Here is a 115,343-nt window from a genome sequence, read left to right on the forward strand (position 1 = left end):
CCATCCCGAACTCGGAAGTGAAAACCCGCTGCGCGGATGGTACTGCCGGGGCCACCCGGTGGGAGAGTACGGCGCCGCCGGCCTTATCTTCAGAATCGCCCGTCTCGAGCAACACGCTCGGGACGGGCGTTTCTGCGTTTGTACCCCACGAGTGCGTGAGTGCGGTGTGCGTGAGTGCGGTGTGCGTTAGTGCGGCAGTACGAGAGTACGAGAGTACGAGAGTGGTGCGTCTGGAGCGTCCCGCGCGGTGAATGAGTGGTGCACGCGAATCGTCACGTGCTCCGCAGTCGTTGCGCACACGGCTACCGGCGCCGCAACCAGGCGAGACATCGCGGGGGCGGAGATCCGTCCGGCGGGTTGAAACCGCGCCTCGAAGGACACGATGTCCGCCTCCGCGGACTGCGGCCGCCGACCTCGTGCGCGGTGCGCACTCCCTCGTGATCGCGATCGCCCTTGTCGCTTGCGCATGGAACAGTGCGGCAGGGAAGCCGTCCGCGGGGCAATCTGCGCAGCGCGATCAAGCGCGATCCTGGCCCGAGTCCTGGACGCTGCGCGGCGGAACGGCTGTTCATCAAACGTAGGGGAATATCCTACAAAGAGCGCGTCGGGGCGTGGGGTGCGGGCGTACGCGGGGAGCAAGAATACGGCATTGTGACAGGTTGCCGCACCCTGTATCTTCTACGTCAGACAGGCGGTTGCGCCTGGCGCTTCGTGACGAAAACCTGGAGATCAATTCAAAATGGCGATTCGCGATCTGATGAAGCTGCCCGTCATTGGGCTTCTTGCGCTGGCGGCTGCGTGCGGCGGCGGCGAGAGCAGCGACAACGCGGCCGCGACGACCGAGTCGGCGCCGGCTGCCACGACCACCACCACCGAGACGGCGGCTCCGGCCGCCACCACCGCTCCGGCGGCGGGCGCCACGGCTCCGGCCACCGGGAACGTGGTCGAGATCAAGATGGTCAGCGAGAACGGCGGCGCGTCCGGCAAGTTCGAGCCGGCCAACGTGACGGTCAAGAAGGGCGACGTGATCCGCTGGGTCATGGCCGACGCCCAGGCCGCGCACAACGTTTCGTTCTCGATGGCGCAGGGCAACCCGGCCGGCTTCAGCGCCCCCGCGGACAGCCCGTACCTGAACCAGGCCGGCCAGACGTTCGACGTCACGGTCACCATGGAGCCCGGCACCTACAACTATGTCTGCGTGCCGCACATGGCGATGGGCATGGTCGGCTCCATCACCGTTCAGTAAGCAGCGGGTTTCACAACGCAAAAGGAGCCGTCCTTCGGGACGGCTCCTTTTGCGTTTCCGGTCATCCGCGGCTCAGAGGCCGAGCGCGGCGCGGATGGTGGGGTTGATGCGGTTCGCCGTCCACGGCGGCGAAAAGGTGAGCTCCACCTCGGCGTGCTCCACGCCCGGAACGCTTTCCACCGCCTCGCGCGCCTGGTCCAGCAGCTGGCCCGCCACGGGGCAGCCGGGAGAGGTGAGCGACATGGTGACGTCCACGCGGGCGCCGTCGATGCGGATGTCGTAGATGAGACCCAGTACCACCAGGTCCAGGTTCAGCTCCGGGTCCTTGACCTTGCGGAGCGCCTTCTTGATTTCGGCTTCTGTCGCCATGTGTGTTCCTGTGCCTGCGTAATGCGCGGCCGCGGGCCGCGCGTGGCGGACCATACCCGCGCCACGCGGGGCTGTCAACCCGGCGTCCGGTTGCAGGGGCGCGTGAGTCGCGTATCTTTCCCCGGCCCCCACTCCCCTTTACGACACACGAGAACGATGAGCGACAGCAGCACGCCCCGAGTTCGCAAGATCGCGATCAACACCGGCGGCGGCGACGCCCCGGGACTGAACGCGGTGATCCGCGCGGCCACGCTGGCGGCCCTGAGCGAGGGCTGGGAAGTGTACGGCATCCGCCGCGGCTACATGGGGCTGCTGGAGGACGTGGTGGACGACGAGCCGGGCTTCTTTCCGCTCACGGCCAATGCGGTGCGCGGCATCACGCACCTGGGCGGCACCATCCTGGGCACCACCACCCGCGGCAACCCGTTCGGCCTGGAAGTCCGCCAGCCGGACGGCACCTGGGGCAAGGTGGACCGCTCCGACGAGATCGTGGAGCGCTTTCGCGAGCGGGAGATCGATGCCTTGATCGCCATCGGCGGCGACGGGTCGCTGAGCATCGCGCACGCGCTGCACCTGAAGGGGCTGCCGGTGATCGGCGTGCCCAAGACCATCGACAACGACCTGAGCGCCACGGACATGACCTTCGGGTTCCAGTCCGCGGTGGAGGTGGCCACGGACGCCATCGGCCGGCTGCACTCCACGGCCGAGGCGCACCAGCGGGTGATGGTGGTGCAGCTGATGGGGCGCCACACGGGATGGATCGCGCTGGAGTCCGGCCTGGCGGGCGGTGCGGACGTGATCCTCATCCCCGAGATCCCGTACGACATCGACCGCATCGTGGAAAAGGTGAAGCAGCGCGACGTGCAGGGGCGCCGCTTCAGCATCGTGGTGGTGGCGGAGGGCGCGCGCCCGGCCAACGGCGAGGCCAGCTTTCTGGACAGCACCGGCCGCTACGGCGGCATCGCGGACCGCCTGGCCACGCAGATCGAGGCGGCGACGGGCAAGGAGGCACGGTCGATGGTGCTGGGGCACATTCAGCGCGGCGGCGAGCCCATCGCCTTTGACCGCAGCCTTTCCCTGCGCTTTGGCGCGGCCGCGGTGCGCTGCATTCGCGAGGGGAGCCTGGGAACGATGGTGGCGCTGCAGGGCAACCACATCCGCGCGGTGCCGCTGGGCGACGCCATCCGCGACCTGAAGCGGGTGCCGCTGGATTCGGAGCTGGTGGTGTGCTCGCGCCAGCTGGGGATCTCGTTCGGCGACTGAGCCGCGGGTCTGGCGTTCTGCGCAGATCGGGGCGGAATTCCACCCGCGCAATGCTCGGGAAGGTTCGCCCCGTCCGCGTCGCTTCGTGCATAAGGTGTTGTGATTGATTGGTTTGCGCGGCTGACGAGGCCGCCCGGGTGGGCGGCCTCGTTTTCGCTTGCGTACTTGTCTGATCGGCTGCGGCGCTGTTAGGATTATTTCGCAGTAGCAGCCATGTAACAGCCCACGCCGGCGCACCTCTCCGCGCCGGCCCGTCCGCGGTCCCCCGCTCCCCTCGTCCCAGATGCCGGTTCGGTTGGAAGCGCCGCTCCGTCCGCGGCCCGTGGATGAGGTGGGGTCCGCAAGCCTGGACCCGGCGGCGGTCGTTCTCGCCTTCGCCTCCATTCCCCTGGCCGGAACTCCCGACGCCACCGCGCAGGCCTGCGTGGACGCCATCCGCCTGCTGACGCACGGACCGGCGCGCCTGCTGGTGCCCACGCGTCCCGTACCGCTGTCCGTGGGGGACGCCGCGGACGGGCTGGTGTCCGTGCTGCGCTTTCATGCGGCGGGCGGCGAGGGAGAGATGCTGGCTTCCCCGGAGGCGGCGAAGATCGCTCCGCGCCTGCTGGCGCTCATGGCCCAGCAGTTGGCGCGGGTGTGGGCGGTGCAGCAGCAGCGGGCGGAGCAGACGCTGGAACTGGATCAGCTGCGCTTTCACCTGGGCGCGCTGCAGCAGGTGGCGCGCACGCTGGCGGTGGTGCGCGGCGCGGACGAGACGGTGCGGCTGGTGCTGGATTCCGTGGGCGAGGTGTTCTTTGCGTGGTGGGCCGCGCTGTACCACACGGACGGCGAGCAGTACACCTGCCGCGCGGTCCGCTCGCTCCGCGGCGAGTCCGTGGCCTTCGCCATCCCGGCGCGGGTGGTGAACGCCATCACCGGGCCCGGGCGGCCGCCCATCGTGCCGCCGGAAGATGCGGAGATCCGCGACCACGTCCCCGCCGAGGTGGCGGTGGTGGCGCCGCTGGACTTCGGCGATGGCGGGGCGGGGCTGCTGATCCTGGGCCGGCGGATGACGGAGGCGCCGTACGAGGCGCACGACCTGGCCCTGCTGCGGGCGCTGGCGGACTCGTCGGCCATCGCGCTGCGCAACGCCGAGCTGCTGGACCGGCTGCGCGCGCAGGCGACCATCGATCCGCTCACCGGCTGCCACAACCGCCGCGGCTTCGACGAGATCTTGGAGCGGGAGATGGCGCGCGCCCAGCGCTACGGGCGTCCGCTCTCGCTCGTCCTGCTGGACATCGACCGGTTCAAGAGCATCAACGACGACTTCGGGCACGAGGTGGGCGACCACGCGCTGCAGCGCATCGGGCGCGCGGTGCGGCACTCGTTCCGCAGCAGCGACAGCGCGTGCCGCTACGGCGGCGAGGAGTTCGCCCTGATCTTTCCGGAGACGGGGCGGGATGAAGGTTCGCGGCTGGCGGAAAAGATGCGCGTCGTCGTCGAGCAGCTGCCGCCCAACGCCGAGGTGCCGCGCACGCTGACGGCCAGCTTCGGGGTCGCATCCTTTCCGGACGACGCGGCGACGATCCCCGACCTCATCCGGGCCGCGGACCGCGCGCTGTACCAGGCCAAGACCCGCGGGCGCAACCGGGTGGAAACGGCCTGAACCGCCGCCGCGGATCACAGGCCGTCGGAACGGACGTTCCGTGAGATGATCAAGCGAATCCGAAGCCCCGCCGTGTCTGGCGGGGCTTCGCTGCGTTACGGGCTTCTACACCGTTTCACGCGGAGGCCGCGGGGGTTCGCGGAGGTCGCGGGGAGGGAGGATGGGGCGATAACTGTCGGACCGCGCGAGGGTGACTCGTCAGGGCGGGCGCGGATCGCTATCTTTGGCGCGCAGCGGGACCCATCAACACTGATAGGCGGACTAGCCGTGGAAATCACTCCCAAGCAGCGCGCGCACCTCAAGTCTCTGGCGCACCACCTCAAGGCCGTGATGTTCGTCGGCAAGGAAGGGGTGAACGAGCAGACGATCCGTTCGCTGGAAGAAGCGTTCAACACCCGCGAACTGCTCAAGGTGAAGGTGCTTGAGGCCGCGCCGGTGGAACTGCGCGACGGCGCCCGCGAGCTGGCGGAGCGCATTCCCGGCGCCGTGGTGGTGCAGACCATCGGCCGCATCGCCGTGCTGTACCGCCCCGATCCGGAAAAGCCCGAGATCCAGCTTCCGCCGGCCTGACCGCGGGGCCAACGCTCCGGCTCGCCCAGGAATCTTTTCAACGCGCCCGGCGGCTTGTACCGCCGGGCGCGTCGGCGTAAACTGCCGGACTCCTGTCATCCCCATTCCCCTCCGGATCTTCTCGATGACGCGTTCTCCTCTTCGCGGGGCGGCGTGCGGCGCCGTTCTGCTGGCGGCCGCCTGGGCGTCGCCCGCCGGCGCGCAGACCGCCGCGAACGGCTACGACCTTTCCGTGCGCAACATCATGCGGGGCCCCGAGCTGGTGGGGCGCTCGCCGGATGAGGTGCGCTGGTCGGATGACGGCCGCTGGGTGTACTTCCGCTGGCGCAATCCGGAAGCCCGCGACACGGCCACGCACGTCTACCGCGTCGCCGCGGCGGGCGGCGAGCCCCAGATGCTGGCCGACTCCGTGGCCGACCGCGTAGCGCCCGCGATGGCGGGGGCGTGGAACCGCGACCGCACTCGGCGCGCCGCCGAACGCATGGGCGACGTGTACGTGACCGTCGACGGGCGCGAGCGGCGCATTACCGATACGCCCACCCGCGAGCGGCAGCCGGAGCTTTCGCGCGACGGGCGCACGGTGTTCTTCGTCTCCGGCACCAACCTGTGGTCGGTGCCGGTGGAGGGCGGGCCGCTTCGGCAGTTGACGGACATCCGCTCGGAAGCCGCGCCCCGGCCGCCGGAGACCGCGGGGCAGCGCGGCGCCCTGCGGCAGGACCAGACGGAGCTGTTCGACGTCATCCGCGACCGCGACGAGGAGCGCCGCCGCCGCGAGCAGGTGGATTCGCTTCGCGCCACCGTGCGCCCTGCGTACATCGGCCGCAACATGTCCGTCAGCAGCTTCGAGGTGTCGCCTTCCGGGCGCTACCTGCTGCTGGGCGTGAGCGAGCGGGTGGAAGGCGCGCAGCAGACCAGCATTCCGTACTGGATTACGGAGAGCGGCTACACCGAGCCGGTGAACCAGCGAAACAAGGTGGGCGACGTCCAGAGCGTGGAGCGCGCCGCCATCCTGGACCTGAACACCTCGCGCCTGGCGTGGATTACGCCCGACAGCGCGCAGACGGCCCGCAAGGTGTCGCTCACCACCTTGGCCTGGGCGCCGTCTCAGGACCGCGCGCTGGTGATGGGCGTGCCGTACGACTTCAAGGCGCGCTGGCTGTACGTGGCGGGAACGGACGGCAAGCTGACGATGGTGGATGAGGTGCGCGACACCGCGTGGGTGGGCGGCCCCGGGCTGTACACGGCCGACTGGATCAGCGACGACCGTATCTTCTTCGTGTCCGAGGCCAGCGGATACGCGCACCTGTACACGCGCGACCTGAACGGCGGCGCGGCGACGCCCGTCACGTCCGGGCAGTGGGAAGTCACGGACGTCACGCTGACGCCGGACCGGCGCACGTTCCTGATCACGACGAGCGAGACGCATCCCGGCGAGCGGGCGCTGTACTCCGTTCCCGTCACGGGCGGCGCGCGCACGCGCATCACCCCGCTGGCGGGGTGGACGGAAGCCACGCCCTCGCCCGACACGCGCTGGCTGGCGCTGCTGCATTCCACGAGCAACACGCCGCCGGAGCTGTACCTGATGCCCAACCGCCCCGGCGCGCGCCCGCGCCAGGTGACGGAGTCGCGCACGGCCGAGTTCCGCCGCGGGTCGTGGATTCAGCCGGAGGTCATGTCGTTCCGGGCCCGCGACGGGCAGATGGTGTACGCCCGCATCTACCGTCCCCGTGACGTGGGCGCGCAGCCCAACGGCGGCGGCGTCTTCTTCGTGCACGGCGCGGGGTACCTGCAGGACGCGCATCGCGGATGGAGCACGTACTATCGCGAGTACATGTTCAATCACCTGCTCGCCTCGCGCGGCTACACGGTGATGGACGTGGACTACCGCGGCTCCAGCGGCTACGGCGCGGCGGTGCGCACCGGCATCTACCGCCACATGGGCGGGCTGGATCTGACGGACCACGTGGACGCCGCGCGCTGGATGGTGCAGAACGAGGGTGTGGATCCCAAGCGCATCGGCCTGTACGGCGGCTCGTACGGCGGGTTCATCACGCTGATGGGGATGTTCACCGAACAGGAGACGTTCCGCAGTGGCGCCGCGCTGCGCTCGGTGACGGACTGGTCGCACTACAACCACTGGTACACCAGCCGCATTCTGAACCTGCCGCAGACGGACACGCTGGCCTACCGCCAGTCGTCGCCCATCTACTTTGCCGAGGGGCTGCGCGGCGACCTGCTGATGGCGCACGGCATGGTGGACACCAACGTGCACTTTCAGGATATCGTGCGGCTGTCGCAGCGGCTGATCGAACTCGGCAAGACGAACTGGGAACTCGCCGTCTACCCGGTGGAAGACCACGGCTTCGTGCGCGCGGACTCGTGGACGGACGAGTACCGGCGCATCTACGAACTGTTTGAGCGGACGTTGCGGCCGGAGTCGCCGCCGCTGCCGAACGGGAACGGCAGGGAATAGGGAATAGGGAATAGGGAATAGGGAATAGGGAATAGGGAATAGGGAATAGGGAATAGGGAATAGGTGGATGAGGGGCGGGGGCTCGCGGCGAGGGGATGCCGCGGGCCCTCGTTTTTTCTTTGTTGCAGGTGGGGACTGGCCCATAGCGGGATCGGGGCGGCGGACGGGCGTGCGCGGCGGAGATGTTGGCCCGGTGATTGCCTGAGAGGGTGCGCGGAACGGACGGACAGCCCGGGCTGGACGTGGGGTGGACCGTTTCGGGGAGTGTGCGGGTAGGTACTTGTGACAGAAGTGGTTAGCGGACGCTTGGCACGAGGTCTGCTTTAGAGAATGGCAGCAGCGACGACCGGATGACACGGCGTTGCCCATGGTGGGAAACCGGAAGGGGGAAGCCTTATGAACCGGATCGAAAAGGAGCTCGCGGAATCGCTGCCGCAGCCCAAGGGCCCGTTCACCGACGCCGAAGCGCTGGAACTGCTGATGGCGTACCGGAAGGATCCCTCCAACGTGCCGTGCCCGCTGTGCGGTCCCGATACGGTCGAGGTCCTGGCGTTCATCGAGCCGGAAATCGATCCCAACGGGTTTGCCTCGGTCACGAATCCCGAGGGCGAGTACGCGGCGGCGCTGTACTGCCACCAGTGCTTCAGAGCGGTGGGCATTCTGGCCGGGACCGGCAAGGAAGCCTGATTTCGTGGGGTGGGGACCGCGGTCGGGGGGCCGCGGAGCAGGACCCGCACGGCATTCGGGGGGATGCCCGGGCGGGAGATGGGTGAGGAAGGGTGAGGACACGGGTTGGGGGACCCGTGAAGATTCATGGGGAGTGGTACGAAGGGTGTGTTGTCCGGGGGGACACGAGAAAGGGAGCGCTTCGGCGCTCCCTTTCTCGTTTTGGTGTCCATCGATCCTCTCCGTTCCCCCGCGCACCTCCGCCACCCCCGCGTCCCCCGCGTGAAACGGTGTTCGTCAGTCCTCAGCCACCTGCGCGCGATGGTCGAAGCCGAGCGCGTCCATCAGCCGGTTGAAGAGCACCGGGGGAAGATGGCCGCCGGATGCCTGGTCGTGCCCGCGGCCGAAGCTGGCCTCGTCTTCCGCGCCGATGTCGGGGGCGCGCAGCAGGGTGGGGAGCACCAGGTCCTTGCGCGCCGTGCGGGAACTGAAGGCGACCACGCCCGGCAGGTAGCCCCGGTTGGCCGCGATCACCGCGTTCTTCGCCAGCCGTGTGCGCCACTGCTGCGCGATCAGCGGATGGATCTGGCAGCCGCTGTCCAGCGGAATGAGCGCCCACAGCTTGTCCGCGGAAAACACCGGCCCGATGCGCCGCGCGATCGCCAGCTCCTCCTGCACCTGCGCACGGTAGCCGCGCAGCCGGTCCGCGCCCAGTGTGTCGTCTTCCACGATCGCGCGCGGGCCGTCCGCCGTCATCATCATCCGCAGCGGGGTATCGACGTCGAACTCGCGGGCGCGGCGGGCGGCGTTGGTGAGCGACACGGCCTCGCGCAGCCACTTGCCGGTCCACCGCTTCCGCATCGCCGGCAGCGCATCCCACGGCGCTTTCTCGCCCAGGTCGCCGATGGTGCCCACGGCGGCCAGCCAGCTCAGGTCATCCACATCCGCCAGCGGGGCCAGCAGTTCGTACGCGAGCCAGGCGGACGCGGGGATGGGGTCCCATCCGTAGCCGGAAATGATGGTCCCCTCGCCGGGCTCGCCCTCCGGCCGGTGATGATCGACGAACATCGTGGGGACGTCGGGGAGCACGCCCGCGTGGTGCACGCCGAGGTCGGTGACGATCATCGCATCCGGCCGCAGCGCCGCCAATCGCACCCGCGCCACGTCGCTGAACGCGTTCTCCCCGCGGTCCGAGTGCACGACGGTGACGTTGGTAAAGCCCATCCGCGCCAGCCCCCGCCCGAACAGCGCGCCCGCCGAAAGCCCGTCCGCATCGAAGTGGCAGAACACCACGATCCGCGCATCCGCCGCCAGCCCGCGCAGAAAGGTCTCTGCCTTGGCCCGCGCGATGGGCAGTGCGTCGTTGACCGGCAGCGGCGTGGGGGCATCCATCATCATCGTCCTGTTCATGGTTTGTCGATGACGGGCGATGTGCAACGGCGGGACCAGCGGGAAACGACGACGAGCCGACTCGTGGGAATCGGCTCGTCGTCATCAACCCGCGTCGCGATGGAATGGGCGGTTGATCCCGAAGGTGATATCAGCCCTTCGGGGGTGCGTTGTCCCGTGGACCACCAGATTTGGCGCCTTCCACCTTCGACGGCAGGTTCGGCTGAGGGGAGGATTGCTTCCCGTCGCCGGCGGGACCGCCGGTCTTGGTCCCGCTCGACTCATTTCCCTTTGTGTCCGCCATGGCTGTACCCTCGCTCTACGGGTTGAGGCATTGCGCGGATGGCGCACCTGAGACTCCGGGCGGAGCATGCCCGCCCGAGTAGCAGGCATAAGCCGTTCCGCATGCGTCATTTTATCGTAGTGCCCCGCCGGACCACGCCTTGGATCGGATCCATGAAAAACGAGCCGACTCGTGAGAGCCGGCTCGTCGTCCATCATCCGAAAACTTCGGCGAGAGCCTACCGCGTGACGCGCAGGTTGCCTTCCAGCAGCTGCGTGGGGCCGAAGCTGGGCTGGCCCAGGAGGCCCGCATCCACCCCGACGGTGCCGTTCAGCGAGTAGCGCACCGGCTGGCCGGTCAGCGCGCTCTGCGCCACGTTGGCCAGCCCAGGCAGATCGCTGAAGCTGAGCACCACGTCCAGCGGAATCACGCTTTCGCCGTTGGCCTGCATGGGCACGCCCAGCGGAAAGTTCACCTGCGCCGCGCGGGTGCCGCCCAGCGCCAGGTTGCCCACCACGCGGGTGAGCGTAAGCCCGATGGGATTGGGGTTGCGCACGCGCGCGTACAGGCGGATGGAAGCGCCGCCCGTGGGCCGGTCCGCGGAGGGGCCCAGCAGGCGAAGCTGAGCCTGCTGCGCGCCTTCCACGGCAAAGGTGGGGGCCTGCAGCACCTGCTCCAGCCCGCCCAGCCCCGCGCAGCCGGAAAGAACGATCACGGCCAGCGAGGCGACCGCGCTACGAATCGCAACCTTCATTGGATGGATCTCCCGAAATCGGAATCTGTGTGTCCGGTGCCCGTGCACCACGCCATCGGCCGCACGCAACGCGGCGCCGCCGCCCTGCGGCCGATGCAAGGAGGGCGCCCGATGCCGGGAGCCGCGCGCCGGGAGGCGAAAAATCCGCGTCCGGCCAGCGCCGGAGCGCTGGAACGCGTCGTGCATCCACGCGGCCTCCCGAACCACGCCGCCGGTGTGGGGGGAGCAGGGAAGCAACAACGGGAATCGCACCAAGGAGGAAGCGGTGGACACCGATACGACGCGCCTGGACGCGGGGCACGTGCCGGCGGCCACGGCCGAGATCCTGGACGGGTTGAACGACCTGCTCCAGCTCGACCATGATGCCGTCGGCGCCTACCAGATCGCGATGGAAAAGCTGCAGGACCGCGACAACGCGGCCCAGATCGGCGGCTTTCTGCGCGACCACGAGCGCCACATCCGCGAGCTCAACGAACTGATCGCGGATCTGGGCGGGACGCCCAAGAACCAGCCGCACGCCACCGGACCCTTCAAGCTTGCGCTGCAGAGCCTGGGCGGACTCGCCGGCGACCGCGGCGTGCTGATGGCCTTTCGCCACAACGAGCTGCAGGTGCGCGCCAAGTACGATTCGTACGCGGCCAAGGCCAACCTGTGGCCCACCAACATCAAGCGCGTGGTCGACGGCGCCGCGCTGGACGAGGAGCGCCACTACCGCTGGGTGGCCGACGCCATGAAGGCGCTGGGCTGGGGTGACGGCGAAGGCCCGGAGCTGGACGCCATCGACGCGGCGCGCGAGCGCGCCGCGGTGGGCGCCGGCACGCTGAACCACGCGAAGGAACTGGCCGGCCACGCCCGCGAGGCCGTGGTGGACGCGACCGGGCAGGCGCGCGAACGGGTGGCCGACGTGGCCGGGCAGGCGCGTGACAAGGCCGCCGACGTGGCGGAGCACGCCCGCGAACTGAGCGGCCAGGCGCGCGAGCGCGTGGTGGACGCCGCCGCCGCGGTGCGCAACCGCATCAGCGGCATGACGGGGCACGGCACGGAGCGTCCGGGCGCCTACGCCGACGCGGCGCTGGGTGACGGCACGTACGCCACCTACGGCACCGGGACGGACCGCGTGGCGGCCCTGCGCGGCCGGGCGCGCGACGCGGGAGAATCGTTCGAACACCGCTACCAGGAGCGGCCGCTGCAGACGCTGGCGATCGCCGGGATCGCCGGCTTCGTCATCGGCCGGCTGCTTCGCTAAGGGGGAGAGACCATGGCTGATCTACACGTGACGCGCCGGGACGACGAGCTGGACCCCGACGCCACGCTCGCCGACGGGCTCGCCCCGACCGGCCGCATCACCGAACCGGACCACCTGCTGGAGGCGCACACCCACGCCGCCACGCCGGGCGTCATTGCCCAGGTGGACGATCCGGAGCTGGCGCGCCTGCAGATCGAGCAGACGCGCGCCCGCATGTCCGAAACCATCGACCAGATTGAGGACGCGCTCGTCCGCAAGCGCGCCCAAGTGGAGGAAAAGCTGGACGTGATGGCGCCGGTGCGCCGCCGCGCGCGGGAAAACGCGTGGCCGCTGCTGGGCGGCGTCTTTCTGGGCGGGCTGATCCTGGGCTATCTGACCGGGAACAGCGACGACGACGAGGACGACCGTCCCAGCAAGCGGAAGGGGCGCAAGGGTTCGCGTTCCGCCGTGGCCGAGTTCGGCATGGACCAGGACCGCGAGGAAGTAGCCGCGTACGGCGGCTTCTACCAGGAGCGCGCGGATCTGTGGGAGCGCCGCGCCCGTCGGCTGATGGACGTGGCCAACCAGCAGGAGGCCGAGCTGCTGGTGCTGCGCGGCGAAACCGAGGAGGCGGCACCCGCGCCCCGGCGCCGCGGCCGCTTCGGGCTGCGCGGCCGGTCGCGCGCCACCGTCGTGGAGCACGGCGGATATGACGGCATGCCGCTGAACGACGCGGATTCGTACACGGCCAGCCCGTCGGTGGAGTACGGCAGTCGGTACGGAAACGAGTACCGCCGCCCGGGCATCCTGGGCGCCAACGGCGAGCCCGCCCGCGGCGAGGACGACCTGTACGGCGGCATCGATCCGCTTCCGTCCCCGATCTGAGTTCGGGACGCGGACCGTGCTTTCGGGGCGCCGGCATTCGTGCCGGCGCCCCGTTCTCGTTTCGTACGCGTGCTCGGTTGAACGGCAACTGCACTCACGCGGAGGTCGCGGGGGTCGCGGAGGTCGCGGGGGAAGGGATGGTGGGTCGCGGGGGAAGGGATGGTGGGTCGCGGATGGATGCGCGGTCCGACTCGGGCCTCGTGCCACACTCGAACCTGTCATCCTGAGCGGAGCGCCGCGCCGGACTGTCCGCGTGACAGGAACCATGGCGCGCAGTCGAAGGATCTTGCCACTGTGGATGCGGAGTTCCCGGCAGGACGGAATTGGACTGGACTCGAGGTGCGGTGCTCGGGGCAGGCAATGTGGCAAGATCCTTCGACTCGCTGCATGCATTGTCGCCGCTGAGACAGCGCCGCCGCCGCTCGCTCAGGATGACAAATCGGTCCGCGGTGTGGTCTCCCCGGCGTCGCGCGGCGTGTCGGGGGAGCGGCGGGGGACGTAGATTCCATCGACCGAACGCGTCGTTCCTCTGCCGTTGAGCCGTACGTGAAGTTCTCTGCCCGCGGCGTTCTGGCCGCTTTGTTCGTGGTGGTGGTCGCCGCCGTGTGCGTGCGGCTCGGGTTCTGGCAGCTGGACCGCCTGGGCCAGCGCCGCGCGCGCAACGCCGGCATCCAGGCCGCCACCGTCATGCCTCCCCTGACGCTCTCCCCCGCGGCGTTCGATTCGCTGCGTCTGCGCCCGGAGGCGTACGCGTGGCGCCGCGTGCGCGCGTCCGGCCGCTACGACCAGGCCGCCGACGTCGTGCTGCGCGGCAAGGCGCGCGACGGGATGCCGGGCGTACAGATCGCGACACCGCTGATCCTGGCGGACGGGCGGGCGGTGATGGTGCTGCGCGGCTGGGCGCCCTCCCCCGACGGCGCGACGGCGGACGCGCGGTCGCTGCGGCTCCGGGCGGACACCGCGATCACCGTCGAGGGACTGCTGCAGCCCATCGGCGCGGAGACGGACCGCGGGCTTCCCATCGCGGGGCGCGCGGGCGCGGACACCACGTGGCGCCGCCTGAACCTGCTGGCGCTGCGCGAGCGGCGGCCGGGCACCGAACTGCTTCCGCTCAGCATCCAGCGGCTGGACTCCGACCTTTCCGACGATCCCGCCGCGGCGCTCCCCATGCCCGAGATTTCCGAAGGAAGCCACCTGAGCTACGCCGTGCAGTGGTTCAGCTTCGCCCTCATCGCCGTGGTGGGCTTTCTGGTGATGGCGCTGCGCCGCGGCCCCGCGCGCCGGGCGCCCTGACGGGGTACTCGTCTTGCAACGTCCCCGCGTCCTCTCCCCGGGTGGGGAGCGATGCAGACACGCAACGACCAGGAGACGACGCATGGCACGCTACGGACGCGAGTACAGCCAGGACGACGAGGACTTCGGTCAGGGCGGCGGATACGGCGGCGGACGCTCCAGCCGCGGCTACCGCGGCGGCGCATACGGCGGCATGGGCTCCGATTCGGCGCCGCAGTCCGGCGGGCACAGCGGATTCGGCCCCGGCGGCGGTGCGTACGACAACGACTTCGACGCCGGGCGCGGCGGCTACGGCGGCCAGGCGTTCGGCATGGACCGCGGCTACGGCGGCGGCGGCTCGCAATACGGCGGCTACGGCCAGGACACCGGCTTCACCGGCGGCGGCTACGGCCAGGACGAGTGGAGCGGGCGCGGCGGCCAGGGCTACGGCGGCGGCCAGGGCGGCTCCTACGGCGCTTCCACCGGCGGCCAGGGGTACGGCAACCAGGGCGGCTACGTGGGCGGGCAGGGCGGCGGCTACGGTGGTGGCCAGAGCCAGGGCGGGGGGTACGGCGGCTTCGGCTACGGCGGCGGATCGTACGGCGGCCAGAACTACGGCGGCTACGGGGGCGGATGGACCGAGGGCGAGTCCGGCTACGGCCGCGGCGGCTACGGCCAGCAGTCCGGCGGGCAGCAGCAGTCCGGCGGCCAAGGCGCGGGCGATGAACTGCGCCGCATGCGTGCCTCCGAGGTGATGACCGAAAATCCGGAAACGGTCACGCCCGACACCACCCTGGCCGACGCCGCGCGCAAGATGCGCGACCTGGACGTGGGCATCATTCCCGTGGTGGAAAGCGAGACCAGCAAGCGCCTCAAGGGCGTGCTGACGGACCGCGACATCACCATCCGCGCCGTGGCCGAGGGCAAGGACGCCCAGACCACCACCGTGCGCGACGTGATGACCACCGAGGTGGAAACCTGCAACAAGAACGATTCGCTGCGCGAGGTGATGAACCTCATGCAGCGCGAGCAGGTGCGGCGCGTGCCGATCACCGACCGCGAGGGCCGGCTGGTGGGGATCATCGCGCAGGCGGACTTGGCCACCGAGGTGGACAGCGAAAGCGGCCAGCGCGGCTTTGCCGACACGGTGGAGCAGATTTCCGAGCCCGGCCATCCGCGCAGCCGCGGCGGCAGCAGCCAGAGCCGCAGCGCCAGCCAGGGCTGGGGCGCGGCCGCGGGACGCAGCGGCGGCGGCGCGTCCGCCTCGAGTTCGTCCACCGGCCGCACCGCGGGCGGATCGTCCACCGGCGGATACGGCGGTTCCACCGGCGCGGGCTCGGCCGGCGGATACGGCGCTTCCACGGGCTCGGATTCCACGGGCGGATACGGCAGTTCGTCGGCGGGGCAGTCCACCGGCGGCACCAGCGCGACCGGCGGCTACGGGGCCAGCACCTCCGGCTCCGATGCCAACACCGGCGGCCTGGACTCCGGCACCGGCACCGGCGGCGAGAACGAGGTCTGACGCCGGCGGCAGGACGAAAATGGGAGAGCCCCGGGCGACCGGGGCTCTCCCATTTTCAGCCTGTCGGTGGCGGAAACCCTTGGAGCGGAGAGCCTGCGCAGTCACCAGAGGACCATCAGACTGCCTTGCACACCAGCGCAGAATCAATCAGCGGCTGTTTTGAGAGCCGTACGGTGATAGAACACCAGTTCGGGATGTACATCCGGAATCGCCATCGCCGTGTACCTGTCCGCGATCATGCGCGATATGCGCTCTGCTCGAGAGCGGAATTGAGGATGCAACGGATCATGCGGTCATAATCCACGCCGATAGTGGCGCACATGGTGGCCAGCGTGGCCGTGGGCTTGAGGCTCGGCAATGTGTTTACTTCCAAGAAGCAGGCCTCCCCGTCCTCCGCGACAATGAAATCGCTGCGGGAGTATCCCGAGCACCCGAGCGCCCGATGCGCCACTACCGCGAGCGCGCTGAGCCGCTCGTTGAGCCCCGCCGGGAATTCGGCGGGGCATTGAAAGCTGCGCAGGGCGGCCGTCTGCTTCGCCGGATGGTCGAAGAACTCCTGCGGGGTCTTGATCTCCAGCGGCGGCAGACCCACGGGCCCACCGTCCAGGTCCAAGACGCCCACCGTGACATTCCGTCCCGAACGGAAAGGTTCCGCCATCAGGCGGGCGCCGTCGGCCCCTGCGCGGCGCAGAACCTCGGCGACTTCGGCTACGGAGTGGCCCACCTCGATTCCCAGACTGCTTCCTTCAGACTCGGGCTTGATGATGACGGGCAGACCCAGCAAGTCGGCGATGAGCCGCGCCGCCTCGTGCACCGGCTGCGCGGGATCGATACGGACCTCGGGACAGACCGTCACGCCGGAGGCTGCGACGACGGTCTTCGCGGTGGGCTTGTGCATTCCCAAGGCGCTGGCCAGCACCCCAGAACCTGTGTACGGGATCCCGAACGTCTCCAGCAGTCCCTGCAGCTTGCCGTCCTCGCCATACTGCCCCGCGATGGCGAGAAAGGCCACATCCACGTGCGGCAACCCGGCGATCAGCTCGTTGGACGTGTCGATAACACGGACGTCGTACCCTTGGCGGCGCAGCGAGTCGCTGGCCGATTCTCCAGACTGCAGGGAGGGATTGCGTTCCCTGCTGACCCCTCCGGTCAGCACACCGATCCGACCTCTTCCGGGAAGCTCAAGACGCAAGTGCATGGAAGAACCAAACAAGAATGGGCGGGATATGATACCGATGGATCAGGTCAGGATAACGGGCTTCCGTCCAGACGTCAACATCCTTGTTGCAGGATCTTTCCAGGATAAGAGGATAGCCTCACCCAAAGTCTCGCGCGGAGCGCCGCACGACGGCACACCACCCGTGCGCAGCCAGAGTCCAGGACCTCGTCCCTGACGTGGAGAATGCCTGCCCGGACATTGGCAGCATGAATCCGCACGCAGCTGCGACCTCGCCCGGCGGGCGGGATTCGGGGCTGGACGGGGTTCTCACCCGCCGTGCCGGGGCCGGCCTTCGGTGATGATCACGAGCGCACGCTTGCCTGAGAGCGTGATCGGCTGACTTGTCGACGCCAGCGCGAACAGTCCCGCCATCCCCGCCGCCCCCGTAGGCCCGGCTCGTACTCCAGAGGAGCGGAGCGCTCGCAGTGCGGGGCCGCATCTGGAGTCATCAATCGCCAGATAGCTGTCAAAGCCGTACTTGATGTCGGTCCATGCGCCGGCCGACAGCAGGCCGGCGTTGATCCCCGCCATCACGGTCGATCCTGCTGCATCCAACCGGACAAGACTTCCCCGTTGGGCGGAGCGTTGCGCGGATGCGGCCACCACGCTTTCAACCGCGATGAGTTCCGGGTGGCGGACTGTCCCGCGTCGAAAGTAGCGGGCCGCCGCCGCCGCCAATCCGCCGATGCCGACCTGGACCAGAACCATATCCGGCGCGAACTCCGCCGCGTCAAGTTGGGTGTCCAGTTCGGCGAAGATCGCTCCATAGCCCTGAATCACCCATTCCGCGACACGATCCTCAGGGTCCGCTGAGGTATCGGAGAGGAGAAGACCTCCGGGTTCATGTAGGGATCGCAGGTAAGCGGCATCGACGCTGTCATCGTACGTACCGGGCACGATTACCACGTCGGCTCCCTCCGCCCGTAGGCGCGCCAGCACCCTGTCCGGCGTCTGCCGGGGCAGGTATATGGATGCGGGCAGCCCCGCCTCCCGAGCCGCACGCGCCACGGCGTGGCCATGGTTGCCGTCGGAGGCGGTGATCAGCCGGGCTACGCGTCCCCCCGCGGTGGCATCCAGGCACTGCGCGAGCGCCCACTGCACTCCCATGGCCTTGAAGGAGGTCAGGCCGAAGCGGTCAACCTCGAGCTTGGCCGCAAGATCGCGGAGCCCCAGCCGGTCAGCGAGTTCCGGCAGCCGGACGAGCGGTGACTGGTGGTAGCCTGGCAGGCGGCGGAGAAATGCGAGGGAACGCCCATCAAATGAGCGGACGCGGTCGTCGTCACGATGGGGACTCCTGAACAGCTCTGCAGGCGGTATCATGGTCGGAGTGCATGAATGGCGTGGTCATGAAGGTGCCACGAGGCTGACGCCGCCGGAACTATCCGGGAGGTAAGCCCGCGAAACGGGACGCCGTGATCCTGAACAGGCACTGCGCGCGAAGGGGATGATCCTCCGGCATGGCGGGGTGATGAAAGTGCCCGCTGAACGCCATCCCGATACGATGCATGACTTCGCGGGAACGCGCGTTGCCTGCAGCGCAGAATGAGACGATCTCCTCCAACCCAAGCCGCTCAAATCCCACGCGCAAGCTAGCCCGCGCGCCTTCGGTGGCGTAGCCGCGCCCCCAGTGCTGCGGCGCCAGCCGCCAGCCGATCTCGGTGCACGGGGAGAATGGATAGGTGAGGCGCGGGCATTGAATGCCGATAAAGCCGATGAATTCACGGGATTCCCGCAGTTCGGCCGCCCAGAACCCCCACCCGTGGTGATTGACGTGCGCGGAGATTCGGTCCACCAGTTGGTCCGCGGCGGCGCGATCTGGCAGCGGCCGGAGAAATTCCATGGCCGCGGGATCGGCGCAGAGCCGCGCGAAGGGCTCGCGATCAGAATCGCGCCACTCCCGGAGGAGGAGCCTGGCCGTGAGGATTTCCATGGAGCTTTCCAGGCGTGTGGCGGCTGGCGTTCGCCATTTACGGAAGGCACACTCCGTAGCGCAGCACCCAACCGGAGGCACCGTGAGGGACGCCGCGCGCTTGCGGGGCACCAGGTGGGTCTACGTTGCCCGCGCAGTTCCGGCGTGAACACCACGGTAGTGTCGACGGGGGCCATCGACAAGACAGTATGACATTCCACGCTGCGCCATGAAGACGTCTTCGATCGAGGTCCACCCCTCCATGATCGGTCCGCAATCCATCCGCGCGGCGCCGGAACAATCCGGGATGCCCTTTGCAGCAACGCGTTCAGCCTGCGGCGTTTCGCGGTGCCGGATCCCTGGTGCTGAGCTGACGCTCGGGATACGCGCGTCCGGAGGTACTGAAACGCAAAGAAGGTCCTCCCATTATCGACGGCGCGAAGACACCTGCCCCTGCTGCTTCGCCCGGCGTACCCGGACTCGTGCCCGGGTTGTCTTGAGTGCTTCTCCTTCTCCGTCCTACTCGAACCTCTTCAACACCAGCGTCGTGTTCGCGCCGCCGAATCCGAACGAGTTGCTGATGACCACGTCCAGCGCCGCCTCGCGGGCGGTGTCGGGAACGTAGTCCAGGTCGCACTCGGGATCCGGGTTCCGCAGGTTGATGGTCGGCGGCATGATCCCCTCGTTCAGCGCCATCGCGCACACCGCCGCCTCGATGCTGGCGCTGCCGCCCAGCGCGTGCCCGATCATCGACTTGGTGGACGACACCGCCAGCCGGTCCGCGTGCGCGCCGAACACGGAGCGGATCGCCCGCGTTTCCGCCCGGTCGCCCACCGGCGTCGACGTGCCGTGCGCGTTGATGTAGTCCACCCGCTCCGGCGCGATCCCCGCGCTGCGCAGCCCGCGCTTCATCGCCAGGGCGGCGCCCTCGCCGTTCTCCGGCGGCGCGGTGATGTGGTACGCGTCCGCGCTCATCCCGAAGCCGATCACCTCCGCCAGGATCGGCGCGCCGCGCTCGCGGGCGCTTTCCAGCTCTTCCATCACCAGAATGCCGCCGCCCTCCGCGTGCACGAAGCCGCTGCGCGTGGCGTCGAACGGACGCGACGCGGTCTCCGGCGTTTCCCACTGCGTGGCCAGCGCGCGCGCCGCCGCGAATCCGCCAAAGCTGATGGGGGTAAGGCACGCCTCGGTGCCGCCGGCCAGCATCATCTTCGCATCGCCGCGCTGGATGGCGTGAAAGGCTTCGCCGATGGCGTGGTTGCTGCTGGCGCACGCGCTGACCGGGGCGTAGCTGGGCCCCTGCGCGCCGGTGCGGATGGCGATCTGCCCCGCGGCCAGGTTGATGATGCTGGCGGGGATGAAGAACGGCGACACGCGGCTCAGCGTCCCCTTCTCCCGCGCCGTATCCGCCGTTTCCATGATGCTGATCAGCCCGCCCATCCCCGAGCCGACGATGGTTCCCGTTTCCGTGGGATCGGGAACGGGGCCCAGCCCGCCCAGCCCGGCGTTCACCATGGCGTCGTGCGCGGCGACGAGCGCGTACTGGATGAACCAGTCCATCCGCCGCGCGTCCTTGCGGTCCAGCACCGGCTCCGGCGAAAAGTTCTTCACCTCGCCCGCGATGGCGATTTCCGGCGCCAGGCCGGGAAGTTCGCACCTGGTGAGCGGCCCGATGCCGGAACGGCCGGCCTTGACCCCCGCCCACGTTTCCGCCGCGGTGTTGCCCAGCGCCGAAACCAGCCCGACGCCCGTGATGACGACCCTGCGCTGCTGCACGATAGCGCCCTGTCCTGGTGGTGATCCGGGTTGACTCAAAATCGATCGAACGCCCGCCTACGCCTTCAGCAGCCCGCGCTGCAGGGCGAACTTCACCAGCTCGCTGCGGTGGTGAAGGTTCAGCTTTTCCATGATCCGCGCGCGGTACGTGTCCACCGTCTTGGGGCTGATGAACAGCTTCTTGCCGATCTCGCTGCTGCTGAACCCCTCCACCGTAAAGCCCAGCACCTCGCGCTCTCGTTCAGTGAGCTTTTCGATGGGGTCCTCCACTCCCGGCTCGGCCTTCTGCTTCAGGCCGCGCAGCAGGAGCTTGGCGCCGGACGGGTACAGGAACACGTCGCCTGATGCCACGGTGCGGATGGCCTCGATCAGCTCCTCGTCCGCGCTGCGCTTGTTGACGTAGCCGCTGCCGCCGGCCTCGAGGACGGGGAGGAGGTGCTCTTCCTCGCCGTGCATCGTCAGCACGAGGACGCGGGCGGTGGTGCCCAGCGCGGCGATCTGGCGCACGGCCTCCAGCCCGCCCATCCCCGGCATCGACAGGTCCATCACCACCACGTCGGGGCGAAGCTGCGGCACCTTCATCACCGCCTCCTCGCCCGTGCCCGCCTCGCCCACCACCAGAAACCCGGGTTCCGCCTCCAGCAGCGCGCGCAGGCCGGCGCGCAGCACGGCGTGGTCATCCACCAGCAGGATGCGGATCGGGGTGGCCATGGGAGCGATGGGGATGGGGGAAAGACAAAACCGCCGCGGGCCGAATCTGGCCCGCGGCGGAGGAAAATGCAAGTCTTTGCGCCGTTACAGCTTGCCTGAAAGCCACGCCGGCGTCCATCCCGCCATGGTGCCGGACATGGCGGAAAAGTGCCCCAGCATCATCATCAGCCCCACGGCGACGAGCAGCACGCCGCTGGCGCGGTTGATCCACGGAAGCAGGCGCCGCATTCCCTTGAACGCGGTCAGAAAGCGGTCGATCAGCAGCGTGCTGAGCAGAAACGGAATCGCCAGCCCGGCCGAGTAGACGAAGAGCAGCCCCATCCCCTGGCCCATGCTTCCGCGCGTGGCGGCAAGCGTAAGGATGCCGCCCAGCACCGGCCCGATGCACGGCGTCCATCCCGCGCCGAACGTCACGCCGACGGCCACGGTGCCCAAGTAGCCCGCAGGCTTCTGGGCCAGGTGCATGCGCCACTCGCGGCCGGCGCCGGGAAGGCGCAGCAGCCCCAGCAGGTACAGGCCGAACAGGATCAGCAGCGCGCCGCCGATGCGCTCCACCCAGGTGCTGGCGTAGCGCATCAGGCTGCCCAGAAACGTCGCGGACGCGCCCATGATCATGAACACGGCGGTGAACCCGGCCACGAACAGCAGGCCGTGGATCAGCGCGGTGCGGCGGGTGCGGCGCTCGTCCACGGCCAGTTCATCCAGCGACATGCCGGTGATGAACGTGGCGTAGCTGGGCACCAGCGGCAGCACGCAGGGCGATAGAAAGCTGAGCAGCCCGGCCGAAAAGGCGACGAACAGGCCAAGGGACTGGGATTCCATGCGGATCGACGGCTGTGGGACGGCGGTGTGGCCGTGTGTACCCCGGATGCCCGCGCGGGGTCTGCGCGCGCACCAGGACGCCCGCAAGTATGGAAAGATCGCGCGTCGGGCGGCATGCGGCAATCAACCCGGCCGCGTGGGGAGATCCCGCACGCCGTACCACCCGGCTTTTCGTCCTCTCCGCCCGGCGTGAGCACGCCGGATTCCGGGACGGACGGAGACGTCTGGATTCCATATGCAACACAAGTGTTGCGCATCGACGGAGCCCTGATTATCATGTGCAACGTAAATGTTGCATGTGCGGCCGCACGGGCCGCCCGCCTCCACAGCCCGGGGATTGATCGATGACGATGAGCGCTCAGGAAACGCAGGCGCGGTCCAGCACGGACCGGATCGAAAAAGTGCTGACGATGCGCGCGCCGCGGTCCCGCGTGTGGCGCGCGGTGTCGACCGTGTCGGAGTTTTCCACCTGGTTCCGCGTCAAGCTGGACGGCGAGTTCGCCGAGGGCGCGACGCTGCAGGGAGACGTGTCCCACGCGGACGGCCGGTTCGCGTGCTCCATCGAAATGCAGATCGAGGCCGTGCAGCCCGAGCGCTACTTCGCCTACCGCTGGCACCCGTACCCCATCCCCGCCGGCGACTACTCGGCGGAGGCCATGACGCTGGTGGAGTTCACGCTGGAGGATGCGGAGGAAGGCACCCTGGTCACCATCGTGGAATCCGGGTTCGACGACATTCCGCTCGCCCGCCGCGCCGAAGCGTTCCGCATGAACGACGGCGGATGGACGGGGCAGATGAAGAACCTGGCGCGCCATGTCGAGTAGCCGCGGCTCGGCGGCGCTCAAGCTGGACGAGGCCGTGCCCGTGTTCGCCGCCCTGGGCGACGCCACGCGGCTCGGCCTGGTGGGGCGGCTTTCCGCGGAGGGGCCGCTTTCCATCACCCGGCTCAGCGAGGGCACCGGGGTGACGCGCCAGGCCGTCACGCGGCACCTGCACGCGCTGGGCGATGCGGGTCTTGTGCGGGACAGCAGGCGCGGCCGCGAGCGGGTGTGGGCGCTCAACCTGGAGCGGCTGGCCACCGCGCGAAGCTACCTGGACGAGATTTCCGCGCAGTGGGACGATGCCGCCGAGCGTCTCCGCGCCTTTGTAGAGAACGATTGATCCATGTGCGGAGCGGTGGCGGAACGTGATCGCCGTCGCCCGCCTCAACCCCGGAAGGGATCGATTCATGTCGCGCGTTCTTGTGACGGTCCGCCGTACAGCGTGCGCGCTGCTGGCGGCCTTTGTGATGGCTCCCGGTGCCGCGGCGCAGGGCGCGTCCGCGTCCCGCCCGCCCATGGGCCTGCTCACCGCGATGAGCGCGGCGGAGCAGACGCGGCTGGCCCTGAGCACGGCGCCGCCGGAAGTGTCGGCGCACGCCTCCGTCTTCGTGCTGGCCGATGGCCGGTACACGCAAACGCGCACCGGCACCAACGGCTTCACCTGCCTGATCGAGCGGGAGCTTCTGGAGACGGTGGAGCCGGTGTGCTACGACGCCGAGGGGAGCGCCACCACCATGCTGGCGCGCTTCCACCGCGAGGAACTGCGCGCGCAGGGGCTGCCGGAGGACGAGGTGAAGCGGCGCATCGACGCGGCGTACGCGGCCGGGCGGCTGCTGGCGCCGCGCAAGCCGGGGCTGGTGTACATGCTGGCCGCGGAGCAGTGGTCGTACAATCCGTTCGAGCAGAAGGTGTGGAACGCGCCCGCGCACTTCATGCTCTACGCGCCGTACGCGAAGCAGGAGGACATGGGTGCCGCCGCGGGTCCGGGCATGCCCGTGATCGCGTGGCCCGGCCAGCCCGACGCGCTGATCATCGTGATGGCGCACACGCCCGCCACGCACTGACCGCGGGGGTTGGATGGAAACGAGGCCCGGAGAACCGCCTGGTTCTCCGGGCCTCGCTCGTCATTGGGCTTGGTGTCGCGCGACGGATCAGGACGTGGCGCAGTACGCGGCGATGGTGTTGACGGCGGTGATGTTGACCTGCGCGCCCTGGCGGACCAGGTACTCGGATGCGCCGTAGCGCGGGGAGCCGGGATGCCAGTTGTAGGTGTAGCCCAGCCGGGTCCACGGGTAGCCCAGCCCGGGCTGCCCTTGGCCGGACTGCGGATAGCCGTTCGGAACCTGCCACGAGGAAAGCATCTGGTTGGCCATCCACACCACGTGCGCCGTATCCACGCCGGCGGGAAACTGGAGGCCGCAGGAGGCGGACGGGCCGCCTGCGCAGGGCCACTGCGTGGTGACGGCGGGATCGACCGTGGGGCGGAACATGGCGGCGGCGGGCGCGGTGATCTCCACGAAGTACGCGACGGAGTCCGCGGGGTGCAGGCCCAGCAGCTGGCGCAGGCGCATCTTTACGTCCTCGCCCGTCCAGTCGTCGCACGAGTCGCGCACTTCCGGCACGACCGTCACCCACGTCTGGCGCTGCATGGTCTGCGGCCCGGTGGACGGGTTCCAGGTTCCGAGCGTAACCACCCGCACGTTGCCGGCGGAATCCGCGACGACCGGGTGAAGCGGAAGCACGTTCTGGGGCGAGTACATGGCGGAGTTGGCCATGGCCTGCGCGTACGCCTGGATCAGCGGCGGCACCCCGGCCGCGGGTGCGGGGCCGGAGGGCAGGGACGTGGTCTGCGTGCACGCGCCCAGCAGCACGAGCAAGGTGGTGGCGATGAATCGTGGAGTCGTGATCATGATCGGGGTGGGATGGAGGCATGATGTGGATCGAACGCCACCAAAAAGCGTCGGGAGCCGCGTGTGCGCAAGGCTGATGATTTTTGCGATCGACGGATGGCAGTGCAGAAACGTGGCTCGAGCAGGTCGGCGCATGCGGAGGCACCCCTCTCCCCCCAGCCCCCTCTCCCGCAAGCGGGAGAGGGGGAGCCGTTCGGTTCGGGCGGCGGGTTCGGCTCGCGGCGCGATCGCCGCGTTCGTGGCTCCGCGGAGAAGTTGAAGCCCCGAACCGGACGCGCCAGCGGCCGGTGTCGGGGCTTTGCGGTGTTCGAGCGGCGGATTCATCCGCTCAGGATGGAATCGGGCGAGCATTTCTCCGCTCCCCGACCGGAACCCCAGGCGGCGACCAACCCTCCCCCGGTCTTTTTCGGGGGAGGGTGGGCCGGTGGTGCCGGCCCGGGTGGGGGCCGCCCTGGACTCCGCCCGTCGCGCGGATCCATAACCATCGCCCCAAACGAAAAGCGGGCCCCGCGACCGGAATCGCGGGGCCCGCCTGTCCATCCAACCGCCCGATCAGCTCCTGGCGGACGTCTGCTGCTGCGGAACCGACATCGTGGGAATGAACCGGCGAATCTCGCGCAGCCCGCTCATCAGGTAGTCGATCACCTCGCCCGCCGTGTACCCGCTGCGGTCGCTGCCGATGAAGCGGCGGATGTTCTTGAGCTCGTCGCCGCTGGTGATCAGCGGCTGCTCCACACTGCCGTCCGTGCGGTGCTGCGGATGGCCCACCACCGCGAACAGCGCGTTGCACAGGCACTTGCGCCCGGCGGTATCCTCCACGCAGCCGCCCTTCTTGACGTACGTGTCCACCGGCTCGGCGGCGCAGCGGTAGTCGATGCGGCCGTCGGGGCGCCTGTACGCCTCGCGCAGGTAGCCCAGGTCGCACACGCGCTTGCGCTTGGCGTACGTGGCGGGGTCGGCCATGGTGCCGCCGATCTGCACCACCTTGAACGGAAAGCCCGTGGGCGACGCGCGGCCGTCCGTGAGCACGTCGATGCGGTCTTCCTGCGCTTGGCGGATGACGTCGGCCTTGAGCTCCGGCGTGATCCCCGACTCTTCGGCGTAGGCGAACAGCGTTCCCACCTGGATCCCCGCGGCGCCCGCGTCCAGCGCGGCCTGCAGCCGCTCCGGCGAGCCCGCGCTGCCGGCCAGCCAGAAGGGAAGCCCGTGGTCCTTCATCTTTTCCAGATCGACCTCGTCGCGCTCGCCGTAGATCGGCTCGCCGCGCTCGTTCAGCGTCAGCTCGCCGCGGGGCGGGGCGTTGTGGCCGCCCGCAGTGGGCGCCTCGATGATGAACCCGTCCACCCGCCCCGACGCCTTGCGCACCAGCATGGTGGCCAGCGAGTTGGAGGCGATGATGGGAAGGAAGTAGGGCCGCTTCATGGGCACCGGTGGCGTGGCGGAATGCACGCGCGGGTCAAAGCTCAGCACCGCCGTCTCGTCGCGCGCCAGCCCCTCGACGTCGAACTTCATGGACGCGGGCTCGTGCGCGGCAAAGCGGTCCAGCACGCCCGGGATGTCCTTGGGGATGCCGGCGCCCATCAGCACGTAGTCCACCTGGGCCAGCATGGCGCCGTACAGCGTGGCCAGGTTGGGCATCTGCACCTTGGTGAGCAGGTTGATGCCCACGGGCCCGGAGTGCCCTTCCTTGGCCAGGTACACCTCCACGAACGACGCCAGCACGGTGAGCTGTTCGCGCACCTTGCTCACCACCTGGCGGTACATGGGGATTTCCTTGTACGACTCGCCTTCGCCCAGGCCGTCGGGGCGAAAGTACCGCGTAAGAACGTCCGTGCACACGTCGGGGAACGGGAACGCCTCCATGGCGCGGCGGATGTGCCCGCCCATGTCGCCGTCCTGCAGCCGCCGGATCATCAGTGAGTCGATGGAGGTGCCGGACACGACGCCCATGTGACCCCGCAGAGCGACGGCCTTGGCCAGCACCCAGTTCGAGACCCCTACCCCCATGCCGCCCTGAATGATGAGCGGGTGCGTGACGGATGCGATCATGTCCTTGCGGGGCACACGGTTCCGATTCCTGCTCTCCGGTCTGCCCGAGATGCCGGGCGGGCGGAGTCAAGCTGCTGGAATCAAACGACTTAGCGGTTTCCGGATCGTTAAAGATGAGCGCTGTTCACCCATCGCGCAAGTCCCGCACCGCCGCGGCGGGGGTGGCCGGCGCCTTCTGTTTGATTCGTAACCCGTTGGGGCTGAGGAGTTTCCATTCCGCGAAATCTCACTGACCCGGCGGTCAGATTGGTGGGGCCTTCCGGAGCCGGGCGGGGCGGGGAAGATGATTCGCCGGAGGCGGGGTTCGCGGGTGGCCCCCACCCGGGCCGGCACCACCGGCCCACCCTCCCCCGAAAAAGACCGGGGGAGGGTTGTTGGCGGCGATATCTCGGCGTGTGTGGGTTGAGCGAATGAATCCGCCGCTCCAACAGCGGGAACCCCCGACACGGCGCTATTCGCGCGCCGTTCGGGGCTTCAACTGCATCGGAACCAAGCTACCCGCGCCGCAATCCGGCGCCGTGCTGAGGTCTCCCTTTCTCCCGCGGAGCGGGGGAGAGGGCCGGGGAGAGGGGGCCTCTCCGATCGCGCGGCACCATCCGAAGCACATCGAACCCGCAGTTCTCCCCTCTCCGCGCGGCAGTTTGCACGGGGAGGGGCCTCATAGCGTCGGACGCGACCAACCTTTCCGATCCGCACGGCACTGGTGTGTGCTCCCTCTCCCACATCCGTTCGTGGGAGAGGGTCGTCGTGCGCAGCACGCGGGGTGAGGGCCCACAGCCCGCGTGCCACACCTCAGTCCGCCCGGCCCGCGCGACGCCCCCTCGCCGCCTTCCGACGCCAGCCATATCTTTGGCGATAGACAGTTGTCGCCTGCCCACGTTCGCCGATCCGCGTCTCCGACGCCGCGCGCCCGTTCATCGTCCGTGCGCGGCGGAGACGCTTTTCCTGGAGATGGACTGATGTCGCAGATCGCACCGGCCACGCTGGAAGGGTGGTACGCCCTTCACCAGGTGTTTTCGATGGACTGGGCCGCCCTGCGCGCCGCCGGCCCCGCCGCGCGCGCCGAACTGGCCGCTGAAGCCACGGCGCTCTTCAACGAACTGGCCAAGGGGGCAGACGGCACGTGGAGCGCGCCCTTCCGCCTGGCGGGCGGTGGCGCGGACTGGCTGTTCGTGCACTTTCGCCCCACGCTGGACGAACTGGCCGACGTGCAGCGCCGCGTGAGCGACAGCGCGCTGGGCGCGTACCTGCGCCGCGAGTACGACTACCTTTCCATCACCGAGGCCGGCCTGTACCACGCCACCGCCGAGGCCGCGGGCGAGCACAAGCCCGGCTCCGACGAGTTCCGCGCCCGCATCGCCGAGTCCATGGCCGCCGAAGCCGCCTCGGCGCACGTGCGCAGCCGCCTGTATCCGCAGGTGCCGGAAGGGATGCGCTACGTTTCCTTCTATCCCATGACCAAGCGGCGCGAGCAGGGCGCCAACTGGTATTCGCTCCCGGTGGCGGACCGCAGCCGCCTGATGCGCGAGCACGGAATGACGGGGCGCACCTTTGCCGGGCGGGTCTTCCAGGTCATCACCGGCAGCGTGGGGCTGGACGACTGGGAATGGGGCGTGACCCTGTTCGCCCGCGACCCGCTGGAGTTCAAGCGCATCGTCACCGAGATGCGCTACGACGAGGCGAGCGCGGTGTACGGCGAGTTCGGCCGGTTCTTTACCGGCATCCGATTTGCCCCCGAGGAGTGGGCGTCGCACCTTGGCGTGGTAGCGGGGTAGCAGAAAGCCGGCGGCGGGTCCAACTGGGGCCCGGTCCCCTCTCGGGACCGGGCTCGTCTGCCGCTGGCCCTTATCGCAAACGTACCCTCCGGGCGCTTCGTTCTGGCCGAACCGGGCGGAGTGGTCGTACATTCAGCGAATGAACTGGATCACCCCCTTTGAAGCCGTCGGCCGCGGCACGATCGGCGTGCTGTCCGACTTCGGTCGGTTCAGCCGCTTCATCGCGCAGACCGGTCAGGCGTTGTGGGACGTACGCACCTGGCTTTCCCTGACCGCGGGGCAGATGCGCAAGCTGGGGGTGAACTCGCTCCCCATTGCGCTCTTTCTGTCCGCGTTCACCGGAATCGTGCTGGCGCTGCAGGCGTCGTACACCTTCACCGGCGCCATCCCGCTGTACTTCGTGGGTACGCTGGTGGGCAAGACCATGATGCTGGAGCTGGGCCCGGTGCTTACGGGGCTGGCCATGTCCGGCCGCGTGGGCGCCAACATCGCGGCCGAACTGGGCACCATGCGCGTGTCGGAGCAGATCGACGCGCTGGAAACGATGGCGTACAACCCGCACTCGTACCTGGTACTGCCCCGGGTGATCGCGGGAACGCTCATGGTTCCCATCATCGTCACCTTCAGCAACGTCATCGGCATCGCCTGCGGGTGGGTTACGGCCATGCAGATGCTGGACATGAGCAGCCAGCAGTTCGTGCTGGGGCTGCGGCTCTTCTTTGATCCGTTCGACATCACCTACTACCTGATCAAGTCCGTTTCCTTCGGCTTCGTCATCACCATCCTGGGCTGCTACCAGGGGTTCTACACCGAGGGCGGCGCCGAGGGCGTGGGCGTGGCCACGACGCGCGCGGTGGTGCTGGCGAGCGTGATGATCCTGGTGCTGGACGCCTTCTGGGCCGCCACGCTGCTGCAGACGTGAGCATCGAACTCATCGACGTGCACAAGTCGTTCGGCCCCAAGCAGATCCTGCGCGGGCTGAACCTTGAGGTCAAGGAAGGCCAGACCGTTTCGCTGGTGGGCTTTTCGGGCGCGGGCAAGTCGCTGACGCTCAAGCACATCGCGGGGCTGATGACGCCGGACCGCGGCACCATCAAGGTGGACGGGCAGAACATTCCCACGCTGTCGCGGCAGGATCTGTACAAGCTGCGGCTGGACATCGGGTACGTCTTTCAGTTCGCGGCGCTGTTCGACAGCATGACCATCGCCGAGAACCTGTCGATGGGGCTCATCAAGAAGGGCGGGATGAGCGCGTCGGAAATCCGCGACCGGGTGGCCGAGTCGCTGGACCGGGTGGGGCTTTCCGGATTCCAGGACCGCTATCCGTCGGAGATGTCGGGCGGGCAGCAGAAGCGGGCGGGGCTGGCGCGCGCCGTGGCGTATCGTCCCAAGTACCTGCTGTACGACGAGCCCACCAGCGGCCTGGACCCGGTGACCACCGAGGTCATCGACCGGCTGATTCTGAAGATGAAGGAAGATCTGGGGGTCACCAGCCTGGTGATTACCCACGACATGAAGAGCGCGTACAACATCAGCGACCGCATCGCCATGCTCTTTGAGGGCAGGGTGGTGGAGGAAGGCACGCCGGAAGAGTTCCAGCGCTCCAGGCACCCCCTGGTTCGCGGCTTCGTGGAGGGGCGTCCGGAGGTGATCGAGGAGGCGCAGCGGCAGATGGCCGAGGAAGCCGCGAACGGCGGAGACGGACACCGCGGGCACGGCTCGCAGGGGAGACACGCATGAGGTTCAAGAACGAGGCGGTCGTAGGGCTGGTGGTGATCCTGGGGATCCTTACCGCGGTGGCCGGATCGGTGTGGCTCAGCGGCCAGAGCTGGGGCGCGGCGCAGCGCGACATCAGCGCGGCGTTCAGCGACGTGGGCGCGCTTACCGAGGGCAACGCGGTCAAGTACCGCGGGGTCAAGGTGGGCCGCGTGAGCAAGATCGAGCTGTCGCCGCGCGGAACGGGCGTGTACGTGACCATGGGCGTGGACCCCTCGGTCACCATCCCCCGCAACGCGGCGGTGCTGCTGAGCGCCGAGTCCATGTTCGGGGACTGGCAGGCGGAAATCATCAGCCAGAGCGACTTTCCGGACCTGGTCTTTACCTCCGTGCCGCGGCGCGACGTGCTTCCGGGCGCGGCGCTCCCCGACATTTCGGAGCTGACGGCCGTGGCCGCGCGCATCGCCGGCGACATTGAAACGCTGTCGACGCGCATCCAGATCGCCTTCACGCCCGAGACGGCGGTGAAGATCCGGCAGACGATCGAGAACGTGGAAGGCGTGACGGAGCAGCTGAGCGGCTTTGTGGACCAGCAGACGCGCACCTACGGGCAGGTGGGCACCAACGTGCTGGCGTCCACGGAAAACATCCGCCTCGCCACGGCCGAGGCGCGGCAGACCATGGCGGACGTGCGCACCAGCCTGCAGGGCGGCGACGTGCAGCAGATTCTGAGCAACGCGCGCCAGGCCAGCGCCAACCTGAACACGCTCAGCTCGCAGCTGTCCACGGCGGCGTCGGGAATGCCCGGGCTGCTGGCGCGCACGGACACCACGATCGCGGCGTTCGGCGCCACGGCCACGGTGCTGAACCAGACGCTCACCGGGCTGCAGCCGGGGCTGGCGGAAGTGGGGCCGACGGTGGCGGAGACGCGGGCGCTGATCACCAACTTCAACGGCCTGCTCACCAACCTGCAGAGCAACCAGGGCAGCATCGGCCGGCTGATGACGGACCCGGCGCTGTACGAGGAGACGCAGCGGCTGATCGTGACCATGCAGCGGCTGATGGCCGACATTCAGGCGAATCCGGGGAAGTACATCGCGGAGCTGCAAATCTTTTAGGGAAAGTGCGTGAGTGCTGGGTGCGTGAGTGCGTGAGTGCTCCGCGTGCATCCGGGGCTCGGGCGTGAGCGAGGGAATGAGGACAACCGGCGGGCGGGGCAACGAGCAGCGGGTTGCCCCGCCCGTTTTGCGGGGTGGAGCGCAGGCGGGGGGTGATGGTGTCGCCGTGAAGATGATCCAGGCGCGATGGGCGGAGTTCGCGGGCGGCCCCCACCCGGGCCGGCACCACCGGCCCACCCTCCCCCAAAAAAGACTGGGGGAGGGTTGTTGGGGCGGCGGGTTCGGTGCGGACCGGCGAATGCCCTGCGTGAGCGAATCTCGTTGAGCGAATGAATCCGCCGCTCGAACAGCGGGAACCCCCGACACCGGCCGCTGTCGCGTCCGGTTCGGGGCTTCAACCGCGTTTGGGGGCGAGCAGATTGGTTTGCGGCCGCAGTCCGCGGAGGCGGACTTCGTGTGTTTCGAGGCGCGGTTTCAACCGCCGGACAGAATCTGGCGCGCCCGCCGCGGTTTGCCTGCGGGCTGAGGTCTCCCCCTCTCCCGCTTGCGGGAGAGGGGGCCGTGGGGAGAGGGGTGCCCGCCGCCGCGCCACACCATCCGGATCACGATGAGTTGTCCTTCTCCCCTCTCCGTGCGTCTGTTTGCACGGGGAGGGGCCGGGGGAGGGGCCACCCGGCGCCGCCCCATCCTTTCCCCCCTTCCGCGCTCCCTTACATTCCCCACACGCACGGCGCTCGCCCGCCGCGGGCACCGCATGTGCTACAGTGTCACCGTGTCGTCTCCGCCGCGCGCGAGCACGAAGCCTGCTCACGCGCGGCCGGTGTGCACGGCAGCCGCGTCCTTCACCTGTTTCCACGCCCGTAGATGGCCCTGATCGTCCAGAAGTACGGCGGCACCTCGGTAGGATCTCCGGAACGCATCCGCGCGGTGGCGGCTCGCGTGGCGCGGGCGCACCGGCGCGGCGACCAGGTCGTCGTCGTCGTTTCCGCCATGGGCGACACGACGGACGACCTGATCACCCTCGCCCATCTGGTCACCGGCGCCGAGAACGCCGCCGCCCAGCATCCGCGCGAGATGGACATGCTGCTCACCAGCGGCGAACGCATCTCCATGGCGCTCGTGGCCATGGCCATCTGCCGCGAAGGGGTGCCCGCGCGCTCGCTGACCGGCAGCCAGGCCGCCATCATCACCGACACGCGCCACACCGCCGCCCGCATCCTCGAAGTCCGCGCGGAACGTGTGCGCGAGACGGTTGAATCGGGCGAGGTGGCGATCGTGGCCGGCTTTCAGGGCGTGAGCCGCGCGCGCGAAATCACCACGCTGGGGCGCGGCGGCAGCGACACCACGGCGGTGGCGCTGGCCTGCGCGCTGGGCGCCGACCGCTGCGAGATCTACACGGACGTGGACGGCATCTATAGCGCCGACCCGCGCCGCGTGCCCGCCGCGCGGCGCATTCCGGAGATTTCGCACGCGGAAATGCTGGAGCTGGCCGCCGCCGGCGCGCAGGTGATGCACCCCCGCGCCGTGGACATGGGCGTCCGCTTCGGCATGGACATCCGCGTGCTTTCCTCCTTTGTGGACGACGCGGACCAGGACGAATCCGGGCGCGGCACCCTGATCACCGAGAATCCCACGCTCATGGAAGAGCTCGCCCTTACCGGAATCGCCTCCGCCCGCGGCTTTGCCACCCTGGTGGTGCGCGGCCTTCCCGCCGGCATGCGCACGCCCACCGAGGTGCTCATCGGCATGGCCGAGGACGGCGTCAGCATCGACATGATCACCGAGGCGCCGCACGCGGACGGCCGCATTCTTCTGCAGATCACCATTCTGGAAGAAGACATCGAGCGCACGCAGACGGTCATCCGCCGCGTGGCGGAGAAGCTGGGCGCGCCCGATCCCGTCATGGAGGCGCAGGGCGGACTGGCGCGCATCGCCATGGTGGGAAGCGGAATGCAGGGGCGGCCCGGCGTGTACGCGGCCGCGTTCCGCACGCTGATGGAGGCGGGTGTGGACGTGGAGGCGGTGTCGACGTCGTCCATCTCCATCACCGTGTTCGTGGATGCGGCGCGGGAGAACGAGGCGCTGCAGGCGCTGCACACCGGTTTCGGGCTGGACGCGCCGGCGGCCGTCCCCGCCACGGCCTGAGGAGCGCGACCATGCACATTGCTCTGCTGGGCGCCACCGGCGCCGTGGGACGCACCATGCTGCAGGTGCTGCGCGAACGCGACCTGCCGGTGGACAAGCTGACGCTCCTTGCGTCGGAGCGTTCCGCCGGACGCGAGATCGAGTGGAACGGAAAGTCGTACACCGTGCAGGCGCCCGCGCGGGGCTGCTTTCGCGGGGTGGACTACGCCCTCTTTTCCGCCGGGGCGGACCGCTCGCTGGAGTGGGGACCGCGCGCCGCGGACGAGGGCGCCGTCGTCGTCGACAACTCCTCGGCGTTCCGCACGGAAGCCGACGTCCCGCTCGTCGTCCCCGAAGTGAACCTGGACGCGGCGCGCAACCGGCCGCGCGGCATCATCGCCAACCCCAACTGCTCCACCATCCAGATGGTGGTGGCGCTGGAGGCCATCCGCCGGGCGGCGGGGCTCACGCGCGTGGTGGCGAGCACCTACCAGTCCGTCAGCGGGGCGGGGGAGACGGGGCGCGACGCGCTGCGCCACGAACTCGCGGGCCAGGCGGATTCGCACTCGCCCTTTGCACGGCCCATCGCGGGGAACGTGCTGCCGCAGATCGGGTCCATCGACGGCGAGGGATGGACGGGCGAAGAGCGCAAGATCATGCAGGAGACGCGCAAGATCCTTTCGCTTCCCGACCTCGCCGTGACGGCGACGTGCGTGCGGGTGCCGGTGGATGTGGGCCATTCCGTTTCGGTGATGGCGGAAACCGAGCGGGAGATTTCCGCCGAGGAGGCGCTGCGCGTGCTGGCGGCGTTCCCCGGCGTGGTGGCATCCTCGTCCGCGGACGCGTATCCTACCGCGCGGGAGATCGCAGGGCGCGACGAGGTGTTCGTGGGGCGCGTGCGGCGCGATCCGTTTCTGGCCCGCACGCTGCACCTGTGGGTGGTCGCGGACAACCTGCGCAAGGGCGCGGCGACCAACGCCGTACAGATCGTGGAGGAACTCTCGGGTGCCTAAGCGGCGTCGGGAAGGCAGCGCCCGCACGCGGGCCGTGATCGAGACCAGTGCCGGCGGCGTATGCTACCGCTGGCACGAGGGCCGCGCGCACGTGCTGCTCATCCGTGACGCCTATCAGCACTGGGGCTTTCCCAAGGGGCACGTGGAAGGCGCCGAGACCGCCGCCGACGCCGCCCTGCGCGAAGTGGAGGAAGAGACGGGGCTGACGGAACTCCGTCTCGGGCCCCGGCTGCGCACCATCGACTGGTTCTTTCGCTTTCGCGGCAAGCTGATTCACAAGTACTGCCACTTCTACCTGATCGAATCTCCCTGCGGCGAAACCTGCCCGCAGCGCGAGGAAGGGATCACGGAGTGCATCTGGCTGCCGCTGGAGGATGCGATCCAGTCCATCTCGTACGACAACGCCCGCGAGGTGCTGATGCTGGCCGCCGAGCGCCTGCTGGGCGAGGTGCGCGCCGCGGTGGCCGCCCATCGCGCGGCGGAGTCGTCGGCCGAGCAGAACTGAGCGGCGGATGACGGAAACCGATCCGCGCGGGGTGGATTACGACTTCGTCCGGCGGTGCGCGCTCGCCCTGCCGGGAGTGACGGAGGGGATGTCGTACGGCACGCCGTCCCTGCACCTCGGCCGCAAGCTGTTTCTGCGGCTACGGGAGGATGGGGAGTCGCTGGTGCTCAAGACGGACTTCTACGAGCGCGACCACCTGCTGGCCAGCGACCCGGCCGCGTTCTTTACCGAACCGCACTACGACGGCTATCCCATCGTCCTCGTGCACCTGTCCGCCGCGCCGCGCGAGCAGCTTCGCGGGTTGATCGTGGATGGGTGGCGGCGCCTGGCCACGAAGAAGCAGGTGGCGGCCTACGATGCAGCGGCGGAATGAAGACGCAGTTCCATGTTGCGCGTTCGGACTGATTTAGACATCATTTGGCGCCACCTCTCGCAGCACCGGCCCGCTCCCGGCGTGCCGAAACGTTCGGTGCTCCGCAATCCGCTCTGGAGAACGTGACCAGCGAGACCCCCGAAGGCCGTCTGGAAGCCGTCCTTTCCGCCGTGATCGAGGCCCTTCCCTCGGCGGCGGGCCGGGAGCGCGCGCACCTGCTGAAGCGCGCGGGCGATGCATGCGTCAGCATGGGCGAGCCGCGCCGCGCGCTGAGCTGGTACGGGCGCGCGGTGGACCAGTGGCTGGAACTGGGCGACGCATCGCAGGCGGCGCTGCTGTGCAGGCTGATCATCTTTGTGCAGCCGGAGGCGGTGCGGGCGCGGTGCACGCTCACCTGGATTGCGCTGGGCGCCGAGCGGCACGCCGAGGTGGCGCCGCTGCTCAAGGACTACGTGGAGGCGGCGCGGCACGCGGGGCAGACGCAGGTTGCCGCGCAGCAGCTGGGGTGGATGTTCGAGGCCGCGCACACCGAGCCCACGCGCGCCCGCATCGTGGTGGGCATGCTGCGCCTGGGGGAGACGGAGCGCGCCGAGGCGCTGGCCGCGGAGCTGGCCGGAATGGCGCCGGGTTCGGGCGCGGCGGACCGCGAAGAGCTGTGGACGCGCGTGCTGCGGGCTGCGGTGGGGACGCCGGCTGTGTAGAACTGCATCTCACGCAGAGGCCGCGGGGGCCGCGGAGGTCGCGGGGAACAGACAGGAAAAGACGATGGGGTCACGCAGAGGAGCAGAGCCGCAGAGGAGAACTGAAGAGAAGACGAATCGAAGAACGGTAGGGCTGGATTGGGTTTTTCGCGTGGTTCTCCGTTCTTTCTCTTCTCTGCGGCTCTGCGCCTCTGCGTGACACATCTTTTTGATATCAGAAACGGCAAAGGCCGCCCATCACGGGCGGCCTTTGTCGTTCTGCCCATCCAGCCTACTGCGCGTTGTCCCAGCTGCCGCCGAGCGCGCGGTACAGGTTCACGATGGAGACCAGGTACTGCCGCTCCGCCTGCACCAGCGCCAGCCGGGCGGCAAACAGCTGCCGCTGCGGATCCAGCACCTCCAGGTAGCTCGACACGCCGGCCCGGTACCGCTGCTCCGCCATGTTCAGCGCCGCCCGCAGCGCCTGCACCTGCGCGCCGCGCGCCAGAAGCTGGTCCCGCCCGGAGCGCACGCCGGCCAGCGCGTCGTCCGCCTCGCGCAGGGCGGACAGCACCGTCTGCTCGTACTGCGAGCGCGCCTGTACGGTGCGCGCCCGCGCCGCGCCCTCTTCGCCGCGCTGGCGTCCACCGGTGAACAGGGGGACGGAAACGCCCAGTTGCATCGTGTACACCTCGCCCGAGCGGTCGAAGAGGCCGCTGAAGTTCTCGCGCTGCGTGCCGTACATCCCCGTAAGCGCCACGGAGGGATAGCGGTTCGCCATCGTCGCGCCCACGCGGGCGGTGGACGCCTGCAGCGCCCGCTCCGCCGCGCGCACGTCCGGGCGCCCGGCGATCAGCTCACCGGGGATGGAGGCGGGGATGGAAACGGCGCGCACCACCTCCTCCAGCGGCCGGCCCCGGGCGATTGGCCCCGGCGCGCGGCCCAGCAGCAGCGCCAGGCGGTTCTCCGCCTCCGTCCGCTGCCGCGCGAAGTCCGCCAGCCGCGCCGCCGGGTCCGCCAACTCCGCCTCGAACTGCCGCACATCCAGCTCCGACGTCACTCCCTGCCGAAAGCGCTGCCGGGCCAGCTCCACCGTGAGCCGCCGCGACTCCAGCGTTTCCTCCGCCAGCCGCAGATTCTCATCCAGCTCCCGCATCTGCAGGTACGCGGTGGCCACGTCGCCCACCAGCGAGAGGGTGACGGCGCGCGCATCCTCCCGCCGCGCGCCCAGGTCGTAGCGCGCCGCCTGGGTGCCGCGCCGTGTCTGCCCCCAGAAGTCCAGCTCCCACGTCGCGTCACCCGTCACCCGCACCGCGTCGAACTCCAGCCCGTTGGGGCCCTGGATGGCGCGGTTGCGGCTCGTCCCCGCGTTGGCGCTCACCTGCGGATACAGCCCGCTGCGCGCCACGGTGACCAGCGACCGGTACTCCCGCACGCGCCCCTCCGCCAGCGCCAGTTCGCGGTTGCCCGCCACCGCTTCGTTGACGAGCGACACCAGCTGCGGGTCCTGCAGCACGTCAAGCCAGGCCAGCGCGCGCGTCGTGTCCAGCTGCGTGCCCGCCGAGGCGAGGGGCGCGGGCTGTGCGGCGCGCGTGCGGGAAAGCGAGTCCAGGTACGCGCGCGTAGCGGGGGAAAGCGCCCCGTCCGCGCGGGTCTGTAGCGCCGGCACCGGGCCCGGCGATGCCCCCGGCCGCGGGCCCACCGTGCAGGCGGCCAGCAGCAGGGCGAGCGCCAACGCCGGCGCCGCGTGGATCAATCGCATCATGTTCAGTCTCCCTGCGCGGGCGCGAACGCGGGCACGACGGCCGGGCCGCGGCGCTCCACCAGCGAGCGGATGGCAAAGTAGAAGAAGGGGACAAAGAACACGCCCATCACCGTGGCTCCCAACATCCCGAAGAACACGCTGGTGCCCAGCGAATGCCGGCTGGCCGCGCCCGCGCCGCTCGCGAACACCAGCGGCGCCACGCCCAGGATGAAGGCGAACGAGGTCATGAGGATGGGGCGGAACCGCTCGCGCGCCGCTTCCATCGACGCCTCCAGCACCGAGTGCCCCTGCGCCCGCAGCTCCGTGGCGAACTCCACGATCAGCACCGCGTTCTTGGCGGCCAGGCCGATGACGGCAAACAGTCCCACCTGGAAGTACACGTCGTTGGGCATCCCCCGCAGCCAGATGGCCAGGATGGCGGACAGCACGCCGAACGGCACGCCCAGCAGCACCGCGAACGGCACCGACCAGCTCTCGTACTGCGACGCCAGGACGAGGAAGACGAGCAACAGCGCCAGCGCGAGCACCGTGGCGCTGGACCCGCCCGCCGCGCGCTCCTGGAACGATTCACCGCTGTACGCGAAGCCCACGCCCTGCGCGGCGTACTTGGTGTTCACCAGGCTCTCCACCGCGTCCAGCATCTGCCCCGAGCTCTGCCCCGGCTTGGGCGTGCCGGTGATCATGGCGCTGGGAAAGCCGTTGAAGCGCGTCAGCACGCTGGGCGCGCCCCGCATCTCCGTCCGCACCAGCGCGCTCATGGGCACCATCTCGTTCGTCGCGCTGCGCACGTAGAAGCGGCCGATGTCCTCCGGCCGCTGGCGGAACGGAGCCAGCGCCTCGGCCTGCACGCGAAACGTGCGGCCGTACAGGTTGAAGTCGTTGATGTACAGCGTCGACAGCATGGCCTGCAGAGTGGAAAAGATCTGCCCCGTCCCCACGCCGCGGGCGCGCGCCGCGTCCTCGTCCACCGTCACGTACAGCTGCGGCACGTCCGTGCGCACGCCGCCGTTGGCGCCCTGCACCGCGGTGGCGTTGGCGTCCGCCACGAACTCCTGTACCGCGCCCGCGAAGTCACGGATGTCGCCGCCGGAGCGCTGCTGAAGGTTCACCTCCAGCCCGCTGGCGGTGCCCAGCCCGGGGATTTCCGGGAAGTTGAAGCCGAACCCCACGGCTTGGCGCATTCCGAACAGCTTGCCGTTGGTGCGCCCCAGCACCGCCTCCATCTGCTCGTCCGCCGAGTGGCGCTCTTCCCACGGCTTGAGCATGGCGAACAGCGTGGCCGAGTTGGTCTGGTTGGAGCTGCTCAGCAGGTCCAGCCCGGCCACGGCGACGACACCGGCGATGGCGGGATCGGCCTTGAGCATCGCCTCTACCTGCTCCACCGTCTGCACCGTGCGCTGCAGCGAGGCGCCGTCCGGAAGCTGCACCGCCATGGCGAAGTATCCCTTGTCCTCGCTGGGAATGAAGCCGCCCGGCACCCGGTTGAAGAGCAGCGCGATCAGCCCGATGGACAGCACGAACGCGCCGGCCCACGCCTTGGGGTGCCGCGTCATCCGCGACGCCGCGCGCACGTAGCCGTTGGTCACCCGCCCGAAGCCGCGGTTGAAGGCGGAAAAGAAGCGGCCCTGCTTCTTTTCATCCTCCGGCACGTGCTTGAGCAGCATGGCGCACAGCGCGGGCGTCAGCGTCAGCGCCACCATCCCGGAGAGCAGGACGGAGATGACGATGGTCACCGCGAACTGCTGGTACATCGCCCCCGTGATTCCCGACACGAACGCGACGGGGATGAACACCGAGCACAGGACGAGGACGATGGCGATCAGCGCGCCGGAAATCTGGTGCATGGCGCGGTTGGTGGCTTCGCGCGGCGACACGTGCTCCGTCGCCATGATGCGCTCCACGTTCTCGATCACCACGATCGCGTCGTCCACCACGATGCCGATGGCCAGCACCATTCCGAACAGCGTGAGCGTGTTGATGGTAAAGCCCAGCGCCCACAATCCCACGAACGTCCCCACGATGCTCACCGGCACCGCCAGCAGCGGAATCACCGTCGCCCGCCATCCCTGAAGGAAGAGGAAGACGACGAACGTCACCAGCAGCATGGCCTCCGCCAGCGTCTTGATGACTTCGGCGATGGATTCGGTGATGAACGGCGTGGTGTCGAAGGGGATGGACCAGCGCACGCCGGCGGGAAACGCCTTCTGCAGCTCGTCCAGCCGCGCGACCGCGGCGGCCTTCACGTCCAGGTCGTTGGCGCCGGGGCGGGCGTAGAGGGCGAACAGCGCCGTCTCCTTGCCGTTCAGCCGGCTGGACTGGTCGTAGCCCTTGGAGCCCAGCGTGACCGTGGCCAGGTCCTTTACGCGCACGACGGAGCCGTCCGCCTGCGCGCGGACGATGATGTTGCCGAACTGCTCCGGCGTGGTCAGCCGGCCCGCGGTGGTGACGGGAATGGTGAGCTGCGTCCCCATCGGCGAGGGCTCGCGCCCCAGCCGGCCGCCGGGCTTGGTGGCGTTCTGCTCGCGCACCGCGTTGGCCACGTCATCCACCGTAATCCCCAGCTGCGCCATGCGGTCGGGGTCCAGGCTCAGCAGCATGGAAAAGTCGAGCGAGCCGAAGAAGGTGGCGTTGCCCACGCCGGGCAGCCGCTTCAACTCGTTCTCCACGTACAGCTTGCCGTAGTTGGCCAGGTACGCCGCGTCGTGCGTGGGATTGCTGCTGGTCAGCGCGCCCACGAGCAGGATGTTGGCGTTGGCCTTGGTGACCGTGATCCCCTGCGCGCGTACGGACGAGGGAAGCTGCGGCTCGGCCAGGGAGATGGCGTTCTGCACGTCCACCGCGGCCAGGTCCTGGTCGCGGCTGATGTCAAAGAACACGGACAGGTTCATCACCCCGTCCGCCGAGTTGGACGACTTGTAGTAGAGCAGCCCGTCCAGCCCGGCCAACTGCTGCTCGATGGGCGCGGCGACGGCGTTGGCCACGTCCTCCGCGCTGGCGCCGGGATAGACCGCGACCACCTGGATGGAGGGCGGGGTGATTTCCGGATACCGGTTCACCGGCAGGATGTACATGGTGATGGCGCCCGCCAGCAGCACCACGATGGACAGCACGATGGCCAGCACCGGCCGCCGGACGAACAGGTACTCGCGCTTTCCCTCGGGCCCGTCGGGCTCCAGCCCGGCCACGCGGTTGGCGCTGGATGGATGAGCCGTGGCGATCACGGGTTCTCCTTCACGGCGACGGGCGCGGCGCCCGCGGCGGGCGTGCCCAGGGGAACGGGCTTCACCACGGCGCCGGGGCCGATCTTCTGCACGCCGTCCACGACGACGGTTTCACCCGCCTGCAGCCCGCTCTCGATCAGCCAGTCGCCGCCGGACCATCCCGTGGCCTTGACCTCGCGGCTGGCGACGCGGTTGCCCGCGCCCACGACGTACACGGTCTGCCGCCCCATCTGCTGAATGACGGCGCGCTGCGGAACCACGATGGCGTCGCCACGCGACAGCCCCAGCAACCGCACCCGCACGAACTGGCCGGGAAGCATCAGCCGCTGCCCGTTGGCGAACTGGGCGCGGTACTGCTGCGTCCCGGTCTGCGGATCCACCACCGGGTCGATGAAGCCGATGCGGCCCTCCGTGGGGAAGGGCGCGCCGTCCGGAAGCAGCGCCTGCACCCGCGCCGCGCCGCCCGGCGACACCGCGCGGTTCAGCTCCGGGTCGCGGCGCCAGCGGTACTGCTCCTGCGCGGCGGGGCGAAAGCTCACGTACACGGGATCGACGACGTCGATGGTGGTGAGCACGTCGCCCAGCCCGTTCACCTGGCTGCCCACGTCCAGCGCGGCGCGGCCCACGCGCCCGCCGATCTCGGCGCGGACCACGGTTTCGCCCAGGCTCTTGCGCGACTGGTCCGCCGCGGCGCGGGCATTTTCCACCTGCGCGGCGGCGGAGCGCACCGCGGTTTCGGCGTCGTCCACGTCCTGCCGGGCCACCGCGTTGTCCGCCAGCAGCGGACGAAGGCGTCCGGCCAGCGAGCGGGCGTTGGCCAGCTGCGCCTGTGCCTGCGTCAGCGAGGCGCGCGCACTGCGGTGGGCGGCCTCGTAGTTGGTGGGGTCGATGCGGTACAGCTCCTGCCCGGGCCGCACCTGCGCGCCTTCCTGAAAGAAGCGGGCGACCACCACGCCGCTCACCCGGGCGCGCACCTGCACGGACCGGTACGCCTCCACCTGCCCCGCGAACTCCAGGTTCTCGTCCGTGGGCCGCGAGGCGACGGTCAGAACGGTGACTTCGGACGGGGGCGGGGCGCCGCCGGGTGCGCCGGGGCCCTTGGCCTCCGCTTCGCCGCCGCCGCACGCCGCGAGCGCCAGGGCACCTGCGATGATCGTCAGGGAGAGTCTGCGTGGGGCGGACGGGGTGCCCGCACGTGCCATGCGGGCGGGGGAGGATCGGCCAGCATGCCTGTTCACTGTCATTTTCGCGCGCTCCGGGCCCATGGGCCCATCGGTATCGGGGGTGCGTCCGCACTCCTTTGGTTGTGGACGATTCGGTCCACTAGGTGGATTATTGGACGGATTGGTCCACTTGTCAAGTGGACCCATTCGCCCTACGTTGTGTAACGGATTGCGCACGCGGCGGGGGATGTGGGCCCGCCGGCGGCGTTTTCCGGACACGCGCAGAAGTGCGCCGAGAAGGGATTTGGGATGAGCGAGCAGGCAGCGGAGCAGGCGGGCGGCAGCGCGGCGGGAAGCGCATCGCGGCGGCGGGCGGGCGGGGCGCGTGAGGCGGTTGCGTCCCGGGCCGCCGCCGCCGTTTCGCCGTGCATCGCGGGCGAGCCGGGATGCCGCGCGCCGCAGCGCGCGCCGGGGCACCGCCGCGTGGACGCCATCCTGGACGCCGCCAGCTCCGTCATCATGACCGACGGGCTGGAGGGGCTTTCCATGGACGCGATCGTGAAGCGGTCGGGGACCTCCAAGAGCTCGCTGTACCACTTCTTTCGCGACATCGGCGCGGTGACGGAGGCGCTGCTGGACCGGCACGCGCTCACGCTTCGCGAGCTGAACCAGGAGCGGGTGAGCGCGGTGGTGGAGTGGGAGCGGCTGACGCTGGAAGACGCGGTGGACGAGTTCATGGAGCCCATGGTGGGCTACGCGACCGAGCATCCGGACTTTCTGGTGCTGATCCGCGCCGCGGGTGGATGCAACGACCCGGGGACGCACTGTTCCGGCGCCGAGATCCTGATGATCGAGCGGGGCGAGCGGCTGATCGCGGCCCGTTCGCCGGAGACGCCGCCGGAGGAGCGCCGCGCGCGCGCCACCATGATGTTCGCCGCCATGATCGGGATGATGGAAATGACGGCGCGCACCCAGGTGCCCACCCGCGCCGAGCTTCTGCGCGAGTCGCGGCAGATGCTGATCGCCTATCTGGGCTGCGCCGAAGACGCGGACTGACGGAAAAACAGCGGCCTCACACAGAGCCGCAGAGGCACAGAGGAGGCGGGACGGAGAGGCTGGAGCGGGGCAAGAGCGCAGCGGGGTGAAGAAACCCGGCTCGCCCTCGTGCTCCCTCAGAGACGCAGAACTGGGCACTGGGTCCCGCGCACAAACAAGAAAGGCCGCTCCTGCTACGGAGCGGCCTTTCTTGTTGCAGGGGGTGCGTTCAGGCCTTGCGGCGGTCGCGCACGTACTTGAACGCCATCATGCCCAGCGGGAGCGCCCAGGTGGCGTTGCTCAGCACGCGGGAGACCTTGGCACCGCGCGGGCCGCCCCAGCGGCGCAGGGCAAAGTTGGCCGCGCCCATGGCGGCCGCCGTGCGAACGCTCTGCCGGCCCGGAACGATCATGTTGAGTACGCCCATCGCAGAATCCTCCGCTGGTTGCCCAAGTGGTTGCGTGCATGCGGCTTATGCACGTCGCGGGCCATCACCCGCCATCATCGCTCTGGCCGCCGCCCCGCACGGACGCTAGTGTTCGCGGCCGACCTCATCCCCTTTCAGCCATCCAATGATCAACGACAAGCCGGCCGAACCGTTCAACTGGCGCACCATCCACTCGGTGGTGGTGCTGCTGGTGCTGGGGTTCTTTCTGTACACGGTGCAGGGGATTCTGAACCCGTTCATCCTCTTCGTCCTGCTGGTCTTTCTGATGTCCCCGTACTCGGGGACGCGCCACCACCTGCTGCTGGTTTCCGCCACGGCGATGCTGACGCTGATCTGGGCGCTGAACACCACGGGCTTTCTGCTCGCCCCGTTCGTCCTGGCGGTCGTGCTCGCCTATGTGCAGCATCCGCTGGTGACGCGGCTGGAAAAGCGGATGTCGCGCACCTGGGCCACGGTGCTGCTCATGCTGCCGGCCGTCGGCGTGCTGGCGCTGGTCATCTTTCTGGGCATTCCCGCGGTGAGCGCGCAAATCGGCGACTTCATCCACGGCGCGCCCAAGCTGATTCAGACGGCGACGGAGCGGCTGCAGACCTGGCAGACGCAACTGGCCAGCCGCGACCTGCCGCTGGTGGACGAGCAGTCGCTCATCACCCGGCTGCAGTCGCTGCAGCCGGAGGCGGTCATGGGGTGGCTGCAGCAGCGTCAGGCGGCTATCGGACGGGCGGCGTGGGGCGGCATCATGGGCGTGGGGCGTGGGCTCAGCGCGGTGCTCACCATCCTGGGCTACGTCTTTCTTACGCCCATCCTCACCTTCTACCTGCTGCGCGACTGGCCCGTGATGATGCGGCGCATTCACGACCTGGTGCCCGCCGCGCACCGTGACCGCGTGACGGGCTTTGCGTCAGAGTTCGACACGCTGCTGAGCGGCTACATGCGCGGGCAGCTGATCGAGAGCAGCATCGTGGGCGTGCTCACCTGGCTGGGCTTTGTGCTGCTGGGCTTTCCGTACGCGCTGCTGCTGGCGGTGATCGCCGCGGTCTTCAACGTCATTCCGTACCTGGGGCTGGTGCTGACCGCCGTGCCCGCGCTCGTGATCGCGCTGTTCCTGGACAACCCGCTGTGGGCCATCGGCAAGGTAGCGATCGTGTTCCTGATCGTGCAGATCCTGGACGGGTCGATCCTGGGTCCCAAGATCGTGGGCGATTCCGTCGGCATCCACCCGGTGTGGGTGATTCTGGCGCTGTCGCTGTTCGGCTTCTTCTTCGGCTTCGTGGGGCTGCTGCTGGCCATTCCGCTGGCGGTGCTTGTGAAGCTGATGGTGGAGCACGGCATGACCCGCTATCGCTCGTCCAAGCTGTTTCGCGGCGAGCGCCCGCTCATCGCGCTGGACTGACGGCGCGAATCCCGGCCGCCGCGCCCGCCGCACGCGGGCGCGGCGGCTCCGTCCCACCCAGGCCACACCCCTTCCATGACCACGATCGTCCCCCGGTGCGCCGCCCTCCTCGCGCGCCTGCGTCCGGCCGCCCTGGCCGCCGTCCTGATCGCCTGGCTCTCCATTCCCGCCTGCGCGCAGACCGCTCAGCCCGTCACCCTCCCGTCCGCACCCGCGTCCGCCGTCCCCAATCCCAACGCCCCGCGCGACACCGGCCTTGTCCGCGTCCGCCGCGCGAGCCCGGAGCCCGAGCCGCCCGGCATTGCCGCCGACGCCGTCGCCAGCACCTCCGCGGTCAGCACGTCCGCCGCGTTCCGGGTGGAGCGGCGGATGGAGATGCGCTCCACCGCGTACTGCCTGCGCGGGATGATGCGGACGGGCGTGCGCGTGCGCGACGGGATGGCCGCGGCCGATCCCAGCGTCCTTCCGCTCGGCTCCGTGGTCCGCGTCTCTCATCCGGACGGCCGGCTGATCGGCGTGTTCGTGGTGATGGATACGGGCGGCGCGGTGCGCGGCAACAAGCTGGACCTGTGGTTCTCGGACTGCGGCGAGGCTTCGGACTGGGGGACGCGCCGCGTCGTGGCGGAGGTGATCGACATCGGGCGGAGCTGAAGGGCGGGGAAGAGGGAATAGGGAATAGGGAATAGGGAATAGGGAATAGGGAATAGGGAATAGGGAACGGCAGGGACGAGGGGCGGGGATGATGAGTAAATCGCCGTCTTCTTTCTGTCCGGAAGTGCGGATCGGGTGGATGGCGGGAGGATCCGGAACGCCTGTGATCGCCCGACCCGACCGACCCTCCGCCCCCGCTCAGACCCGCCTATTCCCTATTCCCTATTCCTTATTCCCTGATCTCCCGTTGACATCCCCCCGCCGCCGCCACCAGATTGCGCTCAGGATACGTGAGACGCGGTCCCACCCTTGCGGTCGGGACCGCGTCTTTCTTTTTGCCGGGATGTGCTCCCGGCGCGTACGGACCAGACCGGGCATACAGGCGCGATGAGGGATCGGGAACGGAGCCAGTGCGTGGTGATCGTCGGCTCGCAGTGGGGCGACGAGGGCAAGGGCAAGATCGTCGACGTGCTGGCGGAAGACGTCGACGTGGTCGCCCGCTATCAGGGCGGCAGCAACGCCGGCCACACGGTGCACGTGGGCGAGGAGGAGTTCATCCTCCACCAGATCCCCTCCGGCATCCTGCACCCCCGCCGCCGCTGCCTGCTGGGCAACGGCGTCGTCTTCGACCCGTTCCAGTTCTTTCAGGAGCTGGACGCGCTCACCGCGCGCGGCATCGACGCTGAAGGGCGCGTCGGCGTCAGCGGGCGGGCGCACCTGCTGCTCAGCTATCACAAGGTGCTGGACCGCGCCGCGGAGGCCCGCCGCGGCGCCGGAAAGATCGGCACCACCGGGCGCGGCATCGGCCCGGCGTACGAGGACAAGGTCGCGCGCCAGGGCATCCGCTTGGCCGATCTGCGCGACTGGCCCCGCGCCCAGGACGCCCTGCGCCGCGCCGCCGAGCGCGTCAACGAGCGCCTGCAGCTGCTGAAGTCCGATGAAACGGTGGACGCCGAGGCGCTGATCGCCGAGGTGGGCTCCATCCGCGAACGCCTGCTCGCCATCTCCGTCGACACCGGCCGCGTGATTCACGACGCGCTGCGCGACGGGCACAAGGTGCTGCTGGAAGGCGCGCAGGGTACGATCCTGGACGTGGACCACGGCACCTATCCGTACGTCACATCGTCGAATACGACGGCGGGCGGCGCGGCGCTGGGCGTGGGCATCGGGCCCACCCTCATCGACGACGTGGTGGGCGTGGTCAAGGCGTACACGACGCGCGTGGGCGAGGGGCCGCTGCCCACCGAGTTTCCGTCGCCCATGCAGGAGCAGGTGCGCGAACTGGGCGGCGAGTACGGCGCCACGACCGGCCGCCCGCGCCGCTGCGGCTGGTTCGACGCCGTCGTCGTGCGCTACGCCGCGCGCGTGAACGGGCTCACCGGGCTGGCCGTCACCAAGCTGGACGTGCTGGATACGCTGCCGGAGCTCAAGATCGCCACCTCGTACCGCGCCGAAGGGCAGGAGCTGGACGACTTTCCCGGCGACCTGGGCCTGCTGGAAGCCGCCGAGCCCGTGTACGAAACGCTTCCCGGGTGGCAGACCTCCACCGCCGGCGCGCGCAAGTGGGACGATCTGCCGCGGAACGCGCAGGCGTACCTGCGCCGCCTGTCGGAGCTGACGGACACGCCCATCTGGTACGTGTCGGTCGGCACGCGCCGCGACCAGATCATCCACGTGCGGCCGTAAGCCGCGGCGGGGCAGGGCGGCTTGCGGCACACCGGGCGGGCGCACGAGTTCATCGTGGCGCCCGCCGCGTATTTGGAGGATGAAGGGGCTCGGTTTCCTTCGACCCGGTTCACCCGCTCATGACCATGATCCGCAACCTCGCACTGTTGCTCGGCGCTTGTGCCGCGATGACGGCCGCACGCCCGGCCCGCCCGGAAGTGTGCAGCGTCGCGCCGGTCCCCTCCTACCGCCCCGGCCTGCAGCTGATCGTAACCGCGACGGCCGACACGCTGCTGGCGGGCCCCGGCTCCATGGAGTACCGGGTGGAAGCGGACTCTCTCGGGGCGATTTACGGGCAGGTGGCGCGGGTGGAGCGAGCCGGCGGAGCGGACGCGGCCGGCCTTCCCGCGGGCACGGACCGCGTGGTGCTGGTGCCCTGGGGCCTCGACGCGGGCTGCCACACAGTGCAATGGTCATCCGGCGCGCGGTGGATCCAGCCCGGTATGCGGGGTCTGGTCTGGTCCAGCCTTCGCCCGCGCGAGCAATGGGTGAACGGGCTCCCCACCCTTGATGTGAGCGGCGACTACCAGGCCCCGTCCACCGGCACGGTGGAAGAGATGCCGGCGGATTCCGCCCTGACCGTGGACCAGCTGTTCGATCTGGTCGCGCTTCTGCCGGAGTCCGAAGCGGACGAGGCTGGCAAAGGGGATGACCAGCCGCTGCTGCGGTGGGCAGCCGCCAACCCCGGACTGGCGCGCCTGTATCCGGCGCGGATGATGGTGGGGGAGGCGGTATTCTCGGTGCGCCGGGCGCGGCTCAAGCGGATCGACCCGGCGCTCGGCGGCACGTACCGCTTTCGCGTGTCGGTGGATGACGGTGCGCCGCGGACCTTTCATGGCCGCACGTACTCCAGTCCCGTCACGGAATGGGACCCACTGGAGCAGTTCGTTGACGAGCCGGCCCCGCTGAACGTCCCGATCGCCGGGTACACTCTCATGCTCTCGGCGAGCTCGTCGGCGGACTCGCTTCCCGCGGTCTTTGATCCGGATCCGGAAAGGCGCTGGAGCCGGCAGGGATACGTCTCGGTGATGGCCGCGCCGGATTCCACGGTCGGCGGGGTGCAGATCTGGCGGGGCGACATGGAGTTGAGTTTTCTCGCCAGAGCGCTGCCCGGCGACTCCGTGCTGGTGCAGCTCAGCCGCGCGGAGAACCAAGCGCTGTCCCGCCGTATCACGGCCGGCGAGGCGATCGAACCGATGCCGGTTTCCGCGCGCTTCCTGCTGCGCCCCGACGGATCGGTCACGATGGAGCAGGAATCGGTGCTGAGCGACGGCCGCAGAGTACGGATCCGGGGCGAGCGCATCTCCCGCGTCACCATCCCCGATCCCAACTGAGCGGCGCAGGCGGCCGCCCTTCGCGGGGAGCCGACGGAGTCACCCGGCCGGACCCCGGTCCGGCACACGAGACGACAACCGGAACAGACGTGATGGATATGATGGAAGCCAGGGCGGAGATGGACATCGACGCCGCGCTGCGGTGGATCAAGCCCTCCGTGCGCGAGATGGGCGCGTACACGCTCAAGCCGACAGAGCCGCGCATCAAGCTGAACCAGAACGAGAGCCCGTACGATCTGCCGGACGTGCTCAAGGCGCGCATCCACGCGATCCTGGCGGACCGCCCGTGGAACCGGTATCCGCCGTTCGTGGCCTCGAATTTCATCTCCGCCGTCTCCGAGGCGACGGGCTGGCCGGAGGAGGGCGTGCTGGTCGCCAACGGAAGCAACGAGCTGATCCAGGCGGTCCTGGCGGTCACCGTAGGCCCCGGCGTCTCCGTCGTCATCCCCGAGCCGACCTTTACGCTCTACCGGTTGATGACGGACGTGAACGGCGGCACGGTCGTGTCCGTCGCGCTCACGGACGACCTGGCGTTCGACGTGGATGCCATCATCCGCGCCGCGCGCGACACGGACGCGGCGGTCGTGGTGCTCTGCACGCCGAACAACCCCACGGGCGGTGCGCTGTCGGAAAACGAGATTCGCCGCATCCACGACGAGACGGACGCGCTGATCCTGCTGGACCAGGCGTACATCGAGTTCGGCGGATATGACGGCATCCCCATGCTGGCGGACCGGCCGCGCCTGGTCGTGCTGCGCACCTTCAGCAAGGCGATGGCGATGGCGGGTCTGCGCGCCGGCTACATGCTGGCGCACCCCGCGCTGGCGGCGGAGGTGCACAAGGCCAAGCTGCCGTACAACATCAACTTCTTTACCGAAGTGGCCGCGGCCGAGGTGCTGCGCTCCCGCGCCCTGCTCGCGCCCATGGTGGCCGAGATCTCGGCGGAGCGCGACCGCATCGCCGCCGAGCTGGCCCGCGTCCCCGGCCTGCGCGTCTATCCCAGCGATGCCAACTTCCTGGTCTTTCGCGTGGAAACGGACGCCATCACGCACACGGCGCTCTTCGACCGGCTGCTGGCGGAATACGGCATTCTGGTGCGCGACGTATCCAAGTATCCACTGCTGGAGCGCTGTCTGCGCGTGAACGCGGGCACCCCGGCGGAGAACGACGCCTTTCTGGACGCCGTGCGAACCATCATGACGGAGGCGGGACGATGAGCCGCACGGGCGAACGCCAGCGGAAAACGAAGGAAACGGAGATCCGCGTCTACGTCGATCTGGACGGAACGGGGGAATCCAACGTCCGCACGGGGATCGGCTTCTTCGATCACATGCTGGACGCGCTGGCCCGCCACGGCATGTTCGACCTGGACGTGGAGTGCACGGGCGACCTGCACATCGACGCGCACCACACGGTGGAAGACGTGGGGATCGCCCTCGGCGGCGCCTTTCTGGACGCGCTCGGCGACAAGCGCGGCATCGTGCGCTACGCGGACGCCACGGTGCCGCTGGACGAGGCGCTGGTGCGCGCCGTGGTGGACGTGTCCGGGCGGCCGTTCCTGCACTTCGACGTCCCGCTCCCCGCCGGGCAGCCGATGATCGGGCAGTTCGACGCGGCGCTTTCGGCGGAGTTCTGGCGCGGGTTCGCCATGGAATCGCGCATCACGCTGCACCTGGACGGCCTGCGCGGCGACAACGCGCACCACATCGTGGAGGCCACGTTCAAGGCCGCCGCACGCGCGCTGGACGCCGCCACCGCGCCGGACCCGCGCCGCGCGGACCAGGTGCCCAGCACCAAGGGTTCGCTGTGACCGCGCGCCCGCACGTCGTGCTGCTGGACTACGGCGCCGGCAACCTGCGCTCCGTGGCCAAGGCGTTCGAGCACGAGGGCGCGCAGGTGACGATGACGGACGATCCGGCAGTCGCGCGGTCGGCGGACCGGCTCGTCCTTCCCGGTCAGGGCCACTTCGGACAGTGCATGACGCGGCTGGAAGAGCGCGGCCTGGGCGATGCCGTCCGCGAGCACGTGGCCGCCGGGCGCCCGTTCATCGGGATCTGCGTGGGGATGCAGCTTCTCTACGAGTCGAGCGACGAGGCGCCGGGCGTGGCCGGGCTGGGGCTGCTTCCCGGCGCCGTACGCCGCATTCCCACGGATCTTCCGCTGCCGCACGTGGGATGGAACGCGGTGGAGTTCATCCGCCGCTCCGACGTGGATCCCGTGCTGGCCGGCGTGGCGGGGCCGGAGCCGCGCTGGTTCTACCACGTGCACTCCTTTGCCGTCCTGGACGATGACAACGACCACGTCCTGGGCCGCTGCCGCTACGACGCGTCGTTCGCCAGCATCGTGGGCCGCGATAACGTGTGGGGCATCCAGTTTCACCCGGAAAAGAGCCAGGAAGACGGACTTCGCATCCTGGGAAATTTCTCCAAGCTGTAGCGGGACGCCAACATGCGTCCGTTCCGTCCGCCTTGTGGCGGCTCGCGTCTCGTTGCGCGGTTTCGATCCCGTTGTTAGCGTTGCGTTTGGGTGACCAAACCGAACGCGGGGGGCAGGATGGACATTGCGCCGTATGTCTGGGCAGAGGATGCGTGGGAGTTCGTCGAGGCGCGGGAGCGGCTGGACCAGATTCTGGATCTCGCGGCCCGGCAGCAGCCACAGCGGATTCGCCGGGGAGAGCGGGAAGTGGTGGTGATGGACGTGGACGCATACGCGGCACTCAAGGATGCGGCGGATCAGGCGCTGCCCCCGCCGCCCGTGCAGCGTGACGTGTGCACCTGCTCTGGCCGCACCCTGCTGGGCGCGCTCCGCGCCTCGCCGTGGCGGGATGCTCTGGAGGGTGGGGACTGGCCCTGGTCGTGGAACTGGCTGACACGGGAGTGGGATTCGCTCCCGCCGCTGGGTTCGTTGCCTGATGCAACGAGACCTGATGAAGCGGCCGCGGCGGCGGGGTCCTTTCTCGACGCCATGCAGAAGTCTCCGCTGGCGTAGGCAATCCGGGACGCCGGGATCTCCGACGAGGAACTGGATGAACTGTTCGGGATCCGGGGGTGAGACATGCGATTTCTGCTGGACACCAACACGCTCTCGGAAACGGTGAAGCGGACGCCGGACCCCAACGTGGATGCCTGGTTCCGCGAGCAGCGTCCCGGTGACGCTGCGGTGAGCGCAATGAGCATGGGCGAGATCCGCAAGGGGCTTGCGCGGCTCGGCCCGGGCGAGCGTAAGCAGCAGTTGGGACGGTGGCTCTACGCATATCTGCCGAGGGAGTACGCGGGCAACGTTCTGCCTGTCGACCAGTCCGTCGCCATGGAATGGGGCCGCCTCGCTGAGCAGGCACGCCGCACGGGGCGGCATCTTGATGCGGTGGACGGGCTGATTGTGGCGACCGCGCGCGTTCGCAGGCTCGTCCTTATCTCCCGCAATGTACGACATTGCGCCGGCTGGGGCGCGCGAGTTTTCAACCCGTGGTCAGGTGAATCGATCAAGTGACTGAATTCTTCAAGGGCCACGGCCTGGGCAACGACTACATCGCGCTGGAAATGGACGGGCTGGGGTTTGAGCTCACCCCGCCCGCGGTGCGGCTGATCTGCGACCGGCACACCGGCGTGGGATCGGACGGCATCCTGGCGCGCGTCGCGTCCGCCACGGCGGACTTCGGGCTGCGCATCTTCAACCCGGACGGCAGCGAGGCGGAAAAGAGCGGCAACGGCCTGCGCATCTTTGCCGCGTACCTGCTGGAGCGCGGCGACGTCGGCGAGCGCGCGCCGTTCAGCGTGGAAACGCCCGGCGGCCTGGTGCGCATGGAGGTGCTGAGCCGCTCCGCCGACGGCGTGCTGTCGGTGGAGGCCGAGATGGGCACCGCGCGCTTCGGCAGCGCCGACGTGGGGCTGGCCGGGCCGGAGCGCGAAACAGACGACGAGCCGCTGGAACTGGAATCCGGCGACATCGTGCGCATCAACGTGGTTTCCATCGGCAACCCGCACTGCGTGATCTTTCAGGACGAGCTGGATGTAGAGGCGCTGCGCCGCCGCGCCCCGCAGATCAGCACGCACCCGGCGTTCGCGCGCGGGGTGAACGTGCAGTTCGCCGTCCCCGTGGAGCCGGACGGGGTGGATGCCTGGGTGTGGGAGCGCGGCGCGGGGGAAACGCGCGCCTCCGGCAGCAGCGCGTGCGCGGTGGCCGCGGCGGCCGTGCGGCGGGGCATGGTGTCGGAGCGGCAGGTGGCGGTGCGCATGCCCGGCGGGCGGCTGGACGTGCACGTGCGCGACGACTGGTCGCTGGTGCTGCGCGGCCCGGTGGAGTCCGTGTACCGCGGCGCGCTGACGGACGGAATGCGCCGCCGGCTGGAGACCCTGGGATGAGCCTGGCCAAGCGCATCATCCCCTGCCTGGACGTCAAGGACGGGCGCGTGGTGAAGGGAATCCAGTTCGTGGGGCTGCGCGACGCGGGCGACCCGGTGGAGCAGGCCATGCGCTACGACGCCGAGCGTGCCGACGAACTCTGCTTTCTGGACATCACCGCCAGCCACGAGGGCCGCGCCAGCATGCTGGAGGTCATCCGGCGCACGGCGGACAGCATCTTCATCCCGTTTACGGTCGGGGGCGGCATCCGCACGGTGGACGACTTCAACGCCATCTTGGGCGCGGGGGCCGACAAGGTGGCGGTGAACACGGCCGCGCTCGCCGACCCGGAGCTCATCCGGCGCGCCGCCGACCACTTCGGCTCGCAATGCGTGGTGGTGGCGGTGGATGCGCGCAGCTCCGATACGGCGGAAAGCGGATGGGAGGTGTTCACCCACGGCGGACGCACCCCCACGGGGATCGACGCGGTGGCGTGGGCGAGCCGGGCGGAGGAACTGGGCGCGGGCGAGATTCTGCTGACGTCGATGGACCGCGACGGCACGCGCGACGGGTACGACCTGCCGCTGCTGAACGCGGTGACGGCGCGGGTGCGCATTCCCGTGATCGCTTCCGGCGGCGCGGGTGCGCTGGAGCACCTGGACGCGGCGCTGGGGGCGGGCGCGCACGCCGTGCTGGCGGCCAGCATCTTTCACTTCGGGGAGTACACGCTGGCCCAGGCGCGGGGCTATCTGGCGGCGCGCGGACACCCCGTGCGGCGGTAGCCGCGGGGAGCGGGCGCGTTCCTTGCCGAGCGGCCATCCGTTGAGTACGTCAGTAGGCGACGGGCCCGAGCCCGGCCCACCCCGGACCCGAGGAGTTGGTTACGTGAAGCACGGATCGATGGACACCATGAAGCGGCTGGTTCTCGCCGCGGCGCTGCTGTTTCCGCTGGCTGCCTGTGGCGGCGGCGGCGAAAAGGCGGGCGGCGACACCGACAAGGGCAAGGCGGGCGCGGCCCAGGGCGAGGGTGCGGCCAAGGGCCAGGGCGCCGCGCAGGGGCAGCCCGGCGCCGCCAGCTTCGCGCCGCAGGACACGGCCACGCGCCGCGTGCGCGACGCGCTGGCCAAGCACGACAGCGCGCAGGCCGACAGCATTGCCCGTGCGGACAGCATCGCGGCCGACAGCATCAAGAAGGCGGGCGGCACGGCCTCGCGCCGCTTCAACGCCGGCGAGGACCCGGCGTTCGCGCGCGCCAACGGCTGGCCGGTGAACTACCCGCGGCCGCTTCCGGGCTCCATTCTGCCGGAAAAGCGCATCGTGTGCTACTACGGCAACCCCAATTCGCGCCGCATGGGCGCGCTGGGCGAGTTTCCGCGCGACGAGATGCTTTCGCGCCTGCAGCGCGAAGTGCAGCGCTGGACGGCGGCCGATCCGCAGCATCCGGCGGTGCCCTGCCTGCACATGGTGAGCGTGGTTGCGCAGGGCGACGCGGGTCCGTCGGGCCACTACCGTTCGCAGATGCGCGACAGCCAGGTGGACTCCATCTACCAGATGGCCAAGTCCATCAACGGCGTCTTCATCGTGGACGTCCAGGTGGGCACGGACGACATCCGCAACATCATGCCGCGCTTTGAGAACATCCTGAAGAACCCGGACGTGCACTTCGCGGTGGACCCCGAGTTCTACATGCGCGACGGCGTGGTTCCGGGACGCAAGATCGGCACGATGCACGCGGCGGACATCAACTACGTGAGCGAGCAGCTCGCCCGCATCGTGCGCGAGAACCGGCTGCCTCCCAAGGTGCTGGTGATCCACCGCTTCACGCGGAACATGGTGACCAACACCGAAGACATCATCCTGCGCCCCGAGGTGCAGATCGTGATCGACATGGACGGGTGGGGCGCGCCGTGGCTCAAGCGCGACTCGTACCGCGACTACGTGGTGCGCCATCCGGTGCAGTTCACCGGGTTCAAGCTCTTCTACGGCAACGACACCAAGAAGGGCGATCCGCTCATGACCCCGGCGGACCTGCTTCGCCTGGAGCCCAAGCCGCTGTACATCCAGTACCAGTAAGCGGTACGCTGGATTCGGCCGGCTCAGGATGAACGAGGCCCCTCACGAGCAATCGTGAGGGGCCTCGCCTTTTTGTTCAACAGGCGCGAAGCACTGGGCACTTCAGTTCCCTCGCACTCCCGCACTCACGCACCCAGCACTCACGCACTGCTTTTTTGGGCGTGTCCCTCCGCTGCGCTCCGGGCCGGGCTGCGGGCGCCGTAGGCAACGATACAGCTGTTGCCAACGGCGGCGAGCCAGCCCCGCGCACCGGCTCGATCTCGCTTCCTCCGGCCCAGGCGCGCGCGGGTCCGTCTCGCCCCTTCGGGCCCGCATCCCTCACGCAAGCGCGCGCGTCGCCTGCAAACGGAAAGGGCGGGCGCCTTGCGGCGCCCGCCCTTGTTCGCTCCCTCAGCCCCGGCTCAGCCGTGGGCCAGGTCGCGGTCGGCCGGGTGGAGCGCGTCGGCGTCCGGCGCGTTCCAGTCGGTGAGCGCGGCGGCCACGGCGGTCACCGCGGTCAGGCCCAGAAAGAAGTTGCGGGCGCGCGGGTTGTCCGCAAAGCCCAGCAGCCAAGGCAGAAAGGGCAGCGCCGCCCCGATAGCCACCTCGGCTGCGCCGTGGCCCTTGAAGGGCACCATCTTGCGCGCGGAGAGCGGGTAGTCGGTCAGCAGCGAAAGGCCCAGGTACCCCGCCGCCAGCCCGTAGGCCAGCCCCTCGGCCTGCTTGGGAAAGCCCAGCGCGCGCGGCGCCGCGGCTACCGTGGCCACCGTCGCGTAGTCCACCATTCCGTGCCTGCGGCCGTCGATCGGCTTCTGCATTCTCGTCTCCTCCGGGTTCGAGTTGGGCGGCCCGGGGAGGCAATCCGCATGCCGCCCCCGGACCATCCCCGCCCCCCTCGCCGCGGGTTGAAACGAGGCCGCGAACCGTCCTACATCTCGTCCGCCGACGGGCCGTACATCCCCGGAACCGTCACGTTCAGCATGCGCAGGTAGACGGCGATCTGGGCGCGGTGGTGCACCAGGTGGTTCATGGTGAAGCGGCGGTACACTTCCCAGCGGGGCAGGGCAAAGAAGACGTCGTCGCCCGCCCGCAGCGTCCACGTGGCCTGCAGCTGCTCGTCCGTCGCGCTCCGCAGCGCGGCGCGGGCGGCATCGGCCTCCTTGTCCAACTCGGCGAGCAGGCTGGCGGTGCTGTCGTGCACGCGGGAGTAGGACGCGGGGTCCACCGTGTTGAAGTCCAGGAAATCGGCCTGCATCATCTGGCTGGCCAGCGACAGCAGTGATGCCACGTGCGCGGCCAGGCGCCCCAGCGGCATGGAACGCTCGTGCGGAGCAAAGTCCTGCCGGTCCATCGGCACGCGCTCCAGCATCTGGCGCGTGTAGCCCACTTCGGCGTCCAGTTCGCGGACCAGAATCTCCTGAATCGTCATCGTCGTCTTCCGTGCGGGGTAGACGCCGCGCGGAACTCCCGTGCGGCTGGCTATGGACAAGATAGCCGCGCGGCGGATCACGGGATTGGAAAAACGCGACAGCCTCCGCGAGCGCGCTTCGGAGGCTGAAAAAGAACAAGATCACGCAGAGGAGCAGAGCAGCAGAGAAAGAACGGAGGAGAAACGCCCGTCAGGAATCCTGTCCGTTGGTTTCTCTGCTCCTCTGCTGCTCTGCGTGAGGATCTTCTGTTGCCACGTCGTCCCAGCGCACGGAATCGCCGACGTGGATCTCGCCGTCGTTCAGCACCTCGGCAAAGGCGCCGCCGCTCCACGGTTCGTCGCGCATGGCGGCCTGCAGCCCGGGAACGGCCTCGTCCATCCGCTCGCACGGGCGCGTCTCCCCGCGGATCAGCAGGCGGCAGGCGCCCACGCACAGCACCCGCCCGCGCGAGCCGCGGTCAAAGTGGATGCCGCGCAGCAGCAGGTTCGCTCTTCGCGCCACCGGCGGCGCGGAACCGCCCGCGCGATCGACGACGAGCCGCCACGCCGCCTCGTCCAGCAGCGTCACCTGCCGGCGCCGTCCCTGGTCCGCGCTTCCCGCCAGCCCGCGCGCAGTCACCAGCCGTCCGCTGTCGACCGAGTCCATCGGGCCCCGATGCGCGCGCTTGACCCAGATCGACAGCAGCACGCCATCCTCAACGCGCGATCCATCCCCGGTCGGCTCTCCATCCGAGGAGGACGATCCGCTCCCCGAAGCCGGACCGCCCACCGGGCCGGGGGCCGGGTGGGCGGAATCGGCGTGCACGGAATCGCGGTCCGCCGTCACGTTCGCACCCGGGCCATCAGCACGATGGCGGCGAGAAGGAGCAGGCCGTTGGGTCCCCACGCGGCCACCAGCGGATCGAGCGCGCCGCTGCTTCCCAGCGCCTTGCCCACGCGGAACAGGAGCATGTAGACGATGGTGACGCCCAGACTTACGCCCACGCCGTACGCCGCCCCGCCGCGCGCGGACGAAGTGACGAGCGGCGCGCCGAAAAAGACGATCACCATCACCGCCATGGGGATGGCCAGCTTCTGCGCGCGCTCCACCTCCAGCGGGCGCGCGTCGCCGCCGGAGCGCTGGATGGCGCCGATGAAGCGCGTCATCTCCGAATAGCGCATCTCCTCCGGCTTGCGCGGATCGGCCAGCAGCTCCGTGGGCGTTTCAATCAGCCCGGGAATGCGCAGGGTGTCGTAATGCGTGGCCTTTTCGTCGTGGCTGGCGGAAAGCTCGCGGCGCCACACATCCTCAAGCCGCCACCCGCCGCGATCGCGCCACACCGCCCGCCGTGCGATCAGGTGCACGCCGGCGCCGCGGGTGCTGGCGTTGCGCTCGATCACCACGTCCGTCATCTCGCCCACGCGCGGTTCCAGCCGGCGGGCGCTCAGAATTCCCTCGCGCTCGGTCTGAAAGACGAAGTTGGCGCGCGGCCCGTTGTTCTGCGCCTCGCTTTCGCCGACGAGCACCGCGCGCTTGCGCAGCGTCACCGGCACCACCTCGCCCAGCCCCAGCGCGACCACGCTCAGCACGATGGCCATGAACCCGATGGGCATCAGCAGGCGGTAGAAGCTTACGCCGCCCGCCTTGGCCGCGGTGATCTCCTGGTGCCGCGTCATTCCGCCGACCGTGAACACCGTGGCCACCAGCGCCGCGATGGGGAACGAGTAGACCATGAAGAGCGGGAACTGGTAGACGTACGCCAGCCCCAGGTTCTTCATCCCGATCCCCCGGTCCATGTACCGGTCGATGTTGTCGGTAATGTCAGCGATGATGAACAGCAGCGGCAGCCCGATCACCAGGCTGGTGAAGGTGGCGATGAACTGCCGCAGGATGTAGCGGTCCAGAATGCGGATCATCCGCGCGCCCTCCGCCCGAAGGGGAGCGACGCCAGACCGCGCAGCCCCTGGAGCATGGCGTCCCAGGCGCTGTTGCGGCCGCTGCTGGATTCGCGCCCCATGGTGGCCAGCCCGATCACGCCCAGAATGGTCATCACCACGTTCACCACCCACATGGCGAACAGCGGGGTCACCACGCCCTTGCCGGCCAGCGATTCTCCGCCGATGAGGCCCACGTAGTACAGGGAAAAGACGGCCATGCTGGTGGCGATCACCATTCCGATGCCGCCACCGCCAAAGCGCAGGGCCAGCGGCGCGCCCACGATCACGAAGACCAGCGAGGCGACGGCGATGGAGTACTTCTTGTGGATTTCCACCTGATAGTTGCGGATCTGCTCGTCCGTATTCTCCACCGCCTTCTGCGCGTTGCTCAGCGCGTCCGCCGCGCGGCGGGTGATGGTGGCGGGCGAGCCTTCGCCCACGCCGTTCATGGCGGAAAAGTCCGCCCCCGGCGTGGGCGCGCCGGGATCGCCGCCCGCGCTGGGGAGCTTGCCCGTGAGCGCGTAGCGCATGTCGGCGCGGGCCGTCTGCCGCGCCTCGCGCACGTGAATGGAGCGCTGCCCGGCCAGCGTGTCGATCTCCGCCTTGAGCATGCCGATGGTCATCTCGCGGTCGCCGCGGTAGTCGTCGGGCCGGTCGTTGCGCTGCAGCTGCGTGCCGATGCCCTGAATGCCGAACACCTGGCGCTGAAAGTAGACGCGGCGAAAGCTGGTGGGCTCGTTGGCGTTCACGCTGCGCGTGTGCCCGTCGTACAGCTGCAGGATCATGTCGATGCCGTTGCTGCTGAACATGGCGCGCCCCGAATCGGCAAACACGCTCTGCAGCTGCGACGGATCGCTCACGTCAAACAGCTGCACGTCCCACATGCGGTTGGTGCCCGGCTGAATGCGCGCGGCGCGGAGAAAGATGGTCTTTCCCCCGGTTTCCGGAGAGATCTTGTTGAGCGTCTGCTCCTGCAGCAGAAAGGTGGGCGTCTTGCGCCCGATGTCCACGATCAGCTGGCTCCAGCGGTGGTTGGCCTCGGGGAGCACGCGATCGTTGAACACCACCATCGCCGCGGTGATCACGCCGGCCGCCACCAGCAGCGGCGCCAGCAGGCTGCGCAGGTCCACGCCGCTGGCCTTGAGCGCCGTGATCTCGTTTTCCGACGTGAGCGTGCTGAAGGTGAACAGCACCGCCACCAGCACCGCCATCGGAAAGGTGAGCGCCACCGTGGCGGGAAGCGCCAGGACAAAGAATTCCATGATGACGCGCACGGGCAGCCCCTTGCCGGCAAGGTCGGCAAGGCGCTTGGCCAGGGTGTTGATCAGGATCACCCCGGTGAGCGCGAAGAACGCAAAAAGAAACGGGCCCAGGTGCGCCCGCATGAGGTACCGCGTAAGGATCTTCATCCGGGCAGAACAGGCCTTGCCGCTGGTCGAGAGAGGTCCCTAGTATACGCCCAATGCCCGGAGGCGAACAGCCCGGACGGGCGCCCAATCCAATCCCACCATCCAATCCCCCGTGATACCGAACCGCGCCGCTTCCCGTTCCGTTCCGCTGGCCGTGCTCGCGCTGTCGCTTGCCGGCTGCGGCGAACCCAAGGCTCCGCCCCCGCCGGACTTCGAGCAGGAGCGGGCCTGGGCCTCGCTCGTGCAGCAGGTTTCGTTCGGCCCCCGCTACCCCGGCGGGCGCGGGGCGGGGCGCCAGGCGGAATGGCTGATGGATGAGCTGAAGTTCCGTGCCGACACCGTGTACGAGCAGAAGTTCATGGGTCCCGGCGAGGGCGGGCGCCCCGTTCCCATGAGCAACGTCCTTGCCCGCTTTCGCCCGGAGCTCAAGGACCGCGTGCTGCTGGTGGCGTACCGCGACACCCGGCGCCACGCGGAAGGGAGCATGGAGCAGCTGGACCGCCGCTTTCCCACCCCCGGCGCCAACCTGAACGCGTCCGGCGTGGCGGTGCTGATGGAACTGACGCAGCTGTTCCGCCAGCAGCCCCCGCCCATCGGGGTGGACCTGCTGCTGGCGGACGGCGACGGTGTGTCGCGCGAAGCGGACTTCGCGGGGACGCGCCACTTCCTGGCGTCCATGCCCGGGTACCGGCCGCGCTACGCCATCCTGGTTCAGGCCGTGGGCGACCGCGAGGCGGTCATCCCCCGCGACTCACTTTCCGTCGCGGGCGCGGCGGAGGCCACGGGGCGCGTGTGGGCGGCCGCCAAGGCGCTGCACTACGACTCGGTGTTCGTGGACGCGGTCGCGAAGCCGGTGGAGAACGCGGCCGGAGTGCTGGCCGCGGCGGGGATCCCCGTCGTCGTCGTGGCGGACCGCGAGTACGGGCCGGGCAACGTCCGCTGGCACTCCATCGACGACAAGGTGGAGTACGTGTCGCGCGAAACGCTGGGCCTGGTGGGGCGCGTTCTGGCCGCCGCGCTGTACGCCGAAGCGCCGGCCGAAGGGTCCGCGGGCGAAAAGGGGCGCTGACCGTGGCCGCCACCTCGCAGGAACGGCTGGCGCTGGGCGTGACCGCGCTGCTGCTGGCGGCGGGCGTGGGGGCGCGCATCCTTCACCGCGCGCCCGCGCCGGAGGTGACCGGGCCGGACGCGGCCGCCGCCGCGCCGCTCGCCCAGGTGCGCGACAGCGTGGCTGTGGCCGATCTGCGCCGCAAGCCGCTCGCCCCCGGAGAGAAGCTGGACCCCAACACCGCCTCGGCGGACGAACTGGACCGCCTGCCGCACGTGGGCCCGTCTCTGGCCGCGCGCATCGTGGCGCGGCGGGCCACGCATGTCCGCTATCGGACGATGGCGGACCTGGACTCGGTGGAAGGCGTGGGTCCGTCGCTGCTGCGCGACGCGGGCCCGCACCTCGCCCTGGCGCCGGCGCCGGCCGCCGTCCTCGCCGCGAAGCTTTCCGGAGCGGCGGAGGGCGCCGGGACCGGGAGTGGTGGCGGGTCATCATCCACCGTGCTGGACCTGAACACGGCGACCGCGGCGGAGCTGGAATCGCTTCCCGGCGTGGGACCCGCGCTGGCCCGGCGGATCGTGGAATTTCGCCAGCGGGAAGGCCGCTTCCGATCGGTGGCGGAGCTGGACCGCGTGCCCGGAATCGGCCCGTCGATGCTGTCGCGCCTGGCTCCGCGGGTGCGCGCCAGCCCTTGACAGGGCAGGTACTTGCGGCGATTCTAGAACGACAATCCCCCGTAGATCCAGGCTCCGTCCTCCCGGCCGGAGCCTGCCCTCTCGCCCGACACGCTGGGCTTCCATGGCAGTCAGTGCTCCCGCAGCGGACCGGATTGGCGAACAGCTGATCCTTGAAGGTCTTGTATCCCGCGAACAGCTCGCCAAGGCGCTGGACGAAGCCCGTTCCAGCAGCACCCGCGTGGGCTACAGCCTGGTCAAGCTCGGCTTTTTGAGCGAGCAGGACCTGGTGCGCGCCCTTGCCCGCCAGCACCGCATTCCCGCGGTGGACCTGGAGCGGGTCAAGCTGGATCCGCGCATTCTCAAGCTGATTCCCGCCGAGATCGCGGTGAAGCACCAGGTGCTTCCCCTGCGGCGGGTGGGGCGCACGCTTACCGTGGCGATGGCCAACCCCACGGACCTGGGGGTGCTGGATGACCTGAAGTTCGTCACCCGGCTGGACGTGGAGCCGGTGATCGCGGGCGACTTTTCGCTGCGCAAGATCATCGAAAAGGAGTACGAGGCTTCCGACGAGCGCATCAACGACCTGCTCAAGCAGATCGAGTCGGAAGAGATCGAGGTGATGGACGACCGCGAGGAAGAGATGAACGTCTCTTCCCTGCAGGCCGCCGTGGAAGAGGCGCCGGTCGTCAAGCTGATCAACGGGATTCTGACGGACGCCGTGCACCGCGGCGCGTCGGACATCCACTTTGAGTGCTACGAAAAGGACATCCGCGTCCGCTACCGGGTGGACGGCGTGCTGCTGGAGATCATGCGGCCGCCGATGAAGATGAAGGCGGCGCTCATCTCGCGCTTCAAGATCCTCAGCGACCTCAACATCGCCGAGCGCCGCGTGCCGCAGGACGGGCGCATCAAGCTGCGGCTGGGCAAGCGGGTGATCGACTTCCGCGTCAGCACGCTACCTACGCTGTTCGGCGAAAAGATCGTTCTGCGAATTCTCGACAAGGGCAACCTTACGCTCGACCTTGAGAAGTTCGGCATGGAGGAGCGCGCGGAAAAGAACTTCATGCGCGCCATCATGAACCCGTACGGCATGGTGCTCGTTACCGGTCCCACGGGTTCGGGAAAGACGACGACGCTGTACAGCGCGCTTTCCAAGATCAACACGCCCGAGGTCAACATCATGACCGCGGAAGATCCGGTGGAATACAACCTCCACGGGATCAACCAGGTGCAGGTGCGGACGGAAATCGGGATGACGTTCAGCGCCGCGCTCAAGGCGTTCCTGCGGCAGGACCCCAACATCATCATGGTGGGGGAAATCCGCGACCTGGACACGGGAAGCATCGCCATCAAGGCGGCGCTCACCGGCCACCTTGTGCTCAGCACGCTGCATACGAACGACGCTCCGTCGACCATCACGCGTATGATCGACATGGGGATCGAGCCGTTCAACGTGGCCAGCGCGGTGAACCTGATTACGGCGCAGCGCCTGCTGCGGCGCATCTGCGGCAACTGCAAGGAGCCCACGACGTATCCGGCGGACTACCTGCGCGCCGCGGGGCTGACGGACGAGGAGATCGCCGAAGCCGCCTTCTTCAAGGGCGCGGGGTGCGACACGTGCGGCGGCAGCGGCTACAAGGGGCGCGCGGGGCTGTACGAGGTGATGGCCATGTCGCCCACGCTGCGCCGCATGGTGCTGCAGAGCGCGTCCACGGCGGACCTGCAGAAGCAGGCGATCAGCGAGGGGATGCTGACGCTGCGCATGGACGGAATGCTCAAGGCGCGCCGCGGCGTGACCACGCTGGAAGAGGTCTTCAAGGAAACCGCCGCGTGATGATGGAGGGATGAACCCCGCCCGGGCTTCATCCCTTCCGTCGTACGTGCCCTCCGTCTTTCGGGGGAAGCCCCGCGGGGAACGTCCTCCGCCGTGTCGGCATGCCTTGGTGAGGCGCTTCGCTCAGGATCACGAACTCGCCGCCGAGGGTCGTCGCGGTGACGTTCCTGCACCCGGGACGTCATTCCGCAAACGCGTCGAGGCCCCCGCGTCCGGCTCTCCGTATCGCGCGGTTCACACGCCGCAAGGCGTCATCCTGAGGAGGCGCCGGAGGCACTCGCCGCGGCTCCGCGGCTTGGCGCCGACGAAGGATCTGCTTTCCCCGCGAGAACAGGCGTGCGTCCCGCGACGTTGGCTTGGCGGACGCGGGCCCGACCGGCAGGAACGTCCGACCACTTGGGGCCGCCTCGTCCGTTCGCGCGGCACGGATCTTGGCCCTCTTGCCCCTCTCTCTCCTTGAATTTCGCGCCGATGCTGGGGTTGTCGCCCCGCGCCGGTCTTGCATGCTGCACGGACCCGTGCGGAACGCGCGCCCCCGCGCCGCGCCGCGCCCGGGCCGGCCCTGAACGGAAGCAGGAAAAACCCTCATGAGCATGGCTACCGAAACTGCCCGCGTGGCGGTTCCCGAAGCGCGCAGCCTGAACCTTCGCGCGCTGCTGGAGGAGATGATCGAGCGGGGCGCCAGCGACCTGCACGTGACCGCGGGCGAGCGTCCCAAGCTGCGGGTGGACGGGCACATCACCGACAGCGGTGTGGACCACATCCTGACCCCCAAGGACTGCCTGCAGCTCACGTACAGCATCCTGACGGAAAACCAGAAGAAGCGCTTTGAGACGGAAGACGAGCTGGACTTCAGCTTCGGCATCCAGAACCTGGCGCGCTTTCGCGGCAACGTGTACCGGCAGCGCGGGTGCGTGGCGCTGGCCATCCGGCAGATTCCGTTCAAGATCCTGACGTTTGACGACCTGCGGCTGCCTCCCATCGTGGCCAAGCTGGCCGAGCGCCCGCGCGGCCTGGTGCTCGTCACCGGCCCCACGGGATCGGGCAAGAGCACCACGCTGGCGGCGATGCTCGACAAGATCAACAAGGAGCGCAAGGGGCACATCCTCACCATCGAGGATCCCATCGAGTTCATCCACCGCCACCAGGGGTGCATGGTGAACCAGCGCGAAGTGGGAAGCGACACGCAGTCGTTTGCCCGCGCGCTCAAGTACGCGCTGCGGCAGGACCCCGACGTCATTCTGGTGGGCGAGCTTCGCGACCTGGAAACGGTGCAGGCGGCGCTGACCATTGCCGAAACGGGCCACCTGTGCCTGGCCACGCTGCACACCAACTCCGCGGCCGAGACCATCAACCGCGTAATCGACGTGTTTCCCGCGCACCAGCAGCCGCAGATTCGCGCGCAGCTGGCATTCGTGCTGGAGGGCGTGGTGACGCAGCAGCTGCTGCCCAAGGCGCGCGGCCGCGGCCGGGCCATGGCGTGCGAGATCATGGTGTGCAACCAGGCCGTGCGCGCGTGCATCCGCGACGACAAGGTGCACCAGATCTACTCGGTGATGCAGGCCGGCAAGAAGCACGGAATGCAGACGCTGAACGATGCGCTGTACCAGCTGTACGTGCAGCGCGAGGTGAGCCTGGAAGAGTGCCTGAAGCGCACCTCGGACCCGGCGGAGTTCCTGCGGGCGGTAGGCGAGCCGGTGCCGAACTGAGGAAAGTGCGTGAGTGCGGTGTGCGTGAGTGCGGAAGTACGAAGGTACGAAAGTACGAAAGTACGTACGGCGAGGTGTGGTTGAAGTAGCGGGAGCACGGGCGATGAGGGCTCGACCGGGCGGCTGAGGCCGTGACGGGACACCCTATTCCCTATTCCCTATTCCCTATTCCCTGTGGGTTGACCCATGCCCGTATTTGCCTACAGCGCCCGCGCGGCCAGCGGCGAACTGACCACCGGCGAAATCGACCTTCCGTCGCGCGACGAGGTGGTCGGCTACCTGGTCCGGCAGCGGCTGCGGCCCGTGGCGGTGAACGCCAAGGCCAAGGAAATCAACATCCAGATCGGCACCGGCGTAAAGACGCGCGAGGTGGTGATCTTTACCCGGCAGTTCGCCACGATGATCAACTCCGGCCTGCCGCTGGTGCAGAGCCTGACCATCCTGAGCGAGCAGACGGAAAACAAGGTGTTTTCCAAGATCATCGCCGCAGTGCTCAACGACATCCAGTCCGGCATGACGCTGGCCGACGCCATGCGCAAGCATCCCAAGATCTTTACCGAGCTGTACACCAACATGGTGGCGGCCGGCGAGGCGGGCGGCATTCTGGACACCATTCTGCTGCGCCTGGCGGTGTTCCTGGAAAAGAACGACGCCCTGGTGCGCAAGATCAAGGGCGCCATGACCTACCCGCTGGTCATGCTTTCGGTGGTGGTGCTGGCCACCACCATCCTGCTGTGGAAGGTGGTGCCCGTGTTCGCCACCATCTTCATGGAGGCCGGGCTGGAACTGCCCGCGCCCACCCGCGTGGTGCTGGCGGCCAGCAAGTTCCTGCAGTCGTACATCTTCTACATCATCGTGATGATGGCGGTGGGCGCGTGGGGGCTGGCGCAGTACTACAAGACCGAGCGCGGGCAGCTGGTGATTGACCGCACGCTGCTTCGCCTGCCCATTCTGGGCGACATGATGCGCAAGTCGGCGGTGTCGCGCTTTACGCGCACGCTGGGCACGCTCATCAGCTCCGGCGTGAGCATTCTGGAAGGGCTGCAGATTACGGCCAAGACGTCGGGCAACCGCGTGATTCACGACGCGGTGATGGCCTCGCGCGCCAGCATCGCCGGCGGCGCGACGATTTCGGAGCCGCTCAAGGCCTCGGGCGTGTTTCCCCCGATGGTGGTGCAGATGATCAACGTGGGCGAGCAGACGGGCGGCCTGGACGACATGCTCAGCAAGATCGCCGACTTCTACGACGACGAGGTCGACGCCGCCGTGAGCGCGCTGACCTCGGTGCTGGAGCCCATCATGATCGTGGTGATGGGCGTGGTGATCGGCGGCATGGTGGTGGCCATGTACATGCCCATGTTCGACATGATCCAGACGGCGCAGTAGCGGGGCGGTGCTGAGCGACACGAATTTTGTCAGTTTTGTGACATGCGAAATGTCAGTACTGACAGCGAATTCTGTCAGTTCAGAGGGCAGATAGGTCGGTAAGTCAGCTCGAGTTAGCAGTTTACAAGAGGTGCCCGCGGCGATGCGAAATCGCCGCGGACACCTCTTCTTTGTTCCAGCTCGGAATCGGCGACTGACATTTCGCATGTCGCTCACTGACAGAATTCGCTGACTGCTCCGACTGGCCAGATCCTGCAAGTTCCCGGCGTAGGATCACTTAGGAAAGATTTCGCATTCGGGGATAGTGCAGGTGACATGCGAAATGTCAGTACCCCCTCGCTGAACCGGCTCGCGAATTTTGACAGTCGTGCGAAATTCAGGTTGTTCATACAAACGCGAAATCCGCTAACGCAAACTGCCACTTAGGCTTACCGCATGCCCAATCAGCCCTTCCGGATGCGTGATCGCTTAGGTCAACACGTGCATACTCAACGAGAACAGATCACAAAGTACGTGCTGACCGCTGGGCATCACCTTGGGACCGAGGTGCCCGGGGAACTCGGTCCCGCAGAGCGATCTCACCGCACACCCCCCATCACGGGTCAGACCTTGGCCCGCGATGAGTTGATGAACTGGTAGGGGAGGCGCGGGTTACTCAGGCAGATCATCGGCGGTAGTTGGACCCCAGTTTCACAGCAGATGTTCGGAGCCTGTCGCCCCCCCCGCGTTTAGGATTGCGGGCTGTTCTCGGGGCGTGGAGGCATCCAATAATTGACCCGAACTCCCGACGGCAGCAGGGCACCTGAGTGCTCGCTGTCCACTTCAGCCGCGTGGAGCGCGTCCAGCGCCGCGTCGGCTCTGGCCAGTGCGTCGACAGCCTTCTGAGGATCCGGGGACCTGAGTTCGCGGATGAGCCGGACCGTCGGCACTTCAATCACAACGTCGATTGCAGGAAGAGCCTCCGAGCCATAGATGGTGACGCGTTTAACATCTTCGGACCCATCCTCGTCATCGTAGATGCCCAGCTCCCGGTCGGCGCGCGGAGTGGGGGTTTGTTTTGGTGCATCGCTTTCCGCAGCTCGCTTGCCTTCGGCAGCACGTGCTCTTCGATCTCGCACCCCATTTGCCAGCGCTTCAGCATTCGACCAGAGGCCCAGATTTGAACAAACGCCGAAAAGGTGTGCGGCGGCGATCTCGACGACGAGTTCTGGGTCCAGCTTGGGGGACTCGGGTAGAGCTCTGTTCCAACTGCGGACCAGCATTCGGCGAGTCCTGTCGCGAGTCGCATTCGGGTTCACTCTGGTGGCCGTGACGATATGGCGCGGGATGGTCTCGACGTGTCCATTGAACCGAACCTCCACATTCTCCGCTTGATTTTTCCATTCTGGCAGACAGTCTCGACGGGAGGCAATCGTTTTTCGAGTTCCCTTGGCTTCCGCTGCTGCCCACGCAGCGAAGCCGGCGGGGGCGGGGTGAATCGCCAAGTAATCTGGTAACAGCTTGGAGCTTGGTTGGGGTGGTTTGGCGGCTACCAGTCTCGATTGAGGGAAGCTCGGGTGCCAATTTACCAAGGGCACGCGTTGCCCTGTTGGAGCAAATGCGCTTACCGGTGCGATCCATCTGTACCCCTCGGCGGCCAGTGTTTCCCTTGCTCCAACAACGCCCAACAACCAGGAGATCGCCTGTTTCCACTGGCTATCAGTTCCGCCGAGTGCCCGATTGACCGTCCAGTAGTTGCCTGAATCGTAGATGATGCTGCTCAGCAATCCCACAAACGCGTGGGACGGCCCTGGAGATAGGGCTGGTAGCCAGTCCTCTGCAAGGTGGCCGGCCATACGGTCGATCGTCATCGGACGGTCCGAGGAGGAACTATGGTTGATGTGCCAGTATTGGATGTTCATTCAGATACTCTTCCGAAAAAATGAGCTTGCGTGAGCGGAGAACTGGAAAGCTAGAAATAATCACCGAAGCGGCCTGAGTCTATCCTTCGACCCAGGCCCGCTCAGGAGGTAATTACGACGCTTGCGCGGAAACTCGATGCTGGTCCAGGAGCCCGCACGCTTCCGCCGAGTGTCAGCCTGTGGCTCCAACCGGCCGGTCATCTGGCGTGGTCATGGCGTACGCACTGGACAGCGTATATCGTGGGTGCGAGCAGGAGTGCGGATCACTCGTGACAGGGATTGAACCATGCCAGCGGCCGAGCACGTGCACGTAGCTGCGGTCAGGGAAATGCTGTGGCATTTCGAACTGGAGCGGATGCGCGCGATCATCCGGTACGCAGTTCTCCAGGGAACGCCGATCAAGCAGATCGCGGATGAAATGGGCGTGACTGCGGGCGCCGTCAGGACGTTCCTCCGCGGGCGGCACCTTTATGCTGAGGACGACGAACCGTTTCGCCGCTGGTGCGAGGGCATGCCTGAACCAGGAGTCCATGGCGAGCAGGCCGCTCTCGCCGTGCTGGCGATGGACTACCCGCAATCGTTTCGCGCGCAGGTTCGGGCCACGATAACGATGTGGATGCGTTCGCTCTACGTGGAGCGGGGGGATCGGGTGCCCGCCTGGATCGTGGACGAACTCCACAGTTGGGCTAAACTCCGGCCCGGACTCGTGGCTGGCGCGGCCGGCCATGATTTCACCGTTCCGGGGACGGTCCTCGCTGCCAAACGCGCGAGCGCGAAAGTCGGGCACGCGCGTCGCTCTATGAGAAGGTCTGATCCGGGGCGGCTTTTCTCCCTAGGCGGAGCGCTGGGTAGCGGCCTCTGACGTTCTGCAGCACGCTGGGAGAGAATCAAGCTCTTCCCTCTGGATCTTCAAACAGCAAGCAAGGTTCAGCTGTGCTTTTCTGAACAGCGTGGCTGTTCCGTGCGCGTGGCTGGCCATCGGCCGCCGCACGGAACAGGCGCAGGATTGTTGAATCCGAAATGTCAGGACCGCGCGGCCGCTGGCGGTAGGGATAGGTTCTCAGCGGGTACCGTGCCGATGCCGGGGATGAGCCGGGCATCAGCCCTTCGTAGCCGGGCCACAAGGTTCTCCAACCGGGGCAGCCAGTTCGCTCGCCACGCAGCCGGGACGCCGGCGCCCTGAATCTGGATCCGCGTTTCACGGGTGACTGGCGGCGCAGACGTGCGCTGCAGCATCAGCATGGCAATGGCGGATGCCAGCCGGGAACCGCTCGCGGTGCTGCGTCTGAGCAGGATGACATCGCCCGATCCCGGCCGGCGGACAATGACGGCCGTAACGGCTGAGCCTCCGTCGAGTTCGTCGACGAGCGCCACTGTGACGGCCGCACTGTCGGGTGGGGTGAGATCCACACCAGTTCGAGCTTCCGCCGGCGAGGCGGACAGGACAAGCAGAAGGCTCGTGAGTGCGGTCAGGAATGCCGCTGTCTTGTTCATCGGTTGACCCTGGTAAGGAGGAGTGGTCAGTTGTCGACTGTGCATGAGACGATGTTCATCCCGGTGTTGTTGTCTTCACGATGGCATCGGAACCGTATGCCTTCGTACCACGCGTACCACTCATCTTCCGCCAACGGCTGGCCGCCAGGGGCCCCGCCGCTACCTGATCCGCAGCCGGACGGAGGTGGTGGCGAGTAGACGCCGGATTCGTAGGTGGCCTCTTCTTCGTCCACGCCGGTTCCGCACTCCTCCCCGCCGCCCCAGTAGCCGCCCCCGCCGCCCACCAGGCGCGGCCCAGTGATCGGGGTCTGAGGGACTACCACCTGCGTCTCCACCCTGATCGGTCCCGTTTGGACGACGAATCTCCGACAGAGCGCATTGAACCTGCCGATGAACCGCCATGTGTGACCGGCCGGATCTATGGCTCGGACCTCTTGTCTTGTTTCGTAGATCGCCCTGCGAAAGATGCCGTCCGGCCGGTTTACAACGCCGCGATTGTAGTCGACGAAAACGAGTGGCCCGGGAAGCGCGAAATGCATCAGGCCCGAACCGCCGTCATACGACAGCGTGGCCCCCCTTGGCGCGGTGCGACACTGCGTCTGGGAGACGTACGCATCGATCGATGAATCGATCTGCCACGGCTCGCTCACCCCCACCACTGTAGTGTCTACAGCGTAGAAACCACCGTTCGCGGCGGTGATGCTGTCGAACCAGACGGCATCGACCACATTCTCCGCTCCCGCTACGATGTCGCGAGTGTGCTCGAGAGGCGCACTCCTCACCGGATCCGGGCTCCGGTCGGTGCATGCCGATCCAGCCAGCATCGCCAGCAGCAGAATTATACGCCGTAGGCTTGTTGCCATGATTGCTCCTCCTCATGCAGATTCAGGGTGGTCTGCCATGCGCGAATTGGCAGATAAGGCCCGCCCTCCTGGGCGGGTTGTTCCCGAACTTCGCCGAACTAAAAACCTCCTGGTGCTGCCCGTGCCGATACGTGACGAGAAGGTCTTCACGGATGAAGAGTTCGTCGCCGCAATGGCTTTCATCCTTCCGCCGGATCGCGCGCGGGAAGAGGGACTCGCGTTCAATGCGATGCCTGACCTCCACGGGTTCGAAACGGCGACCGGCGCCGAGCTCGCCGCTGCGCCCGCAAACGGGCCACGTGTTTATGATGGAGACTTGCTGGACCTCCTTTCGCTCGTGTCGGACAGCTGCGCGGAGCGCGCGTGGCAGCTCATGAAGGTTTCACCGGATGAAGGCGCGGAGCGCCGGGAAACCATCCGGCGTCGGGTTGAGGAACTCCAGGCTTATCTCCGGGACCATCCTGATGAATGAGCTGGAACTTGGTCATCTCCCCGGCGGGAGCTTCCCTTTCCGCTGAAGGGACTGGCGCAGGCGCTCCCGGCGCGCTTCCCACAGCTGGTCCTCCCGGGCGATGCGCACCGACCATCTCTGAGCCAGATCTTCTTCGGACACGGCGCCGCGCTGCCGCTGGTCGTACGCCCAGATGCCGTACAAAGCTGTCCGCCATTCCTGCCTCAGCCGCTCCGCTTTCACGCCCCCGCTTTCCGTCGCGAGCGACAGCAGGGCGAGCCCATCCAGGTTGATCGCGCGATCGAGCTCCACGTCCGGTCGCGAGAACTCGGCGGCGTGCTCACGAGCTGCCGCATCCGGCATCGTCAGGCGCAACGCGGCAAACCACTCGTCCTCGGTGAAGTCGAAGGATCCAGGGATGACCCCGTCTGCGTATCGGAGCCGCAGGTCCGCTGAGCGGGTGCCGGCACACGCGCCTAGACAGATGAGCACGGCGAAGCCCAAGATCCGGCCCAGGGCGGAGCGGTTCGTAGATCCGCGCCGCCGAAGGGGAAGCTCACTTCTCAAGGTGGGCGTTCCAGAAAGACGTGCTTCCGCCATGAGGGACTCCGTTGAATGAGGTGCTGGGATTGCGGTCTGGTTCGCATCCATCATAAAGATCGGTCGCTCCGGTTCAAGCGCATGCAGGCGTTTGGCGGGATGGCCAAACCCGCTCCGCGCGCGTTTCACACTACGCCTGCATCATGATCGTGGGCCGGCCCCCGCGCTGTTTTCCGTGAGCTGCAGATCCAGGGCTTGGGCCTGCGCGAAACGCCGGCCGTCGTCGGCTAGGGCGGCAGCGCGCTCCAGTTCCCGGATCGCCTGATCCCGCCCCGCGACCGGCAGCTCATCGAGTTCGGCCCGGGCGGCGTCCCAGGAAGCTTCGTACAGCGCATGGTCCCGGGCGCCCGCGGCCGCACGCGCAAGCAGGGCCAGCCGCATCCCCCGGCGCTCCGGCCCCTCGCGGGGGGTGCGGGCCCGCCGGAGCAGCGTGACGGCCCGGCCGTAGACACCGCTCGCGACCCAGATCGCGGCCAGGTCAAAGAGGATGTCCGGCAGCCGGACGTGCCCCTGGCCATAGGCGCGCAACGCGCTCCTCGCGTGCTTCTCCGCCTCCGGCAACCTGCCTTCCTGCTCCATCAGCACCCGCGCCAGCCCATGCTTCCCGGCGGCCCGCAGTTCCCGGATTCCGCAACTGCGCCCGACGCGCGCCGCGGTGCGGAAGTGCCGCACGGCGCGCTCGGGCAGGTCACGCCGGACATGAACCTCCGCGAGGTGCAGGTACGCGAACCCGTACGTGTTCCAATCCTTGCCCCGCCGCGCGAGTGCGGCTGCCCGGCGGAGCCATGTGTCCGCCCAGCCGAGATCGGAGCTGGCCATCGCCAGGCGCCCCACCTCCGCGGCGCAGCGGCCGTTCTCGGGCTGGATGCTCGCCGCAGCCACCATGTACGCCAGCGCCGCGGCGGACCGGCCGCGCCCTTCCGCCCAGCGGGAAACCTGGCCGCACACGAGGCTGACGATCCCCGGATTCACCGTCGCGGGCATGTCCAGCACCGCGCAGAGGGTGGTCAGCGCGATCGCGAGCTCGCGATCCAGCGGCACCGCGCCGATTCTCCGCAGCAGGTCGTCCGCCGCGCCTGGAGGAAAGAGCCCGTCACGACCATCCAGCGGCACGGACGCCCACAGGATGATGGCGCGAAGCGAAGTCCACAGGACGAGTCCTGTCTCCGTGCCGTCTTCCTCCAGCACGGCCATCCCTTCCACCATCTCCCCGGGCGGACACAGGAGCGCCGGGGGGATGCACCACCGTCTTCCCAACAGTCTGGGCGTCCTGCTGCGGCTCATCGTTGTCTCCAGCACGATCTTCGGCTCCGCGTGATGCGTGGCATCTTCAGCTCGACCCGCGGCGCGCGACGGAGCCATACCACACGAGTGGCCGCAGCGCCGCACCGGCGACGGTGATGCGGTAGAGGTTCAGGGGCTTCTTCCGCCCTGGCTGCGCAGGCGCATGCCGGGTGCTGGCGAGGCGGTGGGTGACCAGCCGTTCCAGGTCGCCCGGCATGAAGACCCGGTCGACGCCAGTTGTCGCGTACTGGGCCTTGAGCCACCCGGTGAGTTGCAGGCTCGTCCGCCACTCCGGCTCCCCCGGGATCCATTCCCGCTCGGCCGGGTTCTCCGCCGCGTGGAGGAGCGCATCCAGCGCGGCGACGAGCGTGTCGGAAAGCAGCGCCCGCTGCTCGCCTCCTGGAGATGGCGGGGGGACGGGCACGTGGACCTGCTCGCGCAGGTCCGCGATGTCGCGTGCGCTCTCGTCCGTGATCCGGTAGACCCACACCGGCCTCGTCGCATCCGGGACGCGCACATCCTGGCGGATGACGCGTCCGTTCCGGAACGCCTTCCGAAGTTCTTCCGCGGCCCCGTAGACCCCGGTCGCGGTGTCCACTCCGGCGATGCTGGCCCAGCCGTGCACGCCGCGCACCTCGAATCCGTGCCCCTCCCGGACGAGGTCATGCAGGTGCTCGAGGATGGGGAGGAGGGAGGCGGGTGTCGGTTTCGGCGGTTTCATGCGGGGAGAGTATGCGCCGAGCGCATCCGCACAAAGGCGCAATTTGTGTCGCCTCGCATGTGGACGAGGTAACTGGCGGGAACGGTGTGCCCGGCCTATTTTCGTGCGGAAGCCCCCGGAGCGTCACGGGCTCCGGGGGCTTTCATTCCCGTTCATTCAGGAGTCTCATATGAAGAACCTGCGCCTTGCCCTGCCGCTGCTTGCCGTGCTCACCGTCCTCGCCGCCGCGGCGGCCTGCTCGGATTCACCGACGGCCGTGAAACGCGAAATCGGTCACGGCCCGGCCTACGACAACGGCTTTGGCCTGGGCTCCGGCAATCGCGAAGACACGACGGCCACCGCCGTGAATCGGACGGTGGCCGGCGATGGCGGGCTCACGCTGGGGTCGGGTGGCAACATGCCGGCAGACAGTTCCGGCGGTTCGGAGGGCGACAACGGTTTCGGCCTCGGCTCCGGGAACTGATCAGATTTCCTGGGTTTCCGGGTCCCCAGAACTACGGACGGGCCGCCAGGTCCGTCCGCGCCATCTGGCGAGCCGGAGCCTGAGCGCCGGGGCGAGGCGCCCCAAGACCGTCCCGGCGGCGGCGGACCGGGGCAGGGCAGGGGGGCCCGGGACACGGCGCGCGATGTCAGCGGCGATCCTCTCGATCCGGTCGCGCACCTGCTCGGGCCCGACCTCGCGCGCCAGCGCCAGCGACTCCGAGACGTACTCGTCGGCCACGGCCCAGTTTCCAAGTAATGCCGCGCCCTCGGCGAGGCTGCAGAGTGCCGCGGGCGACTTCTCGCGGAAGGTAGGCGCCATCGTCCGCACCTCCGCCTCCGCCTTCCGAAAGCTGCTCTTCCGCTCGGCCCCACCCGCGGCTCGCGCGACCGTTCCCCAGACGATGAGCCTCTCAGCGGGACTGGCAATCCGCTTCACCACGCTGTGCAGCAGGGAAAGGGCCGGCGCATACATTCCCAAGTGGATCATCAGCAACGCGACGTCGTGCACCATGGCCGGATAACGGCGGTGGTGCACTGGATACAGGTGAGCCGCCTTCCTCGCATATTGCGTCGCCCGCCCGTACGCGCTCTGCATGGTCGAGAAGTACAGCGCGTCATGGTAGGCTTCCGCGGCCTTCCCCTTCATCCCTGCCCACCACGCCGCGCGCGCCGCGCGCTTGATCTTCCGGATCGCGGCCGGGATGTCGTTGCGGTCGAGGCAGACCGCGCCCAGCCCTAGGTTGGCGCTGATGTACTCCCGCCGGCCCGCGGTCGTACCGAAGTGCCGGCGCGAGAGGCCGACTGCACGCTCGTACCAGATCTCCCCCCGCCCGCTGCGCCCATGGAACCGGCAGGTGCGCCCGGCGACGTTGGCCAGCTTGGCACTCGCGGGAACGAGGGCTGCAGCCGCTTCCGCGAACTGCACCGCGGTCTCGGCCATGCCGCGGTCTTCGGCCCAGCGAAGCACGGAAAGGCATGCCTGGGCCAACTCACCGGCCTTTGCCGTGCGCGGGGAATCCACGAGCGCGGCAAACACCGTGAGCGCGGGCACGAGTTCCGGTGCCTGCATCTCAGCATGGGCACGCCGCTCCCGGCGCGCAGCCGAGAGCGGCCGGGTGAATAGCTCGTCACGCCGTTCTGCCGGCGTGTCCACCCACAGGCGCACGTTCGCTACAGCCCGCCAGAGTTCGACCCCGAAGGAATCGACCAGCGGATCTGCTTCTTCTGGCTCCCACCCCGGTGCTGCCTGCAGCAGATCATCCAGCACCCTGAGATCGTTCAGGCACAGCCGACTGGGCATGACCAGAACGTTCGACCTTACATCCTCATCATGAATTTGCGTCGCCATAGCCCGTCCGTCGCCGCCAATGCCATACACATGCCGACAGTTTAGCGGCGACAATCCGGATGCGCCATCCCGTGCTGGAATCTGGGCACCGGGGCTATCCCAGCTGTGACTTGTTCTTCATCGCGGGACACCAGCCCCCAATTCGAGTCGGCGATACGGTCGCCTGCTGCTCGGGACGGCGAACAACCCGCGTCAAGACCTGAAAGGGCCACGCCTATGGGCGCGTGGCCGATCTGTGATGGCTTGGTTGCCGGGCATGAACAATGAAGTTCGGCTGAAGTCCTTGGGACGGCAGGCTGGGCTCTCCCTGGGCTGGTTGTGGTCGTCCATGGATAAACGTGCCCCCCATCAAGGGAAGGATTTATGGCGGAGCCGAGCAGGGCAGTGAAGGCGGCCCGTCCAACGCTGCCGGCGGGACTGCAGAACGAGCTATGGGCCCGGGCCGCGGGCCGCTGTGAGTTCCGGGGCTGCAACGAACTCCTGTACGTGGACTCGCTTACCCATCGGCACTCCAATCTTGGGGTGATCTCGCACATCGTGGCGTTCAGTCCAAAAGGGCCTCGCGGTCACGAAACTCGCTCTGACCTGCTTCAGCGCGACATTTCCAACTTGATCCTCACCTGCCGGACGCACGGCAAGATCATCGACGACCGCGACAAGGTTGCCGACTATCCGGAGGAACTGCTCCTCACCTTCAAGCGCGAGCACGAGGAGCGGATACGGATGCTGACGTCGATCGGCCCGGATGCCCGCTCACACGTGCTTCTGGTCCAGGCCCCCATCGACGGTTGCGGATTCAGCATCGACCAAGCCCGGGCCTTCCAGGCGCTTCTGCCCGGCTACCCCGCCGACGAGTCCGCGGAGATCATCGACCTGTGCGGGATCACCCTTCCCGCCTCCAGTCGCGGATTTTTCCCCGTCCTTGCCAGCGCGCTGTCCCAGCAGCTCCAGGCGGTGCTGAGGCGCAGGCCGGCCGGCGCAGACATCCGCAGCCTGTCAGTATTCGCGCTCGCGCCCGTCCCTCTGCTCGTCCACCTGGGGCATGAGCTCGGGGACATCCGCCAAGTCGACCTGTTCCAGAAGCACCGGTCCGGCGAGAGCTGGACGTGGAGGGCCGAGGAACAGACTGCGGACGTGTATGAAGTTATTCGCCCGGAATCGCCCGACGGGGACACCGAGGTCGCGGTGGTCCTATCAATCAGCGAACACGTTCAGCCGGCGCTCGTGGCTCCGGTTCTGGGCTCCCCCGGGGCCACCTATGAACTGCGCGCCCACGGCGCGGGCCCGGATTTCCTATCGTCACGCAAGCGGCTCGAAGTGTTCGGCTACGAGTTCAGGAAGCTGCTTGCGGAAGTCCGCGCGGCACACGGAAGCAGACGCCGTGTGCACCTCGTGGCCGCCGTACCGGCCCCAGTGGCGATCGAGGCGGGACGGAGCATCCGAAAGTTCGATCCCGAGTTCATCGTGTACGAGTTCGATAAGCGCACGCTCGGCTACTTTCCCGCTCTGACCATCAATCCCCGCACTGAACTACTCCATGACTGAGCCGCATCTGTTCACCCTGATCCGCAGGATCGACGAAACGGGAGTGAGCGGCACAGGCCGCATCCTGGACGGCGTCGTGTTCCACACGGGCCAAGTGGTTGTCTGTTGGCGGACCGACGAGAGCGAGACGCAGCCTGGATTCAGCAGCCTTGGAGTCTATCCGAGTTGGGAGGCGTTCCATCACGTCCACGTCGCTCCCCATCCGGCGGGAAGCGCAGAAATCGAGTTCCTGACGGGCACTCCTCCCGCGCTTCCCGCCGGCTTGGTGGCTTTCCCCCACACATCCTCGCCGCCGGACACCGGTCCGGAGGGAACGGAGGTCTGATTGGCGAACGTTCAGGCGTACTTCGAAAAGTTCGTTTCCCGCATCCGGCTGAATCTCGAGGAGAACCAGATGCTCCGGGGTAAGCGGGACTTCGTGATCCGCCGAATCGAATCCCGTCTCCCAGGGATTTTTCGGTCGGAAGACTTGGTCTGTCCGCCCTTCTGGTTCCGGAATCAGGGAAGCTACCAGATGGGTACCGGAACCCTGCCGGTGGGCCGCGACTTCGACATCGATCTGGGGCTCTACTTCGAGATGGATCCCGACGACATCCTCCCCGTGGACATGAAGCGGCTCGTGCATGGCGCGCTGAAAGGCTACACCAAGGAGGTGCTCATCCGGCGCCCGTGCATCACGGTGAAGTACCAGACTCTGCCCTGTCACGTCGACATTGCAGTCTACTGTGACGGCAGCATGAGCCGTGACGGCCTGCCCCGACTCGCGATGGGCAAGAACCGTTCGGGGGAGGAGTTCTGCGGGTGGGAGGTGTCGGACGCGATGGCGCTCAACAGCGAGATCTTTGGCTCGTACGCGGAAGATGAACTCCGGCAATTCCGCCGGATCGTACGGTATCTGAAGCGGTGGAAGGACGTGTCTTTCGCCGCTGAGGGAAACGCGGCGCCCCGCGGAATCGCGCTCACCGTGGCAAGCCACGAATATTTCACGTTCCGCTGCTTCCGGGACGGTACGCCAGACGATCTGGATGCGCTCACTGAGGTAGTCCAGGGAATGCTCAACAGCTTCACCGTTCGCCCGTTGAGGTGGTGGGTTCTCGGCGGTGACAGCCATACAGTGACGATCACCCTTCCGGTGGAGCCGCACACGGATCTGTGCGAACGGATGTCGGCCCTGCAAGTCAAGAATTTCTATGAAGAACTCAAGCGGCTGCTGGACGCCTTGGAAATCGCGGGACGCGGGCGGAGTGCGGCCAAGGCATGCTCGGTGCTGCAAGGCGTGTTCGGAGGCGACTTCCCGGGCCCGGCAGCGTGAGAGGTGGGTGCAGGGCCGGCGGCGGGGATGGTGGGTTTCCAGTTCATTACAGAGGACATTTATGACTGCTCACGAACACCTGCGCCAAGTGCTGGCCGGCCACGAACTCACCGAGCAGGAACTCCAACGAGTTCAATCGATCCGCGATGCGCTCCACAAGCACCTCGCCGAAACGCTTCCCGCCGGCGTCAGGATCTACTATGGCGGGTCGTACGCAAAGGGTACGATGATTCGCGATCACTACGATCTGGACATCGTGGTCTATTTCCCGCCGGAGCCACGGACCCCACTTGACCGGATCTTCGGGGCAGTGCACCAGGCGCTGGTGGCGGGGCGCTTGGAAGTCCATCCCCAAACGGTCGCACTTCGCATCCCGGTTACGTCATCGTTCCACGTGGACGTGGTTCCTGGCAGGGCACATGACGCGAGCTTCAGGTACGCGACCCTGTACCGAAATCTGCAGCCGCCGAGTACGCTGCAGACCAGTCTCAAGGTACACATCGAGGCGGTCCGTACGGCCCGCTTGGCGCCATGCATACGGTTGCTGAAGCTTTGGCGGTTACGTCACGGTGTGCCGCTCAAGACGTTCGCATTGGAGATCCTGGCGGCACGCGCGCTCGAGGGAAAACCACGGGACGACCACGCAGTCGCGATGATCGAGACGCTGCGGTTCATCGCGGCCCAGGTAAATTCGGTTCTACTGCAGGATCCCGCGAACACGAACAACAGGCTCGACCTCACCCGCGAAGATCGGAGTGCCGCCGCTCGCGCCGCCACGATGTCCCTGGCTGCCTCGAGGTGGGACGAGATACTGCGGTAGGTTGGGGCGTGAGATCGCAAGGCGGCCTGCAGCCAATTGAGCGGTGATTGCCGGAACAAGACCGGGTTCAGCACCAGCGTTTGCCGCAGTTGACGGCCACACGGCAAATCGCCTATCGTGGCGCGGTAGAGGCACTAAACCAGAATGATGATCTCTGCTCCATGCATATCCGTCGATCCCAGATCTCATCCGATATCAATGCTTAAGCCTCATCAACGGGACCTGCTGAGTGAACTTGTCCGGCGGGGAGGGATGGAGGCGCGTGAGGTCGACGGGCGCACTCTCAGGCCACTCCTTTCGGCGGGGTACGTAATCGCGGAAGGGTCGCGGATCGTTCCCAGCGATCAGGGGCGCTCTGAAGTGGAGCAGGTTGAGCCGCGGGTAGAGTTCCCGGCCTCCGCACGATTGAACGACAGGCAGGAGGATGTGCTTCGAGCGATTGCGCGGAGCCGCCGAAAGGTGCGCATAGATGAATTTGACGGTCGCGTCGTGGGCGCGCTGGTCGGCCGCGGGCTGGTCGCCCGAGCAGATCAGTACATTACCGCCACAGATGCGGGAGTTAGGTATTTCGGGTCGGCCGGCCAGGGGAGAATCAAACGAAGTGTCCCCACCCCGGAGAATGGAAGGGCAGCCATGATCATGCGTGCGCTTGAAATCCTCGACCGCGCTCTGCCGAGGGACGCAGAAGTGGTCGTCGGTAATATTTTGGCGGCAGCAGACGACGTGGTAGACGGGTTTCGGAAATATGCCCGGTCGTTATCGCGGCCGCGGAAGCGCCGGGGGTCCTGACATTCTCATCCACCTGCTTGCATGGCACAACTTGCGGTTCTGCTTGACGTCGGCTTCTCGGCATGTCCTTCATAGGGGCGGATTTTGGCTGCAAGATGGCTGAATAAACCCTGTTGCACGTACCCTGCAATTTCGTGAGCTTTTGGTGGCCAGATTCCGCTCACGCCTGAGATCCCCAATGCCGGAAGCAAGTGACATCCTCTCGGGATCGCCAATACCTCGCATCCGCGGGGCGATACGCTTCAAGGTACACCAGACCTCCCTTCGCGCCGTCGCGCGATCCGTCGGATTAAGCCCGAGCGGCCTGTCGAGGTTCGTTGACGGTGCGAATCCCAACCCCGGGACGATCCGCAAACTGCGTACATGGTACCGCCGGCATGGCACTTTACCGCTGGCGGCCACGGCTGACGAGGCGATCGCCGCCGTTGTCGTGCTGTGCACCGATCTCCCGGATGAGCGTCGGGCTGAAACCATGATGGACTTGCTGAAGCTCCTCCGGAGCGCTTACCGCGACTTCTCTCCCGAGTGGCTTGTCGCGCTTGAACAGGGAGTGAGTGAACGTCTCTGATGGCGCGCGTGAGACGCGCAGGACCGCCGCGCGTCTCGATCTCTGTCTCACACCGCGCGCCTGGTTGCTTGCTTCAGCTACTACTTCGCCCCGGGTTGAACCGTCGGTTTGGCCATGTATGCCGTTCCCTCAGCCGCCTGTGCGCACCCATCCAGTGTCGGTGCGCACCAGGTACATCCTCAGCTGCTCGGGTCCCGCGGCTCCGTGTCTGCGGGTGGTCGACCGCGAGGCGAGGACGGGCACCGCGGCCCACGATGGCGTGTCGGCGAGCCGGCGGGTGTAGGTGACCGTGGTCAGGTTGCCCTCGGAGGATTCCGCCGGGTCCGTGAACCCCACGATCTCCGACTCCCAGCGTCCGTAGCAAAAGGCGCCGACGCTGCCCACGCCCGACTCGTACGTCCTATAGGCCGCGCGCCCGGCATCGGTCAGTTCGTAGGTCTTTGCCGGAACTACCGCCTCGCCGCTGCCCCCGTCAGGGCCCAGGGTGAAGCGCGGTGTTGTCGTGGTGGTATCCGCACTAGTGAGCAGCCCTGCGTCTACGAGGGCGTCGAGCGCGCGCACGCCCTCTTGGGCGAACCGATCGTTTGTCACAACGGTGGCGGGGAATTGCCAGGATCGGTCTCCGATACAGGGCCTTTCGGCCGAAAGGGCAGTTTCCACGGCCCGGTCCAACTCTTCCTGCCTCACTCCATCCACGCTGCAGCCGCTGAGCAGGAGGGCGAGGAGGGCGAGGACGGGGGTCGTGCGGCGGTGCTTCATTGGCGCTCCGGATGGGGATGGAGATGGGACGGCGCGGGATGCGCCGTCTCAGATACGAAATATCTGAATTTTAGATATTCGCAAGGGGTGGGTAGCGTGCTGCGGGTTTTTGATCCCCACAGCACGCGGCCATCATGGAGAAGGGAGCGCTCCAGCCGGAGCGGGTGGTCCTGCGGAAGCTGCTACGCGAGGTGAGGAAGGAAGCCGGCCTGCGCCAGGTCGGACTTGCCGAGCGGCTGGGCCGTCCGCAGTCGTTTGTGAGCGACGTCGAGAAGGGGCAGCGGCGAGTGGACGTGCTGGAACTCCGAGAGATCTGCGTCGCCTGCGAGATCCCGCTCGCGGTGTTCATCGCCCGGCTTGAGGCTTGGCTTGAGCGCGGCGGGGCTTAGTTGATCATTTGGAGAAGACAAGGAAGGGCAGCCGCGTGTGGCTGCCCTTCCTTGTTTTCGCGTTCAGACGCTGTACGCCTGATTGGAGCCTAGTTCAGGAAACTGGCACCAATCTCCAACGCATTCTGGAACTTGAACACCGGTGGCAATCTTCCGGACCGACGGGTAAGCGTGAACCCAAGTTGGGGAGTTACCTTCAGCGTTGCCCCAACCGTCCAGAAATGTGCTTGGTCCGCGGAGGCGGTTGACCGCTCGTTCCGCTGAATCTGAAGCAGATCGAACTCACCCGTGAGCTGCACGCCACCGCGGAAGAAAGAGCGGGCGGTCTCCGGCCAGAACACCGTGGCAGTGGCGCCGTAGGTGAACCGCGACGGCCCATTCTCCTCCCACCGCAGCGTGTCGCCTGCACCGCGTATGGTGTGACCCACCTCATACCCGATTCGCGGGAACAGCTGGCGAGTCCCACCGCCCCAAACCGGGCCGTTGTAGATTCTGGGGATGTAAAGCCGAGCCTCAATGTCCAACAGGGTGTTCTGCACCGTGAACTTGTCGTCGGTTTCCCAGCGGGGTGTCACAGCCATGTCGACCAGGCTGAATGGCTCGAAAAGGCTGAGTTGAAGCTGCGGACCAGCACTCAGCCGGCCCGAACCATCTGTCTTGCTGGTCGCGAGCACGTCCGCATGCAGCAAGAGCACTGCGTAGACCGGATCTTCAATGTGGGACAGCCTCCGCAACAGCAAGCGTTTGGTCGTAAACGTCAGGGATCCGTTGCTTACCTCATTCAGTCGGGAAAACGCCAAATTCAGGTAGAAGCTACGGACATCCTCCTTCTTTACCGCCGCCGCGATCTGGGCCGTACTGGGGATGATGGGCCCGATCCCCGCCGGCTGCCTCCCATCCTTGCTGACGATATCTGCCGCGACAACTTCGCCATTTACGATGTGCCGGTCGACAGTACAGTAGAATGCGAAAGCGCCACGGTTATAGCATAGCGGCAACCCGGGTTCCTCGGAGGGAGCCACAATCCGCACCTCTCCGCCGTTCACGGTGATCCGGGGCTCGATTCCCTGTTCCCCGCTCAAGTCACGAGAGAAGGTGACTACGACGTTGCTCGTCTCGTTTGAGATTGCCTGAACAGCGCCGGCGACGGGCGGGATCGCGACGGTCAGGGCCGGCACCTCTTTGCCCTGCAACTTGATCGGCCTGGTGAGCAACGCATAATGGTGCTTGTCGTCCAGCGCCGGCTCAGCATCCTGCAGCACCAGGCACAACCGGTCCAAGGGCGCGTCCCAACCCTCGGGGTACGCGCAGCCGTCGGGTGTGGAGACACTGTGTTCTTTCAGCAGGAGCCGACGTGAATCGGTCAAGTCCACGAGCATGAAGTCGTTCACTGCCTGGGGCTGGCCCGGCGTTTCCAATTCCGATTTGAACAGCAGGATCACACCCCGTCTGTCGCCCCGGCGGACCACGCTCTCCAGTTGCTCGTGGGCTTGGCCGAATGCCGGGTTGGCCAGCAACGCGGCTCCAAGAAGGATCAGCAGGCGCTTCACCGGGTCCTCCTGCGCACGTCGCGCGACAGCGTGCTCAGCGTGCTGTCTGCCGTCACATGCTCCTCCATGAACGGCGGGTTCAGGTTCGGCCACGTCTGCGCGATCTCGTGCGCGATTCGCCGACGGATCCCGGGGTCAGCACCGCCCAAGTCCTTGAGCTTGCGCGTGTCCACGTCGTGATGGTTGAGCACTCGCACAAGAATCGCGCGCACAGCGGCCGTGATACTGCCCGTCCGCTCCGAGCGCGCACTGGCCAGGATTTCGGTCGTGCTGCGCTCGGCGAAGGTATCCAGCAAGCCCCGGAACTGTCCTGCTGATGAGGAAGCAGGCAAAGAATCCATTCCCGCCGGGCGGCCGGGAGCAAGGTCGGCGTGCCCGTGGAAATCGTGCCCTTCCGCGGCCGTCGTCACCAAGACACGAAAGCTCTCGATCTTCTCTACCGCATCATGGGCGATGCGAGCAGCCTTATCCTCCGCAACATCACGCTCGTTCTCCGCCTGCTGCGTCCGTCGAGCTGAAACGATGGCCAGGAGAATTGCCTCGCCGCCCACACCGGCGGCGAGGGCCGTCCCGATCAGCGTCAGCCAGGACTCGCCGGGCGGGTTGAGTGTAAGCAGGACGAGGGCAGCGACGGAGCCAACAACCATCTTGCCGATGAAGCCAAGCGCCCACCCTGTTTCTTCGCGCCGAACTCGTTCGATGCGGCCGGCATCCGTCACCAGATCTGCGGCGAATGCGCCCAGCGCACCGCTCACGATCACCCCCAGCAAAGCACCCCACAAAGGCTCGGGAAAGCCGCTCAGTTCCGCCGTCGCGGGCACGGCCCCCGTGCTTTGTGTAAGCACGGCCGCGGGCGTGAGACACACAGCCAATACTCCGCCAAGGCAGCAGTACAGGCCGCGCCTCTCGCATTTCGAAGCTGTTGATCGCCGAGAATCCGTCATGTGGTCCTCCGGGGAATAGAAAAGCTGCCAAGCAGCATTGTGGGACTGTATGGTTGGACGGACATATACTTCGAGATTTCCTGAAGCCGATCTTTGGTAGCAGCCTTTTTCGAGTTCGGGGGCACCGATGAACGGCGCCCCCGAATTTATTGGTACTCACGTCCGTGGAGGAGGAAGCCGGTCCCGGCTTCAACCACCCGTCGGTGGAGTTTGGCTGGGGGGGACAGTGGGATCCGTGCCGTCTGGGGGAGGTGTGTTGGTGTCACCGCCCGAGCGATTGCCGCTCGTCAAACCCACACCGTTCATCTGGGGGCGCAGTTCAGGATTCAGCTCAGTTGGCGTCTCGCCGTTACAGGCTGCAATTGACCCGCATGTGATGAAAATGAGTACCGCAAATCGGGAGGAACGCAGAAAGGTACTTGTCGGGACACGCATCATTGATGCTCCAGGATAGAGTAAGGAACTGCTAGAACCAGGGGAGGGGATGACCGGCAAGAACTGCCGGAGTGAGATGGAGAGGGTTCTTCCATCCACCGGGGGAGCCCGAGCAGTGCTGCGTTTTCTCAGCAGCACAACTGAGGCGCTTTGGATTCGATACGCCAAGGGAATAGCGCAACGGAAAATCACATTGATCACCAGCGGAAATCACACCATCAATGAGGTATCGTCTGCCCTCAGCAACTTGCTGGGGAACAGGTAGTCTGTATGGAATCGCGTGATCTGCCGATCAATTGCCGGCCAGCGCAGAATGCCTGCTCCATAACGTTGAGTGTCTCGCATGGCTTCTTCACCGGCAGCAGCACGGAGAAGCTCGCGGAGCAATAGCCCAATGTTGTCGCTTGGCATGCGAGGACCCGCCAGCAGCTTTTCAAGGGCGCAAGCCGCCAGACCAGTCGCAATAGCCGCGGCGAGACTTGTTCCCTGAGTCGGCCAGTATGGAGTGTTCAAAAAGGCGGCATTCTTCTTAGCATTCTTTCTGCGGTTGCCGCCTGAGGCAAACGGAACTACCATCGAGGCTCCAGGAACCACGAAATCTGGCTTCATGCACCCGAGATTTGCCCTCAGTCTATCCTGCGGACGGAGGGTTGTTGGCCCCTTCCCCGCAGGATCCACGTAGTACGGTCCCATGCTGGAGAAATCGCAATGGGCGCCGTCGCAATCACAGGCGCCGACTGCTAGAACCTCCTCAGCGCCTGTGTACCGTCCCATTGTACCCTCCCCGTGCTTCCCGCTGTTGCCAGCCGCCATGATACACAGAACCCTGTTCTCAGCCGCGATCTGCTTCAGCTCCTGTGCAAGGCGATCGTCCCGGGGCCATACCCACGGGGGCGCAATCTCCACGTTCCCGTTCGTTGGGCCAGTGCCCATAAATGAAAGATTGATGATCTGCACGCCTTGCTCACGTGCCGCATAAAGCGCCGATCGGACATAACCCGGGAACCCGCCACGTTCGGATTCTGCGATCTTCAGAGCTACGAGGCTCGCGTCCGGTGCGATTCCCCGATACTGGCCATCTGATGCAGCCCCGGATCCGGCGATCGCGCCCGCCACCTGAGTACCATGGCCATGCCGATCCATATAGTCGCCACTCCCAAAGGCCAGCTCGTCAGCAGTCACCATGCAGTATGTGCTACGCTTACGGTCGACTGCCGCTCTCAAATCGGGGTGCTCGTAGTCAATCCCAGTATCGATTACGCCCACACGGATCCCCTTTCCGGTGGGAGCATCATTCGGGAGTTGGAGAAACGTTCGAACGCTTTCCATTTTCAGTGTGCCGGCTCTGACGTTCGTCTGGCGAGTGGCATCACTTCAGTCCTGTTGAAAACATTCAGTCGATGGGTCTGAACTCTTCAGGCACAGTCACGTATTGAGTAAATGGGTTCCCAACGATCACTGCGAGTGCGGACACGGGGACATTGTTCGCGTAAACGCTAATCCCATTGAGAGTACGCATAGTCACACCGAGGGTCCCTCCCGCGGAGCGTACCAGTTCCTTCACCACTTCCACGTCACCGAGGTCGCAGTCGATCGCCAGAGAAGTCTTGGCGCCGCGCTGTCGATTGTCGCCGAGAAGCTCTTGCACGAGGGCATCCATCTTTCCAGCCGCAAGGGTCTGAATAACCTGCTCGATCAACTCATCCTCTACTGAGGCCGCGAAACTGTCCGTGCGAGCTTTCGAGTGTTTCCGAACAACACTCTTTTGCAGCGCATCGAGTTCATCTTCGATCGGAACGATTTCCCTTGCGTCCTTAGGCGCGCGCTGAGAAGCAGCCTCGTAAGCCATCTCGACGGCGCTCTTGGCCTCGTGCCACAGCCCCGCGCTGATGGCCCCTCGAGCCACATCCTTGAAAGCTCCGACGACGCCGAGTTTCTCTGGGGCGAGATCCGCCAAGGGATAGATTTGTTTGATTACCCATCTGAGTTCATCGACTTCACCAGCACCGCCTGCGGCACGTGCATAGCTGGCCATGACGTGGAGTCTGTCATCCGGATGTGCCACTTCACGAACCGCTACTCTCAATAATGGGAGCGCACGCGCGAACTGCCCAGTGTCACTATAGACGAACTGGGCGACATCGTTGGCGAGCATGGCGATTTTCGCGCGGTCATCACCGTACTCCCTGACCGCATCGCGCGCGTGAACGAAGCCCTTGTCTGGCTGATTCCGCTTGAACCACAGAACAGCGAGATAGTGGAGCGCTTCCGGCACAAGCGGCTTCTGCCGATGATCCCGCGCAACCCTCAAAGCCTGAGATGCGTATGCCAGCCCAGCTCGGTAGTGGGTTCGTTCGTGCGCGATCCAGGCCAGCCCCAGCCAGGAGCGTACGACATATTCCCACTCACCTTTCTGTTCCCCCGAGTCCGCGGCACGAATGTACCATGTCCAAGCGTCCCTGCGCCCAAGCCGCCGCTTGAGGCGGCCGACCCACCACGAGTAGCGCGCGGTGCTCTCATCAAGAAAGGCCGCGGCGTATCCGTAAGACAGGGCCGCCTCTCCGTAAGACCTGTCCGCCTCAGCCTTTTGTCCATCCACCAGGAATTCCGAAAGATGCCTGAATCCCTCGGCGAGGTGGGCGAGATTTCGACCCTTTAACCCGGCCAAGGAGAGATCCACACCGACGATGAATACATCAGACGCGCGAATCGCGGGATCGAGTCGGCCGACGCCGTTGATGATTTGCTGGATGTCGTGCAGACGCGCCCCCCGCTTACGCGATTTCATGGCGAGCCCGAGTTGCAGCAAACGCACGAGAACCTCGCCAAATTGATCGGCCTCGTCGGTGATGAACACGCCGGGATCGACCTCCGGCCGGGTAATCTGCGCCATGCTTCCGAGGAGGAACCGTACCTCGCGAGGAACTGCCGTATCATAAACCATGGATTCGCTTCCTGAATGAATCAGTACCAGGATGAATTGTTGTGATCCGCGTCGGTCGATCGGTCGTGCTTACCTGATTCCGCACGTCGTTTAACGGCGCGCCGAAACTCGCTCGGCCCGGCAAGCAGTTCTTCAAGTTCCGTGCGGATCACCTGATTGAAGTACTCGCTCTTCTCTGCTCCTGCAACGACGTGAAACTTGGCGTAGCATTCATTGCCGAGAGCGCGCACGGATGGACCCAGCATGCCCCGTATGAACGACGAACTGAGACACAGGGTGTCCGTCGGGAGAACAATGAATACCCTCGTATGAGGATCCTCGTCGTACCGGTCCAGTCTCGCGTCGCGACGTGTGCGCTCACCCCATTCGTCGCCCGAGAAGATCCGCGCCAACAGCTGCGTGTGCTTGGCCAAATCCAGTACGACGGTCTTCTGAGGGTCGCTCATGGCTCACCTGGACAGGGTTGAAGTGGTTGGTCAACGAAACGTGAAACTGGACCGCTACCAGCGTACCGGGAAAGAAACGGCTGAGCGTACGGGCCGCGGCTGGATTGGGGGGATACCTGAGATCGTTTGCGTTGTTGAGCGCGACGGTCGCACGCTTTTCCTCGGGTATTCCCTCGCTGGAGAGGTGCCGGCCATCCAGGAGCACATGTGTGTTCCCAGAAAGTAAGCACATCCGCGGCGCATGATCGGCTGGAGACGTCTCTATTGCGGTGTTCAGAAATTTCAGCATCGAAAGGAACCCGCTTCCTTTCTTCGTTGGCCCGGAACCCGGGCGGCTCGTTACTTGGTTCTGCAGCGCCAACAACGTCCACACGCCCTCTTCGGACCAGCTCGAACCAAAGGCTCCACGCTGCGATGCTACGTACATCTCAGCATTCTTCCGGAGCGCCGAGTTGTGGGGTAGGCGCAGCATGGTCTGATGAATCGTTTCTCCAAAATCGAAAATTACGATCTGGCACTTGCCCCAGTCAGGATCGGCGAGCTTCCGGAATGAACTAGCAATCCACCAATCACCGCTTCCATGCTCGACCGCATTGTCGATCGCGGCGAGTAGAAACTGGATCAGCCGGTCGCCAAACTGCAGTGTCATGACGCGATCGCCGAACTGCTCCTCGATAAGAACAGGAATCCGCTCAACTCTTGATGCACGCTCTTCCGCAAGCAGCAACTTCGTATCGGGTCTACTGACCGAGTTATAGCGTTCCAGCGGAAGCAGTGGAATGTCCCAGGTCGGCTCGTACCCAAATTCCTTCAGGACAGCCGGCGTGCCGAATCCCGCAACGCAACTTCGAGCATCCGGCTCCTTAGGGTACTCCCCGTTGACTTCGATCTTCTCCAGCCGAGCCTCCTTTGCCAAAGCCGCGGTCAACGCTTCAGCGCAGAGATCGACGTTGACTGATCCCTCCTGATCGAACCACAGCTTTCTCGCACCCCCGGCAACGGCTTGCGCGATCTTCGTCAAAACCTCCAAGGTTGACTCGGGGTCATCGAAGATCGAGCAGGTGGAAGGGAAGACCAACTTCACCGTTGCCGGCCTCCTGCGCTTTGGAATCCGTGCCCCCACCCGCTCGAGATATTTACCGAAAAAGCTGGTAGTCGGGTTCGACGCGTCCGGCTTCGCCTGCCCCTGCGGCACGCTCACGACCTGTGGCGCTCCGGCGCGGGGCTTAGCACTCATGGAGCCCTCTACGTGTCACACGGATGCGCGGAACACGATGCGGCCGCGCGCATCCTATACGCGTGGCCGCCCCGCGGGCACTCGCGATCCACACGCGAGTCGAGGAATCGTCTGAAATGGAGACTTTGTACGGAACACAGCGCCCAACGTGCGCCGACGGTCGGACGACCGCGGAGAGGGCATCGAGGTGCTTACGCATCAAGAGATCAGCAATGGACGCCGGAACCAACCACGGGGGCTGGTCCGAAGAAATCGTTTGTTTTCGGAAATTAATGAAGGCCGCGCGGCGGCAAAGGCCAGTTCCCCTGCGCCCCATTTCGGCCCTCAGTGGGCGAAGATAGTCTGGTCCCCTCGCTCGTGCAATCATTTCGTTGTCAACGTGAGCGTCGTGTCGCTTGCACTGCCTGGTCCGCCTAAGCTGCTGGCGCTGATCGTCTCTGGCATGGGCGTCTCAGCCTCCCGTCGCGCACTGCCACTGATCCTGCATCTCGTCGCAGTACTATCAGCAACCTGAGGCGTGCTACACTTGCCTGATAAGCATAACGCATCGGCCCGTTGCGCGCCACTCATTTAACGTCGTCTTTCGTCTAAGGTCGCGGCTCAGCAATGGGGTTGGGACTCGTCTTCACGAATGGTGCCGAACGGTCGGGATGCCCGGGGTCTGGGCGCGGAGCAGGGCTACGGACCCTCCGTACTTTTCGTCCCAACATCGCGGCTTGGTTCGCGGGGCATGCGGCGAGAGCGCGGAGCGACGAACGTCCCCCGCCTCGATCACCGCTCCGCTACGCGCTCCTGCGGGACTGCTCGGCCGACCGGGATGGTGCCGATCCTCCGAAGCTTTCACCCTTGGTGCTTCAGGAAGCTGGAGCGCCAGGCAGCGATCGAATCATCAACCCTCTTGCGGGAAACAATGCAATCCCGCTACATGATGTTTTGTCGGGATCGGTTCGCTTCCTCCGGTTCTTACACGGGATAGTGATCAGCTTGCCAACGCCGCCCAAGCGATTCCACCTCATCATCTTTGCTTCATCTCAAGGGAGATCATGCGCATTGACGTGCTCGACGTGGGTAGAACCAAGTACGGGGATTGTGTGCTGGTGCGTGAGGGGGAGCGGTCAATTCTGATCGATGGCGCACATCCCGGCGACGTCGCGCTCCTTCGTTCGCAGCTCAAGCAGCTGCTTGGTGGCGACGCACCGTTCCGGGTAAACCTCCTCGTGGTCACGCACTGCCACAACGACCACATCGGCGCGCTGCCCGCGATGATCACGGGAGGGATTCTGCAGGCAGACGTGGCGCTCGTGGCCGATGAGAACTTCGGCTGGGGGCGCGACAGCGACGGCGTTGGCCCGGTGGACACGCTGGAGCTCTCGCCCATGCAGCGCACCCTGGTTGCCGCTCTTCAGGAGGAGGATTACACCAGCCTCAGTGACTCCGAACTCGAGGAAATCTTCTTTCAGGATGTGACGCTGGAGGAGAGGTACAGGGAGATGCTCCGGCAGTTGGAGGAGCAAGGGACCCGTGTCGTGCGGTACGCGGGCCAAGCCAAGGTCAGGGAGGTCGAGCAGGAGTTCGCCGACTTCGGTTTGGGGATCCTGGGCCCTACCCGTGACCACCTGATCATCTGTGCGGAAACAATCGCCAGAGCGACGGATGACATCGGCACGATGGTCAGCGAGCACTACCCTGCCGATGCTGACGATCCCGTGTCAGCTGTGAGCGTTTATCGTCGCCTCATGCGCGGAATGGCCGACGCGTTCGAGGGCGCGGACATGCCGGGGCCAGGCGCAGCGAAGAACGACCAGAGCATCACGCTCAAGGTCGACGCAGGTGGTTGGAGCGCGCTGCTCGCGGGCGACATGCAGTTCGCCGAGCCCGAGGTGCCCGGCCTTGGTAACGAAATGCAAGCCCTTCGCGAGCGTGTAATCGAAGGCGGTCCTTACGACTTCATCAAACTGCCCCATCACGCCAGCTACAACGGGCTCGACGAGAGCGTTCTTGATGAGTGGGCAGACACGCGCCTGTTCGCGCATACCGGTGGAAGCAACGACCCGCACCACCCTGAGGAGGGGGTGCTGAACCTTCTGGAATCGCGGAAAGATCAACTCAAGTTTGCGCGCACCGATCGGAACGGTACCATCACCATCGAGAAGAATGGTCCTGTCCGCATGTCGGTGATCAGAGGTAAGCTGAACGACTTCAGCGTGAACGAGGTTCAAGATGAATCCGAGTTGGCGGAGCCACAGCCATCTCCGTCTTCGATGCCGCGGGTCGCAGTCCCACCGGCAGTTGCCCGGCCGGCGGCTCCCCCGCCAGCACCGTCCGTCACCTTCGCCCGCACGGACAGCAGCGACTCCGTGGAAATCTTTGCGCGCCTGCCGCATCGCTCCACGAAGGTGACGCTCACAATCGAGGTGGAGCCTGGTCAAGCACCGGCTGCTGGTCCTGCGTATCCAGCCATGGTTCCTCCCGCTGAGGATCGCGAGGTACCCGGGGCGGATCTAGTAGGCGGGGGCCGGGAGTTGCCGGCCTTGCTGTTCGTAACGTGCCGGTCACGGTTGGAGGCCAACATCGGGCAGGTTGAAGCCGCGCGTGTGTTTGCCATGCTGGAGAAGACGCCGTCGACCACAGTTTTGGAACTCCCTGACGGGATCACCACGGCCGAAGAGGCAGCCACGCACGTCCGCCCCCATCTGGTCCGGAACAACTACGCGGGCGTTGTCGTACTTGGCGGATACGACGTGGTTCCGGCAGATCAGCTGGACGTCCTCGATGCCGCCGACCGCCGGGCTCTCGAGGCCGCCGGACGGATTGAGTGGGACGCCGATCGCTTCATCGTCTGGAGCGACGACGTGTATGGGGACAGCGACGGTGACTTCCTGGCCGAACTCCCCGTCAGCAGGATTCCGGATGGAAGACGCGCGGACGTAGTCTTCGCGGCGCTGCAGGCGCCCCGATTCGCTCCGGGGCAGCGCTTCGGCATCCGCAACCTGAACCGCCCGTTCGCAGTCGACGTCTTCCCGGGTCTTCCAGGCCAGGGAGGGCAGTTGGAAGTGTCGGAGCACTTCGGTCCTGAACACGTCCCGCCCGATGCTGCTGTGGGAGCGGTGTACTATATGCTGCACGGTTCCGCGCGGGATGCGACGCGGTTCTGGGGTGAGACTCCTGGTGGCGCTGCGTTCGAAGCGGTCGCGGTCGAGAACGTACCGGCTCACGCTCCGGGCACTGTCGTACTGACAGGATGCTGCTGGGGCGCGCTGTCCATGTCGCCGCCGGCGTCCAAGGCTCGCCCGGATACGCTGCTCCGGCCACGGGGGCCTGAGGCATCGATGGCGATCGCGTATCTCCGGGCGGGAGCACTGGCGTTCGTGGGCTGCACGGGATCGCACTACTCCCCGCCGCACCCACCTTATGGTTATTTTGGTAGGCCCCTGCATGACGCGTTCTGGAGAGCGATCAACGCGGGAGCGGCACCAGCCGAAGCTCTTTTCAAGGCTAAGGCACAATACCTTGCTGGCTTCCCGCACGGCAGGACGGACCGGTTCAGCAAGGCGGTTGAGGCGAAGATCCTGCGGCAGTTCACCTGCCTTGGGTTGGGGTGGTGAGCAGCACGACGAACTCGCCGCGGATATGCCGGGACGAGGGCACGCACAATTGGCGCGGAGGCGCAACTATGCCGGAGAAGAGCATAAAGCAGATCGTTGAAGACGAGATGCCCGATGTGGAAATAGTGGAAGAGCCAACAACAACGCGTAACAAGGGCGCCTCCCTCCGTGTGCGGGCCGGCGCCTCGATCGCTGAACTGCGCAAGAAGTACCTGGGTGACGATTACGGGGAAGAGCTGTTCGCGCTTTCGGCTGACTCGAATGACCATGCCGATGACGAGGACGACATCGTGGTCAAGAACATCAAGGCGAAAAGATCTCCCGCGGATCCCGCAGATGATCCGGGTCCCCGATCAGTGATTGTGTCTCGGACAAGGGGCATTATCGGCCTGCAGGGCTGAGCCCCCCATCTGACAACCGACTCGTGTCCGGCTGCCACCTGGTCAGTGGCTCTGCGACGGCTCGCCCACAGCCTGTGGGGCTTGGTCCAGCGGCTGGACTGTCTCCGTCGTGAATCGGCGGCAAGAGAAACGGTCGCTGCACGCGGCCGCCAGCGGAAGCGCGTCGCGCTCTCGCCGGCGGCCGCGCTGCTGTTCCCCCATCCCAAGATCAGTGACTGGCTCACCGTCAGCTACGCATCACCTGGCAATCCGCTGTCCCCATATCCCGGACGGGTAAGTTCAGCCTTGCAAAGTTGAAAGTACCTGCACCCGCGGCAACGATGCCGAAATGCTGGGAGGGCGAGCGGAAATGAGCTACGGCTCTTCGGCAGGTTCGCCTGTGGGTCGGATAGGCACTGGCGCATGCCCTCAACGCTCTCCCGGATGCGGTGTTCGGCGCGCATGAGATCCAGGCGCGTGATCGTAAACCCCTCTTCGTCGCTCTCTGCCAGGTACACAGCCCTCCCACTCCACCTCCCTTCCCCGAAGACGAGCCCAAGCCGTCGCTGGGCGAACCACGCATAGGTGGCGATCTGCGCGTGAACGTCCGGGTCCCCGCGTTTCCCAGACTTCCAGTCGACGAACGTGCATTCCCCGCCCGGCCCCGCCATGACGAGGTCCGGCGCGGCGTACACCGGGGTGCCGTCCAGTTCCGCGGTGGAAAGCGAGTCCACCACGATCAGCCCCTCCGGCGGAAGCATGCGCGCTGCCTCCCAAACAGGGGAAGCCAGAAGATTCCGTACACATGGCTTCAGCTTCGAACGGACGGCGGCGACCTCGCGGGGGTCGAAGGTCCCAGTGTAGTAGACCGATTGCAGCAGCGGATACCGTTTCGGGTCGCGGAGAAAGTCGGCGCGGCGGACCGCGCAGGCCGCGTGCAACGCGATTCTCACCTGGTCCGTCAGCCGGCCCTCGTCCGGCGCCGCCCGCCTCTCTTGGATCGCGGTGGCGATCTCCCTCGCGGACTCGTGAATCGCCTGTCCAAGGACCGAGTGTAGGGTCGTAAGGTGCTTCAGCCGCCAGGCGAGTTCCGCGTCGGGCGGCGTACCTGGACCGCGGCGCCACCCATCCTGCGAGCCGTAGTAGCGCCAGTAATACGCACGCGGGCACTCCTCCAGGAGCCGCCCGCGCGAATGCGACCAAGAGAGTTGCGTTGAGCGCTGCACGGCCGTTTCCATCTGCGACTCCACTTTGTTGACCGAGCCGGCGGCCGATCCGCGCGGCATTCAGATATGGAGACGGTGGTCTGACACCCCTCCGCGCGCTGTCGCGTGAACGGGAGACGAGTGGGCGATGCGGGTGGTGGGTTCGATAGCGAAGACCAAGGGTGCGGCGGAACAAAAGACGACGCTGGCCCGGGCCGCGCCCGGGCCGGGGTGGGGAAAGTCAGAACAAGATGGATGATTCCGAAGTTTCCCTGTTCCACCCGCGAACTCGCGAGTATGATTCACATGTCAGAGCGGGACGTCCCCACGGGCTCTCCTGAACCGATGGTGAAGCGATCAAGGGGCGGACCGACTCGAACCCAGACAGCACAATGAGCACAGAACCGATTCCCGGGAGAGACCAGCCCTTCGGAGAATACTTCAAGGCACTCCGCCGGAACCTGGGTCCGATGACGATGCGTGAATTCTGCAGCATCCACAATCTGGACCACGGAAATCTCAGCAAAATGGAGCGTGGACTTCTTCCTCCTCCACGCACAACTGAGAAGATCAGCGTACTCGCCGTAGCCGTTGGCCTGAAACCGGAAACGCCCGAGTGGCAGGACTTTGTTGACCGGGCTTATGCCAGCCGTGGCGAGATCCCCCCCGACCTCGCCACGGAGGAAGCCATCGTGAACCGGCTTCCGGTTCTCTTCCGGAGCTTGAGAGGCGGGCCGGTGACAGAAGAAGAGGTTCGGCTCCTCATGCAGTTAATCCGAAACAGCTGACGTGAGTCATCCCCGTCCCGCCGCCCGTTTTCTGAGCTACGGGGACATTCGCGCGTCCGCGAACCACCTCCTTCTGACGCATTTCGGTAAGATCCAGCTCCCGGTTGATATCGAATTGCTGGTCGAATATCACCTTGATATCGAAATCGAGTTCATCCCGAACTTGAAGGCCAGCGGCGGGGCCGATGGGTACCTCGAACCCAGCCGTATTGCGGCTGATAAAGCGGCATGGAGCGCAAACACCAATCGATACCGATTCACGTTGGCGCACGAACTCGGGCACCGGATACTCCACCCAGACTTCCTCAGTTCTGCCGCCTATCGCACAGAAAGCGAATACCTGGCGTTTCAGCGTTCACTGCTGGAAGCCGATCTCAGGCGCTACGAGTGGCAAGCGAACTGTTTCGCGGGCAACATCTTGCTCCCCGCGGAACCTCTCGCTGAACAGGTACGCGAAGGAATCAGCGTGTTGCGCCCCGCTGGCCACGCCCTTGATTTGTGCGAACTCCACGATTGCGAGCGACTGGCCAGATGGATCGCAACACAGGCCCGTGTCTCCTTGGATGTAGTCATGCGCCGTGCGACCGAAGAGGGGCACTGGGTTTCCTTCCGGTAGCCAAGCGCACAGGGGTTGACTGAAGAAAGCCCGAAGCCTACCTTGGTGTAGAAATTTACAGATGTATAACTCTACAACAAGAGAGGTTCACCATGGGCGTCCACGATCACCGCCGCCGGTCGGTCGGACCAGCGCTCCTCATGTGGAGGAGTGCAAGATGACTTCTGGCGACCCAGCCTCACCGATCGAGCTACTTCACCGGGCGCAGTCAGACGACGAAGCGGCCTTGGGTCAACTCCTCGACGCTGTGGATGCCCTTGTCCTGCGGCACGTCCAAAAGATTCTCGGCCGAGACAACCCGCACGCACAAGACGTCGCGTGGGATGCTCAATCGCATGGGGCGATGGTGATATGGCAGTGCCATGCGACGAATGACCGGGAAGTGTATGGCTGGTTTTGCTCGATTGCGCGGAACGCCGCTCTCCGAGAACTCCGATTGTCCCGAGAGCCAGGCCTGATATCTCTCTCGAACGACAAGGCAAGCAGCCTCCGGGTCCCGCTCCCGCGCAGCGTGCGGGACGAAATGATTTTCACGGCTACGACCACACGTGACCGGTTGGCGGGCCCGACGAGGCGCCTTTTGTCGCTGCGCCTCGATCACGGACTATCCTGGGCCGAGATCGGAGTCGATCTGGGCATTCCGCGAGACGCCGCCAGAAAGCGGTTTCGACGCATGATCGTGAAGCTGCAAGTCGAGGCAAAACGACTGATGCTGGAGCGTGCGGCCGCACGCGGCGAGGACGTGCAGGAACTGGAGAACTACCTGGAAGCACTAGCCAGAGGTAGAATAGGGCCTAGCTGACGGGTGCTACCCAAGCCGAGCGAGCTAAATTCTATGGTATGGCAATGACTGAATCCGATATCCCCGGCACGGAAGCACTGGAGAAGAGCTTCTTCGCGCAGTTGATGGGCGACTCGCTCTCGCTCGAGCGCCTCATCAGTGCCGGTCAGCTTGCGACTGAGACTAGCCCGACGGATGCTGAAATCATCCACGCCAACGCCGGCCGCACGGACGAGCCGGTTTCTGCACGTGCGGCGGCAGTTGCCCGACTCGCGATAGAAGCAAAACGTCAGGCCCCGCCACACGGCACGGCCTGACGTTTCTGCACGATAAACTCACAGGGGCTTGGTTTCATCCCCCCCCGGCCGCTCCCGCCGGATTTGCTCCATCACCTCGCGGGCCGCTTGCGCGGCCGCGACGCGCTCCTGCTCCGTTACGTTCCGTCTGTCCTCAGCCGCCTGGTCCACCTCGCGGCGCTGGATGGGAGTGCTCTCCGGTCCAGCAGCAGGAGGCTCCCGAAACCGGCGTAGGTGCTGAAGAAGGCTCGTGATTGAGAAGCGCATCGATTCCGGATCTGCAGCGCGCGGAGCCCGGGTAGCCGCTCCCCGCGCCCGCGCTCATGTGGCCTCATCCCTCCATGCGGCACCGACGCGTACCCCGAAGTCGTCGAGCTGCGCCAGGACGAGATCCCGCTCACCGTCCGGCAATTCAGCCACCAAGCTGAGCACGCCGGACCGGAGCGCCTTCTGGGCGCGCTGGTAGCGGCGTTGCGCGGCGCGGTACTCGGTGCCGAAATGGTCCGCAACCTCACCCCACGGCGCGTGCTCCACCAGACGCATCCAGAGCAGGTCCTGCGTCCGCTCGGGTAGAGAATCCTGCACCTGCTCAAGAAGCCGTCCAAGCGCGGCCCGGCCCGCGGATGACTCCGCGTCGGCCGACCTCCACTCCTGAACGGACGACCAGCCCGCCGCAATCTCCAGGTCACTGAAAAAGCAGCGCAGGCTACGCTCTTCCCTGACCGCCCGCAAGTGGTCCGCCGCGCAATTCCTCGCGATTGAGAGCGCCCAAGCCAGCACCGCGGCCTCGTCGCGGGCCCTGCATTGCGGCATTCCCCTCGCGAGCTGCACCAGTGTCTGCTGCGCGAGGTCGTCCACGACGTCCGACATGTCCGGCTCGTCGCGACAACGCCGGCCGAAGTAGCGGCAGAGCAGGGGATGCAACTCCCGCAGCAGCATCTCGAGAGCTTCATCGTCGCCGCCGGCGGCGCGCGTCGCTACCGCCGCAAGATCGAACACCGCGGTCACGGGCATGCAGATGCTTCCAGCGTAGGTAAAACGCGGGTACGGGAGCTCCGACCCACATCTTGGGAACCATCGCGGATTCCCGGGGCAGACACATGGCAGGACCGAGAAGCGCAGACTTCCGGGTCGTTCACTCTGTAGACGTTATCATGACACCCCGAAGTGTCAAGCGCGCCGGCAACTCGAGGAGTTGCCGGCGCGGCGTGCGTTCGAACTCCTAGCCGTGGGGCAGCCCTCGCCCGGAAGCGCGTCCACCCCTTGAATCTATACATGTGGAGGGGCCGCCTCCCGCACGGGGTGTCACATCTCCGTCTGTCTTACCAGCCTCGCTAATCCGGCGGGCATCTGGACCATGGCATGGAGTAGACGATGGGGATCCCAACTTCTGCGTCAATCGATCAGGTGGATCTCAGAGCAGCACGGCGCAGCCTGACCAAGGCAGCCGGGCAGGCGCTTACGGCCGGCGCCCTCAACCCTGACGACATCGTGCGCGTTCGGTTCGCCTTGAAACGCGCCCGCTCCTCCCGTGCATCGGCGCACGCTCTGAAGGCAGCCGCTCGGGTCTGCCGTGCACTGGCTGAGGAGTTCGAGGGCCGCTCAAGACGGATCATCCAGCCCCGGCGATCGAACCGGAACCATCGCAGCCAAGCCTGACATGACGATGGTTCGAAGGAGCCGGAAGCGCCGGAACCCACCAACTGCGGGCCAGCCGATCGACTGGCCCGCCATCGCCGCATATCTGGATGGGCGTGACGGGAAGCTGCTCCCTCTCTATCGCGACCTGACCGCGGCGTACGCACGGGGAGAGTTGCCTGGCCGCTGCCCTGACCAGGCGACGTTCTACCGCGGCTTCCCGAGGGCCCGCGATGCACAGCCCCGCCCGCCCGCGGTGGCGGGCGGCGTGCCCGTGCCGCGCCGTCGGCTGAAAACGGCGGGTAGCCCGCGGTTGCGCGCGGCCGTCGCCCGCCTGGAAACTGCGCGCGTCGAGCATGAAGCAGCGGCCAGGACGCTGGTCGAGGCAGGCCGGTTCGGCCGTGAAGACCAGCAGCGCTACAAGGACCGCATTATGCGCTCGGACGGGCGGTTCCTCACCGCCGCCGCGGCAAAGGGAGCCGCGGCGGTGGAAGGAATGGCAACTGAACTGGAGCACGTGACGGCGACCTACCGTGAACGTGCAGCGGAAAACAACGTTGCTCTCACCATCCCCACGCTGCCCGGCCGGCCCGCAGAAGTCACGCTCGTGAACGGGATCGATCCGGACGACCCGGTCTTCGGAACGGGGGAGCGATCCCCCGCCGGAGGCCCCAGGCATGTGGCCCCGCAGCCACAGTACGGCAAGGTGATCGGCCACGTCCGGGAACGTCACGATACAGAGTGCGCCGCTGCGCGGGCGACCATCATCGCGCCCGTCCTGAATGGCGCGATGGGCGTAGGGGAAGCCGCGAGGTTCTGGCGGGCCGAGTTCGCTAGGGTCGCATCAACGGCAGGCCACCCTGGCCTGGACAGCATCCCAGCCACGCTCTGCCGCAAATACCGGAACGTATCTGAACGGCAGATCTTCCGGTGGGCAGCCCTCATCCGCGTGGAACGGGAGCGGACGGCCCGGCTGGGGCTTCCGGAAGTTTCCATCACCGCCGCGCTTCTGCACCGCTATCCGGAAGAACGCTGTATCTCCAAGTCTTCGAAGCTGAAGACCCGGGCCCAGCAGGTATTCCTCGACAACCCGGGCTGGACCCCCACGAACGTCGTCGACCACCTCCGGGAAAGCGGAGCACAGGCAAGCAGCCGCACGATCCTGCGGTACATCGCTGAAATACCTGACCGGGAGCGGGCGCTGAAGCGTGGGGGACCGGCCGGCCCGGAGATCCTCCGCACCCGCTTGATCCGCCAGGCACCGTATCCCAACCGCGTCTGGCACATGGACCACTCCTGGATTACCCAGGAGCTGGTCATGCCCGGTTATAAGGGCCCGTTCGAAGACGACGTGACCCGGGCGTATGCCCGGATGCGATTCGCGCTGGAAGACCGGAACACTGCCGGGTGGGTGGAACGGACGGCCGTCCAGGGAATCTGGATGACGAAGATCATCGATCTCTGCACCCGGAAAGTTCTGGCCATTCGGCTCTGGCCGCACGCCCCGAACACCCGGACTACGCTGCTTGCGCTCCGGGATGCAATTGAGATGTACGGCTTACCCGACGTTCTCTATACCGACAACGGGAGCGACCTGAAAAATCACACCGTCCGCGCAGCGCTGAAGGCCGCGGAGATCATCGAGGTACACTCTCGTCCCTGGACGCCGCAGGGCGGCGGTGCCGACGAGCGGGGGCACCTGACCATCAAGTCCAAGATTCTCCCACACCTGCCGGGATGGTGCGGCGGGAAACAGAAAGACTGGCACGTAGATGACCTGCTCACACTGCCTGAACTGGAAAAGGCAATCTGGGACAAGGTCGACGGGTGGATGAACGGTCGCGAGCACTCCACCACACGGCGTATCCCCAACAAGCATTATGAGGAAGAGATCGGCGCGCGGCCCCTCGGCGGCACCGGTCGCCGTGAGGTCTCGCCGGAGACATGGCTGCCGCTTCTCTTGGTCACCGATAATGCCGTCCTGCACGGCTACGGCATCGAGTTCGGCGGACATCGCTACCATCACGAGTCGTTCAGCAGCTTGATGAACGGCCGCACAGTGCGGATCTACCGGGATCCCTACCGGCCCCGGTTCGTAGACGTCGCCCTTCCGGGACCGGACGGAACGCTCCGCTACCTCGGGCGGGCAGAACGTTACACACACCCGGAGAGCCCGCCACCGCCTGCATGGGTGCAGGCCCAGGAAGAAGCCCGCTGGAGGGAGAAGCAGGACCAGCTCGGCAGGGAGCGTGACCAGGTTCGCATGGCCGAACAGCGGGTTGAAAAGGCAGCGCTGATCGGAGAGGCGGAGGGCTCAGCCCTCGCGGCGGCCGTGCTTCGCCCGTCGCTCGCGCGCGCCGCCAAGTCTCTGCTGGCCCCGCCGCCCGCGCCCGTGGACGACACCGCGGTGCGCGCTCTTCCGGCCGGAGGGGACGCAGATCCGTCCCTGGACACGGATGCGGCGCCCATGGCCGGGCTCGTCCCCGTCCGCGCGCACCGGCCGCGTCGGGCTCGCTCTGGTCAGAACGTTCCGGAGACCGAATCAGTGGACGCGCACCCTCACTCCCGCGGAGGCAAAACCCCGCTCCTCGCCAACCCTTTCGAGGACTGAACCGCCGTGCCACATGACCCCCGCCTGGCGGACGCCAGCGATGATGATTTCCCGTCAGCCCTGCTGGCCAGGCGGGCGGCGCCCATGCGCCGGCTCGGACACATACCCGGAGACGCGGAGGTCGAAGCGGCAGCCACCCGCCTCTTCGCGCGCATCGACCCCACTGCCCCGTCGAATGTGGTCGACCTCGAAACCCGCGCGCTGCCGCACGTCTACCCGGACGCCGTTCTCAGGCCGCTCGACCGGCGACTCGCGGCGACGGTGACGAACCGTGGGCGGCTGTACCTCCAGGGTGAGCGCCTGGGTGTCGGCGCATCAACCTTGGCCGGGGACTACAGCAGGGCGTTCAACCACCGGGCGGGCATGCACAGGGATCCGCGCCGGATCGCGTACATGCCGATTCTGAGCGGCTCCCGCAATCCGGTGAAGCTTCTGGATGCTTTGTGCGAAATCATCCGGGCACCCCTCTCGGTGACGGAACTGCGCTTCCGCTCGGTCGAGACGCTCGCCCGCCGATTCGTGGAGGGTATTCGTGCCCACCGCGTGTGCACCATCATCTTCGACCACATCCACCACTGCTCGCGCGACGTGCTCCAGATGATCGGCGAGCTGATGCTCGTATCGGACCCCAGCTATCGGGTGCCCTTGGAACTCGACGAGTACGACTCGATGGTACCGCGCCTCGGTTTCGTTCTGGTGACCCACAACCCGCCTGAGACTCTTCTCGGCCCCGTGCCTGAACTCCTCCATCTCCTTGAGGGGGAGCATGCCGTACTGCGTCCGTATGCATCAGCCGCCGTCACCGCGGAAGCAATCCGGCAGTCAGGAATCGGGTTGCAGGACCTCGACCTCACCACGCTGGATGACGCGCTGATGGCGCAGGTCGCACACGAGGTGACACAGGGGCTCATAGACCAGCTTCTACCATTCCTTCGTCTCATCGATGCGATTACGCGGTACGGCGGGCTCCGCCGGCCGACGCTGGAAGCCTTCAAGACCGCTCTGCCATTCCACCGCCACCTGCGGCAGAAGATCACAAAGCAGACCGAGCCAGCATTCGACGGGAGGGCGATCGACTCCGTGCTGGAACGCGCCGGTGCACTGCGGGACCTGCATCTCGAACCCCTACGGGCCGCCGGTGGCGCAGGGCAGGGGCGGGCAGACACCACAGCGAAGATCACCAGCGGCAGGGGGCATCCAGCCCTCCGTGCGATCCGTGAAGGACGTGCCGCGGCAGAGGACGAACGAAAGGCGGCCGTAGCGAGACCGCGAAAGAGAAAGGCCGGTCCATGACGAAGCCCTTTGCCCAACATGCGGCCAGCGCGGCGACGGTGAACCCCACGAACGGCAGGCCGTTCACCCGGTCGCGTCTTGCACTTTGCGCCGATGCCGAAGCCGCCGTCGCGCGCGCCCAGGCGGAAGCGGGAAACCTCGTTCGGGCGTGGATGGCGTGCCGCTCATGGATGATGGTGCACTCCGACAGGCCCGACGCACCGGAACCGGCGCGCTGGCGATGGATGCTCGAACCCGCCTTGCTCGCCGGCCGGGTCGTGATGCGGGTCAGCACGCGCTTCGCCTTTTTCGGCATGGCCGACGCCGGCGAGCTGGCGTCCACTCTCCCGGCCGGTCGGCAGGCCACCGGGCGGCTCATCGAACTCTGCGAGATGACAGAGGAGGTGCTCGCGCTCGCGATGGAACTCCGTGTCGCGATGGTCCTGCCAGCCGAACTGCACGAGGCCTGGACCTCCCGTTTTGCGGACCGTGGCGCTCCCGGGGGTAGCGCTTGGGAGTGGAAGAAAGCACTCGAGCCCGCCGTGCGCGCGGGGCGCGTGACGGTGGTACGCCGAGGGAACGAACTGTACTTCGGAGTAAACGGGCACCCGGCATGCGTTCTCCCCGCACCCCCACTCCCCCGGTGGTCGGACCAGACCCTGAGCCAGTGCGCCCGCACGGAGCGGGCGGTCGAGTCGGCCGTCGCGCTCACCGGTGCAATGGCGACAACCGTGGAGGTCTGTGAGGCATGGGAGCGCCTCTTCGGCTCACCTCCGCCGCAACGGCTCCGAAACCGGATGTACGAAGCGCTCGAACCGGCCGTGGTGCTCGGCCGCGTGCGCGTAGCGAGCCGCCTCACGCACGCCTTCCTCTTTGCGCCGATCGCGCGCATGGAGCTTCTCCCGCGGCCGTATATCTCCGACATGGAGCGCGTGGAAGAGGCGGTGCGCCGCGCGACAGAAAGGCTCTCGAGCGCAGTCCTGGTGGAGGAGGTCGCTTCTGAAGCGGAGCGCGATTCGGAGCTCAGGCTACAGGCCCGGGTAGCCACGCTCAGCACCCTGCTCGAATCCCTCGTCGTATGGGATCGAGCGATCGTGGTCCGATCCAGGCGCCGCGGGGGGCGGTGCAGGAAATACTACGCCATGCCGTGGGGTCCGAACTGGGTCTCCGGACTCGCGGAGCACCACCTCGACCGCCGTCTGCGCGCCGCGCGGGCGCTCTGGAACGCCAGCCGCGGCCGCCCCTTCACGACCACCGCGCTGCGGAACTACGCCAACTCGCACGCACGCTACCGCACGGAAGGGGATCCACCTTGGGCCTGGGTCAGTGCTCTGCAGTGTCTCCACGACGACGGCGAACTGGTTCGGATGGCCGAGGCGGACTCGTTCCACGTCCGCTGGGCGCCGGCGCGCGAGTGGAATGCCCTCGCACCGGCCGACCGGGACCGGGCGCTGCGAGATGGTCTGCGGAGTTCTGTATGCGACATGGAGAGCGAACCCGCGGATGCTCTCGCGCCCGAAGCTCCCCTGGACGTCGCCTTCGTTTCCATCGCTCAGGACATGCGTGCGCTCGTGCTGCACGCCAAGGCACACGTCCTCGCATCGGAGAGTGATCCGGACCGCCGACGAATCCTGCGCTCCCGGCCGGTGACCGTCCGCGACGTGAGGCGCGTTGCCAAAAACCTGCCCCGGCTTGTTCCCCGAACGGGCATCTCTCTCGGCGTATACCTGCAGGACGCCGGGCGCACGAAGAACGGACATCGTCGCCCGCCGGTCATCTGCCTCGGCGTCGTCCGGAACTGCGCATTTTACGACACCCGCGCCACTCCGGCGGGGAATGCATACGTCGCTTACCGGCTCGCCCTGCGGGACGCGACACCAGCGCCGCTGCGGAAGTCCTGTTCCACCCTGTCTGACGCGGTCGCGCTGCACACGAGCGGCGTCATACCCCTTTCCGAGGAGATCCTGGACTGGCGCGCGGAAGCGCTGGCCAGAAAGATCGGCGATTGCCGGGCGCGCTTGGCGAGTGCATGCGCCGCAACCGCGTTGCTCGACGAAGAGTCGGCCCAGACCGCTGCTCTTGATGCCAGTCTCGTTGCGCTCGAGGAGAAGGTCCGCCGGCTTCGAAGTCTGTCTTCCTGCACACCTCTGCGGGCGACGGTCGAGGGCCCGCTGGACGTCGTTGAAGCGTGGCGTTCGCTGGAAGGTCTGTACTCAATGCCGGACGGACTACATGAGCGCATGCTGTCCGCCCGGTTCACCGTGCCCGTGATCCGCGGGCCCATCGTCCGGCCGGCCAGGCGCAGGGGCGGTCGGCCGGTGGAGATCCGGATGGACCGCATCGAATTCATACGTTACGCGCATGCCCGCTTTGGAAACGGGCGCAGCGGGCACTTCGTCGCGCAGGGCTGCCACGCGCTGGGTGACCTGCGGACCCCTGAGCCGTTCATCGCGGCTCTCTGCGACGCGAGGCGCACCTCCGCGCATACCCTCGCCGCGGGCGCGCTGGGGCTGCTCGACGATCCCGAATCGCGGGACGCCCTTGCCGAGTACATCGTGCGCGCGTGCGAAGGAGGAGAACGCTGCGCGCCAGGTACGAGTCTCCCTGCCTGCGAAGCGGCCGTGTACGGCCTCGCGCCGCTGCCATTCGGAACCTTGGCGCGTGAGCTCCGGGAGAATGAGCGCCAAGCACTTAGACTAGCCGCTGACGCAACGATGGAAGTCCAGGTACAAGCCTTGGGCCGGCGCGTGCTCCGTGCGTGGGACGAGGCTTGGAATCGAGATCTGCTGCTCCAGATCTGAGTGATCAACCGTATTCAGGACCGGACCGGCGAGTCATTCCGCGTACCGAGAGGCAACTCCGTATGCGGCCAAGGCGGTGTGCCAAGAAGAGGGAATATTGTGCGGGTGTAGAGGGACTGGCATCCGCCGTACCGCGCTGAGAAGTCCGACGGCAAGGAAATGGGCTATGCGTCACGCGATCTCTGACGCGCCACATCGACAGGAGGCCAGTCTACCTTCTCAAACTCTTCGAGACAGGCGCTGCCGAAGGAGGGCTCGACTCTTTCAGCCCAGGCGATCTTTCCACGCACGTGGTAGAACAGGGTGGAGACAGAGAGATTTCGGGCTCCAGCGTGTTTCGCCGGCCCGTGGGCCGGAGAAAGCAGGTAATACAGATGCTGCCGTAGCGCGTCCTTGTACTCCCGTGCGAGTCGCGGTTCGTGCCCATCCACGAGAATCCCCAAGACCATCCGCCGTGCTCCCGGACCACGAATCACGGTCTTCCTTAGGTTCCCGGAAAACCCACTTTTCGCGAGTTTCAGTAAAACTGATTTCCGAAGCCGCTGAACGTGTTCAAGCCCAACGTCCTTGGCCGTGGAAAACGCGAGATCGTCGGCATAGCGGGTGTATGTATATCCGGCTGCTTCAGCAAGTTGGGCCAGCCCTTCATCCAGGTCCCGCATCACCAGATTTGATAGCATCGGACTGGTAGGCGCGCCTTGCGGCAGAACCCCCTGCTTTTCGCAAGCGTATGCTGGAATCGAGGACCATCGTTCCGTGAAGTCGGCTGGAGCGGGGCGAGACGACGCGGACAGCATCGTGGTCAATCTGGCAAGTTCGAACGCGAGCAGCGGCGAATAGCCGAGAGATTTGAATACCGCGTAAACGTCGGACTCTGAGATGCTGTGGAAGAAGTCAGTGAGGTCCACTTTTAGCAGCCACCGGCAGCCGCAATGGGGGGTGGCGGCGAACACGGCCTGCGATTCCGGATGATATGCGTAACTGAGCGGGTGTGCTGAGGTAAACTGAAGTATGTTCTCGTTGATCCACTTCTGCACGCCCGCGAGCACGGGGTTCGGAATGCTGATTTCGCGATGGCGAGTGCGCCCGGGGACGCGCTTCTTGAGGAGCACCCGTTTATAATCGCCTGCCTGCCGGCTGACGACATCGCGCAAGTATTTGTAGGGAACGTCAGTGAGGACACTCAGATGACGGAGTGTCAGGATGACTGGCAATCTCGCATCGACAGCCCGGATGCGGTTGATGATTCGGACTACTGAGTCCAGAATCCCTTGGTCGATGTCTCGTATCTTGCCTTCGTGCTGATACCGCTGAGGGTTCCATGCCGGCATTACTTTGACCACCCCGGGTGGGTGACAGTGCGAGTCTGGACCAAGACCCCGCCAGGCCAGAGTTGGACTGCTGCGCAGCATGAATACAGAGCTCCGCGAGATGGGTGCGGGAACTCCCGCACCCTGAACTTTGCGATGAAAGCCCAGCGCCGCCTTCGCGGCGCAGTACTAATCCCGGTCATGGAGCCCTCAGCTGGGTGGGATAGTAATACTGCTCGGTATTCGCTGCAAGGATGGGCGCGCGGCGCCTGCGGCGCCGCAATCTTGCCAATTCCCGACGCCCAAGCGGCGTTAGACGGGTAGTGCTGTCTAGCCAGCCAGCATCGATAGCGAGGGCACGCAATGAAGTGACCTCACCCACACTCAGGTGCGTTTTTGCAGAGATCTTGACCGGCTGGCGGACGCCTCTTTCTGCGGCGGCCAAGACCAGCATCGTCGAGATCCACCGGTTCCCGGCCCCGGAGCTTAGTTCCTTCCGCGCTCCCCGTATTCCCAAGAGCTTTGTGACACGCTGGTGCGCGTCCGAATACTCCGCGTCTGTCAGCAGTGGAGCCAGCACGCCTGTCGTACTTCGGCCCTTGAACAAGGGTACCCATTTAGCCGAACGGCTGTGCAGGATCGGGGGAGCGTTGTTCGGGCTGCCGTGCGAAAACGCGATTAGAGCACCACCGGTTTTGTAGCCAAGCGGCTCCCGGTGACCCTTTGGATAAGATCTGCAGAGTCGTTCAATGTCCCGGAGAACGTTCCCCGTGAATGCTCCCTTGAGCGTGGGGCAGCCCGTGAAAGTTCGGACCTCCGGCTTCAGGCGGTGACTGCGGACCTTGGCGATCCCTGCGTCAAGGCCGGAATAAGCAACGACCACGAAGCGAATCAATTTATAGGACCGCCAACTCCTGATTGTCGCAACATACCTGAAAGCTTCGAGCATTCTGGTGATACGGTCACCGGAGCCGATGAAGTCCGTTACCAAGATGATCGCTCTGACTTTCTCATCCCGCATCTTTGTCGGTCCGGGGTAAGGAAAACACGTATTCTCGTGCCGCCGGGAGTAATCAGTGATCAGATTGGCAACGATGCCTTCGCTGCCCACCTCTTGGTCTCGTGGATCAACGATGATCGGCTGCCCCCCTGCACCTTCTGCCCGGCCACGGCGGGAGTTGCGAAAGAAAGCGGGTATCTTCCCATACACTTTTTTTATCGGACGCTCTCCGAACAACGCCACGGGCCCACCTGCCTCCGCGACTGCCGCATCCAGCAAAGCATCGAGGCCGTTCGAAAAGTCATCCCGGCTAACAAGCAGGATTTCATCGATCAGCGCGATTGCAGTCGGCCGATCGACATCAGAAAAGCGTTCCAACCAGCGTGTCGCCTCGGGGGTTTCTGAGAGTGCGTTCATATCGGCGATGCTCCAGTGAACTCGGGTTAGCGATCTGCCCGTACAAGGTATCACAAGATCGGGTCGGATCCGACGCGACCCGCGGGCGGGCCGGAAGTGCTGGCCCCCCACCGAATCGCGGATCTGCAGATGCAACCCACCATGGCCCGTATGATGTCCTAAGCCGACGTATTTCCATCTGCAACCCATTCGGTCATTGCACTTCGGCGGTGCGCCTCAGGCGATTACATCACGAATGCGGCGGACTCGTTTGGTAAAGCGGCTGCGCCCCGATGGGTGCACCCTGAGGGCACGCGCCGTACGCACGACTGTGCGCCGGCCATGCTCCGCGGAGCACTCCGTAGGGCCCGGCCAGTGGCCCGACAAATTACACATTCCGCACTGCGCGGATGTGCACGACGAGACTTGCCAGCGGGCGGGCACACTCAATCGGAAGCTCTGCCCATAACCGCTCTGCGGCGAATGCCCATTCACCAGCTAAGTACGGCCACGCGTCCACTATCCGGGACGCAAGCTGAGCGAATTTTTCCGCCACCCGAACAACGCTTTCCTGCTGCCAGGCGACACGAAGTGCCACATCCAGCAGCAGATCAGAGATGACCTCCAGTTCGGCGTCTAGCCCGTCTCCGCCGCCCTCAATCCCGGCGAAATGCGCAGCGATGCCGAGTAGCGCCGCCTCGAGGTGCTCGCTTACTTCCGCGCTCCCCCATCCTGCACTCTGGTTAGCCGCAGCGACCAGCGCCATTCGGCCATGGTCCCGATCCTGTCTGATATACTTTGCGAAGTCGGTTTTAAGGACCGCATCCCTGACCTTTTGCTGCAGGTCCTCATGAATGGGGAGGTCCCGACTGACTACCCATAATTGAGCCCACCCCTCGTCTTTCCCCGCCTGAAGCTTTTCGACGGTTTCCTCGGCGAAACGTCTTAGCGCCCCGGCTGAAGCGAGACCGCTCAAATCAAGGCCCGTCAGGGCTGAGATCGCAGCACCTCGGTTACGCCCCAGAAAGGAACGGAGAGCGTTTTTCGCAAGTGCAGTATCCTGCAGAAATTCTAGTCGTGGCCGCCGTTCCGGTACACCAAGATAAAAAGCGCTCTCGGATGCGGCATCTTGGAGCTTGGTGTCCTGTGATAGGAGAGTGCCTTCGAAAGCATAGTCCAATCCCGTCATCAGCAGCAAAAGCCTCTGCGCTCTGCTGGGGTGCGCGATGTCAAGACTGTAATCCTCGTCACGCTCAAAGAGGCCGCGGTTAAGCCGGGACCCGCGCTGATCGAAGGCCTGCCGAAGCCACTCGGCCTTCAATCCAGCAGCCGTGAAGGATCGAAAGAGAGCGCCGGCATGGAGCCAGGTCGCCGCAAGTTGCCCCGCAGGGTTCCAGGCGCGGGCAGTGCGGTCCTCGCGGATGCGTTGCTCAGTCCACTGAAGCAGCGCAAGGAAAGCCTCGATTTCGGGCTCGTTGGCCGAGGATAGAAGCCGCAGCGCGACCCTCCTCGCAAGCCGTTTACTTGAGGACCGCGTGTGTGCGTCGAGGCTCAACAGACGAAGTAGATGGATGCAGGAAACCGGCGTTCGCGAGATCGGAAAGATCGCGTTCAAGAGTTCGCGCCGACCCCGATCTGAAGCGTCCACGAATCTTTTCTGAACCGCCCGAGGGAGTTCGCAAGGCAAGTCGATAAGCCTGTGCACTGCAGCGAAGAGACCTTCGGTCGCAATCAACGCTGTCGAGAACAGCTCCAACGCATCCGCACTGGATATCCCATTCTCGGTTACCTGCGTTAACCCATGGTAGTCCGCGAAACGGTTCAGGTCTGGCGGCATGAGTTCGCGCAAGGAGAGTGGCGCGCCTGTCGACACCTTACGGACCAGTTCCCGGTAGTGTTCAGCAGGGCTGGTATCTCGCCAAGCTTCGACTTCGGTATAGCGCTGTAGCGGATCGACCATGGAAACCACCCGCGCGACCTCCATCCGGAACTCCTCAGCCGGGCCGACACACCAATCGCGATGCTGGAGCAGCACTTCCCTTCTATCATCTACGGAATTGCGAAGCACTCGGAAGATCGGGTCCTCAACGACGAACGTGCGGCCATCGGAACGAGCGAGAAACACCGCGGAGCGCGGGGGATTTCCCTCCGCCGGGGAGATCTCCACAGTCGGCTCCTCCTCGCCAGCGAGAGAGATTCGTGCGGTGAGACCGTTCATGGCATCCGCCACCGCCGCAATGAACGACTCCCGTTGAAACATCATCTCCTCCCCTGCCCGCACAACCGGTTGGATCAGGACACCCATGTTGGCCATATACTCGGGATCCCGCTCAATCTCCTCCCGCACCTCTGCCGGAAGGCGGTCGTGAACGCGCTGGCGGACGAAATGCCGCAGAGATTCCAATTCTTGGCCCAGATCGTTGCCAAGGTCAGCGAAGTGAAATTTGATAACGTGGGCCACAGCTACCGAAAGTAGGGCATCTGCGCCAAACCGCGGCGCAAGTACCCGTTCGGTTAGCCATGTTCGGAACTCGTGTCCTGTTTCCTCATCAGCGGTGACGCCCTGCAAAATGAGTCCAGCTAACGCAGTCGCGAGCAGGTGCCTGTCATTCTCCCATTCTCGTCGAAGCGCAACGACGGTACGGGCACTGGATGTATCGAGGAAAAGGTTGGCCATTAACCAGTCAGCACGCGCGCTCCGCTCAGCGATTGTGGCAGTACGGTCGCTCCAAATGCCATTCAATGCCTCGTCTACGGCCCTTGAAATCGAAATCAGATACGGAATCTCGTTCGTCTCCGCCGGGTTGCCGTCTGCCGCGAAGTCACGACGCAGTATCTTGCCCTGCACGAGAGTTGCAGCGACATACCGGCGGAGGTACCCCAGTTCAGGCGTTTCTACGAGGCAGTCCCCATCGACCCGAGCCCGCCGGAGGTGATAAAGAATCTCACTTCCTTCAGGCGCCATGAAGCGCACGTTGCCACGACGGAGACGATCGAGGGCATCGTAAACAATCAACTGCGGCAGTCGGCCTGACTGCCTGAGCGCCGTGAGTATGTCCACGATACCAACGATCCGAGTTCCGAGGCTCTGCTGGATGCCTCCGAGATAGCGATCCTCGACCCAGAATACGGTCTCCTGGTTTATACGCTGCTCGAGAAGAGTGCGGAGACCAAACATCTCACCAAGCTCGTCCTCATCCGCCTCCGGCGGATCTTCCACCATCGGAACGACTACATATCGGCCAGTCGCGAGTCCGTTGCGGATGCGCACCACCAACTCTGTCAGCCAAGCCTCCGACGCCGTACGGAGTTTATCCCGTTCCACGTGGAGACGGGAAGCTTGGGCCTCCGCCGGGTCGATGTACACGCGGAAATGCGAGCACGCCGGCACCAGCAGCCCCATCATACCAAGTACTGTGGCCGTGCCGTTCGGACAGAATATCGACACACCCGTGCGCAGGCTGACAGCCGCCGCCGCATCCGACACCACTTGGGAGCCGATCAAGGTATCCAATTCCGCTTTCGAGATGGCGTCTGCTTCTCGCAAAGCCCTTGCAAGGGCTGCAGGAGTAACAATACGATCCTGAAAGTCATGGGAAACGTGGTCAATCTCACCACTTCTCGCTTCCGAAAGGATCGGTTCTACCTGCAAGACGTAGCCGTTCACATCGGCTGCGCGCCTCCAAAGGTCACTGCCGAAGTCCTCATTCACAGCAGTCTCGTCCTGCACACCCGGTGCGTTGCGAATGGGATCCAACACCGCTGCGCGTTCTTGAGCGAGGGCATCAACTAGTGCACGGGCAACCTCCACCTGGCGGGGCTGATGGTGAGCCATGTCAGCCAGTATTCGCAGTAGGGCAGGAGAAAGCTCTGGAGCAATCCGCAGCGGGTGGCACGCCTCTTCGATGACATCTAGCAGCCTAAGGTGATGGGCGAGCAAGAGCCCAGTGATATCCACATGGAGGCTCCACTTCTCTATGTCGGAAGCGCCGCTCGCCGACTGCGTGCGCGCACCGTGGCGTGCGAGCAGGGGCGGCTGACGGAGAGGATCTGGGGTACGAGCGTTAAGCTCCAAACGCTGGTGATACAGCTCAACCATGGACAACTTCAGGTCTTCAGAAGCTAAGTGTACGGGAAGCATGCCCTCCACGTACGCTGCCTCAAGTCCAGCCCTGTAGGATCCGGTCTGTTCTTCTGCCTTCTGTGCATCGACGAACTTACGTAATGCTTGACTCTGCTCACCTTGGCCGCCGTGACGAGCAAGCCGCATCAAAAGCGGACTAGCTTCCTTATCCAGGCCGAGTTCGAATCCCAGAAATACGGCATTATTGAGGAACTCGGGCCTGAGGTTTTTCTTGGTGGCCCGCCGCCACAGCTCACGAGCGAGGGACAGGTCTTCGGTCCTGACCAACTTAGCCGCCCAAAGGAGATTCCCCTGCGGTAAATCCTTGCACGTCAGAAAGCGCCGCGCGAGTAGCGCGAGGCCCTTCAGATCGGCCGTCGATTCGTAAACGCTTGCCAGCGCGACCAGGTTCTCGGCACTCGGATCCTCTCCGACAAGTTCCTCAGCCTCAGCAACAGCAGCCGGAAGTACGCCCAGCGCGCGCTGTACCCGCACGCGCTGGCGCCGCATCTCCGGCGGGAGACGGCGTGCAGGGAATTTTCCGAGATGGCCGTCCAGAAGAGAGAGCGCCAACGTGTATCGGCCGGCATTCTCGGCCGCGCTTACAGCCAGCCGAACTGACTCAGCCGTATCCAGGCCAGTGACCAGCTCTTCGGCTCGCTCCGCTACCCAGGACCAACGCTCGGCTCGTGCAGCAGCAACGCAGGCGTGGAACAGGAGCAGAGGATCATGCTCGGCCGCGTCACTTCGCTCTAAACGGTTGTCGAGTCCATCGACGTCGCCGACATCAGCCGCAGTCGACACGGAGGGCACGTCCCTTGTTTCGACGGATTCTTCCGTCCCCTCGAGCGAGGCGGGTAGGCTCTCTTCGGCTTCGACGCGACTTTGCCACGCGAGCCAGGATTCCTCCTTACCCTCGGCAATGTAGCGCTCCCGATTCTGCTCGAGCAGTGCGCTTCCCTCGCGGACACGCCCGTTGGTGAAGTAAGCGGCAACAAGCGCTGTGATCTGATCTAAGCCCGCCTGCGTAGACTCGATCTGCCGCTCAAGCAAGGCCACCGCGGGCGCGAGATCAACAGCGAAATTGCGATTCAGTGCCCACCAGAGGGCAGCCAGGTGATCAGGATGGGATCCCAAAAGCTCACGGCAGTACTCAACCGCCTGCTCCTGACGCTCGGGGTCGTTCGAAAGGCAGGCGAGCCGCCACGCTTGGTACTGACGCAGTTCATCCGGGTCGAGCGCAGAGCCCGAACTCAGGCCTTCGAAAACCTGCTGAGCTCGCCGGAGTCGTGCGATGCTGTCGTCGTCTTGCTTGACGAGTACCCAGGCAACCGGGAGCGGCCATGCCGGCAAGGTGTTGCCCGATGCCGCGGGGGACAACGCGCTGAGATAATCAACCATCGCGCCCATGGCGCGGACGCTCTCCCACTGGGGCTCCCGTTCCAGGGCACGCAATGCGGCTAGCTGCGCATTCGGGAGATCGTTCCTCGCAATCGAACCCAGAGCTCGCAGGCGGTACCCTTCTGCCGTCGCGCCGACTCGTGCCTCGAGCCGGTCAACGGTGGCAAGGCTCTCGTCCGTGCGGCCGACCTCGAGGAGCAGGCCAGCGCGGAGTTCGAGGAGGACGGGATCGTCGACGTCCGGAATAAGGGAGAGAGCCGCCTCAGGCCCGTTTACGGCATGCTCTATCAGGACGCGCAACACACCGGAGCTGCTCGCGTCGAACAGTTCCGATTCCGCCGCGAGTCGGCGGACCTCCTCCAGATCTCCGCCGAGCCGAAGTAGCACGCTCGCTTCGAACCGAATGATCTTTCCCTTGACCTCTGGCGTAAGTGCTCGCCATGCAGCTTCTGGCTCACGGATCTTCCGGACTGTCGCGAATGCGTCGCTCCGTCTGCCTTCACGCCACGCCTGCCGGGCCGCCTCAAGTTTCCGGGCGGCATCTTCATTCAGAACAGACGCAAGCTCATTCGCCTGCTCAGCCAGAACGCGGCTGGCATAATCCGCACGCGGCGCGTCGATATAAACAGGCGGGGGTGCCGCGACACCACAAATCCTGGCTACCCAGTACTCAGGGGGATCGAAGTAGCTGCTGACAATACCGGTGCGCGACCGCAGCTTGTTCACCAAGGTCGGAGCACTCCAGATTTCGAATTTGATTCCTTCCTTCCCGAAACGTTGGCGCTGGTCGAGATATACCTTTTGGCACTGTGTCGAATCGATCTCACCAGCTACAAACAACACAAACCGTCTGACGCCTTTCGTGCGCCAGAACGGTAGATGGCGAACAAACTCGTCCGCAGCTTTTCGAATCTGATGTGGCTTGAAGGTTTTGTACGCCTTGCACTGACCCACCTCTACGCCGTCGCTCCCGGTTCGGTGAGCGATGATGTCTATCCCGTCCTGCTGCTGACCCGGCATTCCCCACAGCTCAGCGGACGCAATCTCCGGCTCGACCGCAAACAGATCGCGGCAGAGTTTCTCAAAGGTGCGCGAATGGAATCGATGCAGTTCCGGGGTCTCGCCAGGCTGGATGCCCGGAAGAATGGTGTTTGGGCGAATCTGATGGGTTGCCACTAGCGCGCGGCCTTTGTCTCTCGATCAACGGCTTATCGAATGTGGGAGGCTCAGAAGAAGCATCCCGGGGGCGTAACAAGGAAGTTGCCGGACCGCCGAACAGGTGTAAAGGCCAGAGCGACGACACGACCACTTCTCGACGGCAACACCCATCAGGCAATGGTTGCGCGTGGACGCACTCACGCCGGAAAGGCCGAAGAACTCGAGTGCTACTTAGATTGACCCCACATGTGGAGGATCAACTCCGTGCGCTCGCACAACGCGTCTTGCACGCCTGGGTGGAAGGGTGGGGCAGGGACCGTATTCTTCACCTTTGACGATTGGCGCAACCGCCAATCACATGATCATAACGAGAGACTGGCGCATACTGGATTTCTGATCCTAGCCTTCGGGAACGGACACGGAGCCGGAGCTTGGTCGATAGACTCGTCACCAGATCGCT

The 115,343-nt window shown here is 66.5% G+C and carries 98 protein-coding genes and 1 rRNA gene; 59 read left to right on the forward strand and 40 right to left on the reverse strand.

Annotated elements, in window-relative coordinates:
* Positions 1 to 83: ribosomal RNA gene (gene rrf / locus HNQ61_RS16985) — 5S ribosomal RNA — on the forward strand; the annotation flags it as partial.
* Positions 84 to 739: 656 nt separating this feature from the next.
* Positions 740 to 1,246, forward strand: coding sequence for a plastocyanin/azurin family copper-binding protein (locus HNQ61_RS16990; protein WP_170035274.1), 507 nt, complete (start codon positions 740 to 742; stop codon positions 1,244 to 1,246).
* A 72-nt stretch (positions 1,247 to 1,318) separates the two neighbouring features.
* On the opposite strand, the gene HNQ61_RS16995 is transcribed toward HNQ61_RS16990, so the two are convergent.
* Positions 1,319 to 1,615, reverse strand: a complete 297-nt coding sequence (locus HNQ61_RS16995; protein ID WP_170035275.1) for a metal-sulfur cluster assembly factor — start codon at positions 1,613 to 1,615, stop codon at positions 1,319 to 1,321.
* Between the two features lie 156 nt (positions 1,616 to 1,771).
* On the opposite strand from HNQ61_RS16995, the gene HNQ61_RS17000 reads away from it, so the two are divergent.
* The 5 genes from HNQ61_RS17000 to HNQ61_RS17020 all read left to right on the forward strand — a co-directional run bounded on the left by HNQ61_RS17000 (position 1,772) and on the right by HNQ61_RS17020 (position 8,253).
* Positions 1,772 to 2,878, forward strand: a complete 1,107-nt coding sequence (locus tag HNQ61_RS17000) for a 6-phosphofructokinase (protein WP_170035276.1) — start codon at positions 1,772 to 1,774, stop codon at positions 2,876 to 2,878.
* 322 nt (positions 2,879 to 3,200) lie between these two features.
* The gene (locus tag HNQ61_RS29640; protein ID WP_221305271.1) at positions 3,201 to 4,523 is read left to right on the forward strand and encodes a GGDEF domain-containing protein; all 1,323 of its coding nucleotides are present in this window, start codon (positions 3,201 to 3,203) and stop codon (positions 4,521 to 4,523) included.
* A 267-nt stretch (positions 4,524 to 4,790) separates the two neighbouring features.
* The gene (gene yhbY, locus HNQ61_RS29645) at positions 4,791 to 5,093 is read left to right on the forward strand and encodes a ribosome assembly RNA-binding protein YhbY (protein ID WP_205761586.1); all 303 of its coding nucleotides are present in this window, start codon (positions 4,791 to 4,793) and stop codon (positions 5,091 to 5,093) included.
* Between the two features lie 124 nt (positions 5,094 to 5,217).
* Positions 5,218 to 7,566 (forward strand): prolyl oligopeptidase family serine peptidase, encoded by a 2,349-nt coding sequence (locus HNQ61_RS17015; protein WP_170035279.1) that lies wholly within the window; start codon positions 5,218 to 5,220, stop codon positions 7,564 to 7,566.
* Positions 7,567 to 7,962: 396 nt separating this feature from the next.
* Positions 7,963 to 8,253, forward strand: a complete 291-nt coding sequence (locus tag HNQ61_RS17020; RefSeq protein WP_170035280.1) for a hypothetical protein — start codon at positions 7,963 to 7,965, stop codon at positions 8,251 to 8,253.
* 276 nt (positions 8,254 to 8,529) lie between these two features.
* On the opposite strand, the gene HNQ61_RS17025 is transcribed toward HNQ61_RS17020, so the two are convergent.
* Both HNQ61_RS17025 and HNQ61_RS17030 read right to left on the reverse strand, forming a co-directional pair.
* Positions 8,530 to 9,642 carry a DHH family phosphoesterase gene (locus HNQ61_RS17025; protein WP_170035281.1) on the reverse strand — a complete coding sequence of 371 codons (1,113 nt, stop codon included), beginning with the start codon at positions 9,640 to 9,642 and terminating at the stop codon, positions 8,530 to 8,532.
* 500 nt (positions 9,643 to 10,142) lie between these two features.
* Positions 10,143 to 10,658 (reverse strand): LEA/WHy family protein, encoded by a 516-nt coding sequence (locus tag HNQ61_RS17030; RefSeq protein ID WP_170035282.1) that lies wholly within the window; start codon positions 10,656 to 10,658, stop codon positions 10,143 to 10,145.
* Positions 10,659 to 10,923: 265 nt separating this feature from the next.
* Between HNQ61_RS17030 and HNQ61_RS17035 the strand changes: the two genes are divergently transcribed.
* From HNQ61_RS17035 to HNQ61_RS28315, 4 genes are all read left to right on the forward strand, one after another.
* On the forward strand, positions 10,924 to 11,904 hold the full coding sequence (locus HNQ61_RS17035) for a ferritin-like domain-containing protein (protein WP_170035283.1): 981 nt from the start codon (positions 10,924 to 10,926) through the stop codon (positions 11,902 to 11,904).
* Between the two features lie 12 nt (positions 11,905 to 11,916).
* Positions 11,917 to 12,768: a hypothetical protein gene (locus HNQ61_RS17040; protein WP_170035284.1), complete on the forward strand. Its 852-nt coding sequence runs from the start codon at positions 11,917 to 11,919 to the stop codon at positions 12,766 to 12,768.
* 546 nt (positions 12,769 to 13,314) lie between these two features.
* Entirely contained in the window at positions 13,315 to 14,061 is a 747-nt protein-coding gene (locus tag HNQ61_RS17045; RefSeq protein WP_170035285.1) for an SURF1 family cytochrome oxidase biogenesis protein, read from the forward strand.
* 82 nt (positions 14,062 to 14,143) lie between these two features.
* Positions 14,144 to 15,562: a CBS domain-containing protein gene (locus HNQ61_RS28315; protein WP_170035286.1), complete on the forward strand. Its 1,419-nt coding sequence runs from the start codon at positions 14,144 to 14,146 to the stop codon at positions 15,560 to 15,562.
* Between the two features lie 235 nt (positions 15,563 to 15,797).
* Here the strand turns inward: HNQ61_RS28315 and HNQ61_RS17055 are convergent, their stop codons facing one another.
* The 6 genes from HNQ61_RS17055 to HNQ61_RS17080 all read right to left on the reverse strand — a co-directional run bounded on the left by HNQ61_RS17055 (position 15,798) and on the right by HNQ61_RS17080 (position 21,999).
* Entirely contained in the window at positions 15,798 to 16,760 is a 963-nt protein-coding gene (locus HNQ61_RS17055; protein WP_170035287.1) for a D-alanine--D-alanine ligase family protein, read from the reverse strand.
* Positions 16,761 to 17,048: 288 nt separating this feature from the next.
* Positions 17,049 to 18,101 (reverse strand): pyridoxal-phosphate dependent enzyme, encoded by a 1,053-nt coding sequence (locus HNQ61_RS17060; protein ID WP_170035288.1) that lies wholly within the window; start codon positions 18,099 to 18,101, stop codon positions 17,049 to 17,051.
* 58 nt (positions 18,102 to 18,159) lie between these two features.
* Positions 18,160 to 18,711, reverse strand: a complete 552-nt coding sequence (locus tag HNQ61_RS17065; protein WP_205761588.1) for a GNAT family N-acetyltransferase — start codon at positions 18,709 to 18,711, stop codon at positions 18,160 to 18,162.
* A gap of 498 nt (positions 18,712 to 19,209) precedes the next feature.
* The gene (gene fabF / locus HNQ61_RS17070) at positions 19,210 to 20,466 is read right to left on the reverse strand and encodes a beta-ketoacyl-ACP synthase II (protein WP_170035289.1); all 1,257 of its coding nucleotides are present in this window, start codon (positions 20,464 to 20,466) and stop codon (positions 19,210 to 19,212) included.
* A 57-nt stretch (positions 20,467 to 20,523) separates the two neighbouring features.
* Entirely contained in the window at positions 20,524 to 21,177 is a 654-nt protein-coding gene (locus HNQ61_RS17075; protein WP_170035290.1) for a response regulator, read from the reverse strand.
* 84 nt (positions 21,178 to 21,261) lie between these two features.
* A complete protein-coding gene (locus HNQ61_RS17080; RefSeq protein WP_170035291.1) occupies positions 21,262 to 21,999 on the reverse strand; it encodes a cytochrome c biogenesis CcdA family protein in 738 nt (245 codons plus the stop codon).
* 344 nt (positions 22,000 to 22,343) lie between these two features.
* Between HNQ61_RS17080 and HNQ61_RS17085 the strand changes: the two genes are divergently transcribed.
* The 3 genes from HNQ61_RS17085 (at position 22,344) to HNQ61_RS17095 (ending at position 23,884) form a co-directional block, all read left to right on the forward strand.
* Positions 22,344 to 22,823: an SRPBCC family protein gene (locus tag HNQ61_RS17085; protein ID WP_205761601.1), complete on the forward strand. Its 480-nt coding sequence runs from the start codon at positions 22,344 to 22,346 to the stop codon at positions 22,821 to 22,823.
* Positions 22,813 to 23,160: an ArsR/SmtB family transcription factor gene (locus HNQ61_RS17090; protein WP_170035292.1), complete on the forward strand. Its 348-nt coding sequence runs from the start codon at positions 22,813 to 22,815 to the stop codon at positions 23,158 to 23,160. The genes HNQ61_RS17085 and HNQ61_RS17090 overlap by 11 nt, the downstream gene beginning before the upstream one ends.
* 67 nt (positions 23,161 to 23,227) lie before the next feature.
* Positions 23,228 to 23,884, forward strand: a complete 657-nt coding sequence (locus tag HNQ61_RS17095; protein ID WP_170035293.1) for a hypothetical protein — start codon at positions 23,228 to 23,230, stop codon at positions 23,882 to 23,884.
* 87 nt (positions 23,885 to 23,971) lie between these two features.
* Here HNQ61_RS17095 and HNQ61_RS17100 read toward each other — a convergent pair whose 3' ends face one another.
* On the reverse strand, positions 23,972 to 24,730 hold the full coding sequence (locus HNQ61_RS17100; RefSeq protein WP_170035294.1) for a hypothetical protein: 759 nt from the start codon (positions 24,728 to 24,730) through the stop codon (positions 23,972 to 23,974).
* 552 nt (positions 24,731 to 25,282) lie between these two features.
* The gene (locus HNQ61_RS17105) at positions 25,283 to 26,779 is read right to left on the reverse strand and encodes a nitronate monooxygenase (protein ID WP_205761602.1); all 1,497 of its coding nucleotides are present in this window, start codon (positions 26,777 to 26,779) and stop codon (positions 25,283 to 25,285) included.
* Between the two features lie 959 nt (positions 26,780 to 27,738).
* On the opposite strand from HNQ61_RS17105, the gene hemQ reads away from it, so the two are divergent.
* The 9 genes from hemQ (at position 27,739) to HNQ61_RS17150 (ending at position 36,104) form a co-directional block, all read left to right on the forward strand.
* Positions 27,739 to 28,554 (forward strand): hydrogen peroxide-dependent heme synthase, encoded by an 816-nt coding sequence (hemQ, locus tag HNQ61_RS17110; protein WP_170035295.1) that lies wholly within the window; start codon positions 27,739 to 27,741, stop codon positions 28,552 to 28,554.
* Between the two features lie 139 nt (positions 28,555 to 28,693).
* Positions 28,694 to 29,476: an MlaE family ABC transporter permease gene (locus HNQ61_RS17115; RefSeq protein WP_170035296.1), complete on the forward strand. Its 783-nt coding sequence runs from the start codon at positions 28,694 to 28,696 to the stop codon at positions 29,474 to 29,476.
* Positions 29,473 to 30,294 (forward strand): ATP-binding cassette domain-containing protein, encoded by an 822-nt coding sequence (locus HNQ61_RS17120; protein ID WP_205761603.1) that lies wholly within the window; start codon positions 29,473 to 29,475, stop codon positions 30,292 to 30,294. The genes HNQ61_RS17115 and HNQ61_RS17120 overlap by 4 nt, the downstream gene beginning before the upstream one ends.
* A complete protein-coding gene (locus HNQ61_RS17125) occupies positions 30,291 to 31,388 on the forward strand; it encodes an MlaD family protein (protein ID WP_170035297.1) in 1,098 nt (365 codons plus the stop codon). Before HNQ61_RS17120 ends, HNQ61_RS17125 begins: the two co-directional genes overlap by 4 nt.
* 864 nt (positions 31,389 to 32,252) lie before the next feature.
* Positions 32,253 to 33,533 (forward strand): aspartate kinase, encoded by a 1,281-nt coding sequence (locus tag HNQ61_RS17130; RefSeq protein WP_170035298.1) that lies wholly within the window; start codon positions 32,253 to 32,255, stop codon positions 33,531 to 33,533.
* 11 nt (positions 33,534 to 33,544) lie between these two features.
* The gene (locus HNQ61_RS17135) at positions 33,545 to 34,525 is read left to right on the forward strand and encodes an aspartate-semialdehyde dehydrogenase (protein ID WP_170035299.1); all 981 of its coding nucleotides are present in this window, start codon (positions 33,545 to 33,547) and stop codon (positions 34,523 to 34,525) included.
* 34 nt (positions 34,526 to 34,559) lie between these two features.
* Positions 34,560 to 35,030: an NUDIX domain-containing protein gene (locus HNQ61_RS17140; RefSeq protein WP_170035300.1), complete on the forward strand. Its 471-nt coding sequence runs from the start codon at positions 34,560 to 34,562 to the stop codon at positions 35,028 to 35,030.
* A 7-nt stretch (positions 35,031 to 35,037) separates the two neighbouring features.
* Positions 35,038 to 35,403 carry an MmcQ/YjbR family DNA-binding protein gene (locus HNQ61_RS17145; RefSeq protein WP_170035301.1) on the forward strand — a complete coding sequence of 122 codons (366 nt, stop codon included), beginning with the start codon at positions 35,038 to 35,040 and terminating at the stop codon, positions 35,401 to 35,403.
* A gap of 122 nt (positions 35,404 to 35,525) precedes the next feature.
* Positions 35,526 to 36,104, forward strand: a complete 579-nt coding sequence (locus tag HNQ61_RS17150; RefSeq protein ID WP_170035302.1) for a hypothetical protein — start codon at positions 35,526 to 35,528, stop codon at positions 36,102 to 36,104.
* Positions 36,105 to 36,375: 271 nt separating this feature from the next.
* On the opposite strand, the gene HNQ61_RS17155 is transcribed toward HNQ61_RS17150, so the two are convergent.
* The 3 genes from HNQ61_RS17155 to HNQ61_RS17165 are packed head-to-tail and all read right to left on the reverse strand — an operon-like array spanning position 36,376 to position 42,271.
* Complete coding sequence (locus HNQ61_RS17155) at positions 36,376 to 37,848, reverse strand: efflux transporter outer membrane subunit (RefSeq protein ID WP_170035303.1); 1,473 nt, start codon at positions 37,846 to 37,848, stop codon at positions 36,376 to 36,378.
* Between the two features lie 2 nt (positions 37,849 to 37,850).
* On the reverse strand, positions 37,851 to 41,069 hold the full coding sequence (locus tag HNQ61_RS17160; RefSeq protein WP_205761604.1) for a multidrug efflux RND transporter permease subunit: 3,219 nt from the start codon (positions 41,067 to 41,069) through the stop codon (positions 37,851 to 37,853).
* Positions 41,066 to 42,271, reverse strand: coding sequence for an efflux RND transporter periplasmic adaptor subunit (locus tag HNQ61_RS17165; RefSeq protein WP_170035304.1), 1,206 nt, complete (start codon positions 42,269 to 42,271; stop codon positions 41,066 to 41,068). Before HNQ61_RS17165 ends, HNQ61_RS17160 begins: the two co-directional genes overlap by 4 nt.
* Before the next feature lie 270 nt (positions 42,272 to 42,541).
* Between HNQ61_RS17165 and HNQ61_RS17170 the strand changes: the two genes are divergently transcribed.
* A complete protein-coding gene (locus HNQ61_RS17170) occupies positions 42,542 to 43,288 on the forward strand; it encodes a TetR/AcrR family transcriptional regulator (protein WP_170035305.1) in 747 nt (248 codons plus the stop codon).
* Between the two features lie 208 nt (positions 43,289 to 43,496).
* Here the strand turns inward: HNQ61_RS17170 and HNQ61_RS17175 are convergent, their stop codons facing one another.
* Positions 43,497 to 43,694 (reverse strand): hypothetical protein, encoded by a 198-nt coding sequence (locus tag HNQ61_RS17175; protein WP_170035306.1) that lies wholly within the window; start codon positions 43,692 to 43,694, stop codon positions 43,497 to 43,499.
* A gap of 145 nt (positions 43,695 to 43,839) precedes the next feature.
* Between HNQ61_RS17175 and HNQ61_RS17180 the strand changes: the two genes are divergently transcribed.
* The 12 genes from HNQ61_RS17180 to HNQ61_RS17235 all read left to right on the forward strand — a co-directional run bounded on the left by HNQ61_RS17180 (position 43,840) and on the right by HNQ61_RS17235 (position 55,231).
* Positions 43,840 to 45,108, forward strand: a complete 1,269-nt coding sequence (locus HNQ61_RS17180) for an AI-2E family transporter (protein ID WP_170035307.1) — start codon at positions 43,840 to 43,842, stop codon at positions 45,106 to 45,108.
* Positions 45,109 to 45,183: 75 nt separating this feature from the next.
* Entirely contained in the window at positions 45,184 to 45,759 is a 576-nt protein-coding gene (locus tag HNQ61_RS17185) for a 3D domain-containing protein (RefSeq protein ID WP_170035308.1), read from the forward strand.
* A 387-nt stretch (positions 45,760 to 46,146) separates the two neighbouring features.
* A complete protein-coding gene (locus HNQ61_RS17190; RefSeq protein ID WP_170035309.1) occupies positions 46,147 to 47,445 on the forward strand; it encodes an adenylosuccinate synthase in 1,299 nt (432 codons plus the stop codon).
* Positions 47,446 to 47,612: 167 nt separating this feature from the next.
* Positions 47,613 to 48,818: a hypothetical protein gene (locus HNQ61_RS17195; RefSeq protein ID WP_170035310.1), complete on the forward strand. Its 1,206-nt coding sequence runs from the start codon at positions 47,613 to 47,615 to the stop codon at positions 48,816 to 48,818.
* A gap of 92 nt (positions 48,819 to 48,910) precedes the next feature.
* Entirely contained in the window at positions 48,911 to 50,035 is a 1,125-nt protein-coding gene (gene hisC, locus HNQ61_RS17200; protein ID WP_170035311.1) for a histidinol-phosphate transaminase, read from the forward strand.
* Complete coding sequence (hisB, locus tag HNQ61_RS17205; RefSeq protein WP_170035312.1) at positions 50,032 to 50,628, forward strand: imidazoleglycerol-phosphate dehydratase HisB; 597 nt, start codon at positions 50,032 to 50,034, stop codon at positions 50,626 to 50,628. The genes hisC and hisB overlap by 4 nt, the downstream gene beginning before the upstream one ends.
* A complete protein-coding gene (gene hisH / locus HNQ61_RS17210; protein ID WP_170035313.1) occupies positions 50,625 to 51,254 on the forward strand; it encodes an imidazole glycerol phosphate synthase subunit HisH in 630 nt (209 codons plus the stop codon). The genes hisB and hisH overlap by 4 nt, the downstream gene beginning before the upstream one ends.
* 117 nt (positions 51,255 to 51,371) lie before the next feature.
* Entirely contained in the window at positions 51,372 to 51,806 is a 435-nt protein-coding gene (locus HNQ61_RS17215; RefSeq protein ID WP_170035314.1) for a type II toxin-antitoxin system Phd/YefM family antitoxin, read from the forward strand.
* 66 nt (positions 51,807 to 51,872) lie between these two features.
* Positions 51,873 to 52,307, forward strand: coding sequence for a type II toxin-antitoxin system VapC family toxin (locus tag HNQ61_RS17220; protein ID WP_170035315.1), 435 nt, complete (start codon positions 51,873 to 51,875; stop codon positions 52,305 to 52,307).
* Entirely contained in the window at positions 52,304 to 53,179 is an 876-nt protein-coding gene (dapF, locus tag HNQ61_RS17225) for a diaminopimelate epimerase (protein ID WP_170035316.1), read from the forward strand. The genes HNQ61_RS17220 and dapF overlap by 4 nt, the downstream gene beginning before the upstream one ends.
* Positions 53,176 to 53,940 (forward strand): imidazole glycerol phosphate synthase subunit HisF, encoded by a 765-nt coding sequence (gene hisF / locus HNQ61_RS17230; protein ID WP_170035317.1) that lies wholly within the window; start codon positions 53,176 to 53,178, stop codon positions 53,938 to 53,940. Before dapF ends, hisF begins: the two co-directional genes overlap by 4 nt.
* Before the next feature lie 103 nt (positions 53,941 to 54,043).
* Complete coding sequence (locus tag HNQ61_RS17235; protein WP_205761605.1) at positions 54,044 to 55,231, forward strand: hypothetical protein; 1,188 nt, start codon at positions 54,044 to 54,046, stop codon at positions 55,229 to 55,231.
* A gap of 401 nt (positions 55,232 to 55,632) precedes the next feature.
* Here the strand turns inward: HNQ61_RS17235 and HNQ61_RS17240 are convergent, their stop codons facing one another.
* The 5 genes from HNQ61_RS17240 to HNQ61_RS17260 form a co-directional block, all read right to left on the reverse strand.
* Complete coding sequence (locus HNQ61_RS17240; RefSeq protein WP_170035318.1) at positions 55,633 to 56,028, reverse strand: hypothetical protein; 396 nt, start codon at positions 56,026 to 56,028, stop codon at positions 55,633 to 55,635.
* Positions 56,029 to 56,138: 110 nt separating this feature from the next.
* A complete protein-coding gene (locus HNQ61_RS17245) occupies positions 56,139 to 56,639 on the reverse strand; it encodes a DinB family protein (RefSeq protein ID WP_170035319.1) in 501 nt (166 codons plus the stop codon).
* Positions 56,640 to 56,829: 190 nt separating this feature from the next.
* Positions 56,830 to 57,327, reverse strand: a complete 498-nt coding sequence (locus HNQ61_RS17250; RefSeq protein WP_183685722.1) for an MOSC domain-containing protein — start codon at positions 57,325 to 57,327, stop codon at positions 56,830 to 56,832.
* Positions 57,328 to 57,461: 134 nt separating this feature from the next.
* Complete coding sequence (locus HNQ61_RS17255; protein ID WP_170035320.1) at positions 57,462 to 58,535, reverse strand: LptF/LptG family permease; 1,074 nt, start codon at positions 58,533 to 58,535, stop codon at positions 57,462 to 57,464.
* A complete protein-coding gene (locus tag HNQ61_RS17260; RefSeq protein ID WP_170035321.1) occupies positions 58,532 to 59,965 on the reverse strand; it encodes an LptF/LptG family permease in 1,434 nt (477 codons plus the stop codon). The genes HNQ61_RS17255 and HNQ61_RS17260 overlap by 4 nt, the downstream gene beginning before the upstream one ends.
* Positions 59,966 to 60,077: 112 nt before the next feature.
* Between HNQ61_RS17260 and HNQ61_RS17265 the strand changes: the two genes are divergently transcribed.
* The 5 genes from HNQ61_RS17265 (at position 60,078) to HNQ61_RS17285 (ending at position 66,619) form a co-directional block, all read left to right on the forward strand.
* Positions 60,078 to 61,034, forward strand: coding sequence for a M28 family peptidase (locus HNQ61_RS17265; protein WP_170035322.1), 957 nt, complete (start codon positions 60,078 to 60,080; stop codon positions 61,032 to 61,034).
* A gap of 2 nt (positions 61,035 to 61,036) precedes the next feature.
* The gene (locus HNQ61_RS28805) at positions 61,037 to 61,708 is read left to right on the forward strand and encodes a helix-hairpin-helix domain-containing protein (protein ID WP_205761606.1); all 672 of its coding nucleotides are present in this window, start codon (positions 61,037 to 61,039) and stop codon (positions 61,706 to 61,708) included.
* A gap of 103 nt (positions 61,709 to 61,811) precedes the next feature.
* Positions 61,812 to 63,524, forward strand: coding sequence for a type IV-A pilus assembly ATPase PilB (pilB, locus tag HNQ61_RS17275; RefSeq protein WP_170035323.1), 1,713 nt, complete (start codon positions 61,812 to 61,814; stop codon positions 63,522 to 63,524).
* Positions 63,525 to 64,111: 587 nt separating this feature from the next.
* Positions 64,112 to 65,233 carry a type IV pilus twitching motility protein PilT gene (locus tag HNQ61_RS17280; RefSeq protein ID WP_205761607.1) on the forward strand — a complete coding sequence of 374 codons (1,122 nt, stop codon included), beginning with the start codon at positions 64,112 to 64,114 and terminating at the stop codon, positions 65,231 to 65,233.
* A gap of 186 nt (positions 65,234 to 65,419) precedes the next feature.
* A complete protein-coding gene (locus HNQ61_RS17285) occupies positions 65,420 to 66,619 on the forward strand; it encodes a type II secretion system F family protein (protein ID WP_170035324.1) in 1,200 nt (399 codons plus the stop codon).
* Between the two features lie 728 nt (positions 66,620 to 67,347).
* Here the strand turns inward: HNQ61_RS17285 and HNQ61_RS17290 are convergent.
* Positions 67,348 to 68,520: a hypothetical protein gene (locus HNQ61_RS17290; RefSeq protein ID WP_170035325.1), complete on the reverse strand. Its 1,173-nt coding sequence runs from the start codon at positions 68,518 to 68,520 to the stop codon at positions 67,348 to 67,350.
* Between the two features lie 286 nt (positions 68,521 to 68,806).
* Between HNQ61_RS17290 and HNQ61_RS17295 the strand changes: the two genes are divergently transcribed.
* Positions 68,807 to 69,382, forward strand: coding sequence for an RNA polymerase sigma factor sigma-70 region 4 domain-containing protein (locus tag HNQ61_RS17295; RefSeq protein WP_170035326.1), 576 nt, complete (start codon positions 68,807 to 68,809; stop codon positions 69,380 to 69,382).
* A 161-nt stretch (positions 69,383 to 69,543) separates the two neighbouring features.
* Here the strand turns inward: HNQ61_RS17295 and HNQ61_RS17300 are convergent, their stop codons facing one another.
* Together HNQ61_RS17300 and HNQ61_RS17305 are read right to left on the reverse strand one after the other, a co-directional pair.
* The gene (locus tag HNQ61_RS17300; protein ID WP_170035327.1) at positions 69,544 to 70,014 is read right to left on the reverse strand and encodes a hypothetical protein; all 471 of its coding nucleotides are present in this window, start codon (positions 70,012 to 70,014) and stop codon (positions 69,544 to 69,546) included.
* 26 nt (positions 70,015 to 70,040) lie between these two features.
* On the reverse strand, positions 70,041 to 70,877 hold the full coding sequence (locus HNQ61_RS17305; RefSeq protein WP_170035328.1) for a hypothetical protein: 837 nt from the start codon (positions 70,875 to 70,877) through the stop codon (positions 70,041 to 70,043).
* A gap of 37 nt (positions 70,878 to 70,914) precedes the next feature.
* Here HNQ61_RS17305 and HNQ61_RS17310 point away from each other — a divergent pair, with 37 nt between their 5' ends.
* Positions 70,915 to 71,349: a hypothetical protein gene (locus tag HNQ61_RS17310; RefSeq protein WP_170035329.1), complete on the forward strand. Its 435-nt coding sequence runs from the start codon at positions 70,915 to 70,917 to the stop codon at positions 71,347 to 71,349.
* Between the two features lie 12 nt (positions 71,350 to 71,361).
* Here HNQ61_RS17310 and HNQ61_RS17315 read toward each other — a convergent pair whose 3' ends face one another.
* From HNQ61_RS17315 to HNQ61_RS17325, 3 genes are all read right to left on the reverse strand, one after another.
* The gene (locus HNQ61_RS17315) at positions 71,362 to 71,928 is read right to left on the reverse strand and encodes a hypothetical protein (protein ID WP_170035330.1); all 567 of its coding nucleotides are present in this window, start codon (positions 71,926 to 71,928) and stop codon (positions 71,362 to 71,364) included.
* A gap of 141 nt (positions 71,929 to 72,069) precedes the next feature.
* Positions 72,070 to 73,122, reverse strand: coding sequence for a tetratricopeptide repeat protein (locus HNQ61_RS17320; protein ID WP_170035331.1), 1,053 nt, complete (start codon positions 73,120 to 73,122; stop codon positions 72,070 to 72,072).
* Positions 73,123 to 73,258: 136 nt separating this feature from the next.
* Positions 73,259 to 73,933, reverse strand: a complete 675-nt coding sequence (locus tag HNQ61_RS17325) for a hypothetical protein (protein WP_170035332.1) — start codon at positions 73,931 to 73,933, stop codon at positions 73,259 to 73,261.
* Between the two features lie 169 nt (positions 73,934 to 74,102).
* On the opposite strand from HNQ61_RS17325, the gene HNQ61_RS17330 reads away from it, so the two are divergent.
* On the forward strand, positions 74,103 to 74,396 hold the full coding sequence (locus HNQ61_RS17330; RefSeq protein WP_170035333.1) for a hypothetical protein: 294 nt from the start codon (positions 74,103 to 74,105) through the stop codon (positions 74,394 to 74,396).
* Here the strand turns inward: HNQ61_RS17330 and HNQ61_RS17335 are convergent, their stop codons facing one another.
* Complete coding sequence (locus HNQ61_RS17335; RefSeq protein ID WP_170035334.1) at positions 74,397 to 75,764, reverse strand: hypothetical protein; 1,368 nt, start codon at positions 75,762 to 75,764, stop codon at positions 74,397 to 74,399.
* 363 nt (positions 75,765 to 76,127) lie between these two features.
* On the opposite strand from HNQ61_RS17335, the gene HNQ61_RS17340 reads away from it, so the two are divergent.
* The 5 genes from HNQ61_RS17340 (at position 76,128) to HNQ61_RS17360 (ending at position 80,230) form a co-directional block, all read left to right on the forward strand.
* Positions 76,128 to 77,309, forward strand: coding sequence for an SAVED domain-containing protein (locus HNQ61_RS17340; protein WP_170035335.1), 1,182 nt, complete (start codon positions 76,128 to 76,130; stop codon positions 77,307 to 77,309).
* Positions 77,302 to 77,634 (forward strand): hypothetical protein, encoded by a 333-nt coding sequence (locus tag HNQ61_RS17345; RefSeq protein ID WP_170035336.1) that lies wholly within the window; start codon positions 77,302 to 77,304, stop codon positions 77,632 to 77,634. The genes HNQ61_RS17340 and HNQ61_RS17345 overlap by 8 nt, the downstream gene beginning before the upstream one ends.
* A complete protein-coding gene (locus tag HNQ61_RS17350) occupies positions 77,635 to 78,621 on the forward strand; it encodes a cyclic GMP-AMP synthase DncV-like nucleotidyltransferase (protein ID WP_170035337.1) in 987 nt (328 codons plus the stop codon).
* Between the two features lie 61 nt (positions 78,622 to 78,682).
* Positions 78,683 to 79,441 carry a nucleotidyltransferase domain-containing protein gene (locus HNQ61_RS17355; RefSeq protein WP_170035338.1) on the forward strand — a complete coding sequence of 253 codons (759 nt, stop codon included), beginning with the start codon at positions 78,683 to 78,685 and terminating at the stop codon, positions 79,439 to 79,441.
* 144 nt (positions 79,442 to 79,585) lie between these two features.
* Positions 79,586 to 80,230 (forward strand): hypothetical protein, encoded by a 645-nt coding sequence (locus tag HNQ61_RS17360; protein ID WP_170035339.1) that lies wholly within the window; start codon positions 79,586 to 79,588, stop codon positions 80,228 to 80,230.
* Positions 80,231 to 80,927: 697 nt separating this feature from the next.
* Here the strand turns inward: HNQ61_RS17360 and HNQ61_RS17365 are convergent.
* On the reverse strand, positions 80,928 to 81,389 hold the full coding sequence (locus HNQ61_RS17365; RefSeq protein ID WP_170035341.1) for a hypothetical protein: 462 nt from the start codon (positions 81,387 to 81,389) through the stop codon (positions 80,928 to 80,930).
* Between the two features lie 302 nt (positions 81,390 to 81,691).
* On the opposite strand from HNQ61_RS17365, the gene HNQ61_RS17370 reads away from it, so the two are divergent.
* Entirely contained in the window at positions 81,692 to 81,946 is a 255-nt protein-coding gene (locus HNQ61_RS17370; protein WP_170035342.1) for a helix-turn-helix domain-containing protein, read from the forward strand.
* 89 nt (positions 81,947 to 82,035) lie between these two features.
* Here the strand turns inward: HNQ61_RS17370 and HNQ61_RS17375 are convergent, their stop codons facing one another.
* From HNQ61_RS17375 to HNQ61_RS17400, 6 genes are all read right to left on the reverse strand, one after another.
* Complete coding sequence (locus HNQ61_RS17375) at positions 82,036 to 83,496, reverse strand: hypothetical protein (RefSeq protein ID WP_170035343.1); 1,461 nt, start codon at positions 83,494 to 83,496, stop codon at positions 82,036 to 82,038.
* A complete protein-coding gene (locus HNQ61_RS17380; RefSeq protein WP_170035344.1) occupies positions 83,493 to 84,317 on the reverse strand; it encodes a DUF4257 domain-containing protein in 825 nt (274 codons plus the stop codon). The genes HNQ61_RS17375 and HNQ61_RS17380 overlap by 4 nt, the downstream gene beginning before the upstream one ends.
* Before the next feature lie 768 nt (positions 84,318 to 85,085).
* Positions 85,086 to 86,204, reverse strand: coding sequence for a S8 family peptidase (locus HNQ61_RS17385; protein ID WP_240978482.1), 1,119 nt, complete (start codon positions 86,202 to 86,204; stop codon positions 85,086 to 85,088).
* A gap of 64 nt (positions 86,205 to 86,268) precedes the next feature.
* A complete protein-coding gene (locus HNQ61_RS17390; RefSeq protein ID WP_170035346.1) occupies positions 86,269 to 87,768 on the reverse strand; it encodes a tetratricopeptide repeat protein in 1,500 nt (499 codons plus the stop codon).
* 71 nt (positions 87,769 to 87,839) lie between these two features.
* Entirely contained in the window at positions 87,840 to 88,211 is a 372-nt protein-coding gene (locus HNQ61_RS28325) for a hypothetical protein (RefSeq protein WP_221305272.1), read from the reverse strand.
* Positions 88,177 to 89,466: a hypothetical protein gene (locus HNQ61_RS17400; protein ID WP_170035348.1), complete on the reverse strand. Its 1,290-nt coding sequence runs from the start codon at positions 89,464 to 89,466 to the stop codon at positions 88,177 to 88,179. The genes HNQ61_RS28325 and HNQ61_RS17400 overlap by 35 nt, the downstream gene beginning before the upstream one ends.
* 1,079 nt (positions 89,467 to 90,545) lie before the next feature.
* Between HNQ61_RS17400 and HNQ61_RS17405 the strand changes: the two genes are divergently transcribed.
* Both HNQ61_RS17405 and HNQ61_RS17410 read left to right on the forward strand, forming a co-directional pair.
* Positions 90,546 to 93,107 (forward strand): ComEC/Rec2 family competence protein, encoded by a 2,562-nt coding sequence (locus tag HNQ61_RS17405; protein ID WP_170035349.1) that lies wholly within the window; start codon positions 90,546 to 90,548, stop codon positions 93,105 to 93,107.
* Positions 93,108 to 93,175: 68 nt separating this feature from the next.
* Complete coding sequence (locus HNQ61_RS17410; RefSeq protein WP_170035350.1) at positions 93,176 to 93,508, forward strand: hypothetical protein; 333 nt, start codon at positions 93,176 to 93,178, stop codon at positions 93,506 to 93,508.
* 230 nt (positions 93,509 to 93,738) lie between these two features.
* On the opposite strand, the gene HNQ61_RS17415 is transcribed toward HNQ61_RS17410, so the two are convergent.
* Entirely contained in the window at positions 93,739 to 94,725 is a 987-nt protein-coding gene (locus HNQ61_RS17415; RefSeq protein WP_170035351.1) for a PD-(D/E)XK nuclease family protein, read from the reverse strand.
* A 359-nt stretch (positions 94,726 to 95,084) separates the two neighbouring features.
* Here HNQ61_RS17415 and HNQ61_RS17420 point away from each other — a divergent pair, with 359 nt between their 5' ends.
* Together HNQ61_RS17420 and HNQ61_RS28810 are read left to right on the forward strand one after the other, a co-directional pair.
* Positions 95,085 to 95,480: a hypothetical protein gene (locus HNQ61_RS17420; protein WP_170035352.1), complete on the forward strand. Its 396-nt coding sequence runs from the start codon at positions 95,085 to 95,087 to the stop codon at positions 95,478 to 95,480.
* A 1-nt stretch (position 95,481) separates the two neighbouring features.
* Positions 95,482 to 96,096 carry an ImmA/IrrE family metallo-endopeptidase gene (locus HNQ61_RS28810; protein WP_170035353.1) on the forward strand — a complete coding sequence of 205 codons (615 nt, stop codon included), beginning with the start codon at positions 95,482 to 95,484 and terminating at the stop codon, positions 96,094 to 96,096.
* Positions 96,097 to 96,304: 208 nt separating this feature from the next.
* On the opposite strand, the gene HNQ61_RS29265 is transcribed toward HNQ61_RS28810, so the two are convergent.
* The gene (locus tag HNQ61_RS29265) at positions 96,305 to 96,433 is read right to left on the reverse strand and encodes a hypothetical protein (RefSeq protein ID WP_276510127.1); all 129 of its coding nucleotides are present in this window, start codon (positions 96,431 to 96,433) and stop codon (positions 96,305 to 96,307) included.
* 336 nt (positions 96,434 to 96,769) lie between these two features.
* Here HNQ61_RS29265 and HNQ61_RS29270 point away from each other — a divergent pair, with 336 nt between their 5' ends.
* A complete protein-coding gene (locus tag HNQ61_RS29270; protein ID WP_276510128.1) occupies positions 96,770 to 96,898 on the forward strand; it encodes a hypothetical protein in 129 nt (42 codons plus the stop codon).
* Between the two features lie 44 nt (positions 96,899 to 96,942).
* The gene (locus HNQ61_RS17430) at positions 96,943 to 97,194 is read left to right on the forward strand and encodes a hypothetical protein (protein ID WP_170035354.1); all 252 of its coding nucleotides are present in this window, start codon (positions 96,943 to 96,945) and stop codon (positions 97,192 to 97,194) included.
* Positions 97,195 to 97,494: 300 nt separating this feature from the next.
* On the opposite strand, the gene HNQ61_RS17435 is transcribed toward HNQ61_RS17430, so the two are convergent.
* Entirely contained in the window at positions 97,495 to 98,187 is a 693-nt protein-coding gene (locus tag HNQ61_RS17435) for an RNA polymerase sigma factor (protein WP_170035355.1), read from the reverse strand.
* Positions 98,188 to 98,833: 646 nt separating this feature from the next.
* On the opposite strand from HNQ61_RS17435, the gene HNQ61_RS17440 reads away from it, so the two are divergent.
* The 3 genes from HNQ61_RS17440 (at position 98,834) to HNQ61_RS17450 (ending at position 105,495) form a co-directional block, all read left to right on the forward strand.
* A complete protein-coding gene (locus HNQ61_RS17440; RefSeq protein WP_170035356.1) occupies positions 98,834 to 101,422 on the forward strand; it encodes a DDE-type integrase/transposase/recombinase in 2,589 nt (862 codons plus the stop codon).
* A gap of 84 nt (positions 101,423 to 101,506) precedes the next feature.
* Positions 101,507 to 102,715, forward strand: coding sequence for a hypothetical protein (locus HNQ61_RS17445; RefSeq protein ID WP_170035357.1), 1,209 nt, complete (start codon positions 101,507 to 101,509; stop codon positions 102,713 to 102,715).
* On the forward strand, positions 102,712 to 105,495 hold the full coding sequence (locus HNQ61_RS17450) for a hypothetical protein (RefSeq protein ID WP_170035358.1): 2,784 nt from the start codon (positions 102,712 to 102,714) through the stop codon (positions 105,493 to 105,495). The genes HNQ61_RS17445 and HNQ61_RS17450 overlap by 4 nt, the downstream gene beginning before the upstream one ends.
* A gap of 164 nt (positions 105,496 to 105,659) precedes the next feature.
* Here the strand turns inward: HNQ61_RS17450 and HNQ61_RS17455 are convergent, their stop codons facing one another.
* The 3 genes from HNQ61_RS17455 to HNQ61_RS17465 form a co-directional block, all read right to left on the reverse strand.
* The gene (locus HNQ61_RS17455) at positions 105,660 to 106,907 is read right to left on the reverse strand and encodes a reverse transcriptase family protein (protein WP_205761609.1); all 1,248 of its coding nucleotides are present in this window, start codon (positions 106,905 to 106,907) and stop codon (positions 105,660 to 105,662) included.
* 97 nt (positions 106,908 to 107,004) lie between these two features.
* A complete protein-coding gene (locus HNQ61_RS17460; RefSeq protein ID WP_170035360.1) occupies positions 107,005 to 108,222 on the reverse strand; it encodes a phosphoribosyltransferase-like protein in 1,218 nt (405 codons plus the stop codon).
* Positions 108,223 to 108,589: 367 nt separating this feature from the next.
* Complete coding sequence (locus tag HNQ61_RS17465; RefSeq protein WP_170035361.1) at positions 108,590 to 114,901, reverse strand: HTH domain-containing protein; 6,312 nt, start codon at positions 114,899 to 114,901, stop codon at positions 108,590 to 108,592.
* Between the last annotated feature and the right edge of the window lie 442 nt (positions 114,902 to 115,343).

Source organism: Longimicrobium terrae (assembly GCF_014202995.1).
Classification (GTDB): domain Bacteria; phylum Gemmatimonadota; class Gemmatimonadetes; order Longimicrobiales; family Longimicrobiaceae; genus Longimicrobium; species Longimicrobium terrae.

Excerpts from the sequence above, each read along its gene's own strand:
- HNQ61_RS16990 (WP_170035274.1), top strand. The coding sequence starts at position 740 with ATGGCGATTCGCGATCTGATGAAGCTGCCCGTCATTGGGCTTCTTGCG.
- HNQ61_RS16995 (WP_170035275.1), bottom strand. The coding sequence starts at position 1,615 with ATGGCGACAGAAGCCGAAATCAAGAAGGCGCTCCGCAAGGTCAAGGAC.
- HNQ61_RS17000 (WP_170035276.1), top strand. The coding sequence starts at position 1,772 with ATGAGCGACAGCAGCACGCCCCGAGTTCGCAAGATCGCGATCAACACC.
- HNQ61_RS17015 (WP_170035279.1), top strand. The coding sequence starts at position 5,218 with ATGACGCGTTCTCCTCTTCGCGGGGCGGCGTGCGGCGCCGTTCTGCTG.
- HNQ61_RS17020 (WP_170035280.1), top strand. The coding sequence starts at position 7,963 with ATGAACCGGATCGAAAAGGAGCTCGCGGAATCGCTGCCGCAGCCCAAG.
- HNQ61_RS17025 (WP_170035281.1), bottom strand. The coding sequence starts at position 9,642 with ATGAACAGGACGATGATGATGGATGCCCCCACGCCGCTGCCGGTCAAC.
- HNQ61_RS17030 (WP_170035282.1), bottom strand. The coding sequence starts at position 10,658 with ATGAAGGTTGCGATTCGTAGCGCGGTCGCCTCGCTGGCCGTGATCGTT.
- HNQ61_RS17040 (WP_170035284.1), top strand. The coding sequence starts at position 11,917 with ATGGCTGATCTACACGTGACGCGCCGGGACGACGAGCTGGACCCCGAC.
- HNQ61_RS28315 (WP_170035286.1), top strand. The coding sequence starts at position 14,144 with ATGGCACGCTACGGACGCGAGTACAGCCAGGACGACGAGGACTTCGGT.
- HNQ61_RS17055 (WP_170035287.1), bottom strand. The coding sequence starts at position 16,760 with ATGCACTTGCGTCTTGAGCTTCCCGGAAGAGGTCGGATCGGTGTGCTG.
- HNQ61_RS17060 (WP_170035288.1), bottom strand. The coding sequence starts at position 18,101 with ATGATACCGCCTGCAGAGCTGTTCAGGAGTCCCCATCGTGACGACGAC.
- HNQ61_RS17065 (WP_205761588.1), bottom strand. The coding sequence starts at position 18,711 with ATGGAAATCCTCACGGCCAGGCTCCTCCTCCGGGAGTGGCGCGATTCT.
- HNQ61_RS17075 (WP_170035290.1), bottom strand. The coding sequence starts at position 21,177 with ATGGCCACCCCGATCCGCATCCTGCTGGTGGATGACCACGCCGTGCTG.
- HNQ61_RS17080 (WP_170035291.1), bottom strand. The coding sequence starts at position 21,999 with ATGGAATCCCAGTCCCTTGGCCTGTTCGTCGCCTTTTCGGCCGGGCTG.
- HNQ61_RS17085 (WP_205761601.1), top strand. The coding sequence starts at position 22,344 with ATGACGATGAGCGCTCAGGAAACGCAGGCGCGGTCCAGCACGGACCGG.
- HNQ61_RS17090 (WP_170035292.1), top strand. The coding sequence starts at position 22,813 with ATGTCGAGTAGCCGCGGCTCGGCGGCGCTCAAGCTGGACGAGGCCGTG.
- HNQ61_RS17095 (WP_170035293.1), top strand. The coding sequence starts at position 23,228 with ATGTCGCGCGTTCTTGTGACGGTCCGCCGTACAGCGTGCGCGCTGCTG.
- HNQ61_RS17100 (WP_170035294.1), bottom strand. The coding sequence starts at position 24,730 with ATGATCACGACTCCACGATTCATCGCCACCACCTTGCTCGTGCTGCTG.
- HNQ61_RS17105 (WP_205761602.1), bottom strand. The coding sequence starts at position 26,779 with ATGATCGCATCCGTCACGCACCCGCTCATCATTCAGGGCGGCATGGGG.
- hemQ (WP_170035295.1), top strand. The coding sequence starts at position 27,739 with ATGTCGCAGATCGCACCGGCCACGCTGGAAGGGTGGTACGCCCTTCAC.
- HNQ61_RS17115 (WP_170035296.1), top strand. The coding sequence starts at position 28,694 with ATGAACTGGATCACCCCCTTTGAAGCCGTCGGCCGCGGCACGATCGGC.
- HNQ61_RS17125 (WP_170035297.1), top strand. The coding sequence starts at position 30,291 with ATGAGGTTCAAGAACGAGGCGGTCGTAGGGCTGGTGGTGATCCTGGGG.
- HNQ61_RS17130 (WP_170035298.1), top strand. The coding sequence starts at position 32,253 with ATGGCCCTGATCGTCCAGAAGTACGGCGGCACCTCGGTAGGATCTCCG.
- HNQ61_RS17135 (WP_170035299.1), top strand. The coding sequence starts at position 33,545 with ATGCACATTGCTCTGCTGGGCGCCACCGGCGCCGTGGGACGCACCATG.
- HNQ61_RS17145 (WP_170035301.1), top strand. The coding sequence starts at position 35,038 with ATGACGGAAACCGATCCGCGCGGGGTGGATTACGACTTCGTCCGGCGG.
- HNQ61_RS17155 (WP_170035303.1), bottom strand. The coding sequence starts at position 37,848 with ATGATGCGATTGATCCACGCGGCGCCGGCGTTGGCGCTCGCCCTGCTG.
- HNQ61_RS17165 (WP_170035304.1), bottom strand. The coding sequence starts at position 42,271 with ATGGCACGTGCGGGCACCCCGTCCGCCCCACGCAGACTCTCCCTGACG.
- HNQ61_RS17170 (WP_170035305.1), top strand. The coding sequence starts at position 42,542 with ATGAGCGAGCAGGCAGCGGAGCAGGCGGGCGGCAGCGCGGCGGGAAGC.
- HNQ61_RS17175 (WP_170035306.1), bottom strand. The coding sequence starts at position 43,694 with ATGGGCGTACTCAACATGATCGTTCCGGGCCGGCAGAGCGTTCGCACG.
- HNQ61_RS17180 (WP_170035307.1), top strand. The coding sequence starts at position 43,840 with ATGATCAACGACAAGCCGGCCGAACCGTTCAACTGGCGCACCATCCAC.
- HNQ61_RS17185 (WP_170035308.1), top strand. The coding sequence starts at position 45,184 with ATGACCACGATCGTCCCCCGGTGCGCCGCCCTCCTCGCGCGCCTGCGT.
- HNQ61_RS17190 (WP_170035309.1), top strand. The coding sequence starts at position 46,147 with ATGAGGGATCGGGAACGGAGCCAGTGCGTGGTGATCGTCGGCTCGCAG.
- HNQ61_RS17195 (WP_170035310.1), top strand. The coding sequence starts at position 47,613 with ATGACGGCCGCACGCCCGGCCCGCCCGGAAGTGTGCAGCGTCGCGCCG.
- hisC (WP_170035311.1), top strand. The coding sequence starts at position 48,911 with ATGGATATGATGGAAGCCAGGGCGGAGATGGACATCGACGCCGCGCTG.
- hisB (WP_170035312.1), top strand. The coding sequence starts at position 50,032 with ATGAGCCGCACGGGCGAACGCCAGCGGAAAACGAAGGAAACGGAGATC.
- HNQ61_RS17215 (WP_170035314.1), top strand. The coding sequence starts at position 51,372 with ATGGACATTGCGCCGTATGTCTGGGCAGAGGATGCGTGGGAGTTCGTC.
- HNQ61_RS17220 (WP_170035315.1), top strand. The coding sequence starts at position 51,873 with ATGCGATTTCTGCTGGACACCAACACGCTCTCGGAAACGGTGAAGCGG.
- hisF (WP_170035317.1), top strand. The coding sequence starts at position 53,176 with ATGAGCCTGGCCAAGCGCATCATCCCCTGCCTGGACGTCAAGGACGGG.
- HNQ61_RS17240 (WP_170035318.1), bottom strand. The coding sequence starts at position 56,028 with ATGCAGAAGCCGATCGACGGCCGCAGGCACGGAATGGTGGACTACGCG.
- HNQ61_RS17245 (WP_170035319.1), bottom strand. The coding sequence starts at position 56,639 with ATGACGATTCAGGAGATTCTGGTCCGCGAACTGGACGCCGAAGTGGGC.
- HNQ61_RS17255 (WP_170035320.1), bottom strand. The coding sequence starts at position 58,535 with ATGATCCGCATTCTGGACCGCTACATCCTGCGGCAGTTCATCGCCACC.
- HNQ61_RS17260 (WP_170035321.1), bottom strand. The coding sequence starts at position 59,965 with ATGAAGATCCTTACGCGGTACCTCATGCGGGCGCACCTGGGCCCGTTT.
- pilB (WP_170035323.1), top strand. The coding sequence starts at position 61,812 with ATGGCAGTCAGTGCTCCCGCAGCGGACCGGATTGGCGAACAGCTGATC.
- HNQ61_RS17280 (WP_205761607.1), top strand. The coding sequence starts at position 64,112 with ATGAGCATGGCTACCGAAACTGCCCGCGTGGCGGTTCCCGAAGCGCGC.
- HNQ61_RS17285 (WP_170035324.1), top strand. The coding sequence starts at position 65,420 with ATGCCCGTATTTGCCTACAGCGCCCGCGCGGCCAGCGGCGAACTGACC.
- HNQ61_RS17290 (WP_170035325.1), bottom strand. The coding sequence starts at position 68,520 with ATGAACATCCAATACTGGCACATCAACCATAGTTCCTCCTCGGACCGT.
- HNQ61_RS17295 (WP_170035326.1), top strand. The coding sequence starts at position 68,807 with ATGCCAGCGGCCGAGCACGTGCACGTAGCTGCGGTCAGGGAAATGCTG.
- HNQ61_RS17300 (WP_170035327.1), bottom strand. The coding sequence starts at position 70,014 with ATGAACAAGACAGCGGCATTCCTGACCGCACTCACGAGCCTTCTGCTT.
- HNQ61_RS17305 (WP_170035328.1), bottom strand. The coding sequence starts at position 70,877 with ATGGCAACAAGCCTACGGCGTATAATTCTGCTGCTGGCGATGCTGGCT.
- HNQ61_RS17310 (WP_170035329.1), top strand. The coding sequence starts at position 70,915 with ATGCGCGAATTGGCAGATAAGGCCCGCCCTCCTGGGCGGGTTGTTCCC.
- HNQ61_RS17315 (WP_170035330.1), bottom strand. The coding sequence starts at position 71,928 with ATGGCGGAAGCACGTCTTTCTGGAACGCCCACCTTGAGAAGTGAGCTT.
- HNQ61_RS17320 (WP_170035331.1), bottom strand. The coding sequence starts at position 73,122 with ATGGCCGTGCTGGAGGAAGACGGCACGGAGACAGGACTCGTCCTGTGG.
- HNQ61_RS17325 (WP_170035332.1), bottom strand. The coding sequence starts at position 73,933 with ATGAAACCGCCGAAACCGACACCCGCCTCCCTCCTCCCCATCCTCGAG.
- HNQ61_RS17330 (WP_170035333.1), top strand. The coding sequence starts at position 74,103 with ATGAAGAACCTGCGCCTTGCCCTGCCGCTGCTTGCCGTGCTCACCGTC.
- HNQ61_RS17335 (WP_170035334.1), bottom strand. The coding sequence starts at position 75,764 with ATGGCGACGCAAATTCATGATGAGGATGTAAGGTCGAACGTTCTGGTC.
- HNQ61_RS17340 (WP_170035335.1), top strand. The coding sequence starts at position 76,128 with ATGGCGGAGCCGAGCAGGGCAGTGAAGGCGGCCCGTCCAACGCTGCCG.
- HNQ61_RS17345 (WP_170035336.1), top strand. The coding sequence starts at position 77,302 with ATGACTGAGCCGCATCTGTTCACCCTGATCCGCAGGATCGACGAAACG.
- HNQ61_RS17355 (WP_170035338.1), top strand. The coding sequence starts at position 78,683 with ATGACTGCTCACGAACACCTGCGCCAAGTGCTGGCCGGCCACGAACTC.
- HNQ61_RS17360 (WP_170035339.1), top strand. The coding sequence starts at position 79,586 with ATGATGATCTCTGCTCCATGCATATCCGTCGATCCCAGATCTCATCCG.
- HNQ61_RS17370 (WP_170035342.1), top strand. The coding sequence starts at position 81,692 with ATGGAGAAGGGAGCGCTCCAGCCGGAGCGGGTGGTCCTGCGGAAGCTG.
- HNQ61_RS17385 (WP_240978482.1), bottom strand. The coding sequence starts at position 86,204 with ATGGAAAGCGTTCGAACGTTTCTCCAACTCCCGAATGATGCTCCCACC.
- HNQ61_RS17390 (WP_170035346.1), bottom strand. The coding sequence starts at position 87,768 with ATGGCGCAGATTACCCGGCCGGAGGTCGATCCCGGCGTGTTCATCACC.
- HNQ61_RS17405 (WP_170035349.1), top strand. The coding sequence starts at position 90,546 with ATGCGCATTGACGTGCTCGACGTGGGTAGAACCAAGTACGGGGATTGT.
- HNQ61_RS17410 (WP_170035350.1), top strand. The coding sequence starts at position 93,176 with ATGCCGGAGAAGAGCATAAAGCAGATCGTTGAAGACGAGATGCCCGAT.
- HNQ61_RS17415 (WP_170035351.1), bottom strand. The coding sequence starts at position 94,725 with ATGGAAACGGCCGTGCAGCGCTCAACGCAACTCTCTTGGTCGCATTCG.
- HNQ61_RS17420 (WP_170035352.1), top strand. The coding sequence starts at position 95,085 with ATGAGCACAGAACCGATTCCCGGGAGAGACCAGCCCTTCGGAGAATAC.
- HNQ61_RS29265 (WP_276510127.1), bottom strand. The coding sequence starts at position 96,433 with ATGCGATTGAGCATCCCACGCGACGTCTTGTGCGTGCGGGTTGTCTCG.
- HNQ61_RS29270 (WP_276510128.1), top strand. The coding sequence starts at position 96,770 with ATGATCGTGAAGCTGCAAGTCGAGGCAAAACGACTGATGCTGGAGCGT.
- HNQ61_RS17430 (WP_170035354.1), top strand. The coding sequence starts at position 96,943 with ATGACTGAATCCGATATCCCCGGCACGGAAGCACTGGAGAAGAGCTTC.
- HNQ61_RS17435 (WP_170035355.1), bottom strand. The coding sequence starts at position 98,187 with ATGCCCGTGACCGCGGTGTTCGATCTTGCGGCGGTAGCGACGCGCGCC.
- HNQ61_RS17440 (WP_170035356.1), top strand. The coding sequence starts at position 98,834 with ATGACGATGGTTCGAAGGAGCCGGAAGCGCCGGAACCCACCAACTGCG.
- HNQ61_RS17445 (WP_170035357.1), top strand. The coding sequence starts at position 101,507 with ATGCGCCGGCTCGGACACATACCCGGAGACGCGGAGGTCGAAGCGGCA.
- HNQ61_RS17450 (WP_170035358.1), top strand. The coding sequence starts at position 102,712 with ATGACGAAGCCCTTTGCCCAACATGCGGCCAGCGCGGCGACGGTGAAC.
- HNQ61_RS17455 (WP_205761609.1), bottom strand. The coding sequence starts at position 106,907 with ATGCTGCGCAGCAGTCCAACTCTGGCCTGGCGGGGTCTTGGTCCAGAC.
- HNQ61_RS17460 (WP_170035360.1), bottom strand. The coding sequence starts at position 108,222 with ATGAACGCACTCTCAGAAACCCCCGAGGCGACACGCTGGTTGGAACGC.